The sequence below is a fragment of the Alteromonas sp. G4i13 genome (assembly GCF_054960505.1).
In genome coordinates this window covers 57,672-151,050 of record NZ_JBHNYX010000009.1, presented here as the reverse complement: position 1 = coordinate 151,050, position 93,379 = coordinate 57,672, and the positions used below count along the sequence as shown (strand labels likewise).

Below are 93,379 nucleotides of genomic sequence, written 5' to 3'. Positions count from 1 at the left end.
CTACAGACGCCAACTTCGGACTGGCCGAAGAGTTTTGGTGAATGAAAGGATCGTTATGATGAAAATGAAAGTTGGGATATTGCTGATGGCAGTTGCAGTGACAGCCAATACAGAAGTGGTACTTGCAAATGATGATGCAAGCGAAACGCAAAAAAAAACTGCAAATGCGCCTGCAGGTCCACAGGTACCCGTGGCTGTTGCCGTATCACGGAATATTATACCTTCTGCTGAATTTACCGGTTCTTTAGCGGCTATTAAAACAGTGGAGCTACGCCCCAGGGTAGGAGGGGCAATCGAATCTGTTACGGTGCCGGAGGGAAGTCTGGTTCAGAAAGGACAGATGTTATTTCAAATCGATCCGCGGCCCTACCAGGTTGTGCTTGATAGTGCACAAGCGCAATTACGACAGGCAGAAGCTCAGGCGTTCCAGGCAAGCCGCAATTACGAGCGTATTAGCCGTCTGGTAAACGGAGGTGCTGTTTCGCGTAAAGACTATGATGATGCATCTTCTGAGAAAAATGCCCGCGTTGCACAGGTTCAGGTATCGAAGGCTGCAGTCGAAGCAGCAAAGCTGGATTTGTCATACTCGCGTGTGACTGCGCCAATTGATGGCCGTATCGATCGGATTTTAGTAACTGAAGGTAACTTGGTTAGCAGCAGCCAGGGGGGGGCCGCGACTCTATTGACAACAATCGTTTCGTCCGACCCTTTATATGTTTATTTTGATATTGATGAAGCGACATATCTCAATACTGTCAGTAAGGCTCGGCCTGATGTTGTCGGACGTAGCAACGAAAAATTACCCGTACATATAGGTCTGGCAAATGAGAAGGGGTATCCGCACGGGGGGGCGCTTGATTTTGTTGGCAACCAAATTGATCGTAATACCGGCACTGTTCGTGTCCGGGCTATTATCCCGAATGCTGATGGTCTTCTTACTCCTGGAGCATTTGCCAGAGTTCAGTTAGGCACTGGTAGTGAGCAAAAAGTAATTTTGGTAAACGATCAAGCCGTAGGCACAGATCAGGGCAATAAGTATGTCCTTGTTGTTGATGCCAATAATAAGGCGCAGTATCGCCCGATAGTGTTGGGGCCAATGGTCGATGGATTACGTGTTATCAGCGACGGTCTGAAGGCCGGGGAAAAAATTATCATAAAAGGGCTCGTACGACCGGGGATGGCCGTTACGCCAGACATCGTATCGATGCAAACGCTGTTGAGCGTACCTGAGAGGCAGCCTGAAGGTGCATCTAAAAAATCGAATGGCAAAAATGAGGGAGGTAGTAAATGAAATTTCCTCATTTCTTCATCCAGCGCCCCATATTTGCAATTGTCTTATCAGTTTTTATGCTGATAGCGGGTTCTTTAGCGTTTTTTCAACTTCCTCTCAGTGAATATCCGTCCGTAACACCGCCAACCGTTCAGGTAACGGCAAGCTACCCCGGAGCAAACCCCAATGTAATAGCAGATACTGTTGCCGCCCCGCTTGAGCAAGCCATCAATGGGGTTGAAGGCATGCTTTACATGAGTTCTCAAACTGCTTCTGACGGCCGAATGATTTTAACCATCTCTTTCAGACAGGGAACTGACCCCGATATTGCGCAAATTCAGGTTCAGAATCGGGTATCACGGGCTTTGCCTCGGCTACCAACGGAAGTCCAGCAAATAGGGGTTGTGACTGAAAAAACCTCGCCGGATATTCTTATGGTGGTGCATTTGTTCTCTCCTGATGAGCGTTATGATCCACTTTATGTTTCTAACTATGCAATGTTAAACGTACGTGATGAGCTTTCACGCTTACCAGGTGTCGCAAGCATAGCGCTGGGAGGTGAAGGGGAATATGCCATGCGAGTATGGTTAGATCCTAATAAAGTGGCTTCCAGAGGGTTAACATCAAGTGATGTCACTGCTGCGATTAAAGAACAAAACGTTCAGGTAGCGGCTGGCTCTGTCGGACAGCAACCTAATGCATCGTCATCATTCCAGGTCACTGTGAATGCCTTAGGGCGCCTAACTACTGAGGAACAGTTCGGCGATATAGTTATTAAAACCGGAGATGACGGACAAATTACGCGCTTGCGTGATGTGGCTCGTCTTGAACTCGGTTCAGATAACTACTCCATGAGGAGTTTACTAAATAATAAAAATGCAGTGGGTATGCAGATTGTTATGACCCCGGGCGCCAATGCACTTGAGGTGTCTGCATCGGTAAGGTCAACAATGGAACGCCTGAAAGTAAGGTTTCCGGAAGGTATTCAGTACAGTATCGCTTATGATCCGACCGTGTTTGTTAGTGCTTCCCTGAAATCTGTCACGACGACTTTATTAGAGGCCACAATATTAGTTGTGCTGGTCGTGATGCTATTTTTGCAAACATGGAGAGCATCAATCATCCCATTGATCGCAGTGCCTATTTCATTAGTGGGTACGTTTGCATTAATGGATGTATTTGGGTTCTCACTCAATACGCTATCTTTATTTGGTCTGGTTCTTTCAATTGGTATTGTTGTTGATGATGCAATCGTTGTGGTTGAGAACGTTGAGCGCCATATTGCAAAAGGACTCTCACCAAAAGACGCCGCAAGAAAAGCAATGGACGAGGTAACGGGGCCAATTCTGGCTATTACCTCAGTACTGGCAGCTGTGTTTATTCCATCAGCATTCCTCTCGGGGCTTCAGGGCGAATTCTATCGTCAATTTGCATTGACGATTGCTATCTCAACGATTTTATCGGCTATCAACTCCTTAACATTGTCTCCGGCATTAGCTTCCGTACTACTGAAACCACATCAAGGTATAGAGAAGCAAGATTTGTTGACTCGTGTAATGGATCGTTTTTTCGGATCTTTTTTCCGTCGTTTTAACCGTTTCTTTGATAGCCTGTCGAATTCCTATGTTGGGACGATTCGACGTATCGTTCGCGGAAGTACAATTGTACTCATTCTGTATGCTGGTTTTCTGGCACTGACCTTCCTGGGCTTCAAACAGGTTCCTGGTGGTTTTGTGCCTGCTCAGGATAAATATTACCTTGTTGGCATTGCTCAGCTTCCTTCCGGCGCTTCACTCGACCGAACCGAAGCTGTAGTTAAGGAAATGTCCAGGATTGCTTTATCTCAGCCTGGAGTTGAAAGTGTGATTGCATTCCCTGGCTTATCGGTAAACGGCCCTAACATGCCAAATTCAGCATTAATGTTTACTATGTTGAAACCTTTTAAAGAACGTCGAAATCCATCATTATCTGCTCAGGCTATTGCTGGTAGTCTGATGGGGAAATTTAGTCAAATTCCTGATGGTTTCGTGGGTATATTCCCCCCACCACCTGTTCCTGGTTTAGGGAGTATGGGAGGATTTAAACTTCAAATTGAAGACCGGGCCGGATTAGGTTTTGAAGAGCTTGCTCGTGTGCAGGACGTCATCATGGCTAAAGCTATGCAAACTCCAGAGTTGGCAGGGATGATGGCCAGTTTTGAAACTAACTCGCCTCAGATTCAGGTAGATATTGATCGTGTGAAAGCAAAATCTCAGGGGGTTGCGCTAACAGATATATTTGATACTTTACAGGTGAATCTTGGATCGCTTTATGTAAATGATTTTAATAGGTTTGGTCGGACGTATCGAGTCATTACCCAAGCCGATGCGCCATTCCGTATGCAAGCAGAAGATATCGGGTTGCTTAAGGTGCGAAACTCAGCAGGTGACATGATTCCTTTATCAGCTCTGATAAATATTAAGCGAACTTCTGGACCTGACCGTGTGATGCGATATAACGGGTACCCATCTGCAGATATTACAGGTGGTACAGCACCAGGTTATTCTTCGGGACAGGCAACTGATGCTATTGAGAAAATAGTTAAGGAAAGTTTACCTGAAGGGATGGCATATGAATGGACTGACCTTACTTATCAGGAAAAATTGGCGGGTAATTCAGCACTGTATATCTTCCCTCTAGCTGTTTTCTTTGCTTTCCTTATCTTGGCGGCACAATATAACAGTTGGTCTTTGCCATTTGCTGTATTGCTGATTGCGCCGATGGCGCTATTTTCTGCAATTGGGGGAGTCTGGATTTCTAATGGTGATAACAATATCTTTACTCAGATTGGTTTTGTTGTTTTGGTGGGGCTGGCCGCGAAAAATGCAATCTTAATCGTGGAGTTTGCCCGAACCAAGGAGAGTGAAGGACTATCACCATTGGCGGCCGTGCTTGAGTCTGCTCGCTTGCGTTTACGTCCGATTCTTATGACATCTCTGGCGTTTATTGCGGGTGCTATACCTTTGCTATTAGCTAGTGGGGCTGGTGCCGAAATGCGGCATGCTATGGGTATTGCCGTATTCTCGGGAATGCTTGGAGTAACCTTCTTTGGCTTACTGCTTACTCCTGTGTTTTATGTGGTTGTGCGAAGTTTTTCCTCAAGGCGAAAAGTTGATACCTCTGGTGAAACGTTTAGTCAAAGAGGATAAGCACGAAAATCTTTGGCGATAGGGCTTGACCTTACAACAGTGGCAAACTCTATCCTAAAGGTCACCACAACTAAATAGGATATACAAATGCAATTACATATAGAAAATATGACATGCGGTGGCTGCGCTCGAACAGTGACTAAAGTTATTCAGAATATGGATCCAGAGGCTAAAATCGTAACCAACCCACCAATACGTAAGGTAGATGTGCAAACATCAATATCTTTAGAGCAGATTTCTGAGGCTTTACGTGAAGCTGGGTTCCCACCAAAAGAATAGTTTTATTAAAACGGTAACTCTACTATGGAGTTACCGTTTTTAACTTTTTTATATTATTTTATCCCTGATAATAGCCTGACTTATTTTTATATCGACTAAGGAACCTGTAATTAAGCCTCCACTTCTGCCCAACCAGAACCCGTAGCAATTGGGGCCCCATTTAGACGTCATTATCCTGCGTTTTCCTTCGGACAGCGCCTTTTCAGGCACTTCAGACTGATTAACCCTGTGCTCGCAACATCTGATCCACGCGCACGAGGTTTGACAGCGCGAACAGCATCGCCAGTTTGCCGTCATTTTTCTTCAGACCACGGTAACGGGCTTTTACAAAGCCGAACTGGCACTTGATGATCCGGAACGGATGCTCAACCTTGGCACGCAGGCTGGCCTTCAGATACTCGGTGCGGGGATTCTGACCTTATTGATGCGAGGATGCTTTTTCAGAGTCTTCAGCTGCCCGGGTTGTTCGGCGATGTGCCAGTCTGCACTGACATCTTTAAGCTCTACCCGCTTTTCGGCGCCTCGGTAACCCGCATCGGCAAAGATGAACGCTTCATCACCATGAAGCAGGTGCTCTGCCTGGTTTAGGTCATGCTCATTGGCTGCCGTAGTGGTGAAGCTGTGCGTGATACCGGTGCAGGCATCCACGCCGATATGGGCTTTCAGCCCGAAGTGCCTTCTTCGTCTGGTGCATCTCAGGATCGCGCTCGCCACTGCGGTTCTTAGTTGAACTGGGGGCCTCGATGATGGTGGCATCGATCAGGGAACCTTCCTTGATCAGCACACCAGCCTCGGACAGCCACTGATTGACCTCGTCGAAGATCTGGCGTGCCAGGCCATGTTGTTCCAGCAGGTGGCGGAACTTCAGAATCGTTGAATGATCGGGGATGGCCTTATCCAGTGACAGACCGGCAAACAGGCGCATGGAGGCAATCTCATACAGCGCATCTTCCATCGCCTCATCACTCAGGCTGTACCACTGTTGCATGCATTGAATCCGCAGCATAGTAGACAACGGATAAGGACGGCGGCCGTTACCGGGCTTGGGATAATGAGGTTCGATGACGTTTTCGAGACGCGTCCAGGGGATCAGCTTGTCCATCCGGCCAAGGAACTTCTCTTTACGGGTCTGGCGGCGCTTGTTGCTGAACTCGCTGTCCGCGAATGTAAGTTGCTGATCCATCTCTATGTCCCCAATCGTGTGCAGCGGACATTATCTCATGCGGCAGACTTGATCACAGCTTCCCTATCATACTCCTTGTAAAGGCCTTGTCGGGATCGGACTCATTAACAGCAGACATCACTTTGTCGTGCAGGTCATTCATGTCCGCCTTATATTCCTGTGACTATGCTGACGAGTGCATTTTTGACATTTTCATTTCCGATTTTTCGACGGAAATGGCTGGCAGGAATAAGATTAATATAGAAAAAGGGAGTTTTTTATTTTCATATAATAAATCCTTTCAGGTAGGTACTGGTTAATTGCTGCTGAGTCAGATAAAAAAGCCCCCTGATGGGGCATATGTAGCAACACAGGCATTAACCACACCTTGCTGTGAAAAACCAGTCATGTTTCACCAGCTTTAAAGATACTTGGTTATCTCTTTAAATTCGCTAAGCGAACTATCAGACTCGGAGTGTTCAGCATGAAGGGCCTCCTCCAGGCAGTGACCTAAGTGGTCGTGAATTAAAGTACGCTTCGCATTCGTTATAGCTTTTTCCACAGCCTGTAACTGCTGGGCTATATCCAGACACGCTTTTTCATCTTCAAGCATCTGGATGGTACTTTTCAGGTGCCCTGCGGCACGCTTAAGTCTTTTAATAATGTCAGGGTGTGATGCGTGTACGGTCATGGGGCTGTCCTCTCTGGGTGGAGGGGATAAGATAATATGTATCAACGCTATGGTCACACTTTTTATCGGCTTATCCTCTCCTTATACGCTGCATATTATGGGTAAATTACTTCTCTTTCTTCGGCCATGACGGGTGTTCATCATCAATCACGAAATCATGCTCATGGGTCGATTCATTGTTTGTATCTGGGGCTGTGTGGCTGTGAACCTGGATGTAAATTTCATGCTCAGGCCGCCAGATGAGTACGGCAGTAACCAGCGACAGCCCCGCCACAATGGTCAGAGCGATGAATGAAGCCTGAGTTCCCCATGTAGCGCCTACCCACCCTGCCAGCGGATAAGTCACCAGCCAGCATGAATGTGACAGCGCAAACTGAGCGGCGAACAGCGCCGGTCTGTCTTCAGCTTTTGACGAGCGCCGCAGCAGGCGCCCACTTGGCGTCTGAGAAAGCGAATAACCCACCCCCAGCAGCGCCCACAGCACTAACAAGGTGACATAATTTTTTAGGAGAATGCCCAATCCCAGGCCAATGACTAAAAGCGACGTACCTACAAGCATCGGCATGCGGTCACTCATTTTGTCGAGGAGTCTGGGTAGAATCAGAGCCGATAGCATGGATCCGATACCGAAGCATGCCAGCGCAATGGCGGTAGACCGTTGTGAGAAACCAAAGTTAGCCTGAACCAGAACAACAGTATTGACGATAACCATCGCACTCGCCGCTGCTACGGCCATGTTGAGAGCCAGCAGGCCGCGTAGTCTCGGTGTTTTCAGAAAAATACGCATGCCTCGCGTTGTTTTGTCATAGATGCTGCGTTTTACCGTTAGCGCTTTCATCTTTGGCAATCTGACAGAAACAACCAGTAAAGCCGATGCGATAAACCCCACAGCCGTCCCAGCAAACAGGTTATGGAAGCTCATGACCGCCAGCAGCGCAGCCGCCAGCATGGGGCTGATAACACTTTCCAAATCGTAGGCCAGCCGTGACAGAGACAGCGCCCGGGTATATTCGCGTTCATCAGGAAGAATTTCCGGGATTGTCGCCTGAAAGGTTGGCGTAAATGCCGCCGAGGCAGACTGAAGAATGAAGATCAGGATATAGATTTCCCAGATCTGGGTGACAAATGGCAGCGCTATAGCCACGAGGGCGCGAACCAGATCCAGCGTCACCAGCATACTGCGACGCGGGAATTTGTCGGCGAAGGCCGCAGCTACGGGCGCAACCAGAATGTAGGCGCTCATTTTGATAGCCAGCGCGGTACCCAAGACAGCACCAGCCCTGTCTCCTGCAAGCTCGTAGGCTAACAGCCCCAGCGCAACGGTCGCCAGACCGGTGCCGATAAGGGCGATAACCTGTGCCATAAACAGGTGGCGGTAAATACGATTAGAAAGAATATTGAGCATCAGGAAATCTCTCGGCTTAAGTTTACATCCCCCCCGGGGGGATGGTTGAAGTATAGATCGGCCTCACAGTAATGGCAATCTCTATCCTGGGTGGGGGGGTGTGAAATTTATCGGTTACTTGATATGAAAAATATTCATGTATCATATGCTTATGGCCTAATTATTATTAGGAATATCAAGAGAGGGACAGCAGATTTCCGGCAAACAGTTGCAAGCAGATATAGTCCAGTTAATCCTTCAGAAAAAAGAGGTACCATCGTGAACCTCCGTTGGAATAGTATTCAATCCCTACCTTGTGGCGATTCAACCACCTGATCGTGTTACGAAATCAGCCCATGCCTGCATCATCGGGCGATGTTGTTCCAGTAAATCAGTCCTGTGGTAAGCGGCCTCAGCTTTACTCTGAATTGAGTGAGCGAGTGCTCTTTCAGCAAGATCTCGAGAGTAACCATGCTTGCTGCACCAATCACGAAAACTTGAGCGAAAGCCATGCGCAGTGGCTACCCTGTTGGGAATATCACTTGGAGCCTCAACGCGACGTAAAAAAGAGGTGAGGCCATATCGCTAAGAACGGTCTGCTATGCTGATTTCTACAAGTAAAATTGTAGGTAAAACTGTAGTTGTTCGAGTAAGACGCTGTGTTGTAGGTGATTTCTTTTTTGTGTTGATAAGCTTGATGTGGGGATCGCTCGCCCTCGTCAAAGCCTGCAAGGCTTGGATAATACTGCTTCTGCCTACTGCTCTTGTTTCTGTTACTGATCCTGTTACTGCTACTGGTTAACGCATGGGTCAAGTAACCGTCAGACAAGGCTTGTTGAACCCTTTGCAAAGGGTTTAAAAACAGTTAGTAAAATTCTGCTTCGTATTGAATTTACTAGCTTAAAGCGAAGTCAGGAGCACCATTAAAATGCTCAGTCGAACTCAGTTCAAGCCTTTTGCAACCGTTTGAAAAGGGGTTGGCTAAGCCATACGTAAAGGGTATCGGTAAGGGTTACCTAAAGGGTTTAGCTAAGGCTTTCTGAAAGGCTTAGCCAAAGCCTTCATACATGGGTTCACCCAGTAGAAAGATTAAAAAAACGCTGAGGTATCCAAGGTGCATTTAGAAAAACCTGTGGCACAGTGAAATCACCTAAAGCGAACAATAGAATTGAAGAGGAACCATCAATGACAAGAGCCCCAGCGCCATTTCCGCTAGAGCGCCTCGCGGATATCCTAGAAAGACCAGAAGATTTTAGATTGCTGGAGCGTATTCCATTAACGCGTGAGCCGCAGTCCTGGCCACTTGAATTCTCTCCTTTGGTCGGTGATGAACAACCGATGGTGCTGCTCGATACAGAGACAACCGGACTGTCTGCCGATGATGAGTCCATTATTGAGCTTGGTATGGTTAAGGTGCTTTACAGCCCCTCTGCTAAGCAGATTGTGTCGATTGTTGATGTGATCAGCTTGTATGAAGATCCCGGCAAGCCAATCCCCGAGCTGATTACCGAGTTAACCGGTATCACTGATGAGATGGTGCAAGGCCAGCACATTGATGATTCACTGGTAGCGAGTTGGTTATCCGATGATCCGCTGGTGGTTGCACACAATGCACAGTTTGATCGTCCTTTCTTTGAAAAGCGGTTTGCTGCATTAGGACATCTATCTTGGGCCTGTTCAGCCAGTGGCATAGATTGGAAGGCGCTGGGTTTTGAAAGTCGAAAGCTTGAGTACCTGCTGCTTCGCTTAGGTTGGTTTTATGAAGGACATCGAGCTGCAACCGATTGTTTGGCGATGGCCTGGTTGTTTCATTTGTTGCCCGAGTCCGTTGCAAACTTGTTGTCTGAAGCAGACAGGCGAACTGTGTTAGTTCGTGCGTTTGGTGCGCCGTTTGACGTAAAGGACTATTTAAAAGAGCGTGGTTACCGTTGGCATGACGGTGTTAAAGGTGCCAACAAACATTGGTGGCGCGAAATCAGCGAAGACGAGTTGCCGCAGGAACAAACTTACCTGGATGATTTGTACCATCGTGGCTCAGAACATGCCCACTATGACTACAAAGATGCCCGCAATCGATTTAAAGCTTTGTAGCTCTCTACAAGGTAAGCCTTGCATATTTGAAAACCTCTGGAAAATGGAAAGTGAACTTACGTTATACCCAAACTACTTGGTGTTGCAGCTAGGCGGCAAGTGAGCGAGTCCCCATGAGCATAGATCTTCTATGTGATTGGGGTGAGCGAATACAGGTAACACCGCTGCGGCTGCAAGTAGGCAGGGTATATAACCAACAAGAGGAATCTTTCCATGTACCAAGACACCTACATTGAATACTGGGGCGAAATCTTCGTCTCTGCCCGCATCATTGAATTTGGCATCACGTTCGAGCGCTTTCTTAAAGATCCTTGGAAGCACTTGATGTCCTGTGGCCAAGAGTCTGCTCCAGACGCGATTGCTGAAGGGATGCTGCCATTGCTACCAGCCCAGGCAGAAGTTGCTAGGCGCATTCGGGAAAGTGAGCAACGAGCCCTGATGTCCACAGACTCGGAGAAAGGGAAGTCTCAAAGCAGTAACATCGTGGTGCCACTGGTTCGGGTAGCGCATTGATAGCGGCTATCATCAATGACACGAAACAAGGCCTTCACGCCCATAACTGAGCGGCAATTGCAATCCAGATCAAAAAGTTGCCGCTTAGCCTTCCCTACAAAATAATTTGTGATAGGATGACACCTAATAAAATTAATTAGGTTGAAGCCTATTAAGTGTTTTATGTCCATCTGTCCAGCTTCAACCGGTAGAGATTGCTAAGTCATTGCGAATAAAGAGTAGCATTGAGTGACACTATTCAATGTTATTACGCGATGTCTGACCGTACTTTATAAACAGAGTTTTAAGAATCTGGTTGAATTGGATAAATAAGACGCATGACAAATGATGGTCTGAAACAAACAGTAGTGGCGAAGCCAGATAGGCTTTCGCAGATAGCGCAGTTGCCACAAGCAACCAGGGATCGCATTGCCCACATCGACTTCACCTTATTGTTTAAGGGAGAAGCGGTACGGGCGGATTTAGTCGATCGCTTCAGCATAGCGGCCGCACAAGCAACGAAAGACTTCACAATGTACCGAGAGCTTGCACCAGGCAACATTGAGTATGACCAAAAGCTCAAACTGCATAAGCGTGGTGAAGCTTTTGAGCCCTTGTTCGAGTACGACGTTGTGAGAACACTGGCAACCATTAGCCAAGGGTACGGTGATGGCTTCACTGGAAAGGTAACCCCCCCCCTTGCTTGTGAAGCGCCTTTTCACCTCAACAAGCCGAGTTTATCGATAGTGGCGAAAGTCTCCGAGGCCATACACAAAGGCAAAGCCTTGCGTATCACCTATGTGTCGTTATCGAGCGGTGAAACCACGCGTGAAATTGTGCCGCATACGCTGGTGGACAATGGCCTGCGTTGGCATGTTCGTGGTTTTGACCGCAAGCATGGTGAGTTCCGTGACTTTGTACTGACCCGAATTAAAGCTGCGGTTGTGCTTGAGGATTCCACTCTGTCAGAGGCTGAACTTGAAACCCAAGACCGGCAATGGAATCGCTTTGTTGAGCTGGAGTTAGTGCCGCACCCACGCATAGAGCACAGCGAAGCGATTGAACTGGATTATGGCATGGCAGGTGGCGTTCTAAAGGTTGAGATTAGAGCTGCAATTGCGGGGTATTTGCTCAGGCTTTGGAATGTTGATTGTTCCGAGACCGCTTGCTTATCAGACAGCCATTGCCAACTGGCATTAAACAATCGTGCCGCGCTGTATGGGGTTCAAAACCTCGCAATTGCGCCGGGTTATGTCACTTAGACGATGAGCACAACCCAGACAACCGCTTTTTATGACTAGAGATTAATCATCAGAATTAAATAAGAATTTAAGGAATACCGATGCCAACGTTGGATTTTAAAGGTAAACAGTTTGTTTATTCACACCACCTGAGTGTGCCGTTTCGTGAACTAAAAGTGGTTGCAGATAAATCGTTACCGCAGGTGGGCAAGACGGCATCACTGGATGACAACCTTATCATCCATGGCGACAACCTCGAAGCTCTTAAGGCGTTACTGCCAACTCATGCCGGCAAAGTAGACTGCATTTTTATCGACCCGCCGTACAACACAGGCAATGAAGGCTGGTGTTATAACGACAATGTGCGCTCGCCTCTGATGCAGGAGTGGCTGAAAAAGTCAGCTAATCCTGTTGATAAAGAAGACTTGGAACGTCATGACAAATGGCTTTGCATGATGTGGCCGAGACTTATGTTGTTGAAAGAACTGCTGTCAAACGATGGAAGTATTTGGTTAACGTTGGATGACAATGAAGTTAATAGCGCAAAGTTATTGATGGATGAAGTCTTTGGTGATGATAAGTTTGTTGGTTTATTTGTTGTCGTCAATAACTTAAAAGGACGAAATGATAAAGAGCATATAGCGATCACGCATGAGTATATTTTAGTCTACTCAGGAGATGAATTTGTCTCGAAAGGTTTGGATCTGACAGAAGAACAGCTAAAAGACTTCACGTTAAAAGATGAAAGTGGTTGTCTTTATTCATTACGTGATCTTCGTAAGAGAGGGAGTGAAGACAGAAGAGAAGATCGGCCTAAAATGTTCTATCCGATTTTTTGGAATAAAAGTGCTAATACTTTGTCTCTTGAAAGGTCATCAAACAATGACATTGAAATATTGCCAATGAGAGGAGATGGAACTCATGGGCGTTGGCGATGGGGAAAGGCGCGAGCATTTCAAAACTTAAAGAATTTGGAAGCTAGAGAATCTAGTAAAGGACGGTTTGATGTGTCCTACAGGGTTTATCTAGATGAGACTGATGGGAAAAAATCAAAATCGTTTTGGCAGGGAACTGAATTTGCCACCGATTTAGGAACAACGTTACTTAAAAATATTTTTGCAGGGCAAAACCCACTTGGTCACGCTCCCAAAACTTTAGCGCATGTTCAGCGCTGTATTGAATTGTCTATTGGTAGAGAAGGCATCGTACTCGATTCATTTGCTGGCTCTGGAACTACCGCTCATGCAGTTCTTGAAGCTAATAAAAAAGACAATGGCAGCCGTAAGTTTATCTTAGTCGAGTGTGAAGACTACGCCGATACATTAACTGCTGAACGTGTTCGTCGTGTTATTAACGGTTACCCCTTTAAAGGCAACCAGAAGCAAGAACTGCTTTCTGAAAAAATCACGTGGTCGGTCTTTGAGAAAAAACACGCGGAGTTGCTTGAAAAAATAGCCAAAGTTGAAGAAAAACACAGCAAGGATTTTGACAAAATCAAGAAAGAGCTCAAAGACGGTGTACTTACTGTAACTGGTGAGCGTAAAGTGGATGATTTTGCGCCAGGCATTGGTGGTAGTTTCACTTATTGTACTTTGGGTGAACCGATTCAAATTGAAAGTTTACTTACTGGCGAAGCGATGCCATCGTTCGACGCGCTTGCACGTTATGTGTTTTATACCGCAACTGGGCAGTCATTAGAAACTGTTGCTAAAGCTTCTGCCGATGGTTTTATCGGTGAAACAGATCTATTCCGTATTCATCTGTTCTATCGTCCAGATAGCGAATGGTTGCGTTCAAATGAAGCCGCATTAAACGCGGACAAAGTAGAGGCTATAGCTAAAAACAATACTACGAAGAAACGCACTATTGTATTTGCTGTAGCGAAATTTATGAGTCAGAAGGACTTAACTGAAAAACGCATTGAGTTTTGCCAGTTGCCTTACGCTATCCATCGTATTATGGGGGCGTAACATGGAGTTAAAAGACTACCAAAATGGTGTGCTGGATAAGCTGGACTATTACTTAAAAAAGCTGGCCGACACCAAGGAAGAAGCGGAAGACTTTGTTGCTTTTCAGAAAATGAAAGGCAAAGACGCTCGCTTAACCGATTATGCCAAAGACACGTGGGAAGCTCTGGTACAGGAGCGCCGTATTGACCTACTTAAAGACAAAAGCGGTCACTTGGTGCCCGCACCTTATGTCACAAGATTTGACGGATTAGAGCGGCCAATTCCTAACGTGTGCCTGAAAGTACCGACAGGTGGTGGTAAAACCTTACTTGGTGTTGCTGCGGTTGAGCGCCTGCAAACTGATTTGTTTACGCAACAGACAGGTATGGTGCTCTGGGTGGTGCCGTCGGATGCCATTTACAAACAAACCTGGAAACAGTTGGCCAATCGTGAGCATCCGTATAGGCAAATGCTAGAGCGTGCTTCGGGTGGACGAGTAAAAATGCTCGAAAAGAACGATGCATTTACCAAGCGGGATACCGACGAAAACCTGTGCGTTATGTTGTTGATGCTGCAATCCAGTGCGCGTCAATCCAAAGAAACCCTACGCATGTTCCGTGATAGTGGGCGATTTACCACCTTCTTCCCGATTGAAGATGACACCACAGCCAATGAGGCGCTATTGAGCAGTATTCGTAATTTAGATTGTAATGATCTTTCAGATTACGGTTGGCAAGAAGGCATAGCGCCAGGCTCAGTGTCAGTCAAACAAAGCTTAGGCAATGTGTTACGCATGGTTCGCCCAATGATTATTGTGGATGAGGGGCATAAAGCCTATAGCGAAACCGCAAGAGAAACCCTGTGTGGCTTTAACCCTAAGTTTATTCTTGAGCTTTCTGCCACGCCTAACGCAAACGGTAAGCATCACTCAAATGTGCTGGTGAATGTGTCTGGGCAAGCTTTGAAAGATGAGCAAATGATTAAGTTGCCCATCAACTTAATCAACGAAGACAAAAGTGACTGGAAGCATACCTTGTCGCTTGCGCACGCTAAATTGGCAGAGCTTGAACAGGATGCCGGGCAACTACAAAACGAAACCGGTCGCTATATTCGTCCCATCATGCTGATCCGAGTTGAGCGCACAGGTAAAGATCAGCGTGATTCAGCATTTGTGCATGCGGAAGATGCCCGCGAGTATTTGATGGACAAATTGGGCGTGAATGAAAATGAAATCCGCCTGAAAACGTCTGATAAAGACGAGTTGGGTGATGATGATTTGCTCAGCGAAATGTGCCCAGTTAAATACATCATCACAAAGGATGCGCTACGTGAAGGTTGGGATTGTCCTTTCGCTTATGTATTAACCGTGTTGTCAAAAATGACCGCAAAAACGGCAATTACCCAAATGATTGGCCGTGTACTACGTCAACCACATGCGCGATTGACGCAAAAAGCAAGCTTAGATGAGTGTTATGTCTATACCTTTGATCAAGACGTGATGGAAGCTGTTGCTGGTGTTAAGCAAGGTTTAGAAGAAGAAGGGATGGGAGATGTGGCGAATCAAGTTAAAGCTACAGAAGCCAATAAACCCGCCGCAGTAGTGAGCAAAGAAACCTTATTGCGTAGAGAGCGTTTTCGTAACCTACCTAAAATATTCTTGCCTAGGGTTTTACATCGCGATGCTGGGTACAAAGACGGCTACCGTTTGTTTGACTATGAACGGGATGTGCTGGGTGACCTAGATTGGGAATCGCTGTCTTATTTGAATGCTGAGAACTTCCAGCTAGTGGACGATAAGTTAAAGCGCACGATTGCCCGTATCGACTACAAAATGTCAAAGGATAACCAAGGCGAATTGGACTTAGCCGATCCGGTTCACGAGAACATCGAGTTTGACCCGAATGCAGGCCTGGATATCTCCTTTATGGTAAGGCAGCTCACCGATGTTATTCCAAACCCATGGCAAGCCATGCGGGTGTTAACGCACACGTTAGACATCTTGCGTGGTAATGGCGTTTCTGAGGAGGCCTTGTTTACTAACCGCCTTGAGCTGCTCAAAGAGATGAAGCGCGACATTAAACAACAGGTCGCGCAATTATCGGAGCAAATCTTCAGATCTAAGTTGGACAAGGGTGATATCTCCCTACGTCTACTCGCTTCAGACAACGAAAAGCTAAATTGGGAACTGGCGCAAACCTTAGAGGTTAATGTCAGTGAACATGATCAGGTGCTTCGCCGCAAAGATGGATCAGTACTCGAAAAAAGCCTGTTTGAAAAGGTCTATCAAAATGGGCTGAACAATTTAGAGCGCGACACAGCCTGGTATTTGGATAAGCAAGCGTCTGTGTATTGGTGGCATCGTATTGCAGTAAATCAACGCGAGTACAGCCTACAAGGCTGGCAAAAGCAAAAGGTTTACCCTGACTTGTTGGTGTGCGTCGAACAGCCAAACTCTGGCAGTTACCGCTTCTCTGTACTGGAAACCAAGGGTGAGCATTTAAAAGGAAACGATGACACTGAGTACAAGCGCCGATTGTTTGAGCTATTAACTGAGCACGTCAAGACGGCGGTAGATGCTGGCGAACTTACGTTGGAAGCAGCGTCGGGTGGTATGTCGTTCAGAATGCTGATGGAAGACAGTTGGTCACAGGAAATCGTGCCTGAGTTGAATTAATGAGTCATTTGTTGGTGTTGTGTTGTCTCCAACCTTGTCGCTCCTCTTAAAACAGGGGCGAAACTCAAAAGGAATATCAAGTTAACGAGGATTTAGATGAGTCAGCCAATACCGACTTCTTATAATCAAATCATTGCGCATACGATTGAACAGGCGCTTGCCCTATCGGTTAATGCAAAGAGCGAAAATGCTATTGCTGGCTTTTGTCAGTTACAAGGCCCAACAGGCGGGGGCAAAAGTAGTTCGCTTTATCGTAGCCCTGACGGGAAGACTCCAGCGAGCCTTGAATTTATAAAATCTAAAGGGTTGCAGGCCATATTGGTCACCCATCGCTGGAACATCCTGCATGACATTTATGAAAGTGCAACGAGTGCAAAAGACAGCTCAGGCAACCCATTGCTGGTTAGTATTCTTTATGCTCAGGATGAAACTGTTGTTAGTGCGGTTTCGCAACGGGCTCTGCCACATGAACAAGGCGTTCAAAAATCTGACTTGCCCGATCCTTATAAGGCCATTGAGGACATCCATGGTTTAGGAGTGTTTCGTTCTAATGCTGATAAAGAGGCTCTCGTTCGTGCTTGCCACAACGTTGCAGCCATAGCCCGTAATGTTGAGTATAAAAAGAAAAACCCTGATTCGATGGGCGTCTTACTAGAACGAGAAGAGCAGGAACTAAGAAAACTGTGTGGCTTTGTCGAACGAACGCTACTTGGGTGCATGTCGTCCTTAGAGAAGGCAGTGAAGTATGCCAGCAAGCAGCATGGCAAGACGCATGAGCTCACGGAGCAAGCAAAAGAAAAGCTTCGTTTATTTAGAGAAAATAAATGGGTGCGTCGAATTTTCCCGGCGATTGCCTGGCACGATGATAAGCAACATTTGCTGGTGTTAACGACGCAGAAGCTATTCGCTTCCTTTTACGACGGTAAACAGAAAGTCAGAATGTCGAGCGGACAACTGGCCGGAAAGGTAGTATTTGTCGATGAGTTTGATTACCAAGCCGACATTCTACAGACATTACTTGCCCAGTCTCAAATGGTGCAAGAGCCGCCTGAGTGTATTGGCCAATTACTTGAAGGGGGCAAGCGTCTTTTAGCGCGAATGCAGTTTGTTACTGCCGAACCTATACCTGAGCTTTACAGTGAGCTTAAACAGCTTATTGCGGAGCTAGAGGAGGATTTGACCAGCAAAGGTGTCGATCTGAATCAGTCTAGGGCGCTGGTAATGCCTTTAAAACAGTATGAATCCGGTGTGCCGTTCGAAAAGAAATATCTGTTTCGCTCAGATCACTTAGTAACCAGTGAGCCTTTGCAATTACAGCAAAAACCTCATGGCTTTGAAGTGAAAAGTTATGGACAAAGCGATGAAGAATCCGTTGATGTCGGTGATTTTTTGCGTGTGATGGAGAAATATATCAGACGCTTCAGTTTGCTGTTGTCGCAGTTCGCAACCGATGAGTCCGAAGCCTATGAGTATCTCGTTCGGCTAAACCGATTGCTGTTTGATCCTGCGAATGACTATCGACCATCCTACTATAGCACAGCGTTACCCAGCTTATCGCTGTTCTCCTTGCCTCGCACTAGCTTGCCTGAGTTAGAAGCGCTCAGTAGATCAAACCTATTACCTAATACTCAGACGAATATGTTTGGCCTAACAACCTGGCTATTAACCACGGATGAAGCTGAAGCGGATATTGACCCGTTGAGGATCAAGATTAAACGTGCTCTATTGCCGACAACACCTGAAGGGTTAATGGTTTCGTTATCGAGTCGAAACCTGGTTTTTGCACTATCCGCAACCTCTTATATCGAAAGGGGGATTGGTCATTTCGATATACGCTGGATTGAAAGCGCTTTACGTTACGTGGCTCAGGCTCGCAGTCCACAATGTACCGAGAGTTTTTTGGGCGATAGCTTTGAGCAGCGCCCCGAAGATTGGTTTAAGAAGCCAATTCCGTATTTACAAACTGACGAGGATAAGCAGCTGCAAATGGCAGTGATCCGATCGTTGGTTAAAGATAAATCTGAAAAGCGTCGCTCGACACTGAAAACCACGATCCACGACTTTGATGATGCTATCAATGCGCCAGTATTTCTGGAGCCAAAACTGCATTTGAACGCTGCATTTTTTGAGGCTGAGCACTCTGATTACAAGTATGAATACCGGCAGTCTGTGTTGTTTAAATTACTGCACGTTCTGCATTTGGCAGCGAATGAGCCACAACATAAAGGACACCTAGCCTTTGTTAACTCAGTCAAATACCTTCGGAAGTGGTTGATAAGTGATACCGCAGAAAACAGTAGGATGAGCGCGGATTGGCTTGAAATTGAGCGTTTAACCACTGGCGTATTGTCTTCTTTTGACGATGTGTTTATTCCATCGGCTGTCAACGGTAAGCCCATGATGATTTGCTTGCTCAATGCTGAAGCACAAAAGCGAGAAGGATTTGAGTACGCCTATCAAGCGGCGTTCGACTCTGGCCGAACCGTGGTGGTAATGACACAAACTGCATCCGCTACCAATGGAATTAATTTGGACTACTCCTTGCCCAACTCTCAAGGACAGATGGATCTGACGTCACTGTTTATTATTGAAAGTAAGCACTTTTACTTTTCACCATGGGATAGCAATGACGCTGATGATGAAATGTCTCATGCTGGCTTTCAGCTCAGAAACTTAGAAAAATTAGTCAGACGTTCAGAGTTTTCACGTAAGCAGCAGCGGCAATTTATTATGCCGTTAATGAATAACTCAGTCGCTAAAATCCAGGAGCTAAACAAGCTCTATAAAGGGACAAATGACTACGTTAAGAATCTTGCTGCTGACGTGCAGCAGCAAGTTGGTCGTATTGAACGTGCTTGGACGTATGTGCCCCATGTCGCAATTCATTTAAGCGATGATTTAGCAGGCCATCTTCGCAACTACGGCCAATTAACCGTTTGTACTAACAACCGAAATTGGGTTTCAAACCTTAATAATCAGCTGATTGATGATCTTACTCATTCCGAAGATGCATCGGTTTCCAACTTTCTTACCCTGTTGAAAACGCGATTCCAAGATGGCTCTGCTGCGGTAGATATTATTGATAACAAGTTAGTTTCCGCTATCCGAGATGCACGACAAGGTAAGGGTTGTATCGAAGATATTTCAGGACTTTGGCATGAACTAGGCCGCGCTGTATTACAGCATGATCTCCAATGGATGCCGCATAACAATACGTTTGGCATTACTGAGCCTTTGTGTCGTTGGGCGTGCTTTGAACGGCCCGAGGAATCAAAGGTTACTGGTGAAATATGGTACGACCCAAAAAGTTGGCAGTTCTTTGCAAAGCGTGCAGCGGGATTGATTAAGTATAACCCACAGACGCTTTATGAGGTTGTAAACCGGCAACCTGCTATTTCGGATTGGTTTAATCGTAAAGGTTTTCGAACGTCGTTTCAGCCGTTTGCCAACGATATTGAAGAGCAATTTGCATTTCATCCTGTCGTGATTCAGCGAATTTTACAAGGGCGTATTGGTGAAGAAGGTATTCGCGCACTGCTGAGTGACAAGCAGCTAGCCACTAAACAAGACGTCTACAACCATGAGTTGTTTGAATTATATGATTTTGAGATAGCCAACGCGGATGTTTTTGTTGATGCTAAATTTTGGTCAATAGCTGCTCTGGAACAGTCAGATGAAGGCTTTGAGCAATGGCTTGCTTCTGGTAAACGTCCTGAATTTGCGCCTTTGGGATTAATTAAAAAGCTGGAGAAGATCCGTCAAATCCGTGGTGAAAACGCCATTTTGGTTATCGCGAACCTATTGACTGGTGAAGATTGTTCCTTATCGGGCTTTTCTGAAATGTTGGAGCCAGTAAAAGTTGAGAATGCTTCAATCCTGTTTCTACCAGGTTGTTTGGTGAACGATGGATATCAAATGACGTCTGGCTTCAAGTGGTTTTCGAAAATAGTTTGGCAGCGTATGAGGGAGCAAGGTTAATGGATAAAAATAAAGATTTGAGGAAGTTGCCGCTGTCTCATTTGGTTTATTTGAATAACAAGGTTGATGCAGATAAAGCCAACAAATTTGTGGTTTATCACTATCCACTCATCAATAACAACTATCAGTGGAAAGAGAAGAAAGCCTGGGAAGAACGTATCGATGCTGAACTAGACAGTCGGCAGTTTGCCTATTTAATGAAAAAAAATGGTAATCAGTTTGGTCTCTATGTGGCTTTACAAAGCTCAAGTGATATTCCTCCGTCTATTGTAGACGCCGAGTTGCAACCTATTACTCCAGTTAGAGTTGAATATTCACCGGTGTTAAATCCTGTGTGGATTCGACTAATGATGCGATCATTACGGGCTTTTGGCGGTCATTGTAAAGGCGCTTACAGCTTAGGTTGTCCGTTATTGAAAGTAGATAGCTGGGCTGGCGGTGTTAATGCGATCAGCCTAGATTGTAGAACTCAGCAGTTAAAAGATGGAAATACCACTGAGATTGCTCTGTTTTATACCAATGTTCCATTAAGACCGTTATCTAATGACGATGATATAGATCGCATTAAGAAGCCTCTATGGGTCTATGACAAAAATAAGGTACTCGTCAGGTGGTATCCTGGCCATGAAAGAAAACCGAGAGGTACGCTGTTTAAAGAAATTGGAAAGAGTAAAAATTCACGGAAACAGCGTCCGTTTCTGGATCTTTCTACACCAACTAGGTTTGAGCAAAGTTGGCCTATGGTGTTAAAACCAGTGCAAGATGCGTTTATCTGTTTTGCGCGTGACTATGGTTTTGAACTTTCAGCTAAAACGTTAAATCTCCAACCACTGACGTTGAAAACAAAGCATAAGGCCAATAAGGCTAAGTCATCTTTCCCAAGCATCGAGATATCCGGTGAAATCAAGGTTATAGACCTAAGAGTTAATACCGTTGTTGCTTGTGAAGAAATCTTAGACTTATTTAAATCGCTCATTGCACAGAAAGGCGTCGATGTTTCGTGGGATTTACTAGATGGAATTTCGGCAAATGACTTTGAACGGATAAAACTTGAACGTTCGGACCGTGTTTTGATTCTGCTTGATCAGGAAAAAGGTATTGAAGATGATCGTTATCCACTAACAAAGTCGTTAGTTGGACGGTGTGCAGTTCAACATATCAACGTTAATCCTCATGATTTAACGGGAGACCCAGTCGAAAAAAGGTTATTAATCGAGTCAAAAAGAGACGATGACCCGATAAAGCTATACGTTGCGTCTGAAGGTGGATATTACACCTACAACTACGAATTATTAGATACCAAGGCATACAAAGAAGCGATTATTAGAAAGCTTGAAGTGGTTCTTAAAGAATTAGAGATCAAACGTTTACTGATTGATTCTGATAGGGCTATTTCTCAAGTCTTGCCATTGCAACGCGCCTGTTTAAATGAATCAACTATTGTCATTACTGATGGTTATTTGTTTACGGTTTCAAACGACAGACCGGTGTTGATCCCCTTCGATCCCACTGATTCTGGTATGACTTTGAAAATAAATGAGTACCTCGCCAATTTCGAAACATCCGTAGATGATTTGCTCACTTTGATGAATGAGAAGTGGCCCTATAATTATCGTCAGAATGTCGTAATGGATTACTACGGTACTGAAGTTGATAAACAACGACGATTTGCGGCAAGAATTACGCTTGTTTTGAGTAAGGATAAGGATTCACAAGTATCAATCATGATGCAAGATCCATCTTACGACCAAACGAATGTATTGCCACTGGGTATGGAAGATGCGCTTTCGGATTTAACCAAGAAACAGAAGCCTTATCCGTTGACGGATTGGGTTCTGCCAGATAGTGAAGTATTGCTCAATATTGTCAAAGAATTGAGTGATGATGGCGTGTTATCCAGCCAAAAGGCAACAATGCGATTTGAAAGTGAGTTACCCGAATTAGTTGAATTATGGCAAGAACAATTAGTTTCGCTTCATCAGCAAAATGAAACGAAGGTGACTTACTATCAGGTAAAAAAAGAGGTTATTCAGCGTTGGTTAGATAAGCGAGGAAAGAAAAAAGATACATCAATCAGCGGTAGTTTAGATACCTTGTTATCTCGATACTTTGATAAGCCTTTAAATGACATCAAACGCTGGATGAGTAACATTCCGGGTATTCAACGCATATGGTACGACAAAGAAAAGGGATATTTTGTTGTCGGTGGATTAACCTCTCCAAAAGCTCAGTTGATGAGACAGCCAAGCATCCGACAATGGCACACCTTGCAAGGTGAATTGGACATCGAATTACTTGCTGATTTGCTAGATGTTGATTGGGTTCGTATGAATCAGCTTGCGGGTAACCCCTGCGTCACAACATTAATCAAGCGATGGAAAGAGATAAATCCCGAGTCTAGAGATGCGATTTTGCTCAGTTGCTAAATGACTTTATTAAATAATTCTGTAAATGAAATTGAAGCGATAAAAAATGCTAAGTAATAGGATAAATAACCATGTTCACGGTAAATCATCAAACCAACAGGATTAGTCCTGTTAGGGCAAAGAAGTTCAGTGAGCTTGGCTTTTCTGAGCGAAAACACCTTCAGGAATGGTTGGCGCATGAGCCTTCTGCGCTGGGTGAAGAGTTATTAATTATTCAAAAGGAGTTCGATGGCTTTGATGATACCCGCGAACGCTTAGATTTACTTGCGCTAGATAAAGATGGCAACTTGGTCATTATTGAAAATAAACTGGATGACAGCGGTCGTGATGTGGTCTGGCAGGCGCTTAAATATGCCTCCTACTGCGCCAGTTTGACCAAAGCGCAGATAGTTGAAATCTACCAACAGTACTTGGATCGCTATGAACTTGTAACAGGAGAAGTTGACCCGTTAAATGGCCCCCAAGGTGCTGCACTTAATGCCAGTCAAAGAATTTGTGAATTTCTGGATGCGCCAGATCTGGATGAGGTCAAGCTCAATCTAGGTAACAGCCAGCGTATTATGTTGGTTGCGGCAAACTTTCGCAAAGAAGTGACCAGTACTGCACTTTGGCTCTTGGGGCAAGGCATTAGTATTGCTTGCTTCAAAATTACCCCTTATTCGTTGGGAGAGCAGCTACTCATCAATATTGACCAGATCATCCCCACGCCCGAAGCGAAGGAGCTGATGATCGGTATTAATGCTAAAGAAGCGGAAGAAAAAACGACCGAAGTGGTACTGAAAAACCGCCATACGGTGCGTCGCGAATACTGGGAGCGAGCCTTAGAGGCGTTTCAGAAAAGTCCGTGCCAGCTCTACAACAACATTAGCCCAAGTAAAGATCATTGGCTATCAGCAGGTTCTGGACTGAGTGGTTGTCCGTATAACCTGATTTTTCTGCAAAAAGAGCTTCGAGTTGAGCTTTGGATTAGCCGTGGAATTACCGAAGAGAATAAATATCTCTTTGATTCATTGCTTGGGTCCAAACAGGACATTGAACAAGTATTTGGTGCGGAGCTTGAATGGATGAGATTGGATGAAAAGAAATCTTGTCGTATTCAGTTTTCAACCAAAGCCGATGGCTTCAACAAAGATACGTGGCCCAATGCGGTTGCGTGGCACTTAGAGCAGATGACTAAGTTAGAAAAAGCTTTAAAAGGGCCGCTGCAAAAAGCGGCTGAAGCGCTAAAAAACAAACCGGCAGAGGTATCCTGATTCCCGTAAGCTGAATTTTAGTATTTCAACTCGCTTGTTTCATCGGGTGCTAAAAGACCTAAATACATTGTCTGCACATATAAGTATTAAATCTTTGAATCTAATTAGCCAGCAACACTAGATTGAACCTTCACACTATCGTGTCGGAGGTTCACTATGTTCAAAAACCTATTTTTTCAAACAAAAGCACTACCAGAGCTGTCATCTCAACTGGATGCAGAAATCCCACGCTACCCACCATTCCTGAAGGGGTTGCCAGCTGCGTCACCCGAGGATTTGCAGTCCACACAAGACGAGCTAATTGCCAAGCTGCGCCAGGTACTTGGCTTTAATCAGCGTGATTTTCAACGGTTGATTCAGCCCTGTATTGACCATCTGGCTGCTTATGTTCATTTGTTGCCAGCTTCTGAGCATCATCATCACAGTGGCGCTGGTGGTTTATTACGTCACTCGTTGGAAGTTGCTTTCTGGGCGGCACAAGCAGCTGAAGGTATCATCTTTGTTGCCAGTGGCACACCGGTTGAGAAAAAAGAGCTGGAACCAAGATGGCGTGTTGCTGCTGCTCTTGGCGGTTTGTTCCATGATATTGGTAAGCCTGTTTCAGACTTATCCATCACAGACGAAGATGGACGCTATCAGTGGAACCCTTTTTTAGAAACACTATCCCAGTGGACCACTAATAACAGCATTGAACGCTATTTCATTCGCTGGCGCGACGGACGGTGCAAGCGGCACGAGCAATTCTCAATTCTGGTTTTAAACCGGGTGATGACACCTGAGTTGCTCGCTTGGTTAACCCAGCCGGGCCCTGAGATTTTGCAAGCCATGCTGGAAGCAATTGGCAATACCGATCCAGAGCATGTCCTGTCCAAATTGGTCATTGAAGCTGACCAAACCAGTGTCCAGCGAGACCTGAAAGCTCAACGAATTTCCGTTGACGACAATGCCCTTGGTGTCCCAGTCGAACGCTATCTACTTGATGCCATGAGGCGATTGCTTGCCAGTTCCCAGTGGCTGGTCAATCAGCGAGACGCCAGAGTCTGGGTACGAAAATCGAATCAATCAATCAATCTTTACCTGGTTTGGAAAAGCGCGGCTAAGGACATCATTGAGCTATTGGCCAAAGACAAGATACCTGGCATTCCAAGAGATCCCGATACCCTTGCGGACATCCTCATTGAGCGAGGATTAGCCACAAAATCAGCCTCAAATGAGCGATATGAAAGCCTTGCCCCTGAAGTGCTGATCAAAGACGGCAAGCCAATCTGGTTACCCATGCTGCATATATCTGAGGCCGATTTATTGTTCAGTTCGAATGTACCAAGTGGTGTGAGGCTGTTTAGCAAATCTGAGTGGGAAGCAACACAGCAAACACAAGCAGAGCCTCAGAGTCGTTCCAGTGAGCAGCCAGGCTTGTCTGAAGAGTCATCATCAATTGAACACAGCAATTCGGCTGAGTCGCCATCGACAAAACCGTCCGACCAAGATGATGAACTTCGTCTTGCTAGTGATGTTAATAACCCCCAGGCAAATGAAAACGTTCCGGGTGATGGATGTGAAAAGCCTAACAATTTTCATGATGGCGCTATCTCAAATAACGTGAACCAGCACGATACAGAAGCATTGAATCTCCCTGAATCTTTGGCGTGGCTCCCAGAGGCCAGCAGTGCGTTGGTTATGGTTGGTGAACAGATACTGATCCGCTATCCCGATGCCGTAAGACCTTGGTGTGCTCCCCGAAAACTGCTTGCTGAACTCAGTCGATTAGATTGGCTTGAACTAGATCCCGCAAACCCGACACGTAAGGCCAGAACTGTGACTACGAATGATGGCGTTCAGGAGCAAGGGTTACTGCTGAAAGTATCGATTTCTAAAGGGCTAATTGCACTGATTGACCTTTCCAAACAAGACGCAGAGTCAGTGGAACCAATTCAGAACGAAGAGGCTTCACAGCGTCCGAGTCGAACTGAGACAGCCAATGCCCAAGCAAAAGAGCCCGCCACAAGAGCGGAGCGTAAGCAAAAGCCTATTGCGGCCAATGCGAACTCAAGTACAGACCCCAAACACGCGCAGCGGCAACAGATGGTTAGTTTTGTGAAAGATTTGCCGATCTTACTGACCGATGGCGATTACCCAGACGTGGATCATAGTGCCGATGGTATTCGCGTCACGATTCAAACCTTACGCCAAGTCGCCAATGAGCATGGCATTCCAGCCGGACAGCTGCTTCGGGGGATCTCGGCCAGTGACCAATGCCAGTTTGATGAGGGGGAAACGGTTCTGTTTACCGCTCACGCTAAACGTTAATCCATTTGAAGTTAAGCGGATTGTAAACGGTTATTTTGCGGAGCATGAATGAAAGAAAACGCATATGAGATGCCCTGGCGCACGAACTATGAAGCCATGGCAGCAGCAGGTTGGCTGGTTGGAGCCACTGGGGCATTTGCCGCAGAAATGCTGACTGAGCTACCACCTGAGCCATTTTGGTGGATGACAGGGATTTCCTCGGGCATGGCGTTGTACCGCCTTCCTGAGGCTTATCGCCTTTATAAGTTGCAGATGGGGCTAAAAGGCAAACCATTGGCATTTATGGAGCTGTCGCATTTGCAAAAGGTGATGGCAAAACATCCTGATGAATTGTGGTTAGGGTATGGCTTTGAGTGGGATCAACGTCATGCTCAACGCGCTTATGAAATATTAAAGCGGGATAAGCAAACCTTGCTTAACCAAGGTCACGGTAAGCAAATGGGCTCGACTTGGATTCATGGTGTCGAGCCCAAAGAAGAAGATGTGTACCAGCCAGTTGGTCACACCGAGGGGCATACTTTAATTGTCGGAACGACCGGTGCCGGAAAAACCCGATGCTTTGATGCGATGATCACTCAGGCCATTTTGCGTAATGAAGCCGTGATTATTATTGACCCCAAGGGAGACAAAGAACTTAAGGATAATGCAAAGCGAGCCTGTATTGCCGCCGGTAGTCCTGAGCGCTTTGTGTATTTTCATCCGGGTTTTCCTGAGCATTCAGTACGACTTAATCCTCTGAGAAACTTTAACCGGGGCACTGAAATCGCCAGCCGAATTGCGGCCTTAATCCCATCCGAAACCGGTGCTGATCCATTTAAAGCCTTTGGCCAAATGGCACTGAATAACATAGTGCAAGGTTTGTTGCTTACGTCACAGCGTCCTGATCTGAAAACACTGAGACGATTCTTGGAAGGTGGCCCAGAAGGCTTGGTAGTAAAAGCCGTCACGGCCTGGGGGGAGCAGGTGTATCCGAACTTTAGTGTGGAGATCAAGCGCTTTACCGAAAAGGCAAACACCTTGGCTAAACAAGCTATGGCGATGCTGCTTTTTTACTACGAACGCATTCAGCCCGTTGCCGCCAATACTGATTTAGAGGGGCTATTGAGTATGTTTGAGCATGACAGAACCCACTATTCTAAGATGGTGGCTTCACTGATGCCGGTACTCAATATGCTCACATCAAGTGAACTAGGTCCATTGCTATCACCGATTGCAAACGATGTGGATGACAGCCGGTTAATTACGGATTCTGGCCGTATTATCAACAATGCCCAAGTGGCCTATATCGGGTTGGATTCATTGACCGACGCCATGGTTGGCAGCGCCATTGGTTCGTTGCTTTTATCCGATCTCACCGCCGTGGCCGGTGACCGCTATAACTATGGTGTTGAAAATCGTCCCGTAAATATCTTCATCGATGAGGCGGCTGAAGTCGTCAACGATCCCTTCATTCAACTGCTCAACAAAGGCCGTGGCGCAAAAATGCGTTGTGTGATTGCTACTCAGACCTTTGCTGACTTTGCAGCTCGTACAGGCAGTGAAGCTAAGGCTCGCCAGGTGTTAGGAAACATCAACAACTTGATAGCCCTTCGGGTGATGGACGCCGAAACGCAGCAATACATAACTGACAATCTGCCTAAGACTCGGTTGCAGTACATCATGCAAACTCAAGGTATGTCGTCCAACTCGGACAGCCCCGCGTTGTTTACCGGCAATCATGGTGAACGCTTGATGGAGGAAGAAGGCGATATGTTTCCACTGCAGTTATTAGGCCAGCTCCCCAACCTGGAATACATCGCCAAGCTTTCAGGTGGCCGCGTGATCAAAGGTCGCATTCCTATTTTAACCAGCTCTACACAGGCAGCATAAGGAGTCTGTATGCATCATTCTGTCTGTCTGAAAATGACAACACTTACCATTAAAGAAATGCTCGCTCAGTGGCAGCAACATAACCCCCAGTTCAAGGAAACCTTAAGACTGCTTGAAACCGACTGGCCTCATGCTTTGGCCTCGGTGTATTGCTTGGCGGACTACTTAACGGATGCGTTCACGTTAGATGGCCATTCCATCTTTGATTTGTGTCTGTGTAATGGTTTGGGCAGTTATGAAGAAGTCAGTTGTGATGATGATAGTGTGCGCCTTTGGCATTTCATTGAGGCACTGACCTGGACTGCCGCCAGTGCTTTAACGGGGATTCGCCTGCGTGATCCTGACCATTTCGAGTGGGCTGCCGTAGATGGTGTGTATTTCCACACATGGATTCGTAATCGTCCAAATCGAATGGCGTATTTGGCTGAAGGACGCATCGATGTGCGTTATGTCAGTGGCCATACGACGACAAAACGGCTTCAACAAGTGATTAAAGCCCGGATTATGACGCCAACCGTTGCAGCCATGCTGGCGCGAGTAGAAGAGGATATTTGGCATGAGCAAGCATAAGTCGGTTTGGCTGCTGTGTCTGGCACTGATGCTGGAGATTATTGCCATTGGCGTGTTAGTGCCCGGTGATTGGACTGGCCGGGTCATTAGTAAAGAGAAGCAGATGATCCAAAATCAATTGGGCGCACAAACGAGCTATTGGATTGGTCAAACTAGCCATGGCTGGTATCAATCATGGGTTGTGGATACGCAGATGGAGCAATCTGTGCGTGATTTTCTAATCCCCACTGAAGAGCAGCGACTGCGCTCTAAAGGGATGGAGAACATGGGAGGCTTTTGGTTTGTCTGGGTAGAAGACCGTATTCAGGCATTTTTTGATGTGTTGTACCAAGTGTTCACTCGATTTGCTTTGCTGATGGTCTGGTTGCCCTTTGCGCTTATTCTCATGTTACCGGCGTTGTGGGATGGCTTAATGACTTGGAAGATTAAGAAGACAACCTTTGATTTTTCGAGCCCAATCATTCACCGCTACAGCATGATAATTCTGGGTTCAGGCGTCATCTTGCTGTTTATGGGATTGTTCGCCCCGCTGGCTATTCCACCGGTGGTGTTGCCGTCGCTGATCATTGGTTTGGCATTGATGGCGGGGTTGGCGATAAGTCACTTGCAGAAGAAAATATGAGGCCAGTTAGGCCTCATCTTGTAGAGCTAAAACCTGACGCCTACGGCATTGCCATTCTCGTCTTCAGCTGGCAAATGATAAGTATCAATAAGGTGACCTTGAAGCCAAATATATTGCGGCATCCAAAACGAGTACTGTCGTATAAGAGCCAATACTTCTTTCAGCGGTTTGTTTGCATGAGACGCGGCTAGGCGAAAGTACATGAATGAGCAATCATCTCGAAAATACTCATGAAGCTCTGAATCCGATAGCGTTTCTTTTAGTGGCCTGTTTTGCTCATCGTCCTCATCAGGGGAATTGGCATAAATTTCGATTAGCTGCTTTTCAGTGAGCATCTCCAAGAAATGGTCTTCAATTAAGATCCCATCACTGGTATCGACATCCATACCATCTTTGACATCAAAAGCCATGACGCATCCAGAAGATAATGCCACTTCTGATGGTTTCAGTAAGTCATTAGCTTGCACAACTTGATGCCAATGATTAAAACCAGCAGATACTGCAACTTCATCGAGTGCTTGAGTGTGTGGAATGGATTTTTCACGTTTAAGCTTTCGTGCTTTTTGCTTTAAACGTTCAACCGAGGCAGAGGAAATGATTTTAGTAATTTGCATTGAGTTTCTCCTATTAGCGAATACGGTGCCCACTGCCGAGGTCGCAGAAAAAACCTAAGCAAAAAATAAATTTGATATGCATGTCGTCCCGTCCGGGTTTGCTAAAGTGGGCAGCTGGTCTCGACACGACCAATATCCCCATCATATCAACCGCATCAAAAAGATCAATTGTTAGTATTGTCTGATTAGAACCCTCAAAACCTTCAAGAATTCGGCATCTAGCTGACCACTGAAGCTGCCAATCCCGAGGCATCCTTCACTTCTCAATTCAAACAACGAGGAGTGACTATGGAACCTGTGAGTATTCCGTCCTATATCGATGACCCGCCGCACTTCCTGCTTTGGAGTGCCGATGAGATGGCTCCCATTCTGTTGGGGCTAGTGATCGGCATTTTTACCGGTAATGCCTTGGTTTTATGCCTGTTGGGGTTGGTGACAACCAAGCTCTATCGGCGTTTTCGTGATGGTCGCCCAGATGGTTTTATTCTTCACGCCATCTACTGGGCCGGGCTGTTGCCAACCAAAGCCAAGACAATCCCTAACCCATTTATCAGGAGCTATCTGCCGTGAAGTTCGACGTGTTTTTAAAATCATGGCAAGGCACGCAATTAGAGAACCGATGGCAACGGTTCCTGATTGCGGTGCTGGTGCTATCTAACTTGCTGCTTGCGGTAGCGGCATTTTCTCGCAATACCGTGGTGGCCATTCAACCACCAACCTTGTCTGAATCGGCTGAAGTGTCACGAAACCAGGCCACTCAGCCTTACCTAGAATCTTGGGGACTCTACCTGGCTGAGCTTATGGGCAACGTGACGCCGGGCAATGTGTCCTTTATCCGGGTTGCTATCGAGCCGCTACTTTCACCTGCGGTGTACCAGCAAGTGGTCGATGCACTGGAGATTCAGGCAAGACAGATCCGTGAAGACCGAGTCACGCTCAAATTCCAACCCAGACAAGTGGAGTATGAGTATGAAACCGGCCATGTCTTTGTGACCGGTTATTCCTTGGTCTCTGGACCATCTGGAGATGAGCAGCGCCAAACTCGCACCTATGAGTTTGATATCGATATTGAGCAATACCGTCCAAAACTTAGCTGGATGGATACGTATGAGGGGCAAGCTAGAACGAAGCGAGTTCGTGAAAAGTTGACCCAAGAGCAAAACCGGAGGGTGAATGATGCGGACCAAAATTAGTCGATGGATGACACCAAGCTTAATCGCAATTAGCTTGAGTGGCGTCCTGTTATCACAAGCGTCGTATGCAGACGTGGAATTGCCGATTGTGCCAGCCAGTGTGATGAAGCAGTCTGCTACTGCAAATCCACCGGTTCAAAGCAATTCGGTTGCAGCGGATACGCCAACAATGCTACTGATGAAACCGGGGGTTAATGAACTGATCCCTGTAGCACTTGGCCATCTGAACCGGATTGTGACGCCGTTTGAATCGCCTCAGGTGAGAACAACCAGTGATGCTCAGACGCAAATCAAGGGGAATGTTGTATATGTGGCCACGGACAAAGAATCACCGGTTTCACTTTACATCACTCCGCCTGGTCAGGAAGCGCCCGCGTTATCTGTCACATTAGTACCTCGTCGTATTCCACCGCGTGAAATCACCTTAGCTATTGATGGTCAGCAGTGGCCTATTAAGGGCGTCGTGAACCGAAAAGCCGCCACTTGGGAAACGGCTCAGCCATACGTCGATAGCTTACGTGATTTACTCAGACGCCTTGCACTAAATGAGTTACCACAAGGCTATGACATCCGTTTAGCTGGCCAAACTGACACAAGCCCGAAATGTTTTCAGCCAGGTTTAAAGTTTGGTTTTAAGCAGGGGCAAATTGTGACGGGACATTACTTCACCGTCTATGTAGGACTGGTTGAAAGCTTTGCCGATGAGCCGATAGAAGCCAGTGAAATAGCCTGTCATACACCAGATATAGTGGCAAGTGCTTACTGGCCGCGCAATATCTTGTTGCCGGGTGAAAAGACTGAGTTGTATGTGGTTGTACGCAATCATCGTGAAGAAGCGGTGGAAAGTCAGCGACCTTCGCTTCTTGTGGGAGGTGAGCTTTGATGAAAGCACAATGGGAACAAATGAGCCCGAATATGAAGCGGGGCCTATCGGTTGCTGGAATTGCTGGTGGTCTCATTCTTATGGTGATGGTGTTTTCACCTAATCCTGATGATGGCGCGAGCAGTCGGAACCGACAGGAAACGATCCGGCACATTCTTACGGATACCAATACTCGTGATGTTGGGGTCGATAGTTTGGCTGCGAACGTGAAACTACTCAGTGAGCGCAACGAGCAGTTACGCCGAGAAGTTGAACGCTTGCGTCGTGACGTTGACTCAGGACGGTTAAGCCCCGGTTCGCCTTCTATACCAAGTGAGGTCAATGCGGAGTTGGCTCGTCTTCGAGCGGAACTTGATGATGTTCGCGCTGGAGGTGATGCAGCAGTTGAAGGCACAAATAGCCGTTTCGAAGTGCCTTTATCTGCCATGGAATTGCCTAAAGAAGAAAAGCCACTGCCGTCTAACCCAGACGACTATTTTGCCAATGCGCCGCTGCCTGATCCGCTCTATCAGCAGCCAGTCAATGGCCAAGGCACACGAGCACGGGATGTTCCATTGCCGCCAATCACGATTCGTATGATTGAGCCTGAAGTGGTTGCTGAACCAGAGGTTGTTGTGCAAGAAGCGCCGCCTTTGTATTTACCGGCGGGCAGCATCATCTCAGGTACTTTGATCACAGGTTTGGATGCCCCTACTCACGAGTCCGCAAGACGCGAACCTTTTCCTGCATTACTGAGGATTCAAAAGGAAGCCATTTTACCCAACCGATTCAGAGCGGATATCAAAGAGTGTTTCTTGATCGCCGCAGGTTACGGTGATTTGAGCTCTGAGCGTGCCTATTTGCGAGGCGAGACCATTTCATGTGTGAGAGAAGATGGTGGCGTCATTGAAACGCGACTGGATTCTTATGCCGTGGGTGAAGACGGTAAAGCCGGTATTCGTGGCCGATTAGTGTCGAAACAAGGCCAGCTGGTGGCCAAATCAATGATGGCCGGATTCCTTCAGGGCTTGGCAGGCGCATTTGATGTGAATCCTGTACCAACGATTCAGACGGGTAATGCCGGTGATACTCAGCTGTACCAGCAAGTCATGAGCCAAGAAGCATTACAAGGTGCTGCAATTAAAGGCACTGGTAAAGCATTGGATCGAGTGGCCAAGTTCTATCTGGACATGGCTGAAAATATGTTCCCAGTCATAGAGGTAGACGCTGCAAGGAAAATAGAAGTCATAGTCACTCGTGGGGCCTCGTTGTCGTTGGCCACTTCGCAAGGGGGAGGTGCAAGAAGATGAAAAAATCCTGCATGTTGCTAACCGATCGAAGTCCGTTTCAGACAATAAGATGTGTATCCAGAGGAGAGTTAACCATGACGACATCAATGCAGAACAACCCAAAGCACCAGTCAAAACAGTGGTCTAAAGCTGGATTACTTTTATTGGCAGTCGGCTCAACCTTATTGTCTGGCTGTAGTTCATTGGGTCTTGGGAGTAGTGAATATGGATGCCCAGGTATGCCTGACGGTGTGCGCTGTTTATCCGCTCGTGAAGTCTATGAGCTTACCAGTAATGGCGCTGCACCCAAGACGATTGATGCTGTGGCGACTCGAATTGGTTCTCCCTCTGGGTATTCACAATCTGATTTAGAGACAGGACTGCTGAGCCATCCAGCATTACCCGAGACGCAGCAATCTGCACCTATTCGCATTCCTTCAAGGGTAATGCGGATTTGGATTGCGCCTTGGGAGGATGACCGTGGGGATCTGAATTTATCCAGCTACGTGTTTACCGAAATTGAACCGCGCCGGTGGGATATTGGGGTGTCAGCACCTCGAACGGTTTCGCCTGTGCTACGTCCACTTCAGACTCAGAGCGATTCAACCTCAGCGGGAGCTGATGGTAAGCGCGATAACTTGAGTATCTACGGAGAAACTAACGAATGACAAATGCAGTTCGCACCATTCAAACTCAGCGCCTAATGACCATTGGTGCGCTTGGTTTGATGGCGTTAATGATTTCGGAGCCCTCATTTGCGGGCACCGGTGGTGATGCTTTCACTGATGTGTGGGATACCCTAAAAGATTGGACCCAAGGTACTTTGGGACGGATCGTAGCGGGAGCCATGGTTCTGGTGGGTATTGTGGGCGGTATCGCTCGCCAAAGCTTGATGGCCTTTGCCTTGGGCATTGGTGGTGGTATGGGTCTCTACAATACGCCAACCGTCGTTGAAAGTGTTATGTCTGCAACCTTACCTGTTGTTGCCAGCACTCAAGAAGTCATTGGCACAACAGTTCCAGCAATCAGCGTCGTCTTACTGGGCTCCTGAATGTGAGCCATATTAGGCAGTTCACTTAAGGCAATCAAACTTAGGACTACACAACATCGGGTTATTGGTGATGTTGTGTAGACCTTTTCATTTCAGCGACGCCACATTATCGAACTTGGTTTACATTATTTGGTATATTAATACCTAAGGTGTTAAAATTCCTATCGTAATAAACTATATGGTTTATACTGTTCGTGATATTCATACTTTGGGTGTTAAAATGTCATCTAAGATAAACTGGCTTGTTGCTCATACTTCTCCTGGTGCGCTAGTACTTCAGCAATGGCTGACTGAAAACGGTGTGAGCTATTCCTTGGCTCAAAAGTACGCGCAGAACGGTTGGCTAAAGAAGCTATGTTCTGGCGTGTATTATCGTCCAGATGCGCAGGGCGATATAAAGCCAACTTGGGTTGATGCCATTCAAGCATTAGATGTGCAATTGGGCGTTTCAGTTCATTTGGCTGGATTGAGCAGCTTAACTCACCAAGGACTGAGTCACTATTTACAGCTGAACAAAGAGCAAGTTTGGATTTGCGTTAAAAATAAGTCGTCCTTACCAAAATGGTTTCGTGAATTCCCTTATCAGAATTGGTTTTACTGTGGAAACCATAAGCTTGAAGTGAATCCCGAGAAAGATTTGAAAAGGATCACGGTCAAAGAGAAAGAACTCACTGTCAGCTGTGCAGAACTTGCTGCCTATGAAGTGGTAGACGCGATTGGAAAGCTGATTTCATTTGAGCATGTCGCAGAATTATTTCAGGGTTTAGTCAATCTTAGCCCTAGAAAAGTACAAGATATTCTTGAACGAAGCAGCTCTGTTCAGGCAAACCGAATATTTCTATTTCTGGGTCGATACTACGATCACCAGTGGGTCAATCGCATAGATGAAACAAGAATTAAATTGGGGGCAGGAAAGCGGCAGGTTGTCGAAAAAGGACGTTTTGATGAGCGATATCAAATCACAGTGCCAGAGATATTAAGCGTCAAAAAAGGTGAACAACATAATGGATAAAGATAGCCCATATTACAAACAGGTTTCCTTGCTCATAAGAATGCTTCCTGTAGTAGCAACAGAGACGGTTTTTGCACTTAAAGGTGGCACAGCCATTAATTTATTTGTGAGAGATTTTCCTCGGTTATCTGTAGATATTGATCTTGCTTATCTTCCTCTTGAACCAAGAGATGAGGCTTTGATTAATGTCAGGGCTGCATTGCAACGGATTACAGACAGAATCAATACTCAACCAGATATCCGAGCGGCATTTCAGGATAATAAAGCTGATGAACTGAGAATAGTTGTATCAAGTCCGGTTGCGACGATCAAAATTGAAGTGTCGCCCGTCGCCAGAGGTACATTGCATAGTGCAGAAATAATGCCAGTTCAAGAGTCTGTTGAAGACGAGTTTGGTTATGCTGAGATTCAGGTAGTCAGTCTTCCCGATCTGTATGGTGGGAAATTGTGTGCTGCAATGGATCGCCAACATCCTCGCGACTTATTTGATGTGCGTATGTTACTTGGTAGTGAAGGGATTTCGAGAGAGATTTTGGTGGGTTTTTTAACCTATACATTAAGTCACCCTCGGCCTATTAATGAAGTCATGTCGCCAAACTGGCAGCCTCTGAATGAGAAATTTCAGGCAGAATTTGACGGAATGACTTTTGAAAAAGTTGAATGCGAAGACTTAGCCTCTGTTAGGCCCATGATGTTAATTGAACTGCAAAAACATTTCACAGAAAGGGATCATGCTTTCCTTATGTCATTCAAAAGAGGGCAACCTGACTGGGCTTTGTTTGACTATCCTAATGCAGCAGACTTGCCAGCGATTCGTTGGAAGTTGCAGAACATTAACAAATTGGCAAAGAATCAAGCAAAACATCAAGAGCAATTAGATAAATTGAAGCAAGTGCTTGATGATTGGCTTGTTAACGCAAACGCCGAGTAATTCGTTTATAACAAACCTCAACGAGCTATAAGCCCCCTAGTTAGATTGCGATTTCTTCAATCTATCTAACCGAGTCCACATAGGACAACTGCATAGACTGGAGCCTCGATTTACATTAACGAGGACTCCTCATGCGAAAACTATCTCCAATTATTCTGGCGCTTGCGCTGTCTCCTTTGGTTCAAGCTGAACCTGTGTCTGAAGTGTCGCCCGTTGGCAAAATTGACGGCATGGTTTCTTTGCCGGTCACGGGTATGAAAGCGGTCGAAAGCAATGGCCGTATTGTTTTCATGTCAGACAGTGGCCGGTTCGTCATTGATGGCACGCTCTATGATGCCTGGTCCAAAAAGCCGCTTACCAGCCTTGAAGAAATTCGTGAAGCGGGGAACACGCTGGACTTAGGTCGTCTTGGCCTAAAAATGGATGATTTGAATCCACTGACGCTGGGTGAAGGCAAAAAGAAAGTGGTGGTCTTTGTTGACCCACGATGCCCGCACTGCCATGAGCTTTTGAAACAAGCTTTACCGTTAACCAAAGAATACACCTTCCAAATACTCCCTGTGCCAGTGCTTGGTCCTGATTCAGAGCGTCAGGTTCGCCAGCTTGGCTGTGCGCGTGACAAAAAAGCGGCCACCGATGCATTGCTGAATGGCCGGATTGGTAACCTAGAACAGGATGATGCCTGCAACTTAGAACCAATGCAGCGTACCTTGGTGACGGCTCAAATCCTGGGCATTCAAGGTGTGCCTTTCATCGTCGCCAATGATGGTCGCATCAGCCGAGGCCGTCCTTATGATCTTTCTGCTTGGTTGGAGGGACGTTAATGAAAGCCTCTCTGTATTCAGGGCAACGCGCTTCAGAGCTCTTGCCAGTATTGGCCTATTCCGACGATGAGCAACTGTTTTTCATGGAAGACCAGAGTGTTGGCTTTGGTTTTCTATGTGACCCATTGCCAGGTGGTGATGAGTCTGTTGCAGACAGGGTTAATGTTCTACTCAACAACGACTGGCCAAAAGACACTTTGCTGCAATTTGGCCTGTACGCATCCCCTGATATTCAAACCGACCTTCAGCGCATGATGGGCTTACGGCATCGTCAATCCGATCCATTGCTTAGGGCGTCGATACGCAAACGTGCGGATTTCCTCGATGGGGGCACGGTTCAACCGATAGAAGAATCGACCCAGACTCAGGTACGCAACTTTCAACTGATCGTCACCTGCAAATTGCCTTTGGAAAGTCCTATACCGACGGAGCGTGAGTTGAGTCGAGCATCCGCGCTTCGGGCTTCTTTCTCGCAAGCGCTGGCAACGGTTGGTTTTCGTGTTACTGAGATGACCGACCGAAATTGGCTCGCAGCATTAAGTGCTCAGCTTAACTGGGGAAAAGATGCTTCCTGGCGCAATCCATCACCAATCCGCAGTGAGGCAGATAAACCACTTCGAGAGCAAGTGTTGGATTATGACCGAGCTATCAAGGTGGATAGCCAAGGTCTGATGCTGGGCGATTACCGAATTAAAACCTTATCGTTTAAGCGCTTGCCTGAGCGGATCTGGTTTGGTCATGCCGCAAGTTTTGCGGGCGATATGATGACGGGTAGTCGCGGTTTACGCGGAAGCTTTTTACTGAATGTCACCATTCACTTTCCCTCAGCCGAGGCCATGCGATCTCGTCTAGAGACGAAGCGTCAATGGGCGGTCAATCAGGCCTATGGCCCGATGCTCAAGTTTGTGCCGGTGCTTGCAGCCAAGAAAAAGGGGTTTGATGTTCTTTTTGAAGCTTTGCAAGAAGGTGATCGTCCTATTCGGGCAAATATGACCTTAACGCTGTTTTCCCCGACGGAAGAGGCGTCCATCAGCTCTGTTTCAAATGCTCGAACCTATTTCAAAGAGCTCGGATTTGAGCTGATGGAAGACAAGTACTTCTGTTTGCCCATTTTCCTGAATGCCTTGCCATTTGGTGCTGACCGCCAGGCGATGAACGACTTGTTTCGATTCAAGACCATGGCGACACGGCATGTCATCCCTCTGTTGCCTTTGTTTGCGGATTGGAAAGGCACTGGCACGCCAGTGATTAACTTTGTTTCCCGTAATGGCCAGATCATGAGTGTGTCCCTTTATGACTCGGGCAGTAATTACAACTGTTGCATCGCGGCGCAATCGGGGTCGGGCAAGTCATTCCTGGTGAACGAAATCATCTCCTCCTACTTATCTGAAGGTGGGCAATGCTGGGTGATTGATGTTGGCCGCTCCTATGAAAAGCTGTGTGAAGTCTATGACGGTGAGTTCTTACAGTTCGGGCGGGACAGTGGCATTTGCTTAAATCCGTTTGAAATCGTTGAGGACTATGATGAAGAAGCGGATGTACTGGTTGGATTATTGGCCGCAATGGCCGCGCCTACGCAGTCATTAACTGATTTTCAGATGGCCAACCTAAAGCGTCAGACCCGTGAACTTTGGGAGAAAAAAGGTCGTGCCATGTTGGTTGATGATGTGGCAGAGGCCTTAAAAAATCATGAAGACCGTCGTGTGCAAGACGTGGGTGAGCAGCTCTATCCGTTTACGACACAGGGCGAATATGGCCGCTTCTTTAATGGTCACAACAATATTCGCTTCAAAAACCGTTTCACCGTTCTGGAGTTGGAAGAGCTCAAGGGGCGCAAGCACCTGCAACAAGTGGTGTTGCTTCAGCTTATCTACCAAATCCAACAAGAGATGTACTTAGGTGAGCGGGATCGTCGCAAGATTGTGTTCATTGACGAAGCCTGGGATCTGCTGACTCAAGGTGATGTCGGTAAGTTCATCGAGACGGGTTACCGGCGATTTCGAAAATATGGCGGCAGTGCTGTAACGGTAACGCAGTCGGTCAACGATTTGTATGACAGCCCTACAGGTAAAGCCATCGCTGAAAACTCGGCCAATATGTACCTGCTTGGTCAAAAAGCCGAAACCATCAACGCGCTCAAAAAAGAAGGCCGCTTGCCACTAGGTGAAGGCGGTTATGAATACCTGAAAACCGTTCATACCGTCACGGGTGTCTATTCCGAAATTTTCTTTATTACTGAAATGGGCACCGGGATTGGCCGCCTCATCGTCGATCCGTTTCACAAGCTGTTGTACTCGTCCCGTGCAGAAGATGTAAACGCGATTAAACAGTTAACGCGCAAAGGCCTTTCTGTTGCTGATGCCATCTCTCAGTTGTTGAAGGAGCGAGGCTATGAATAAATCCACGCTTTGGCCATTTATGGCCTCTATTACTTTGTCTATTGCAGGCAGCGGTTTAATGACCAGCTGGCTCTTAATGAAAACACTCGAACCCATCCACAGTCAGTTGGCGTTAAGTACGCCCATTGCAGTCGTGGATTTTGGGGCGGCGGTGTTGTCACTGGGCCCCAATGCTAGCGAACAAGACATCGAATCCAGGTTGCTTCAGACCAATCAGCAAATTGAAAAGCTAAAAGCAGCCGGTTTTATCGTGCTGGATGCACAAGCGGTGGTGGGTGCTGATGATTCCATATTTGTGCCAGTAGGCTCAAAGGAGGTGTCTCGTGCAGATACTCCGTAAAAGAATGCCTTGGCGGCCATATCTCATCCGGTTGACTGTTCTTGCGTTAATCATGGCCTTGGTAGGCACCTACGCCATGATGCGTTACCGAATAGGTATTGATACCCAGCAAGAGCGCTGCCTGCCTGATACCACGGTATATCTGATTGACCTATGGAATAAAGAGCCCGTTAAGGATGGTCTGTATGCCTTCCACTCAAAAGGACTCGCTCCGTTATATAACGACGGTACTCGGATGCTTAAACGCCTAACAGGGATGCCAGGGGATGAAGTCAAGGTGACGCCTGAGCATGTGCTGGTGAATGGTGCTGAAGTCTCTACCGGCATGGCATTAGCCCAGCGTCTTGGTGTGGCTGAAACAGAATTTAGCCGCTCATTGACGCTGCAAGAAAACGAATATTGGTTTTCCGGCGAGGCAGCAACGAGTTTCGACTCCCGCTATTGGAATGCCGTTAAGCGCGAGCAGATTGTCGGTCGCGCTTGGCCGCTTTGGTAGGAGGTAGATGATGCAAAGACTATGTCTCTTATTTTTGTTGGTTGCCCCATTGTCTTGGGTTCAAGTGTCCTGGGCACAAGAGCCTTTTCCGTTGTCTGACGAGGACAAAAAGATCGTCGAAATGAGCCGCAGCATTTTACAAAGTGCTGTGGATGGTTCATCTGAATTTATCGAGCCTTTTTCACCGATTGAACAACCTGCGTCGCTCAAACACAACGATGAATGGTTGATATTTGCGTCGTCTTCACTGGGGGATTCCTCACTGAAGCAGCTATTTAAAGAGGCCAGTGCTACCGGCGCTATTGTGTTGTTTCGGGGAATTCCTGAAGGAAAGACCTTGGGGGCGGCTATCCGTGATTGGCATACCCTGATGACGGGGCTTGATCCTGTTCCTCAGGTTCGAATAGATCCGAGAGCCTTTGTGCACTGGCGGGTGACTAGCGTGCCTGCCATTTTCCGCATAGAAGATGACAAGGTGACTGCAAGTGCACTAGGGGTTTACAGCAAGGACTGGTTGCAGCGTCAAATTGAAACAGGAAATACCGGTTCATTGAGTCAACGTGGTCCAATTCATTCGATTATAGAACCTGATTTGATGCAAGTGGCGATGCAGCGTTTACAGTCGATTGACCTGGGCGCATTAAAGAAAAAAGCCATTGAGCGTTTCTGGTCTCGCCAAACATTTACTGAGTTACCCAAAGCCACGCAGTATCGGATAAGAATGGTTGATCCAACCATCGTCATGCAGCGGCCACTATTGGATGCCAATGGTCGAACACTGATCCCAGCAGGAACGCGTATTAACCCGCTCAAAGCCTTGCCATTTACCCAGCAGCTTGTGGTGTTTAATGCGTCGAACGCTGAAGAAGTGGACGCAGTTGCGCATTGGCTTGAGGGCCAAGATAGGACACTGCGCCGCATTACGCTTATAACCACGCAGCTCGACCGTGCTCAAGGTTGGAATAGCCTCAATGCGCTCGAAAAGACATTGGACAGTCCGGTTTACCTTCTCAATGCCTCGCTAAAGCAGCGCTTTGATCTGCAAGTCACCCCATCGTTTGTTCAAGCAAAGGGGCTCGCGTTTGAAATAGAAGAAATTCCAGCAAAGGAGCTTGTTCATGAAAAAGCTCAATAATACTTATCGTCTGTTGCGGACTCTCGTTGTCATGCTTGTCTTGGGCGCATCTATTCCTGCAAAAGCCGAACTGACCTGCCCAGACGCGGGGTTATTGTCGGGCAAGTTGCTGACGGATGTTTGCTGGTCATGCATTTTTCCTATCCGGGTTGCAGGGCTTCCTCTTGGCTCCGGCAATGTCCCTAGCGGCGCATCAAACAAGTCATTTTGCTTATGTGAAGACAACTTAGGCGTGCCAAGGCCAGGTATTGTTACCAGCATGTGGGAGCCAGCTCGTCTGATTGAACTGGTCAGAACGCCGGGTTGTTCGCCTTCCCTGGGAGGGATTCGTTTACCGTTAGGTGATAGGCGACTGCAAGGTGGTCATGGCGAAGGTGAATACGATACCGGTGATCTCGCTTTCTACCATTACCATTATTACGCCTTTCCGCTTTTGGTCATGCTCGATTTGTTCATGGATGGCAATTGCAATGCTGATGGTTACATGGACTTTGACTTGATGTATTTGTCGGAATTGGACCCAACATGGCTGAACGATGAACTGGCCTTTTTTACTCAGCCTGAAGCGGCTGCCGTTGCCAATCCATTGGCTATATCTGCTTGTACCGCTGACGCTGCTTCATCAACGCTTGGTAAACCCATCGACCAGTTGTTTTGGTGTGCTGGCAGTTGGGGCCATCTCTACCCGTTATCTGGCCACACCTTAGCCTTCGGCTCATTAGCAGAAAACACCAGCCATTTAGCGGCGCGTGCAATCGCGGCTCAACACAGGCGTGGTCTTGCTAGGCGAACAATGGGGAACAGTGCGCTATGCCGACCTGTTATCGAACCCATGCTGCCGAAATCCCAATACAAGATGAGTATGTTCTTCCCTGTGCCGGAAACTGAAAGTGCGCATGTCATCGGTGAAAGCACCATGAAATGGGGAGAGTGGCGAACAATCCCAGGTGCCGGTGAAGATGCACTCTACATTTTGTGGCGCTGGCAAGACTGCTGTAACTCGGGAGGTTAACTATGAAACCAACATTTTTTACCCGAGTGTTAGCGGGTATTTTATCTATCACTATGGCGTGCTTGCCCTTACATGGTGTGGCCGCTGATGTGCAGCGCCAATCCGGTCTAAGCGGACAACAGGAAGGTAAGCAATTGCTGCAAAACTGGACGATGCCCGCACTCAATGGCAATACATTGTCGGTGCCGAATGGCAGTGGTAATGAGTCCATTAACTTGCAAGAGCTTTTCCCTGGTATGGATCAGGGCTCATTGGATGTCTTAACGGGCGTTTATGGCTCTGATGCCAGTATGAATCAATTGGGGACGCAGCGCCAAGAGAGCATGGCATCCGAAAGTGGCGCTACGAGTGAGGCGTTTCGCTCGCTCCAGCAAATCAAAGACAGGTCTCGGCCAGATATGGTCAATGATCCGCTTTGGGCATTAACTGATGCGGTTCAAACTGACCCAAATCTATTAACCCAAAGCTTCCCCGGCTGTGAGTCTCAAGGTGAGGGTAGCCCAAATTACCAGCAATGTGACAGGCTCAATACAGCGGTTAACAGCTGCACTATTACTCACGATTACACGGCAGGCATCATTGAGCATGTTTCAGGGCCGATGAACCTTCGCTCTTGTGGTGAGGGGTGTCTTGAAGTTTGGATAGGACGAATTGGCGACAACTACTGGAGTGGCAGTTGTAAAGTATTTGAACAGGCCATCACACTCAAAGTCGTGAATCCCGATGCGATTACCTCAGCCGTTCTTGAGTACGCAAAATGGGATGACTACATGCAAGTGTGGCTTGGCGATCAGAAAATCTGGTCTGGGCCGAACAATAACTTTCCACCAGAAACGGCTGGCCGCTGCGAGCTCAGTACCAGTTGGGAGCGCAATCCAAATACCGATCTCACTGCTAAGCTAAAAACGGTAGAACCAGGTTTAGAAGTGCCGGTAAAAATTCGCGTATCGGTCACTGGTAGTGGTGAGGGGTATGCACGCATCAAGGTACGCTTTGATCCAACCAAGGTGGTGATGAATGATAGTTGGTCGCCGCAATCCTGTATCGAACAAGCAGCGGATATTCCGACAAAGTTTTCAGACTACAGCATTCAATGCACGGATCAGCCTTCTTCAACCAACGGATGTACGGTGGTCAATGGTGTTTCAGTTTGTGAATCCTACTTTGCCCCAAGCCCTGTGACTGGCATATCGCCTTTGTGTCGGCGTGTACAAGTCAGTGTGGATGACGAAAGCTATAAGGGGATTGAAAATCAGGCCTGCCAAGTGCTTGAAGCGAATCCTTCCTGTGGCTTCATGTCGTCAGAATGTGCCGAGACCAATGATAAAGGTGAATGCATTCGTTTTACCGATACCTATGACTGTGGATTGCAAACCAGCGATCCAAAGTGTGTGGTATCCAATCTTATGCCGAGTAGTTTTGAGGCCTGTGAGCCTACTCAGACGATTACGCCATTTACTGAAACCAAGCATGTACCGGATTACCAGGTGTGCGAGAAGATCAGCACGCTTACTCAGTGTCAGTTAGAGCGACGTGTATCGGCTGAAACCCATCAACAAAGCTGGTCCATTGAGCGTGGTTGCTTTAGCTCCGAAACGCTCAGTTTTGTTCCACAGCACAGCAGTACTATGCAAACTGGAAACGCGACGCTGAGGATTTTTGATAATCAAAATACTGAGATAAAAATCACCGAGTCGCCATCCAAGGTAAATGGTTGGAAAACGACACTCTCACTGACGGGCAATAAGGAAACGGTGACTGAGACGAAGTCATCCATTAAATACCCTGAAATGACGTGTCCAAAAGGAACCTTGGTTGGTTCATTGTGTAAAGTCGTTAATGGGTCGATTATTTCGTGGCATGAACCCCAGGAGGTCACTCGTTCCAGATGTGAGTCCGGCTGGAACAAAGTCGATTTCGATACTTGCAGCCGAGAAGTTCAGAAGTGTTTGGCTCCTGCGAAACTGAGCGCTTCATTGGCCTTCTCTGGCAAATACTTAGAGCAGGTGGTTGTTCATCAATCAAGTGATCTGGGCATAGACCAATGCTTGATGCAAACGGATCAGTTTACTGCGGTGCAGTGGCAGTGTTTGGATACGGGCACAAAACGAATCGACGGGTTAACGGTTGGTAGTGGCGAGTTGGCCAATCTTGGAAGCCTTTATCCGGCGGTTGTTTCGTCTCCTGCTCATTTAACCAGTCGTGGGAGCTCTGATGGACTGGGGCTCTCATGCTGGAGGGCAAGAGCGACCTACAATGCTTCGACTGCTCATCCAGAGTTCAACATGGGCAGCTCAGATAGCTGGGTAGATGCCAATGGTAATACACAAACCATCGTCAATAACGGACAAAACACGACCACCAATACGTGTTCCGCGCTAGAGCAAAACCCGGCCTGCCAGTACGTCAGAACCGAATGCACTGAAGGCGGGGCTGGTCATGAAGGCTTCTGTTATATCCAAAGTTTGGTGTATGACTGCGGACAAAGCGTTGAAGTGCAAAATGCACGAATGGAAACTCAATACAACTGTGAGGGGCCAGTTCGCTGTATGGGCACAGATTGTTTAGAGCCAGAGTCAATCAAGCAGGCTAACTTTGCAGAAGCCGCTGCGATGCTTAATGCGGCGCAGTTTATGACCAATGATATGTCATGCACGGGAGCTGATGGCCAAGACAACGTCGAGTGTACGGTCTTTAAAGGTAATGCTGGCCAGTGCAAAAAAGCCGTTGGAGGCATAGTAGATTGTTGTGAAAAGCCAAGTGGCGTGTCGTTATCGGATTACATCACAATGATTGTGGCAGTTAACAAGCTTGATACGGCAGTCATGGCCATGAATCCGTCTTCTGCAATCTATGGTTCGTGGAATACGCTTAGGGAACCGATAACGAGTACTTGGAGTGCGGTTAAAGAGCCTTTTGTGTCTGCATGGGACTCTCTCATGGGGGCTGGGCCATCAACGGCTGCTGGCGCGGGAGCGGAGCAAGCTGCGACTGGCTTCATGCAGGTATTGACCAACAAAACGGCTGAGTGGGTAGGCTCTACCTTTGGTTCGGGGGCGCAATCGGCACTGTTTAGTAACGTTGGTGGCGCTGTTGGAGCCGATGGTGTTGTTTCGGGTGGTAACTTCGCGCTGGGTGGCGCTGCTGGCGCGGTTCTGAGTACGGTTATGACGGCCTACATGATTTATTCAGTCACCATGATCCTCATTCAGCTTATCTGGAAATGTGAGCAGAGTGAGTTTGAAATGAACGCCAAGCGGGTATTGAAGAGTTGCCACTATGTAGGCTCTTACTGCAAGTCTAAGTTCTTAGGTGCCTGTGTTGAAAAACGGCAGTCATATTGCTGCTTTACTTCGCCACTTTCACGGATCATTCAAGAACAAGTACGTCCTCAATTGGGCCTTGGTTGGGGCAGTGCGAAGTCACCAAACTGTGAAGGTTTGACCGCGAGTCAGTTAAACCAGGTAGATTGGAGCCAAGTCAATCTGGATGAATGGATAGGTATCTTGTCGATAACAGGCAACCTACCCGAAGTACCGTCACTGGATCTGGAACGACTCACAGGCTCAGGAAGTACGCTAAACGTTGATGGAAACCGTCAAAGTGCCGCAGATAGAGCCATTGAAAGGCTAAACGGAATGGATGCTCAGAAATTACGCCAGGAGGCGACGGAAGAAATTTCGGGGAATAATTGAGCGTCCTCTTAGAAGGCTTTGTACTGTAAAGCCTTCTAAGCAATGATGGCAATCACAACGTTGTTCGCCCAAATCCAGATTAAGCTGATGGTATTCTTGTCTAGCTACGTTGAACCAATAGCTATCTGAATTTGGTCCATAATGGTATCATCAGAAGGTGAAACCTTTTTGTTGTAGTTAGGATTTTTGAACTTTGTAGTTTCAGCGTAACATAAGCACTATGATCAAACTGGACAAAGCCTCTTTATGGTAAAGCTGATAGAGGATAAATCGAGGAATCGAGTTCTGAGCTTGTAAAAAGTGATATGGGAATCAGACTTTTATAATAACAAAATATTGGATTGGTAAAATGGGGAAGCAAGCAAGAAATTACTCGCCACTTACGATAAAGAAGCTCTATGCCTTATCTGGGAATGAATGCTCATTTCCAGGTTGTTCAAAGCAAATGGTGAGCCAAAGTAATGCTAAGAACTCTAATATTTGTCATATTGAAGCTGCTAATCCAGATGGGCAACGCTATAGAGAAGATATGACGGATAAAGAAAGGGCTGACTATGAAAATCTGATTTTACTTTGCGTAGATCATCACACTGAGACAGATGATGTGCATAAGTATACTGTGGCAACGTTAAAAAAGATGAAAGATGAACATGAAGCAAAAATTGCTTCTAGAAATCTTGGTCGTTCTCCTTCCATGTTGAAAGTTGCTATCAATAAAATATCAGAAATTGGACTAAGTGGCTTAAAAGATACGGATGCTTCCAAAAGTTTTAATATAACGACTAAGTTAGACTATAACGGCGTAACCAACAAGCGCAGATTAATTAACGACTTAAAGGTTTACTATCATAAGTTGAATACGCTTTATGATGAATTAGATCGCGCAGGATCTTTGAGAAAAGAGAATTTGTTAGACAACATTCGACATATCTATTTAGATGTGTCTGGACGATATATAGGTCAAAGTGATGATTATATGCCCATTATAAGGCAGCATTCAGATTCTATTTTTGAAGAGGTCTTTAATGAATTGCTTCAACTTGTTGATTTTGGAGATGTAAGTTTAGAGGAACTTTCACCAGCTTTAAGAGTTGTTATGGTTGATGCATTTATGAGATGCAAAATTTTAGAAGAACCGATTTAAATAAGGGCCAGAGTTAGATGATTATTAGTAAGAGTACCAACCCAGACAATGATTTATATGTGATTGGTGCGCATATTATTGATATTCTTCAATCTACGGGTGAAAATTCGATCGATTATTTTGAGCTTCATCAAAAACTTAAGGTTCATGTTGATGTTTCAATGCAGATATTTTCTCTTTCGGTAAGCTGGCTTTTTTTGTTAGGTGTTGTAGATAAAAATGACGATGGAGCAATAAAAAAATGTTTTTAGATTCATTAATCGTCAAAAATGGTGAGCAGACAATTAGAGAAATTAAGTTCCACAAAGGTATTAATTTGATTGTGGATTATACTGCGCCTAACTCAAAAAAAACAGACTCAGGAAACAGTGTTGGAAAAACTACGGTTTTGAGATTGATAGATTTCTGTTTGGATGGTAGTGCAAAAAATATATACAGTGACCCAGAGTTCAAAGATTCTAATGAAAAAATCAAGGGTTTTCTAACTCAGCAGAATATTTGCATAAATTTAAATCTGATTGAAGATATTGATAATTCTGATTCAAGAAGAATTTCGATATGTCGAAATTTTTTGCAGCGTTCAAAGAAGATTCAAACAATAAATGGAGAGAAGTATTCAAACGATGAATTTTCTTCAAAATTAAAAAGCCTTATATTTAAAACTGTTTCTGAGAAACCTACTTTTAAACAGTTGAAATCCAAAAATATTAGGGACGAGAAGAATAAGCTTGTAAACACTATTCGCGTGCTCAGTCCATATGATACAGATGTTGCCTACGAAACCCTTCATCTATTTTGGTTTGGCATAGACATCAATCAAGACAAAGATGAGTTGGTGCGTAAGCAAAACTTAGAAAATAGGCTGCAAGCGCGTCTGAAAAAGGAAAGTACGCTTTCTCAAGTCAAGCAAACACTTCTAATAGTAGATAGTGAAATTGAAAGACTTACAGTCAAGAAGGATAATTTTAATCTAAATCCCAATTATGAAAGTCAGTTAGATGAACTAAACGCTGCAAAACAGCATGTTAATGCTCTTAGCGAAAATATTTCTCGTTTAGAATTAAGGAAAGAGCTTATTCTTGAAAGCATCGATGACTTAAATAGAGGATTTTCGAGAGCAAGTGCTGAACACATAAAAAAAATGTATGAAAAAGCGAAGTCGTTGATTCCTAATCTCCAAAAAAGTTTTGAAGAAACGCTTGAATTTCATAATAATATGATTAAAGAAAAAATTGACTTTATAAGCCAGGATTTAAAGCAGCTGGATGAGGAGCTGTTTGCAGATAAGAAAAGTCTTACATATTATTTGCTTGAAGAAGAACGACTCTCTAAAGAGCTTAAAAAGTCGGGAGCTGTGGAAGAGCTTCAAGATATAATCAGTGAATTGAATGGTTTTTATGAGCAAAAAGGAAAATTAACTGAACAGAGAACAGTATGGGAGAAAAGTAATAAGGAGCTTGAGGAGATTGAGAAATCTTTAGTAAAAATGTCTAATGAAATTGAATCGAAAGACATGTTGATTCAAGAAAAAATTGCTGATTTCAATAAGATTTTTTCAAAATTTTCTAGCAAACTAGATGGTGTACATTCCTTGCTGAGTGCCGAGCCTGACAATGGCATTTATAAGTTTTCAATATCTAATATTGAGGGTAATCCTGGAACAGGCACAAAGAAAAGTCAGATGGCATCTTTTGATTTGGCATATATAGCCTTTGCTGATGAAAACAAAATCCCTTGCTTGCACTTTGTACTTCAAGACCAAATTGAGAACGTGCATGCAAATCAGATAACTAACTTGTTCACTGACTTAGTGAATCAAGTTAACTGCCAATATGTTCTACCTGTGTTAAGAGACAAGCTACCAAATGATATTGATATTACGCATTTGGAAGTGCTTTCACTATCAAGCAAGGACAAGTTTTTCAAGTTGTCGTGATATCCTCAATGAAGAAACTAATCTGGTTCAGTGGAGTGCAAATTCAACTTCGAAGAGCCCCTTCGAAAGGGGCTGGTTGATGGGAGCCTAGGGAAGGTCTGAATAACTGCCAATTTTCACCAGCATCGGCATAAACCGGCAAAAATATGAAATTCAGACGCTATTTTCCCCGTTGCTTGCATATTTTTTGCCCATTCCCCGCCATTTTGGCGGAAAACAGGCGCACTGGCCCTATGCCAGAAGGTATTTTTCACCAATAAGCAGGTTGCTGAACGCGGCCAGCAAATGCAACCGGTTGTTGTTCTTGGCCAAGCCGCGATAGCGAACTTTGCTGTAGCCAAAGACCTGCTTTATGTACCGGAATGGATGCTCGACCTTGGCACGAACGCTGGCTTTGATTTTCTCGGCTTTAAGCTTTTCAGCATCCAGCGTTTTTCGTGCCCCAGGGCGCGTAGCGATGTACCACGATACGTTCTGGCGGTGCTTATGTTCAGACCGCTTTTGAATACCGAGGTAGCCGGCATCGCCGAAAACCCGTTGCTCTTCACCATGCAGCAGCTTGTCCGTGGGCACAATGTCGTGCACGTTGGCAGCGGTGGTATCAATACTGTGGATCAGGCCCAGCGTGTCATCGACGCCGATGTGCATCTTCATTCCGAAGCGCCACTCATTGCCCTTCTTGGTTTGATGCATTTCCGGATCACGCTGGCCGGTCTTGTTCTTGGTGGAACTCGGTGCAGAAATGATGGTGGCATCGACAATACTGCCTTCACGCAGCATCAGGCCGTTTTTCTCAAGATGCTTATTCACTTCTTTGAACAGTACCTTGCCAAGGCCATGCTGCTCCAGAAAATGGCGGAACTTAAGAATGGTGGTTTCGTCCGGCAGACGATCCAGCTTCAGTCCAGCAAACTGGCGCATGGATTCGATCTCGTACAGGGCGTCTTCCATGGCGGGATCACTGAGGTTATAGAACAACTGCATGCAGTGAACTCGCAGCATGGCAGACAAAGGATACGGGGGCCGTCCGTTCTGACCCTTGGGATAATAACGGGCTACCTTTTTCTCCAGCTGCTTCCACGGAATCAGGTTGTCCATCCGATCCAGAAAGATCTCGCGACGTGTCTTGCGCTTCTTGGTCTGGTACTCGGCTTCGGAGAAAGTGATCTGATCCATAAAAGCACGGAATCCTATGCAGTTGACGATGGCCGTATTATCGCTGATTTTGGGGACTTATTCAGAGTCTCCCTAGTTGGCTAGTTGGCGGGGGTATCTGTTTCCTCTTCAGTGATATCGTCATCGGTTGAAGGCACCGCTTGTTCAACTTCTGCTTCTTTACCCTTAGCTTGAGCTGATTTTCGTGCTCGAATTTCGATATCAATAATGCGCCGAGCCAGTTTGATAATGCGCTGTTGCCATGCGTAGTTGCCATCAACGCGATGCTTGTTGCTAAGCACGCTAGATAACCAGAGTGTGTCCATTGAGATCATCAACGCATCGAGTTTGCGAACTAAGCCGACAAACTGGCCAACTTGGGGCGAGCTGATTTTAGCGTTGAAGGTGATCGGGTCGGTGTAGTCAGGTACTTCATCGATGCCGTTGGACTCCATCAGTTTGTCCAAACGAGCTTGTTCGTTGTCTACCGCCTTAGCGCAATCCTCGATCAACTGGCTAATGATCTGTTCCACTTCATCAATTTCGTTCTCATCGCCAATGATGCGCAAGATAACATCGATTCCATAAAGCGCACTGACCGTCCGTCTAAACACACGGTCAACGACACGTTGCGCCTGTAAGCTGTTAATTGTGAATGATTGTTCAAAGATGGGTTTTGAGTAATTGGGTTTTGCTTGGGCCATAAGTTTGCTCCTGATATGACAATAATCAGTCCCTAGCCTAATCCTCTGTGCGGTAATGGCCTTTCAGCTAGGTGGAAGAATTGAGCATCTTTCTAACTATCCTGTCTGGATAAGACGGTTACACTGACTATCAAATATTGCTGATCTGTTTCAGTGATATCTGCGCCTGAGAGCATGAGCTCAAAGGAAGCCCGCCGCTGAGTATTCTCAGTGGTACTAAGAGGTAGCTAGCCTCCTTAAACAAATAGCCTGCATGTTTTTACATGCTCAACCATGCGTTCCTTACGGTTCGCCTTTTCACCACCCAACTGGGGGAGTTTTCCCCAGTTGGGGGTGACTCCTTCACAACTTAATTAAGGAGTCACCAATGGAATATATCTTCGGATTTATTATCCAAATAGCAGGCATTATGTTGCTTGCAAAACTGAGCTGGTCGCTTTTGCGATTGGTTGCTCGTCAAAGCGTGCGCCCGTTGCGATTTGTACTTACTCAAATCAAGCGGTTGCTCACACCAACACCAAAACGTCGTCCAATGGCAGTGCCTAAAGCTCCTGGTATGCCCCGTTTGACATCTGCGTTTTACAAAGAGCCACATCAGTACGACATGGCTTTACTCGAAATACCAACCTATCTGCGTCGTCAGTCTTCTTTGCCCAGCCGGGTAGAAGCAACTGTGTGCACAGAGTTCAACTAAGACGAGGAGAACATCATGAAAAACCAAGTAACACTCATAGGCTACGTTGGCTCTGAGCCAGAGACGCGAGCCTATCCATCAGGTGACTTGGTGACCAGCATTTCGCTGGCCACTTCTGAGAAATGGCGCGACCGTCAATCCAATGAGCTCAAAGAGCATACGGAATGGCATCGGGTCGTTTTTCGAGATCGTGGTGGATTTAAGTTAGGGCTAAGAGCAAAAGATTTAATCCAAAAAGGAGCGAAGCTTTTTGTTCAAGGTCCTCAGCGCACGCGCTCATGGGAGAAAGATGGCATTAAGCATCGATTGACCGAAGTGGACGCGGACGAGTTTCTGCTTCTTGATAGTGTGAACAAAGCATCTGAGCCATTACCGGCGGATGATGCGAGCTCCCAAGCTAATTGGGCACAAACTTATCCTGAACCAGATTTTTAACCGAGCGAAAACGCTTTAACCCAGTCGGGAGTACTTTCCCGTCAGGGGCAGACTCCCACTTTGATTGTCGGAGTCCATAATGGAAAAACCAAAGCTAATCCAACGCTTTGCTGAGCGCTTTAGTGTCGATCCAAACAAGTTGTTCGATACCCTAAAAGCAACAGCATTTAAGCAACGTGACGGTAGTGCACCGACCAATGAGCAGATGATGGCGCTCTTGGTGGTTGCAGATCAGTACGGCTTGAACCCTTTCACCAAAGAGATTTTTGCATTCCCTGATAAACAAGCTGGGATTATTCCAGTGGTAGGTGTCGATGGCTGGTCTCGCATCATCAATCAACACGACCAGTTTGATGGCATGGAGTTTAAGACTTCAGAAAACAAAGTCTCACTGGATGGCGCGAAAGAATGCCCGGAATGGATGGAATGCATCATCTACCGGCGCGACCGTTCGCACCCAGTCAAAATCACTGAATACCTGGATGAAGTCTATCGACCGCCTTTTGAAGGTAACGGCAAAAATGGCCCTTACCGTGTAGATGGTCCATGGCAGACGCACACTAAGCGAATGCTAAGACATAAATCCATGATCCAGTGTTCCCGCATTGCGTTTGGCTTTGTGGGAATTTTCGATCAAGACGAAGCGGAGCGAATTATCGAAGGCCAAGCAACACATGTTGTTGAGCCATCGGTGATTCCACCCGAGCAAGTTGATGATCGAACCCGAGGGCTTGTTTACAAGCTTATCGAGCGGGCGGAAGCTTCAAACGCTTGGAATAGTGCATTGGAATATGCCAATGAACATTTTCAAGGTGTTGAACTGACGTTTGCGAAACAAGAAATATTTAATGCACAGCAACAAGCAGCCAAAGCGCTCACACAGCCTTTAGCTTCTTAGCGCCACGCATTCATTTTACTAACCCTGGCGGGATTATTCTCCCGTCAGGGGGAAGGTCTCGTCTTTTTTTGGAGATCTTCCATGACTAAATCAGCCTCACTTTTTCGCTTGGTATTGGTTGTTGCCCTTGTCTTAGGTTCGATTCAAGCCGGTAAAGCGGCAATTGATTCGGTTCAAGCAAGTGTTGTTCAGCACCAAACAGCGTTAGCACAAGCTGCAAAGTAACCACTTAACCCTGAAGGGGAGTTCTCTCCTTCAGGGGAGTCTCCCTTCAAAGGAGGCAATATGAAGGTTATCGACCTATCACAACGTACTCCTGCATGGCACCAGTGGCGCATTGCAGGGGTTACGGCATCTGAAGCCCCAATTATTATGGGGCGTTCACCCTACAAAACACCTTGGCGATTATGGGCAGAAAAAACCGGATTCGTATTACCGGAAGACCTGTCGAATAATCCAAATGTGCTTCGTGGTATAAGGTTGGAGCCTCAAGCAAGGCGAGCATTTGAGAATGCGCATAATGACTTTCTTCTGCCGTTATGTGCAGAAGCCGATCATAACGCAATCTTTCGAGCCAGCTTTGATGGCATCAACGATGCGGGCGAACCCGTTGAACTGAAATGTCCTTGCCAGTCAGTTTTTGAGGATGTGCAAGCTCACCGAGAACAAAGCGAGGCGTACCAGTTGTATTGGGTGCAAGTACAGCATCAAATACTGGTCGCCAATAGCACGCGAGGTTGGTTGGTTTTCTATTTTGAGGATCAACTGATTGAGTTTGAAATACAGCGAGACGCGGCGTTCTTAACTGAGTTGCAAGAAACAGCGCTTCAGTTTTGGGAGTTAGTACAGACCAAAAAAGAGCCGTCAAAATGCCCTGAGCAAGATTGTTTTGTTCCCAAGGGTGAAGCCCAATACCGTTGGACATCGCTGTCTCGACAGTATTGCTCAGCACATGCCGAAGTGGTCCGACTGGAAAATCACATTAAATCTTTGAAAGAGGAAATGCGAGACGCCCAGTCAAAATTGGTCGCCATGATGGGTAACTACGCTCATGCCGACTATGCTGGGGTCAAACTCAGCCGCTACATGATGGCGGGCACGGTGGACTATAAGCAATTGGCCACCGATAAGTTAGGCGAGCTGGATGAACAGGTTTTAGCCGCTTACCGAAAAGCGCCACAAGAGCGGTTGCGCATTAGCACCAATAAGCCAGAGCAGCCCGTTGAAACACCAATCAAAATCAGTCTTGAGCAAGATAACTTGGTTCTGCCAGGTGACTCGCCGAGCTCATTTTACTTTTAACGTTCACTTGGAGCCGATTTCGGCTCCTTTCTCATGCGCTTACATCGAGTGCATCAGAAAGCAGTTTCACTCGTAGCCAATGCTGGGTACGAATGATAGAGCGAGCTGAACTCTTACATACACAGCCATACCACAATCAACACACCACCCGACGGGGACTTCATTCCCTGTTGGGGCATGGGGCCTCGTTAAAACTAATGAGGTTTACCATGACAGAACAATCCCCATTTTTGGTTCAAGTGAATCAAGCGTTTAATGTCCCGGCTCCTGATGCTTTCGTTCTGGAAGGATATGGTGCCGACACTACCCATCCAAACATTCCCGTTCGCAAGGACGAGTATGTTTTTAGAAAAGAAGACTTACGTGACGTATTGGCGTTCTTGTCTCACCCAGACGGTGACGGTTTGTATATTACAGGCCCCACGGGATGCGGTAAGACCTCGCTAATTTGCCAAGTTGCTTCTCGATTGAATTGGCCTGTTCAGCAAATTACTGCGCACGGTCGATTGGAGTTGTCCGATCTTATCGGTCACCACACACTGGTTAATGGCAACATGACCTTTGTGTATGGGCCGCTGGCACTGGCTGTCAAGCATGGCCATTTGCTGATCATTAATGAAATGGATCTTGCTGAGCCTGCTGAACTGGCTGGGCTCAATGACATTTTGGAAGGTGCCCCGTTGGTCATCGCACAAAATGGCGGTGAGATCATCATGCCACATGCCAAGTTTCGTTTTATCGCTACCGGCAACAGTGCGGGCAGCGGTGACCAAACGGGCTTGTATCAAGGTGTGCTCCAACAGAATTTGGCTTTTCTTGATCGCTTTAGAATCATCGAAGCGACCTATGCAGAGCCTTCTGTAGAGGAAGCCATTCTGGAGAACGTTGCGCCGGGCTTGCCAGAAGTCTTTCGCCAGAAAATGGTGAAAGTGGCTGGTGACATTCGTCGTCTCTTTATTGGGGGCGCGGATGGCGGTGCTGAGCTTAGTATCACCATGTCCACTAGGACCTTGGTGCGCTGGGCAAAGTTAACACTTGCTTTCAAAGGTGCTCCTAACGCAGTGGAGTATGCACTGGTTCGGTCTTTGACGGCTCGTGCTGAGTTGGAGCAACGTGAAGCTATTCACCGTATTGCCGCTGATGTCTTCGGTGACCACTGGGAGGATTGATGATGGAAAAGTGCTTTGCTCTTTACCGTTACAGTCATTCTGATGGGACAGCCAAAGAATGGGCCATTTACGTTGGATCAGACACCCAGGAGATTGAAGTTCGGTTTGGAAAAGCTGGTCAAATGTCGCAGCAGCGATTGATTGACTCGACTGATCCTAACGCTGAAGCAGACCGACGAATCAATGAGAAAATCAACAAGGGTTATCGATTTGTTGGACAAGTCGGCATTGATCATCAAGGGCGGCCATTTGAACTCTCAAATGCGCTAGATAGCGTCGCGTGCGCCAATAACGTCAGTTGGGAGTTTCGTACTCGCAAGGACGTCAATGGCCAAATCTCGCTGGCTCAAAAAGCGTTGTTCGATATGGCAAAGCTGCTTGAAGCCTATGGCTTGGCTGTTATTGATGATAACCAGGTCAGGATTGGAAAATGGTCATTAGGGTTTTGCAAAAGCGGATTACCTAGTACCAATCAAATCAGCATGGTGTCAGGTGAAGGCGCTGGCATTGTTAACACTGATGATGGCCCGTGGCCATTGTTGCTGTTACTGGCCTTTAAGCGTCAATTACCACCATTGTGTTCGCTCACAGTAGCGAGTCCTGAAGGGATAGAAGTATCCGACCAACTGAAGTTGGAAAAAGATGTATTGCGGTTGCTAGGCAGTGATTTAGAGCGGGTTCGCCCGATTGCTGAAGCACTGGACTTAATGCCTGCGAAAATCGATCTCAACCAATCGTCGCCTGATTCGCAAAATTACTATTTCTGATAGTGGTATTGCCATTAGCGCGTCAACTACTACCACCCAAACGGGGGCCATTGCTCCTGTTGGGAGTGGTGCGTCCCCATCTCGCATGAGGATGCACTATGAGTATTCAAACCCTCGACAAACTTTTGATTTGTCACATCGACTGTTCCATCTGGAGCGGTAGAAAAAAACTAAGGCCTGAAGATTTCAGATTAGCCAATGGCAGCCAACTTCCACCGAAGGATGTTGCCAGCTTAGGGAGTAAAAAAATTTGCGACCCAGAGGCATTGGCGAACTTTGAACGGCTTAAAAAAGAAGCGCAGCGCTTGTGTGAGCAAGTCGGTGTGCGGTTTTTAGGTGGCTATGCCGTCCCTGAAGACCGAATTGATCAGATTGTTCCAGAGCTTGACCGGATCGGTCAGGAGTTTGCGCAGTGTAAGCAGTTGTTCTTGGACAACTATGATCAGGTGACGTTTGACTGGGTTGCGAAACACCCGGAATTTGCAGATGCAATCCGGCGTGCGCTGTCACCCATCGAAGACGTGGAACAACGGCTTCAGTTCGATTATGCCATCTATCGAATGCAACCGGCTGAACAAGCTGGAGGCTTAGATGACAAGGTCAATGGTATGGGACACACCCTCTTTAGGGAGGTGGCTCGTGATGCCAATGAACTGTTTGAGCGTTCCGTTGCAGGCAAGAATCAAATCAGTCAGCGAGCCCTTAATCCGCTCAAGCGATTAAGAGACAAGTTGGATGGTTTGTCCTTCCTGGATCATCGAGTTCAGCCGATGGTTGAAGCGATGGACAATTTATTTGTTCGTCTGCCGAAGACCGGCCCTGTGACAGACAATCTCTATCACGAACTGATGGCGACCATTTTAATTTTGTCTGATCCAGACAAGATGAGAATGCACGGTGAAGGTCAATTGGATATCAGACAACTGATGCCCAAACCTGAACCTAAACCCGCACAGCCAGTATCTGCTCAGGCAGATAACTTACGTGCAATACCACAACCAACCGTCAGACCAAACCTTGGTTCGACTGTACCAAACTCATTTTATTTCTAACGTCCTTGAGGGCATGTTGCCCTTAAGGGCGCATGTCCTCTGAACTATGTAAGAGGAAATTATGCAATCAACCATCCATAACCCCAGCCAACTGAACCAGTTTGAAGCACATTTTCGTGGTGTGACTGATGCGGTTGAAAGTGAATCGATACCAGAAGTGGCGTGTTGTCGAACGTTAGTACAACGGTCGTACTCAACACATAGTGTCTTGATCCCCAAGAACCCTGTTTTGATCGCAGATGCGGACGCACAAGGAGTTTGGGTAACGGCCATGGTATTTGTTCCAAACATAGCATTGCAGCAAACCGCTTATGAGCGGGCCTGGCTGCAATATCAACACGAGGTGTCTACTCAGTTACAAGACCAGTACGGTCTGACATTGGATGACATCCTGAGTTTAGACCAGCTTAAAACGTCATTTGAGCAGCACGAGAGTCCAGCTCAATTGGTGGCTTGGTTAGGTCAAAAATACGACCTGGATAAGCTAAAAGCACAGGTTTAAACACTTACATTCCCAGCGGGGAAACGCTCCCGCTGAGGGAGTATTCCCCCTAATGATTAGGAGACTCCCATGAATCATCCATTAAAAAACGCACTGCCAATCGTTGCCGCCGCTTATGGCGAAAAGTTTGGTGTGAAGGTGCTTATTCAAGGACAAGATGCGTTTACCGATGGTGAGCGGATTGTGATCCCAACAGCAAACCCAGACGACCCACACTATCAACAGATAGCTTGGGGTTATCTGGCTCATGAAGCGGCGCATATTCGGCATACCAATTTTGACATGGTGAAGAAGGCGTCGTCTAAGCCGATCCGTAAGGCACTTCTCAATATTATTGAGGATGTGCGCATTGAAAACGAATTGGCAAGGGATTACCCCGGAACCCGGCGCAGTATTTCGCTAGTGATTGAGTACATGGTGGACACACAGCAAATGTGTGTACCTGAACAGCCTGAGCCTGCATCTAACTTGCAAGCCTGGTTGTTGTTTCGCTTGAGATGCCATTTTCTGGGCCAGAAAGCGCTGACGCCTTTGTATCAAGCTGTTGATGAAAGAGTGAGACAACTCTTTCCTGCCGCAGCGATGAGCCGGTTAAGCGCCATGCTGACAGCAGTGCCTAGCCTGGCATCTACAGGTGAAGTGCTGAAACTTGTCGATGCCATCGTTGCCATGTTGGAAGAAGAATCTCGTCCACCACAGGATGAGTCTGATGCTGATGGCGGTGATGACATTGGACAAGATGCGAGTAATGACAGCAATAGCAGTAGTGACAGTCAAACCCCGGAAACAGGTTCGTCTGTAACAGGGGATGCTGCTGAAACGAGTGATTCTGATAACTCTGATCAAGCTGACAATTTGCGACAAGCCTTAGAGGCCAGTGCCGCTCAGTTTGAACCCGATACCTTTGCCCAAGTGGCAGAAGTGTTGTCGGAACAAGCTGAAGGACATCAGGGCGTCACACCTCTCAGTTTGCCCCAAGCAGAGCAAGCTATGTTGGGTGATGAGGCCATCTTGACCTTATCGGCGTCTGAGTCGGCTCAAATTCGAGCCCGACTTAGGGGCATGGTTCAGTCCAGTCAGGACAATCGGAATCATGCCAAAAGGCACGGTCTTCGAGTTGCAACTCATCGTCTTGCCGCTTCACAAGCAGGTGAGTCGAGATTGTTTATTCAAAGGCAACCTCGCATTGCGCCCAATGCTGCTGTGCACTTGCTTGTCGATATATCGGGCTCAATGGGTAAGCCCATTGGCGAAGGTAATCGAAAGTACTTTCATGTTGCTAATGAAGCCGCTTTGGCTTTGGCCATGGCACTGGAAGGCATACCGGGTGTTGTACCTGCGGTCAGTTATTTTCCTGGTATTCATCAGGAAGTTTCTATCGCGTTATTGCCCAAGCAATCGGTTCGACATCGGGCCGCCTGTTTTGACCAAAAACCACGAGGTTGTACGCCTATGGCACAAGCTATGTGGTTTGCGGCAAACAGTTTGTTAGCGCAAAAACAGAAGCGAAAGCTAATGATAGTGCTAACGGATGGTGACCCAGATGATTGGGCTGCCACGCATGACATTGTTGACCGGTGCAGACGAAGTGGCTTTGAGCTGCTGGGAATAGGGATTCAAACACGCAGTGTTGAGAAATTCTTTCCTCAAAGCATCGTGATTAACGACGTCAAAGATCTGAAGCGTGAGTTATTCGAAGTAACACAACAACTGTTAATTCAGTAACCACATCAATTTTACCACCCTGCGGGGACGATTCCGTCCCCTTCAGGGCATGGGTTCGTCTCCGCTTTTTTTTTGGGGAGACTCCTATGAAAAACAAAAAGTTCTTAGCTGGCGAAGAAGCCGGTACTTACATCGTTCCTGAGCAAGTGACTGAAGCGGATATCTTAGATATGGCGCTCAAGCTTGCCCGTGGTCGATTGAGTAAAGGTCGCAAAATTGAACAGCCATCGTCGGCGTTCTCATACCTGCAAACACTGATGCACGAGTATGAGCACGAAGTCTTTGGTGTGCTGTTTCTTGATACAAAGCATCGCGTTATTCGATTTGAAGAGCTATTCAAAGGCACTTTAGATGCTGCGAGCGTGTATCCAAGGGAAGTAACAAAACGAGCGCTAGAATTCAATGCGGCAGCAGTGATACTGGTTCATAACCATCCATCGGGTGATCCTGAGCCAAGTGAAGCTGATAAACGCATTACTCATCGACTCCGTGACGCCTTGTCACTTGTTGATATTCGAACGCTTGACCATGTCGTGGTCGCATCCGAGGGCTGCGTTTCGCTTGCCGAACGCGGTTATCTTTAATGAATGGGCGTATTGCCCATTCTCCTACATCACAAAAGCAGTCCCATCAGCACACATCATCACAGCTCGAATTTCTATTTGAGTTTGATGATGCCCCAGTCACTTGGTCTGACGCGGAAATCTGGCAGTTACGCGAAGGCATTCTATTGGATGCGATCCGTGTATTGCTGGACGGTCGTGTCAGTACTCGATTGCGAAAGGATGTGTTGTCGTGGATTCAAAATGACGAAATTGCGCCATTTTGCTTTCGTGTTTGCGCAATGGCTGCGGTTGTCGATCCTGATGTGCTTCGTGATTCCATCATGTGGCTATTAAGACGACATGGTATCCAGCTTGACTAATGTTCCTGCATTAACCAAACGGCTCAATTCAGGACCCAAGCTGACTTTTATCACTTGTGGTAGGAGTCGGCTTTTTACTTAAGGAGGTTATATGGCGTTACCTTTACAAATTGAAACAGTAAGGCCATATCTTAATGGCCAATGGCTTCAAATACTGGCGGCGTTGGTGCCAGAACTTGATGCCGCTATTGCTCGAAAAGGCCGTCATGTGGCTTGCCCTGTTCATGGCGGTCGTGATGGCTTTAGGCTGTTCAAAGATGCTGAATATACCGGAGGTGGCGTTTGTAACACCTGCGGGATCTTTCATGATGGCTTTGAACTGTTGTCTTGGATTAATGGATGGAACTTTGCTCAGTCTATTGAAGCAATCGGTCAAGCTCTAGGTATTCAACCCGGACAAGTACCAACTCGGGTAATACCGAGTAACGCTGTTGACTGGAAGGCTAGAAAGCAGGAAGAGGACAAAGCGATTATCCATCGCTTGAATCAAACCTGGGGAGAAACGTTATCCCTTGCAGATACTCGTGCGCAACCGGTTTGGAACTACTTGCGTCGTCGTGGCATTGTTACCCGGCTTCGTCCTGAATGGGATTCGGTGCTGAGGTTTCATCCAAACTTGCCTTACCATGATGAAGATGGCCTGTTTATCGATAGTTACCCATCTCTGCTAGGTAAAATCGTTACTCGACAAGGGCGTTCGGCCACGTTTCATCGGATCTACCTAAGTGAAGATGGATTCAAAGCGCCGGTTGAAAAGCCTAAAAAGATGATGCCGATACCAAGTGACAGAACAATCACAGGTGGTGCCATTCCTATAGGTGAGCCTGGTGAGGTATTAGGTGTTTCTGAAGGCATCGAAACAGCTTTAGCGGTTACCAGAGCTACGGGACAGACATGTTGGTCGGTTGTGAATGCAACGCTACTGGCTAGGTTTGAACCACCAAGTAATGTGAAAATGCTGTACATCTGGGCAGACCACGATCTCTCTGAGACTGGCCTGAATGCAGCGAATGAACTCAAGAAAAAAGCCTGGCAGAAAGGCATTCTGACACAAGTCCTGATCCCTCCGATACCAACGTCACTCGGCGTGAAAAGTTGGGATTGGAATGATGTACTGAATGTTTACGGTGCCATGGGCTTTCCGAAAGTTCATATCTGATCCAAGGGGCTTCGGCCCCTTTTTTTGCGCCTTGCATATTTGAAAAAACATGGAGAATGAAAAATAGATAACCAATAGGAGAAACAAACATGATGGTATTAACCCTGTTAACAAAGCAGATTGATGGTGAGTTTACGGTTTACTGGAAGACCGGCCTTCGAAGAGGTGGCGAGCTAAAGGTCAATTTAGGTGAGCAATACGACAAGCTACCTGAGCAGCAAAAGCCAATTGCAGCTGAGCTTTATGCTATTCATCACCTACTGTCAATGAAAGAGGTGATGGGGAGTAACCGAAGCGGTAATGGGCTTCAAATCCGGGTCAGTAAAGGAGCCATCAAAAAGTTACAGAAACAACGCTCAACTCAGCATTCACTTTACAGCCTGACTAGGTTCTTGCTCACCCGTTACCAGGAAGCACAGATCTCGGTAGAGAAACGGGAAGATTGGCTCTCATATTCCTTTGAAGAATACAGCGTCGATAATGCTACTGTGAGAGAAATCGATGAGGTAATAAATGTTCCGAACATTGGACCTGTCGTGGTGACTCGTCATGCACTAGAAAGATTCGTGGAAAGGCTTTCAGACGGTGTACCTAAGCATCCTTGGAAGGCTTTGTGCACAAAGCTGTTATGTTCTGCGCTAACTAAAGCCGAGTTACCAGAAAGCGTCGCTACTAAAAAAGCAAAAAAATATGCACAAGAGGCCGAATTCTGGCAGCACGTGGAGAGCAAGATGTACTTTGTTATGATTACGGGTGACTCAATGAAGACATTGGTTACGGTTTTTGCAGTAAAGTAAGCTAATGTAGTATTCGCACTTTATGAATATTACTTATGTGCCAATAGCAGTCATTCGTTGCTCCAGTTTGTCATGCTTCCACTTGATAGACTAACTCTCATGTTGCTTTGAACTTGACTAGTGTTTAACGGTTCTTTATATTCGTTTATCGTCGAATAACGATATTGATATCTATGAGCACTCTTAATTCAGTCTCCAATGATCAACTGGCCGCTATCGCCAAAGCGATTGCACATCCTGCCCGCATACAAATTATCCGTCTGCTGCTGAGCAAGCCTTCCTGTATTGGTGGTGAAATCACCAGTGAAGTTGGTCTTGCACAATCAACCGTGTCGGAGCACTTACGCATATTAAAAGCGGCAGAAATCGTTACCGGTGAAATAGAGCATCCTCGGGTGTGTTACAGCCTCAACCCTGAACAACTATTACCGCTACTGGATTTGCTACAACAAATTGCCAGCAGTCAGGTTACTAATGATGAAACGTGCTGTGTTTCAACAAACGACAAAATGGTGTGTAAGTAACGGTGTAACCATGAAGAACATTCTCTTTTTGTGCGTGGCAAACTCGGCCCGTAGTCAGATGGCCGAAGGATTAGCCAGACACTATCTGCCAGCGGATATCGTCGTGCAAAGTGCTGGCTCTGAACCCTCGGCACTTAACCCCTATGCGGTTAAGGCAATGGCTGAGCTGGGTATTGATATCAGCACGCATTATTCAAAAGCGGTTGAGGATATCGACAGCCGTGCCGTGGATGCGGTTATCACTTTGTGTGCAGAAGAAGTGTGTCCGGTATTTCTGGGCAAAGTGCAGCGGTTACACTGGCCGATAAATGAGCCTTCCGCAGGCCGGGAAACACCAGAGCAGTTATTGCAGGGGTTTCGCATTGCCAGAGATGAGATTAGGCAGCATGTCTTATCGCTCTCCGCATTGCTGTAAGTTCTTCGAACACGGTTTGTACTAAAGGGGACGAGTGAAATATGGGGATTTTTGAGCGGTATTTATCAGTGTGGGTGGCGCTATGTATTACCGCAGGTGTTGTGCTTGGCAATCTAATGCCCAGTGTGTTTCATGCGATAGCGGCGATTGAATACGGGCAAATTAACTTAGTAGTGGCACTGCTGATTTGGTTAATGATTTATCCCATGATGGTACAGATAGACTTCGGCGCAATTAAGGACGTAGGCAAAAAGCCAAAAGGTATCATGCTTACACTGGTGATGAACTGGTTGGTTAAACCTTTTACGATGGCCGCACTGGGCTGGTTGTTTTTTAAGGTGTTCTTCGCAGGGTGGGTTGACCCACAAAGTGCCAATGAATATATCGCCGGTATGATTTTACTCGGTGTTGCGCCCTGTACGGCTATGGTGTTTGTCTGGAGCCAGCTGACCAAAGGCGATGCCAATTACACCTTGGTACAGGTGTCGGTAAACGACATCATTATGATTTTTGCCTTTGCCCCCATCGCTGCATTGCTATTGGGCGTCAGCGATATTGTTATTCCGTGGCAAACACTTTTCTTGTCTGTGCTGTTATATGTGCTGTTGCCACTTATTGCCGGTGTTATTACGCGCAGACAGCTTAATAAAAGCGGCGCAGAGCAGCGCATCACGGCGTTTTTAACAAAGGCGAAACCGTGGTCGGTTATTGGTCTGTTGGCGACAGTTGTGTTGCTGTTTGGCTTTCAGGCGCAAACTATTGTCGCCAAACCGCTGGTTATTTTGCTTATTGCTATTCCGCTGTTGCTGCAAACCTACGGCATTTTCGCCATTACCTATGCCATTGCCAAAAAAATGCGCTTGCCACACAACGTTGCTGCACCGGCTTGCATGATTAGCACCTCTAACTTTTTTGAACTGGCTGTCGCAGTTGCTATAGCGCTGTTTGGTTTAAACAGCGGTGCAGCACTGGCAACCGTGGTGGGTGTGCTTGTTGAAGTGCCGGTGATGTTGTCACTGGTGTGGTTTGCCAATCGAACCCGGCACTGGTTTAACTGACGCTTATTACTGACTAGGGAACTACTATGCAACACCCATTTGATTATCTGGAACTCAATACTGGCACGCTGATGTTCACGCCTTGTCCGGGCACCAAAGGCGTCAGTCTGTCTGACAGCATTGGTCAGCTTAAAGCAGCAGGCGCGGCTGCCATCATTACACTGATGCCAACACATGAACTAGAGCAAAATGATGTAGCGCAGATTGGTGTTATTTGCGAAGAGCTTGGCTTGGAATGGTATCAGTTACCGATAGAGGATGACTGTGCGCCAGAGCAGGCATTTGAAGCGGCATTTACCGACTATAAGGCGTCGATACTTGCTTTGCTGCAAGCAGGTAAGAAAGTGGCTATTCACTGTAAAGGTGGCTCTGGGCGAACCGGACTCATGGCGGCAATACTAATGACTCAGCTTGGTTACGGCAAAACCGAAGCGCAAGCCATAGTGCAGCAGCTTAGACCCAAAGCGTTGTGCCATCCGGTACATCAAAGCTATTTCGCAAAGTTTACCGGTTGATTATTCAACCAGTACCTAACCCAAACCGCACCAGCAATACACTGGGTGCATAGCTAAACGGAGTATCGTGATGAATAAGCCAAACTTAGTTTTTGTATGTACCGAGAATTCTGCACGCTCACTGATGGCAGAGGCCATTGCCCGTCAAAAGTATAGCGACCGCTTTAACGTATTCAGTGTCGGCACTGCACCGACAGTGCCTGATGAACGTGCGATAAAGGCGCTACAACAACATGGCTTTACAACAGAAGGTCTAAACTCAAAGTCTTTTGCCGCACTAGAAAATGCTGAAATCGATTACGCCATCATCTTGTGTGATAAAGCTAAACAGGAATGCGCTCAGGGCTTAACTGCCAAGCATATATTAAGTTGGGATTTTCCTGATCCGAAAACCGGCAAGACAAGCAAAGCGTTTGATACAACTATCCATGAATTGGCAGACAGGCTGAAAATGTTTGTTTTGCTCTTTGATAAAGAGTCTAAATGAATAGAGCAAAGTGGCCTAATTTCATCAACGTTTAGTAGCAGAATAAGGCTATAAACCCAAGTCTGCTACTTGCGCTACTACCTCATCGATGCCAACCATAATTATTTCTCCTTAATATACGGGAGAACTGCTATGACGCATTCACCATGGAATAAAGATCGTTTAGTTGGACAGAAAAGACCACTTCAGATATCACATATCTGGGGCATTCGAATAAGGCTGGAGCTAGAAGGAAAGACTCGAGATCTGGCGCTTTTTAACTTAGCGCTTGATAGTAAACTTCGGGGTTGTGACCTAGTAAAGCTCAAAGTATCGGATATCACTTGCGGGCGCTCAATTCTAAGCAGAGCACATGTAGTACAGCAAAAAACCGGGACTCCGGTACAATTTGAGATTACGAGCGGTACTAGAGCAGCTGTGGCGGATTGGATAAGAAAGGCCAATTTACGTAGCAGCGATTACCTTTTCAAATCGCGTGTACTTTCATCTCAACATATCTCGACGAGGCAATATAATCGTATTTTTCATGGTTGGATAAGCAAATTAGCGCTGGACGACTCTCTTTACAGTACCCACTCGATGAGAAGAACCAAGCCATATCTTATCTACAAAAAGACAAAAAACCTCAGGGTAATCCAGCTTCTGCTCGGTCATAAGAAGTTGGAAAGTACAGTTCGTTATCTCGGTATTGAAGTTGACGATGCTTTAGAGATTTCTGAGTCAATTGAAGTTTGAGCGGGACAGGGCTGTAACAGCAGCCCTGTACCAAAAGCGGACACTTCTAGTCAATGGTGAGCAACGAATTTATAGCTTGCACAAATATCAGATGCACCTAAAAGTATTTGTAAGTTTAATTAAAGCAATATAGCTGACGAATCCCCACGAATGGCGTAGATAAAACAAATAGTTAGAGGCGAAGGGAACATTCATGGCAGTTCCCGATCTGATCTTTCGCCAAAAACACCTAACCATGAATGCTGCCATGAATGTAAAAACAATGCTCGCCGATTTCCTCTCATTTGTCACCCCCAAATGTATGCACAAAGCCCGATTTTTAGCTGTGGGGGCGGCAGTACAAAGCTTGATGCAGAATGGCCAATGCACGGTAACGGCTATCGGCCGTAATTTTGACAGTGAAACGTCAGAAAAACACGGCATCAAACGAGCTGACCGTTTGCTAAGAAATGAAGCGCTTCAAGCAGAGGCGCCGCTTATTTATGCCGCAATGACCCGCTTGCTGCGTCAGGGCCAAAAGCCGCTCATTCTGGTGGACTGGAGCAATGCTGACACCGAAAAACGTCATTTTATCCTGCGTGCCAGCCTGGCGCTGGAAGGTCGCCCACTGACGTTACATCAAGTTGTTGTGCCGATAGACGAGTATACGTGCCCACACGTACACAAGGCGTTTTTACACCGATTAAAGCAGGTACTGCCAGCAGATTTTAAGCCGGTGATTATTACCGATGCTGGTTTTAAAGTGCCGTGGTTTAAGCAAATACGTAAGCTCGGCTGGCACTACATTGCCAGAGTGCGTGGCAACCAGACACTGCAACTGCCTGGACAAAATGACTTTGTCACCGTGGCAAAAGTGTATAAAAAGGCGCGCTCCACGCCGCAGCTATTGGGTGAAGTTCAGCTGACCAAAGCCCGGCAATATCGGACTCAAGCCGTGCTGGTGGGCACCGGTTGGAAGCTGCGAAAATCCGACAAACACAAGCAATATAAAGAGCCGTGGTTGTTGGTCTCATCCTTGCCCAATTGCTTCGGTTACGCGACGAAGATTGCCAAATGCTACGGCAAACGCATGCAAATAGAAGAGAGCTTCCGCGACCAGAAAAGCCAGACCTATGGCTTAGGTAGCGAAGCCCACCGTACTTATAAACGCGAACGATTGGAAGTGCTGTTGCTATTGGCGGCACTGGCAAATTGGTTGCACTACATGATAGGGCTGGCGGCAGAGCTGGCCGGGAAGCACTTGCAGTTCCAGGCTAACAGCATCAAGCACCGGCGCGTGTTGTCGTTTAACTATCTGGGATTACGACTATCTAAGGCCGCCCGGCTAGGTTTGACCGAAGAAGAGATGTAGGCTGCGAGGGAGAAAATCATGGTATGGGCAGCAGAGTCTGACTGGTCAGTCATCAAACTGGAAGAGAGCTGATACTATGGTCAAATTCGAGGGGATCCCTCAGCAAATATTCATAAATGTTTACATGACATCAATTTACTTATTCGAAAATTTGTATTAGCATAGGCCATGTATATTTTTATGAGAATTTTATGTCTAAAGCATTTTCAAGAGTCTTAGTAATAACGCTTATGCTGGTTGCCTTTGTAGGGCAAGCATTTGCGTATTCTGCTATGTCTTGCGAAATGTCATCAGGTTCTCACGAATCACACATGAACATGAACATGAACATGAACATGGATCATGGTGATATGAATAAAAGCAGTAATGGTCAATCAGAAGATTGTTGTGACGTTGAATGTATTTGTCCTGCAAATGCTTGCTCATCTACGACAGTCCTAAATTCCAGTATTGACTCGACAGATATTCAAATATTCAGTGAATCTGTAGCTGCTCTGCAATCTAAACAACCTCATTCAATTTCCACTTCCCTTTATCGTCCACCAATTTTTGCCTAATACAGGATTAGTGCGTCCAAATTTCGCGCACATGTAATTAATTTTTCTGTTAGTCAATATAGCGTCGTAGCGCTATAGATATTTTCCAGCGATGTCTGGGGGCAAAAATGATCAATAAGTATTTAAAAATAGCAGTAGTAATGCTGCTTTCACCTGCGTTTGCAAACGCCAACGAACATAACCATGCACACAATAACGACGTAACATCTTTGGAGTTAATCGTTTATAAAACCCCTACTTGTGGGTGTTGTAAAAAATGGATAACTCATATTGAAGACAAAGGGATCGTTGCGCATTCCAAAGATTTCCGAAACATCGGCAACATCAAAACTAAGTATGGTATCAAACCTAATTACCGTTCATGCCACACGGCAGTGAGTAGAAATGGATTTGCCTTTGAAGGTCATATACCTGCTAAATTTATTCAGCAGTTCTTATCAGAAGAACATCCCAATGCGATTGGGCTTTCAGTTCCAGCAATGCCAGTTGGCTCTCCCGGTATGGAAGTCGATGACCGCTTTATGCCATACAACGTGTTAATTCTATTTAAAGATGGAACGAGCAAAGTCTATGCAAAAGTTAAAACATACGAGGAGCAATTCTAATGAAATTGAACTCTTCAAACCTTACTTCACTTTCAACTGCATTAATACTCGGCTTATCTGTATTCTCAGCTCAAGCTGAGAAAGTAGTGTCGCTTGAATAAGCTATCACCTTAGCTCAGCAAAATGATCCTTGGCTTCATGGTAGCCGGTTGAAACAAAGTGCAGTTGAAAATAGAAGTATTGCTTCAGGTACTTTGCCTGATCCGAAAGTATCGCTAGGGATAATGAATTTACCAACAGATACTTGGGATTTAGATCAGGAAGGAATGACTCAGCTAAAGGTTGGCGTCTCTCAAATGTTTCCGAGAGGCGACAGTCTAGAGATCAAGAAAGACCAGTTACAAATTGAGTCCACGAAATTTCCACTGTTACGAGAGCGATGATTGGTGGCTTATGGTTGATGTATCTGGAAGGGTTTAACTTCTCTGTGGCTGTTGGCGTGGGCTTTATTGCTCTAGCTGGGGTAGCGGTTGAGATTGGTGTGATAATGTTGGTCTATCTCAATCAGGCACTTGCTGAGCTTAAGGAAAAAGCTGAAGAGCGAGCTGAACCTATCTCTGATGATGCATATCAAGATGCATTATTGCACGGTGCAGGCTTACGAGTTCGTCCAGTAATGATGACAGTTGCAACAATCATTATCGGCTTGATGCCCATTTTATATGGTACAGGAACAGGTTCGGAGATTATGAGTCGTATTGCTGCACCTATGGTAGGCGGAATGACAAGTGCTGTGCTACTCACTCTTATTGTGCTCCCAGTAATTTACTCAATCGTTAAAAAGCCAGAATTAAACGCCTTTAACAAGGAGCTTTCTAAGGCGGAGCTAAAAAGTAATGCTTAGCGAAGTTAAGAAACCATAAATAGCAATTTCAATAAACTAAAATAGAGGTAAATATGAAAAAACTAATTAAATTTTTAACCGTAATCAGTGTCGTTTTTAGTAGTGCGGTATTTGCGCATGTGCATCTTGAAAAAAGTGTGCCTGCTGATAATGCAATGCTAATGAATCCTCCAGAAGAGTTAACTTTGGTGTTCACCAAAGAGGTACGGGTTGTAAAAGTTTCATTGGCCAATAAACAAGGCGAAGAATTTAAATTTGGATTCGAGCCTTCTAAAGTCGCTACTAGCAAATTTACATGGAAACTACCTAAATTAGCTCCTGCAAACTATGCTGTGGATGTAACCTTCTTAGGTAACGATGGTCATAAAATGAAACATAGCTTCGGCTTTATGGTTCACTAAAATAGGCGGTGTGATTGATATGGAAATGTATATCTGGAATACAGTCATTGTACTGTCAAAAATTGTATTTTACGTCGGCTTTGCCTGTATTGCAGGTTATACATTTTTCAGGCAAATATTTGAGAATAATGAATCTCATACTAATGCTGTAATAGCGAATTTAACGTGGACAAGAACTTATATAGTTATGGCTTTGATCGCTAATATTACTTGGTTCTTTGCCAGTACTGGTGCAATGGCAGAAGAGGGAATTCAGGGGGCGATAGACGCTGATATATTGGCTATTATGTGGGACTCCTCTGTCGGCACTGGAGCTTTGCTTCGAGCGCTTGGGCTAGTTACCGCAATAATCGCTTTAGCTTTAAGGTTCAAACTCGCTGTGAACTCGTACTTAAAACAAAGCGCTTTAATGTTGAGTTTATTAATCCTTGCATACTCATTCACGTTACTGGGTCATATTTCTGAGTTAGGCACAATTGAAAAAGGCTTGCTTATTTTGCATGTGCTCGTTATGGCATGGTGGTTTGGGGCGTTATTGCCACTAAAACAGGCTTGCCATCAGCTAAGTTATGCAGAACTTCATTTGCTGATGGAAAGCTTTGGCAAACAAGCAAGTTTTACATTGAGCCTATTGTTGGTAGCAGGCCTCTGGCTCGTGATTCAATTGGTCGGAAGTCTTGATGCACTAATAAGCTCAAGTTACGGACAAACACTGTTGTTTAAATTGGCCCTTGTAGTGTCTATTTTGGCACTTGCTGCTAAACATAAACTAATACTCGTTCCACAACTTAAAAATAGTCAAGGCAGAGAGGCTTTATCTAAATCTATCTCGATAGAAATGGTAGTAGCTTTTGCCATTTTATCTGTAACGGCTGGGCTTACTAGTGTTGTTGGCCCTGCAAATTAAAACCTAAAAGAGAGAATGAAAATGAAAACAATAAATATATTACTCGTTTTATTAATGACGTTTAGTTTCGCAGCAAACGCTCATGGTGATAAGAACAAAGACAAAGGTTTGTTTAAAGGTATAGATACCCCTGCCGCAAAAGTTGTTTTGGCATTTCATCAAGCACTTGAAACTGGCAATCAAAAACAGGCTAGAGCGCAGTTAGCGGATGATGTCACCATTTTCGAGGGAGGCCGCGTTGAAAGGAGCGCTGATGAATATGCTCATCATCATATGTTGTCGGATATGAAGTATTTAGCAGCGATGAAGAGCGACACACTTGAACATCAAGTGACGATACTTGGAAATACCGCTATCTCTGCGTCGCGTAGTCAAACTACAGGTACTCATAAAGGTGTTGAACGCGATTATCAAGGCATGGAAACGATGGTGCTGGAAAAACAAAATGGTGAATGGAAGATTAAGCACATTCATTGGTCACATTAACTTATTGGTTAAATAACGGAGTACAAAATGAGAATTAAAAGTCCATTACATCAAGTTTCTACGCCACGTAGACGCTTTGTACAAGGTGTAATTGCTGGCGGTGTATTAGCTGCTTTTCCAAGTGTTCTTCATGCAGCTTCATCTTTGATTGCTGGAACTTCAACAGGTACTGCGCCCGAACTAAGTGGAGAAGTAATAGATTTAGTGATAGATGAGTCACCCGTAAACTTCACAGGTGTTGTAAGAATGGCTACAACAATCAATGGCTCAATACCAGCTCCTACCTTGCGCCTCAGAGAAGGTGATGACGTTACTATCAGGGTAACTAATAAATTATCAGTGCCGAGTTCAATTCATTGGCATGGGATCATTCTTCCGTATCAAATGGATGGCGTACCGGGTATTAGCTTTAAAGGTATAATGCCGGGTGAAACCTTTGTTTATAAATTTAAGCTGCAACAAAGCGGCACATATTGGTATCACTCACACAGTGGCTTTCAAGAAATGACAGGTATGTACGGCGCATTAATTATTGAGCCAAGAGAAAAGGATATTATTAGTGCTGACAATGAGCATGTCATCCAATTGTCTGATTGGACTGATGATGACCCAATGGATTTGTTTCGCAAGTTAAAAGTACAGAGCGATGTATTTAACTTTAATCAACCTACTGTTCCAGAGTTTTTTGATGACATTTCAAATAGCAGCGTTTCAAATGCGCTACAACGCCGGGAAATGTGGAATAAAATGAGAATGAACCCTACAGATCTTGCAGACTTATCAGCATCTGCAATGACTTTTTTAATGAATGGTTGTGCGCCTTTGACAAACTGGCGTGGAATGTTTAAAGCTGGCGAAAAGGTTAGGCTTAGATTTATTAACGGTTCTAGCAATACGTTTTTTGATGTAAGAATACCTGAGCTGAAGTTAACAGTTGTACAAGCTGATGGACAAAATGTTGAACCTGTGACAGTAGATGAATTTAGATTTGGTCCCGGTGAAACTTATGATGTACTTGTCGAGCCAAAAAATGATGCATATACGATTTTTGCACAAAGCATGGATCGCTCAGGTTATGCTAAAGGTACTTTATCAATGGCACCTAACGTTGATGCACCAGTACCTTCTTTAGACCCCGTTGAGTGGTTAACGATGACAGATATGATGGGCAATATGACCCATGATAGTGTGCATTCTACAATGGCTGATACGGCAGGTATGTCGGGCATGAATTCTAATAAAATGGATCATAGTGCAATGGGTCATGGAGCGATGGCAATGGATCATAGTAAACATGGAATGACTAAAAACCCATTAGCTGTTGCTAGCACTAAAGTGCGTCATGCAAAAACAGAGTATGGAGCTTCTGTTGATATGCGTGTTGATATGCCTAGAACAAACCTTGATGATCCCGGTATAGGTTTACGTAAAAATGGACGCCGTGTTTTAACACTTGCAGATTTACATTCTCTTGAGGGAATTACAAACCAGCAAGAGCCAGAGGCTGAAATTGAATTACATTTAACTGGAAACATGGAGCGTTATAGCTGGTCATTTGATGGCTTGGAATTTGGAAAAAGCACGCCAGTTCACATGAAGCATAATCAACGTTTAAGAGTTATTTTACAAAACGATACAATGATGACACATCCCATGCACCTGCATGGTATGTGGAGCGATTTGGAGAATGAAAAAGGTGATGTACAGGTTCGTCGCCATACTATCCCTGTACAACCAGCGCAAAGAATTAGTTTTTTAACAACACCTCATGACGTAGGTCGCTGGGCATGGCATTGCCATTTATTATTCCACATGGATGCAGGTATGTTTAGAGAGGTAGTTGTATCATGAAAAAATTAATACTAACCAATACGTTAAGACTATTATTAATAGGTTTGCCCCTTATAAGTGTATCTGTATCTGCAAAAGATGAGATGACTGAGATGGGTGATTCTAAAATGCAAGCACAAGGTGGAGATGCACCTAAAGATGCTAGAGACCCCCATGCTTATGCAGCAGGTACAACTTTGACTGAAGGCCCTTATGCACTCAGTAGCGACAAACGACTGACTTTGGCAGATGAGCATTCATTTTACGCGCTACTAGGGGATCGTCTTGAATATAATGAGCAAACAAACGCAGGTGTTTTTGACTTTCAGGCATGGTATGGCACTACTTTTGATAGATTAGTCATCAAAACTGAAGGAGATTTTAGCGAAGGTAATTTAGAGGAGAACCAAACAGATTTTCTATGGGGCCACGCAATATCTGCTTATTGGGATACACAAGTCGGTATTCGACTTGATTACAATAACGAAGGTGAAAACCGCAAATGGCTAGCTTTTGGTTTACAAGGTCTAGCCCCCTACTGGTTTGAAATTGATATGACTGCGTATTTAGGAGAGCAAGGTAATAGTGCATTTTCGATCGAAGCTGAGTATGAGCTATTACTTACTCAAAAGTTAATTGTTCAACCACGAGCAGAGTTGACGCTTTACGGTAAGGATGACGTCCAAAATAACCTTGGTAGTGGCTTGTCTAGCAGTGCTATTGGTTTTCGGGTTCGTTATGAGTTTACCCGCCAGTTTGCTCCCTATGTTGGCGTTGAGTGGACAAATAAATTTGGTAATACAGCCGACTTTGCGAAGTTAAATGGGCAAAGTACTCGTGATACTGCTTTTGTTGCAGGTATCAAGTTCTGGCTCTGATATGAAGAAATACTATATTGACTTGATGAGAGCTACCGCAACTATATTGATGGTAGCTTTCGTTTTTTGGGATTTAAACCATTTTAGTTATGTTAGGAAAGGCCTAGCTAATAGTTTTTTTGGAAAGAACTAAGAGCAGTAATAGTAAGCTACTTCTTGTTTTCAGTCGGTGCCAGTCTGGTGTATACCTATCAAGGTGGAATATCAGCTAAGAAGTAAAGTTGGCGAATGGTTAAGGTTAAAGAGTCAAGGCAAAAAACATCGCCATTGAAAGACGTACAATAGGCCATTTTATCACTTTTGATGAACGGGAATTGGATGTGCCCGGGATAGAACCGATTGTTGCAAAGTAAGCGATCAATTTAGACCGTCTTTTCCCGGCGGAGCTACCCCGTAAAATGGTCCCCGTAGATTTTACTCACGGAGACTTAATCGATGGCAACAAAAAGACGAACACGCGAGCAATGGCAGGAATTGATTGATAAGCAAGCAGCAGGCGAACTGACAGTCAGTGAATTTTGTGCACAGCATGCGTTAACAGTATCAAACTTCTATCTGTGGCGTAAAAAACTGAGCGATGATAGCCAATCGCTTGCGCAGCAAGATAACTGGCTTGCCTTTGATATGCCAGCAAGTGCGAACCAGAGCGCAGGCTCTGCCTGGGAGATTGAACTGGCATTACCCGGTGGTGTGGTGCTGCGGATGAACCGGGCTGCCTGATGTTACCCTTATCCAATGGGCGTATTTGGCTGTATACCGGTAATACCGATATGCGCAAACAGTTTGATGGGCTGGCGGCACTGGTACAGGGCAAACTGGGGATGCAAGCGCATTGTGGTGACTGGTTTGTGTTTATCAATAAACGCCGTACCCAGCTCAAGGTGTTGTATTACTACCAGGGCGGTTATTGTTTGTGGAGTAAACGGTTAGAAAAAGGCACCTTCGCCAAAGTCACTGACGGTACAGCAAAAACACCATTAAACAGTGCTCAGTTACAGTGTTTGATTGATGGCATTTACTGGCAAAAAGACAAACAAAACAGGCGATTTAATTGACTGATTTTGTTATAATTTACGCCATGAAAACACATTCTATTAGTCACCTTTCACCGTCTGAAATTGAGGCTGCCTTTGCTCATCAAGCTGAGGAGATTGCGCAACTCAAGCATCAACTGGACTGGCTTAAACGCCAGTTGTTCGGGCGTAAGTCTGAAAAAGTGTTAGTGGATAATCCGGCGCAGAGCAGTTTGTTTGATGAGGGTGAGACACACGCCTTACCGGCAGACACCAAACCGGTGAAGGCCCATACCCGTTCCTCACAAAAGCAACGTCGCGACTCGGATGTGAATGATGACGGCCTACGCTTTGATGAGACGGTGCCTCAGCTGATTATTGATGTGCCTGCGCCTGAGTTACAGGGGGCGGATGCCGACCAGTATGATGTCGTGGATATCAAAGAAACCCGTCGCTTAGCACAACAGCCCGGCAGTTATGTGGTACTGGTGTATCGTCGTCAGGTCGTGCGTCATAAAACCACGCAAACCCTTAAGGATACCCCAGCCCCCATCAATGTACTGGAAGGCTGTTACTGCGATGTCTCACTACTCGCTGGGCTGATGGTGGATAAAGCGGTATATCACTTACCGCTTCACCGCCAACATCAACGGATGCTCGATAGCGGTATCACCCTTAGCCGGGCTACCTTAATCAACTGGATACAACAAGGCATTGAGCTGCTTCGGCCCATCGCCAAGGCCCAGTGGCAGCACATTCTGCAAAGCAACATACTGACCATGGATGAAGTGCCCATTAAAGCCGGGCGTACCAAAGGGGCTGGCCGAAAACCGGGGCAAATGAAACAAACCTACTTCTGGCCGATGTACGGTGACAGTGATGAGGTGGCGTTTACCTGGAGTCACAGCCGGGGCATGTTGCATGCCAAAGCACAGCTACAGGACTTTACCGGTACCTTGCTGACCGACGGCTATGCCGCTTACACCAAAACGGTTGAACAATTAAATCAACACGAACTGCAGATTGTGCACGCTGCCTGTTGGGTACACATGCGCAGAGGCTTTGAAAAAGCCCTCGACAGTGAGCCGCAAACAGCGCAACAGGCACTGGATATCATCGCCACGCTCTACCGGCATGAAAAACACATCCGGGATAAGCAATCAGACCTGGCTGATATCCATACCTACCGGCAACAACACAGCGAACCCTTAGTCACTGAGTTCTTCCGGTGGGTCTACCAACAACGCCAGCGCACCGATTTACTGCCCAAATCCCCCTTCGCCAAGGCGCTTCACTATGCGCATGAGCGGGAGAGCCAACTCAAGGTGTTCCTGAGTAACCCGGCGTTACCCCTGGATACCAATCATCTGGAACGGGCACTGCGGGTTATTCCCATGGGCAGAAAAAACTATTTGTTCTGCTGGTCCGAACTCGGGGCTGAACAACTGGGCATATTACAAAGCCTGATGGTGACTTGCCGCCTGCAAGGCGTCAATCCCTACCATTACCTCGTGGATGTATTGCAGCGTGTAGCACTGCATCCGGCCAAAGACGTACTCGACCTGACGCCAAGAGTCTGGAAAGAGAGATTCGCGGACAAAAAATTAACGAGCGACTTAGATAAAATGGGGTGATCCGGGTCTATATTGATCGCTTACGTTGCAAAGTACTGCGCTTAAAGCTGAACAATTGGAAAAATGATCCATTACTCAATACCTAGGGAAGATGCGAATAAGTCCCCGATGTGAGATCATAGCTGCATAGTAAATCACAGCCATTACCGCCCATGAGCCAACAGTTAACTTTTGCCGATAGTGAGTTTTCCAGCAAGCGCCGCCAGACTCGTAAAGAGATATTCTTATCCAGAATGGATAAACTGCTGCCGTGGCCTCAACTGCTGGAAGTGATTGAACCCTTTTATCCTAAAGCTGGCAATGGCAGACGTCCGTACGCGCTTGAGACCATGTTTTGCATTCATTGTATGCAGCAATGGTATAGCCTCGGTGATGAAGCCATGGAAGATGCATTATATGAAATTGCCTCGATGCGTCAGTTTGCGCAACTGTCATTGGATAAAGCCATTTCAGACCGCACTACCATTATGAACTTCCGGCACTTGCTGGAAAAGCACAAGCTGACTCGCAAATTATTCAAAACGGTCAACCAATGGCTGTCGGACTGCGGTGTGATGATGACGCAAGGAACATTGGTGGATGCGACGATTATTGAAGCTCCCAGCTCCACTAAAAACAAAAAGAATGAACGTGACCCGGAGATGCATCAGACCAAGAAAGGCAATGAATGGCACTTCGGTATGAAAGCCCATATTGGTGTGGATGCCAAGAGTGGCCTGACCCATACGCTGGTGACCACCGCCGCCAACGATCATGACCTTAATCAGATGAAGAACCTGTTGCATGGCGATGAGGAATTCATCTCTGGCGACGCTGGATATCAAGGCGCAGAGAAGCGTGAAGAACTAAAAGAAAAGGATGTGGAATGGCTGATTGCCGAACGCCCCGGAAAAGTCCGGGCACTGAAAATGCATCCTCGCAAGAACAAAACGGCCATTAACATCGAATACTTAAAAGCCAGCATCCGGGCGAAAGTGGAGCATCCGTTTCGGATCATCAAATGTCAGTTTGGTTTTATCAAAGCACGCTATAAAGGGCTGATGAAGAATGACTCACAGTTAGCCATGCTATTCACCTTGGCGAACCTGTTTAAAGTAGACCAGATGTTACGACGACAGCCAGGATCTGTCTAAAATCCGGGAATAACCCGGGATTAGGCCAAAATCAGGCCTAAAACGGCAGTATATTGGCCGAAATTGAAAATTTAGCGTTCAAAAATTAGACGGCGAATGCAAAGGCTGGTTCAAGAACTAAATTGCAGGACTTATTCGCAGTTTCCTTAACGAAGCGGAAGAACTGGTTGTTGAATCTGAAACAGCCGAAGAAACGATTAGCTATACCCGCAAAAAGCCCACACGTAAACCGCTACCTAAAGACCTGCCTCGTGAAGTTATCGTTCACGATATTAGCGACGAAGAAAAAATCTGTGGCTGTTGTGCGGGCGAATTACATCGCATTGGTGAAGATAAGTCAGAGAAGCTTCAGTTTATTCCTGCACAGGTTAAAGTGATAGAGCATGTTCGCCCTAAATATGCGTGCCGTACCTGTGAAAAGGACGGTATCAGCAACACGATTAAACAAGCGCCCGTACCTCACAGCGTGATTCCAAAAGGCTACGCAACGCCAAGCTTGTTAAGTCAAATCATCACCAGCAAATATCAGTATGGGTTACCGCTTTATCGACAAGAAGCGATGTTCAAACAGCACGGTATTGAATTAAGCCGTAAGACGATGGCGGACTGGATAATCCGCTGTGCTGAGTTGTTTAAACCGCTTTATGAGCAGCTTCATCAACACCTGTTAAAGCAACCTGTTATCGCGGCGGGTGAAACCACGCTAAAAGTGGTTGAGTCTGAAAAAGCGAACAGCTATATGTGGTTGTACGCCAGTGGCGCTGATTCACCTAGCGGTAATATCCCCGATACAGCGACATCCAATATCGTGTTGTACGATTATCACAATAGTCGCGCTGGGCAATGCGCAGTAGACTTCCTTAATGGCTATAACGGCTACTTACAAGTGGATGGCTATCAAGGCTACGAGCAAACGCAAGCGACCCTTATCGGTTTCCGAGTAGATGAGGACATTACTGCCCTCACCCCTCACAGACCCGGACGAGCGCAATTAACGCATCCGGTTCTTCATAACAGTTTATTCGCTGCGTAGCGCATTAAACATAACGATGATAGATCCTTGGAATCGCCAATGGGAAGCGTTTAAGCATTAGCGTGAATCGTACCCAAGGAATGTAACTTTTCCTAGAACGGCGACCTAGCCACTTATGCCATAGACGCTCCACTTTATGGTGGAGACGTTTAAGTGATTTTATGTTTCCAGTGATCCCAAAGTAGACAAAGTGTCCCACTAGCCTTCGATTTAACCATTCCCACTGCAAATCCAGCGGTTTATGGCGCATCTTTTGGCACAGCACATTAAATGCCTTTAGTGTTCGAGCGAGCCTATTCTTCGCTGTCTTTTGACAAACAACAAAGTGACCACGTCGAGACCGCCCCCAGTAATGGGTAAAGCCTAGAAAATCAAAATTAACGCACTTACCGCGTTGGATATTCGTTTTTCGATACCGAAATCGAAAATCTACGCGGCGAGTTTTGTCAGGGTGCAGTGTCAGTCCATAACGCGTAAAGCGTTTGGTTAAGACTTGTTGAACACGATAACAATCCTCGTAATGTTCAAACACCATAACAAAATCGTCCGCAAACCGAGTCAAACTTGAACGCCCAAGCATGCGAGCTTTAACCGAATTGGCAAACCATTCATCCAATACATAGTGCAAATATATATTTGCTAGCAAAGGAGAAATAACACCGCCTTGTGGCGTCCCGATTACAGACTTCTTTAGTTTACTCCCATCCATCACACCGGCTTTTAGCCATTTGTCTATCATTTTACGAATAACGCCATCCGTCACTCGTTGGTCTAAAAAGTTTCTCAACTGAGTATGTTCAATAGTATCGAAATACTGCTGTATATCCACGTCTAGTACCCACTTACCCCCGTCATCCATGATGTGATTACGAAGACTTTGTAGCGCTTGGTGCGCAGAGTAGCCCGGTCGAAAACCAAATGAACAATCATAGAACGTCTGTTCGTATATTGGCTCCAGTAGCATTACAACGGCACGTTGAACAAGCTTGTCTTCAAATGTGGGGATCCCAAGTGGACGCAACTTACCATCGCCCTTGGGAATATACACGCGACGAATAGCAGGCGCTCGATAGCGTCCAGACTTGACTCTTTCAAGCAATGATTGCAGATTTGCATCCAAGTGCTGTTCATAGTCACGTGCTGTTTCACCATCTATGCCGACTGCACCATCTTTACGCGTGAGCCTATACGCTTCATATAGCCATTCAATATTCAGTAGATGATTGAGTGATGTGAACACGAGTTTCGGTTTCTCTTTAGCCAATTTGGCTATCTGTTGTTGTTTCGTTGACACAATCATCGGTTTCTGTGCACCTCTATGTTTCCCATCAACAGTTAAAAAGTTATGGTGCGCCCTTTCCTCGTTAGGGTCCTCCTGAGCAGAGTTCCCCCAAGTCAACAGTACTATGGCGCACTAAGACTTCCAGCATCTACTACCTAATCACTTATGGATTCGCTTTTAAGCTCCTGAGCGCGCTTCCTGTTCGCTCTGTCTGATTGGAAGCCATTATCAGACAGCCCGGCTTTGTTAATAGCTAGAGCCAAACGCTTAATAATACTCAGGTCAATACTGGATCTCACAGGTTCCTGAGAATTCCATCCTGTACCTTTGCCCCGGCCATAGATCCCGGTCGGACAATACATCTCTTACCATTACGATATGTACTGTACTGACCCCATTCCCAACAAAATGAAGCCTCCAACGTGAACATGATATCGAGACTCCATCCCGCGGCTTTAGTACCTGCTGCCTACGCTTCACGAATAACGTTGCCGTCACCCATGCAAGACTCGCTTCCGGCTAGTGGTTAGCTTTTACCGGGAGGGAGTTGAACCCTCTGGAATTCAACGAATAATTTTGGTTACAACATAATTACCTCCTTTATTCTCAGGCTTAGCCTGTCGCAAGCTGGGCACATGCACGTCGTAAGTTCATGGAAGCCAAAAAAGGTGCGGGTAAGAAAGGCAGCGGAAAAGCAGATTGGGCACTCAATCATATCCAAAAGCTCTACCGCATCGAAACGCAGCTAAACGATAAAACGGTCGAAGTGCGCTACCTTACCAGACAAGAAAAGAGCCTACCGTTGCTCAATCAGCTTCACGCATGGCTAATGAAATCAGTTCAACAAGTGTTACCGAAAACCAAATTAGGCGAAGCGATACAATACTGCTTGAACCAATGGGAAAAGCTTGTACGTTATACACTCGACGGCCACCTAAAGATTGATAATAATCGCGCTGAGCGCGCGATTAAACCGTTCGTGATAGGCAGAAAAAACTGGCTATTTAGTCAAACCGCCACGGGCGCAAACGCCAGCGCAACGCTCTACAGTATCATCGAAACCGCTAAAGCTAACGACCTCAATGTGTTCGAGTATGTGATGACTTGCCTTGATGAACTCAGCAAGCCCGACGTCGATATCGAGCAACTGCTACCATGGCAGTTTGTTAAGCGATAGGTGGTATTGCCGGACGCTTACCTTTAAAGGTAAACAGCGTAAGGTAGCTACACCCGGCCAGAATAAGAAACACTATCTGGCGGGGGCACTGCACAGCCAGACAGGACAAATCAGTTATGTTGGTGGTGAGCGCAAGACCAGTGATTTGTTTATTGCGCTGTTGGAGCAACTGAAAGGGCAATACCGGCGAGCGAAAAGTATCACGCTAATTGTGGATAATTACATCATCCATAAGAGCAAAAAAACGCAGAAATGGCTGAATGAGAACCCAAAGTTCAAGCTCTTGTTTTTACCGGTATACAGCCCGTGGCACAACAAAATTGAAAAGCTATGGCATGCGTTGCATGAAACGATAACCCGTAACCATCAGTGTAAGAACATGGATGACTTACTGGAGCAGGTATACCACTTTATGGACACAGCGGCTCCGTTCCTAGGTGGCAAGCATGGCTTGAAGCAGGTGTATCACAATTAGGAGCAGTTATTTAGTCAGCAGTAAATCCCTAGCATGGACTTGCATCTGGCACCAAACTCTACGCAGTTCTTTTCCATGTGCCGCGCAAAAACTTTAGCTCAAAACCGTTCAGTATTCGGTAATGCTGAAGTGAACGTTGATGTCCGCTATTCGCTCAAAGCGGTCCAATCATAAATTTGGCTCGTTAAAATTAGCTGTTGTTACTGGTCACAACAGCTAGTCAGAAAAACACACGATTCATTCATCTATCTGGCCAATCGCTCTTACCGGGATCATTAGCATGTTAGCTCTATGAAATTTTCTGGAGCTGACAATGAGAACCCCCTTGTTCCCTTGGTTCATCCTATGGGTGACCATCCCAATCATTATTTTCTTGCTATTCATCTTGCCCGCCCATGCCAGTGATGGACCATTCTATCAGCGTGGTCAGGAAGGCTGGTTTTGGTATCAGGTTATTCCTGAACCTGAGCAGCCTGATGAGCTGATAGAGCCGGAAACTGGTGTCGTGGAGTCCAGTCAGAGCGAACTAAAGCCCTTCAGTGCCGCATGGTTCCGAGAGCATATGCAATCGTTCATGGACAAGGCAATTGATGAGCCGACGAATGAGAACGTCAGGGCTTATCTGTATCTTCAGCGCGTCATGATGGATAAGGGTTCACAGTTTGCTGATGTTAGTCAGCAGGTGGTCATGGGCGATCCTGTTTTGGATGAAATCAGTCGCAGACCCTTGGCGACCTATGCTGCCAATCGGATGGATCGAGAAGCTGGCGCTCAACGCGATGTAGCTTTAGGTGAAGTAGCAAAACGGGCTGGCTTGTTCTTCTTCTATCGTTCGGATTGCCCTTACTGCCACGCTCAAGCGCCTATCATCGAATCCATGGCTTTGAACTACGGTTTCGAGGTGTTTGCTATTGCTGTCGATGGCTTGCCTTTACCAAGTGGAGAATTTCCAAATTACAAAGTCGATTCAGGACAAGCACAATCGTTGTCCGTTACGACTGTTCCTGCGGTCTTCTTAGTAGACCCGCCTAATGTCATCACTCCGATTGGCCAGGGCGCAATGAGCCTTGATGAGCTCAATAATCGAATCATTCTTGCAGCCCATCAAGCCGGTTGGATTGACGATCAAACTTACTATGCCACCAGACCTGTTCAGCCCGGCGTTTCACTCGCGATGTCAGCCCAAGAGCTTAACGAAAAAATATTACAGGACCCTGAGTTCCTTGTTCGCTATCTGCGTGCACAAGGAGGGTTATAACGATGAAAAAAGTATTCCAAGTATCGCTAATCGCCTGTGCGATTGGTTTTTCATCTATGAGCCAAGCAAGCTTGCAACAGGAGATGAATCAGTTGTTTGGTTCAATGACCAACACCACTGCGCCTGGTGTATTCGAGAGTCAGCGGCGTGGCGTTATATCTGGTGGAAGTGTTGTTGTTCGTAACAGGATCATGAACGAGAACCTCGTCTCTATGGTGCCTCCGTCATTCCAAGCCGGTTGTGGCGGCATTGATATGTTCGCTGGAAGTTTGTCATTTGTTAATGCAGATCAGTTTGTTCAATTACTTCGCTCTGTAGCGGCAAATGCCAAGGGATACGCATTCCAATTGGCGCTCAGTGCTATGTGTGAGAAATGCTCCCAGCACATGGAGACACTGCAAAAGAAAATCCAGCAGTTGAACGAGTATTTTGGCAATTCCTGTCAAATGGCTCAGGGAGTCGTGAACGATACCCTGGCCGCCTTTGGTAAGAAGGGGCAAACAGAGGCCAGCATGTTGAGCTCACTTAAAGGGGCTGGAGACATTTTTACCAGTTGGAGTGAGTCCAATGGTAAGAACCCTTACGAGAATGCTTCAAGTGTCGCGGCATCTGATGTGAACAAAACGATTAAAGGTAACTTGGTCTGGCGAGCACTGAAACGTCACTCGGCATCAAGCTGGTTTGCATCGGGGGATGACCGTTTTCTTGAAGCGGTTATGTCCGTGACGGGCTCGATCATCGTTGGTGATTTAGCGAATGCGGCTGATGGTCAAGGTAAAGCCCCAAAACTGACCAGACTGAATGGCAATAAAGTGACTATTGAGCATCTAATTCATGGCGGTAACGTCGCTATGTACCGATGTGACACAGTGACACAAGACGGCTGTCTAAATCCGACAATCACTAACGTGACCCTAACCGGGTTATCAACTCAGGTCGAAAATTTACTTCTTGGTACAGGTTCTAGTAACGGCATTATATTTAAGTTTGCTCGAAATACTGGGGCAGCTAGCACCACCGAAAAGGCTTTTATGACCTCGGCTCCTGCAAGTATTGGCGGCATGATTCGAACACTTTCTGCATTAAATGAAGGGGCTGCTAGGTCGTTTGCTTCAAGAGCTGCGCCATTTATTGCTGTTGAGATGGCCCGAGCATTGGTTGAAGACATGCTCAATGCAGCTAGAAGTACCTCCGGTGTGGAAGATCATGCCTATGCGAAGTTGTTAACGGAAGACCTTGAACGTGCACGTCGCCAAATCAATGAGGAATACGCCGCGTTACAGCGAAGATACGGTTCAGAGCAAGAATTGCTGGCGCATTTTAACCAGGTGATTCAGACCATTCGCAAGCAGCGTTATTACACCGTTAAATCTACGGCACTGGGGGAATAGGTCATGTGGGAGATCTATTCCATCGGGGATTCGGCATTTTTAGAGCAGGTCTTGAACGCTGTCGCGATGATTACTGGTACAGGCGACTTTACTTCAATGGTTCGCATTGGCTTGCTCATTGGGGTATTGATGGTCTCTGTTCAGGCCTTAATGCAAGGTGGTCGAGGGATTAACTTTCAGCACGTTTTAGTCTCATGGATAGTCTTTGCAACCATGTTTGGACCCAGTACCCGTGTGAGCATTGAGGATGCGTACACGGGACAAGTTCGAGTGGTTGATAATGTGCCCATCGGTGTTGCTGCCGCAGGCAGTACAATTTCGACTGTTGGATTTCAAATCACGCGATTGTTTGAAACGGCGTTCTCAACTCCCGCCATGACGGAATACGGCTTTGCATCCAGTTTACAGACACTGATTAAAGTGAGAAAACAGGTGATGGATCGCTCTGGGTTGGGTGATGCAAATCGTGTCGGCGGCTCGGATATCGAGCAATCTTGGTTTAACTACATTAAAGAGTGCACCTTGATTGGTATCGACATTGGCCAAAAGAACCTCGATCAGGTGCTGAGTGATCCTAACCCGATGACTGCGATTAGGTTTGATTCGCGCATTTATGGCACGCGCATCATGCTCAGTGGTAGCAGTAGCGATTTGGACTGCACCGATGCCTATAGCCAACTGAAACTCATGACAGAATCAACCTTCATTCCAAGGCTTAAACAGGTTCTGTCAGCCTCATTGGGAACTTCGTCAGCCACTGATACTGATGACGTGATCCGAAATGCACTGAATAATCTTGGTTTGGCCTCGGTTAACACCCAAGAGTACATGACCGCGTCGGTGCTTTTACCTATTTATGAGCAAAGCGTGACGGGCAAGTATATGGATGATCAAGCTTTCACCGCAGCCGTTATGGTTAACCAAGCGATTGAACAGCGCAATACACAATGGGCGGCGGAGCAGACCCTGTTCCAAAGTATCGTTCGTCCGATGATGACGTTTTTTGAGGGTTTCATTTACGCCATCACCCCTTTGATGGCCTTTGTGATAGCCCTTGGCCAAATCGGGATGCGAATGGCTGGGAAGTACTTGTTAATCCTGCTTTGGATTCAACTTTGGATGCCTGTCATGGCCATCATTAACCTGTATATTCATTTAACCGTTGCAGGGAAAATGTCGGCTCTTGATGCCTTTGCAGGTACAGAAGTGCCATCTTTTGCCGGGATGATGCAGATGGATTCAGTGCTGCAAACCTGGATAGCGACTGGCGGCATGTTGGCGTCGAGTGTTCCGGCGATTTCGCTCATGCTCGTTTATGGCTCAGCAATAACCGCTACCCACTTGGCTGGACGTCTTCAAAACGGTGATGCCATTGATGAAAAGATGACAAGTCCAGATGTCGCGAAAAATGCCCCGGTAATGCAATCACAGTCAATGTTCCAAAATTCAGCCCTCACTGGTTCTGCTATGACCGGCGCGTCAAACCTACTAAGCAGTTTCTCTGTAGGAAACGCAGTGGGTTCAATGGTTGGCTCTGCAAAAGAATCCATGACTCAAGCAACCCAAGCCTTTAGTCGTCAGGTTGGGAATACTATGAGTCGAACTTTTGGTGAAAAGCTAAGTTACGACAACCTGTCTTCGGTTGGACGTCAGATCGGCTCATCTAACTCCGCATCTAGCGCCGTTGTTAATCAGGTTACTGATGACCTGCAAACTCGGTATGGTTTTGGAGACGATAAAAAAGATGCTGTACGTGGCTTGGTATCGGGCGTGCTATCGGGAGGCCTAAGGGTCGGTGGCGATGGAACTATTACTAATCCCGGTGAGAAAGAAGTTGCTGATAAGGGCTTTCTTGGAAGGCTTCTTGGTACTGGCGGCAATGATTCTCCACAGGGCAACTTGCCAGGAGTCGATAAGCCAGACTCATCTCGTGTACCAAAACTATCAAGGGTACGAGCAGGGCTGGATTTAGGTGGTAACTTTAGTGGCCAAGTTGAGTCGTCAGAAGGCAGTTCTCGATCTACGACCGCAAATACGCTCACTGGGGAGATGCAAAGCTTGGCATCGAGTGATTCACGACGTGCTGAGTATCGCGATGCAATGGTTAAGGACCTTTCAGACTCAAGACGTTCTGGCGTTGAGATGTCCTTGTCTAACCAAGACTATCAGTCACTTCAGAGTTCAGCTCAAGACGTTGTCACGGCATCAAATCGCTTTAGTGAGCTTGATCAGGCCAGCTACAGTCTATCAGGACAAAGAAATACTGATGGTGCGACGTTAACCCGATTAGCAGCGGACAATCCTGAAGTCATGGATTATTTAGGTCGCTATATGAACCAGCATGTTGAAGCAGGTAACCGTTTACGTGAAAACCTTCCAATGTATCAGCGCTTGCTACCTGATGATAATCAGGCGTATGTAGCGGCAGCTATGGAGTCTTTAACCTATAGCAACTCTTCAACGCCCGCTGAACGCGACAATGATTATCAAGCTGCAATGACGGTTATGGCCATGGCTACCGGAGCCGATTTACGATCAATTCAGCCGCGCTCAAATGAAGGCATGTCATCAACTGCACCTACTTTTGGTGGTACTCAAAGCCAAGTTGAATCGGGTGTATTGGGCGGCTACGAGGATGCAGCAACAGTTCAAACTCAGTTCAACGCAGCTCAATCGGCTTACCAAACCAATCTGTCTGGTATAGATGGACAGTTGAATGCGCATCAGCAGCAAGCCCAGCAGGCCGTAGCTTCTGACACAAGTACCTATCAATCTGGACTAAACAGTGAAGCTGGATCTCAGTGGCGATCTCGCATTATGGCTGATGATAGCGGAGTCTCTGGTGCTGAAATGTTCTTCAACAGCGCCAGTGCTATTGGTGATTTCAGTGGCAAGCATACTGATGCAGCACTGCATACCTTGAATCACTTTGGCGAAGACTATGAGAGTTACAAAGAACAAGCGCTTGAAGATCCTGGCTCAAGAGGTTTCTTGCACAATGCAACGGTGGCCAGCAAATCAACCTGGGATGGCTTAAAAGCCGCCGTTGATGCCGGAACCTCTTTGGAAAATCCATTGACGGCGTTTAATGATGCATACAGTGGATCGAGTTCGCAGTATGCCTCCGAAGTAAACTGGGGCACTAAGTCTGAAGCCATGTTGGCTGGGGCATTCGGTGCGGCAGTTAACAATCGATATGGTGAGTTCTTAGAACAGTATGCCGATGATTTTAAACAGGAAGCATACAGCGAAGGGCAGAGAATGGGATTGACCCCGATTCAAAGTCAAGTGTTCGCTCAAGCTTTCAATGAAGGTTTGGCGGGGCGCGTTTTCAACTCTGAAGACTCATCGAGTTGGTCGCCTGAAATGCTTGGCTTAAGGGAACAAATACTAAATGAGTATCGTCAAAAGGATGAGAGTGGCTCTTACATCCCCGACAGTGTGTCCGAAGAAGATAAAGCATTTGTGGATAAGCAGATTGCAGTGATCTCAAATGCATCCCTTGCGGGAGATTATGCTCAGAACAACTTGATCGATATTAGGGCCTATAACCAGGCATCAGGAAGGAACTAAAAACAGAAGGTAGCCAGCTTGTGGTGGGCTGGCTATTTTTTTGGCTTTTTGGGATACCTAGGATAAAAGCCATCAAAAAACGAATGGAGCTTATACCAATACCATTTTTCTTCAATGCTCAAAGTTCTACCCGAATCTTTAACTTGGCTGCTCAAGAATCTAATTCCAGTACAAATAGCTAAGAAGAAGAGTCCCAAACCAACAATTGTCCAACTCGCTTGCCAATATGCGATTGCTACAAGCATAGTGATGATGGCTATAAGTCCGATGGGATTACAGGTCGCTTTGAATCCCAAGTAGCTGAAAAAAACGACGGTGCAGAACAGAAATGGCAAAGCCGCTAACTTGGCAGATGCCGTTAATATTTCTGATGGAAAAAAATGAGCCGAAGCCAAAGTCGCCAGAAAAAGCCCCAGTGATATAAACCAGCAGCGTGCTGGTAAAGATTTAAGTAAGTTTGTCATCTTCTTAGTACTCTCAAAGTGCACGGGCGGTGCACAATCAAATCATGCATCAGCATGTTAGTTCTCAAAAAGTGCTCTAGTGGTTTGCTCGGCCATAATCTCACACACAGGACATTTAAGCTGAATGCGCTGTTGAGATACCGTCAAATACAGACTGCCGCATCGACACCGGTGTAAGGATGCAAGCTGTGATCTTAAATCACGAGCTAGAACCCAACCTTCATTGATGGTCAGTTTTTTCCAGGGGATCTCAGCTGGAAGATCTGCCTCTTCTCTTGCAACCAAGTACGCATCGTAAGCCTTCATCAAAGCATCGATATTTAATTTCTTGTAGACATTATCACCACCAATATTGACATAAAGCGCCATCAGCAGGGAGCCTTCAACTAGGGCTCTTCTGCTTTTAACGATGGCATCAGATTCTGGCAATTGACCAGGACAAGGTGACTTGCCAGTCACTTCTTTGTGCAGCCTTCTGATAATGTGGATTGGCAAACCTGTATCGAGCGCGATAATGGTCGTTCGAAATCCGTACTTAATAAGCAGCGAGGCTCGGGTAAACAGCTCACTTTTGGACAGGTTATCAATCATGCATCCCCCTTGTTGTTTAGGGTTGATAATAAATAAGCGATTCTTGGGATACCTGTACCTTTGCTCTTCACCATCTCAATCAGTTGGCTTTGGTTACCCCTTGGTTGAAACAGCATGAATGATGAGGTCGCCACTCGTTGCAGGTCGTCAACACCGGCATTAATAAGTGCATCCACCACGTCGCGTGTAAGTCCAAAGCGCAAGACCGCCTCTTGCGGATCAATGCGCGCCAATTCACGTGCTGCGTGTAGGTACGCCAAATTTAATTGATAGAAGTCTTGTTGATTGGTTGTCATTGACGGACCTCCAGTTCATGTAAAATATTGCGATAGATAGAAAGCACTCTTTGCCCATACCAGCGTGCACGCTCTTCGTTCCAACTGTGATAGCGGCCTATGCCAAGCTCTAAATCGTTTGGTGAAGACTTGATTGCTTCGGCCAAAATACTGGAGCCGACAGTAAGGTTGGTGATGGGGTCTAGCAGTTCAGCTGCTGAGCTCACTCGATGCCCATGCCAATGCAAATTGATTTGCATAAGGCCAATATCGAGCTGGTATTTTTCACTCTCTTGAAGTGCCTGGTTTAACAGTTGCTCCGCTTCTGTCTTAGATTTGGCGTAGGTTGCGTTTGAACCATTGCGAATTGCGTATGGCCATGGACTGGTCATGTTAAGACCTCGATGTGAGGCTGACTCAGCCAAGGCAACGGCGTAGAGCATGACTGGATCAATACCAACACTTTGTGCTGCTTTTTCCCACTGATAGCCCGGAAACGCATAGACTGAAGTGCTTGCGGACATGGCTATCACTAGGGCAACGGTTTTTGCTTTAATCGTTTTCATTTTTGTCCTCTAATTGATTTCCGAGAAGCGCCTGAATGGCTTTCGGGCTTATTCTTTTCAAAGGCACTGCGCTAAAATTGGCGATGCCTCTCGTGTAAACTTGTGCCGCTTTTGACCAGTCACCCACGGCAACAGGCGCTTGCATATCAAATCCTTTTTGCTGGTTCTGATGGTCTGCAATACCCTGTAATAGCCTTGGGTATTCACCCACTTCGTCCCGCAGCAAGTAAGCCTGGTAGCGTGTTAAAAACTCTTTTTGCTTAAAGGGGTATTCCCTGTCATCAACTTTGCAGAGTTCAACCCATCCCCCCATGTCTGAAATCACGCGGTGGATAAGTGCATCGTCAAACATCACGGATGTCCAAGCACCAACCTGACGAACAGCCTTGTCAACTTTGTTCCAAGCAACCATGGCTCTTGAACCCGAGTTGCCATCGATATGCTTGATGACGTCAGCGGGCTTTGGAAAAAATTGCCCAGTATCCGGTGATTGAATATGCCGAGTCAGACCGATTCGCACTTCTTCAATGCTATAAGCACGAAGGGCTTCAAATGCGATGGATAGCAATTGCGGTGATACGCTTTTGCCATACATGGCCCAAGCTGCTCCCCAAACTTCAGCAAACTCGCGTTTATCAACCTCCTGCACTTGAACGAACCTCCCGAATACCTGGTCCGGCCCAGCTTTCAGCGATGCGACGATTGCTTTCTTCAATATTCAATTGGTGATTGCTGCCCTTTAGGCTCGTCGATGATTGCTGTACTTCATCAATGCGAACGTACTCGTCTTCCCATTGCCGGTTTAAAAGCCAGTTATGTGGCATAGGGGTCTTAGTCCGATCTTGATACTGTAATCGGTTGTCTCGTTGCTCTTTCCAGCGTGTTAGCACTTCCAAGGCGAGTTCATGGTCTTCATTGAGGCCCATGCGTAGCCATTCTTCTTTGGCTTTCGCTTTTTTTTCTTTGCGTATTTGTACATCCCAGAAGTCTTCAAACTGTATGTGGTCAACAGTTTTAACTGTTGGTTTATTGCTTCTCTCAGAGTCATCCGACCGTTGAGAGTCCCTTACCGGGTTGCCATCAGGCATAAACAATGATGAAAATTCTTCTGGTAGCCGAGCTTGAAAAGCGGCAAGAGATTTCAAAAGCGATGCCATACCAATGAAGTCGGCAGGTACATCTTTAAGCAACCGAAAGGCTGCCTTACCTTGGTTTGGGTTTTCGATTGGGTTGTGCTTCAGAAAGCTTCGAATCAAAGTCCAACCAGATGCCTCGCAACGAATCAGGAACTGATCTTGTTCTAACTCACTTAACGTCTTGGCAACCTGTTGCTCATCCCAGTTCAAGTCAGAAGCAACGTAACCAATCGGCAGTCGAAAGCAGCCAAGCAAATTACAATGTGGGCATGTAAGCAAATACAGTCCTAGCAACTTCGCTGAGTCACTCCAGGACAAAACATTTTGCTTTAGCCAAAAGCGGGTATAGACCTTGCCATAATCACGCATGGAGGAACTCGCTTTTGTGTTTACGTAAAATGCTGACCATTATTTGCCCTTAATCCTACTGGTTACTGGCTTTCAGCTCGCTTGGGCATTCGGGATAGATGTCCGGTCTTAACTGAGATCGGGTTACCTGTCCTTGCGTAGCTTGTTCGATGGGTAAAACGAATTCAGCGGGAACACGCCCTGATTTATTCAACCAAAACCAGACGTTTTGCTGTTTTGAGTTGATGGCTCTTGCTAATGCTGATTGCCCGCCGACCAAGTCAATGGCACGGCGGAGATGTTTTTGTGTCGTTTTGAACACTTCCATACCGTCTCCTGTTACAATAATAACTGTTACAAGATTGAATGTTACAGTTTAAACTGTAGATAAGTCAACAGTTAAAATTGTTGAAAGACTACAGTTTTATTTGTAGAATGCGGGCTTATGAAAACTTTATCCGAACGACTAAACCATGCCTTGCAGCTTACTGGGGTAACTCAGTCTGAGTTGGCTCGTCGCATTGGTATCAAACAGCAGTCGATCAGCCAGATTTGCTCTGGTAAATCGGCTAGGTCTCGTTACACCATGCAGATCGCGGAGGCGCTTCGCGTGAATGCTCATTGGCTCGCCACAGGTGATGGCGAGATTGGCTTGGGGGTCGGTAATGTAGAAGTCGGGCCTGATATTAAGGGAAGAATTCCTCTCATTAACTGGGTTCAGGCCGGTGATTGGACTGAAATAGCGGAGGGATTTGCCCATGAAGATGCTGAGGAGTGGCGTGAAGTCACTGGGAAAGCACATGAGGGTTGTTTCGCACTTCGCGTAAAAGGCGACAGTATGGAAAATCCAAGCGGAAAAAAATCCATACCTGAGGGGGCAGTGATCGTTGTTGATCCTGAGTTACCTTACTCTTCAGGTTCATTGGTTGTTGCGCGTTTGGATGATTCGAAAGAAGCAACCTTTAAGCAGTTGGTTATTGATGGTGAACAGAAGTATCTAAAACCTTTGAACCCGCAATACCCTGCAATACCGATCAACGGCAACTGCACCATCATCGGTGTAGTACGACAAGCTATCATCGATTTCTGGTAGCGAAGGAATTTGTGGTTTAGCCACAGTTGTTCATTAGCTGAAGAAGCAACGATTGCAAACAGCTACAACTGAGCATTGGTGCACGCTGAGAGTAAATGGTAACCGATTAGATAACCATTGATTGTTTATAAAGTCAAGATCAGCGAAAATAGCGGCCAATTACGATTAACACGACGGATTTGACAAGCGAAGAACTGAAAAGAGAGTACTTCCAAAAGTGTGTACAAATCCGTGTACAAACTAAAAGAATTTATACATGGCAAACCAAGATTTTCTTAATGAAATCAATAAGCGAAGGACCTTTGCTATCATCTCGCACCCGGATGCGGGTAAAACCACGATTACCGAAAAAGTATTGTTATTCGGACGCGCCCTGCAAACTGCCGGTACCGTAAAAGGTAAAAAGTCAGGTCAGCATGCTAAATCTGACTGGATGGAAATGGAAAAAGAGCGTGGTATCTCGGTAACCACCTCGGTCATGCAGTTTCCATATAGCGATCACTTAGTAAACCTGCTGGATACTCCGGGACACGAAGACTTTTCTGAAGATACCTATCGTACACTGACGGCCGTTGACTCATGCCTTATGGTTATCGACGCCGCGAAAGGTGTAGAAGACCGGACTCGAAAGCTAATGGAAGTTACCCGTCTGCGCGATACGCCGATTGTAACTTTCATGAA

At 46.2% G+C, this 93,379-nt stretch carries 83 protein-coding genes and 6 pseudogenes (1 of these 89 running past the window's edge); 75 read left to right on the top strand and 14 right to left on the bottom strand.

Features of this window, described 5'->3' with window-relative positions; genetic code table 11:
• Positions 1–55: 55 nt before the first annotated feature.
• The 3 genes from ACFI6J_RS06645 (at position 56) to ACFI6J_RS06635 (ending at position 4,737) form a co-directional block, all read left to right on the top strand.
• On the top strand, positions 56–1,291 hold the full coding sequence (locus ACFI6J_RS06645; protein WP_249362399.1) for an efflux RND transporter periplasmic adaptor subunit: 1,236 nt from the start codon (positions 56–58) through the stop codon (positions 1,289–1,291).
• Positions 1,288–4,458 (top strand): efflux RND transporter permease subunit, encoded by a 3,171-nt coding sequence (locus ACFI6J_RS06640; RefSeq protein ID WP_088585973.1) that lies wholly within the window; start codon positions 1,288–1,290, stop codon positions 4,456–4,458. Before ACFI6J_RS06645 ends, ACFI6J_RS06640 begins: the two co-directional genes overlap by 4 nt.
• An 87-nt stretch (positions 4,459–4,545) precedes the next feature.
• A complete protein-coding gene (locus tag ACFI6J_RS06635) occupies positions 4,546–4,737 on the top strand; it encodes a heavy-metal-associated domain-containing protein (RefSeq protein WP_088585972.1) in 192 nt (63 codons plus the stop codon).
• Between the two features lie 220 nt (positions 4,738–4,957).
• Here ACFI6J_RS06635 and ACFI6J_RS06630 read toward each other — a convergent pair.
• The 3 genes and pseudogenes from ACFI6J_RS06630 to ncrA form a co-directional block, all read right to left on the bottom strand.
• Positions 4,958–5,920: pseudogene (locus tag ACFI6J_RS06630) on the bottom strand (IS5 family transposase).
• Positions 5,921–6,320: 400 nt separating this feature from the next.
• On the bottom strand, positions 6,321–6,590 hold the full coding sequence (locus tag ACFI6J_RS06625) for a metal-sensing transcriptional repressor (RefSeq protein WP_088585971.1): 270 nt from the start codon (positions 6,588–6,590) through the stop codon (positions 6,321–6,323).
• 106 nt (positions 6,591–6,696) lie between these two features.
• Positions 6,697–7,995 carry an MFS transporter gene (gene ncrA / locus ACFI6J_RS06620; protein ID WP_088585970.1) on the bottom strand — a complete coding sequence of 433 codons (1,299 nt, stop codon included), beginning with the start codon at positions 7,993–7,995 and terminating at the stop codon, positions 6,697–6,699.
• Between the two features lie 1,164 nt (positions 7,996–9,159).
• Here ncrA and ACFI6J_RS06615 point away from each other — a divergent pair.
• The 12 genes from ACFI6J_RS06615 (at position 9,160) to ACFI6J_RS06560 (ending at position 29,446) form a co-directional block, all read left to right on the top strand.
• Positions 9,160–10,065 (top strand): 3'-5' exonuclease, encoded by a 906-nt coding sequence (locus tag ACFI6J_RS06615; RefSeq protein WP_088585968.1) that lies wholly within the window; start codon positions 9,160–9,162, stop codon positions 10,063–10,065.
• Between the two features lie 213 nt (positions 10,066–10,278).
• The gene (locus ACFI6J_RS06610; RefSeq protein ID WP_105932869.1) at positions 10,279–10,578 is read left to right on the top strand and encodes a hypothetical protein; all 300 of its coding nucleotides are present in this window, start codon (positions 10,279–10,281) and stop codon (positions 10,576–10,578) included.
• Between the two features lie 317 nt (positions 10,579–10,895).
• Complete coding sequence (locus ACFI6J_RS06605) at positions 10,896–11,819, top strand: WYL domain-containing protein (RefSeq protein WP_105932870.1); 924 nt, start codon at positions 10,896–10,898, stop codon at positions 11,817–11,819.
• Between the two features lie 80 nt (positions 11,820–11,899).
• Positions 11,900–13,768 (top strand): site-specific DNA-methyltransferase, encoded by a 1,869-nt coding sequence (locus ACFI6J_RS06600; protein ID WP_342177912.1) that lies wholly within the window; start codon positions 11,900–11,902, stop codon positions 13,766–13,768.
• A gap of 1 nt (position 13,769) precedes the next feature.
• Positions 13,770–16,421 carry a DEAD/DEAH box helicase gene (locus ACFI6J_RS06595; RefSeq protein WP_105932743.1) on the top strand — a complete coding sequence of 884 codons (2,652 nt, stop codon included), beginning with the start codon at positions 13,770–13,772 and terminating at the stop codon, positions 16,419–16,421.
• A 96-nt stretch (positions 16,422–16,517) separates the two neighbouring features.
• Positions 16,518–20,399, top strand: coding sequence for a hypothetical protein (locus ACFI6J_RS06590; protein ID WP_105932742.1), 3,882 nt, complete (start codon positions 16,518–16,520; stop codon positions 20,397–20,399).
• The gene (locus ACFI6J_RS06585; protein ID WP_462585856.1) at positions 20,399–22,825 is read left to right on the top strand and encodes a hypothetical protein; all 2,427 of its coding nucleotides are present in this window, start codon (positions 20,399–20,401) and stop codon (positions 22,823–22,825) included. The genes ACFI6J_RS06590 and ACFI6J_RS06585 overlap by 1 nt, the downstream gene beginning before the upstream one ends.
• Before the next feature lie 71 nt (positions 22,826–22,896).
• Positions 22,897–24,078: a DUF4268 domain-containing protein gene (locus tag ACFI6J_RS06580; RefSeq protein WP_022609801.1), complete on the top strand. Its 1,182-nt coding sequence runs from the start codon at positions 22,897–22,899 to the stop codon at positions 24,076–24,078.
• Between the two features lie 156 nt (positions 24,079–24,234).
• Positions 24,235–26,385: a MobH family relaxase gene (gene mobH, locus ACFI6J_RS06575; RefSeq protein WP_277054114.1), complete on the top strand. Its 2,151-nt coding sequence runs from the start codon at positions 24,235–24,237 to the stop codon at positions 26,383–26,385.
• 48 nt (positions 26,386–26,433) lie between these two features.
• The gene (traD, locus tag ACFI6J_RS06570) at positions 26,434–28,254 is read left to right on the top strand and encodes a conjugative transfer system coupling protein TraD (protein ID WP_462585854.1); all 1,821 of its coding nucleotides are present in this window, start codon (positions 26,434–26,436) and stop codon (positions 28,252–28,254) included.
• Between the two features lie 9 nt (positions 28,255–28,263).
• Positions 28,264–28,824, top strand: coding sequence for a hypothetical protein (locus ACFI6J_RS06565; protein WP_028870240.1), 561 nt, complete (start codon positions 28,264–28,266; stop codon positions 28,822–28,824).
• The gene (locus ACFI6J_RS06560) at positions 28,811–29,446 is read left to right on the top strand and encodes an IncC plasmid conjugative DNA transfer DtrJ family protein (RefSeq protein ID WP_462585852.1); all 636 of its coding nucleotides are present in this window, start codon (positions 28,811–28,813) and stop codon (positions 29,444–29,446) included. Before ACFI6J_RS06565 ends, ACFI6J_RS06560 begins: the two co-directional genes overlap by 14 nt.
• Positions 29,447–29,472: 26 nt before the next feature.
• Here the strand turns inward: ACFI6J_RS06560 and ACFI6J_RS06555 are convergent, their stop codons facing one another.
• Entirely contained in the window at positions 29,473–30,060 is a 588-nt protein-coding gene (locus ACFI6J_RS06555) for a plasmid-related protein (RefSeq protein WP_462585850.1), read from the bottom strand.
• Positions 30,061–30,348: 288 nt separating this feature from the next.
• Between ACFI6J_RS06555 and traL the strand changes: the two genes are divergently transcribed.
• From traL to ACFI6J_RS06465, 18 genes are all read left to right on the top strand, one after another.
• Complete coding sequence (gene traL / locus ACFI6J_RS06550; protein WP_000433891.1) at positions 30,349–30,630, top strand: type IV conjugative transfer system protein TraL; 282 nt, start codon at positions 30,349–30,351, stop codon at positions 30,628–30,630.
• On the top strand, positions 30,627–31,253 hold the full coding sequence (locus ACFI6J_RS06545; protein WP_407266398.1) for a TraE/TraK family type IV conjugative transfer system protein: 627 nt from the start codon (positions 30,627–30,629) through the stop codon (positions 31,251–31,253). Before traL ends, ACFI6J_RS06545 begins: the two co-directional genes overlap by 4 nt.
• Positions 31,237–32,136 carry a hypothetical protein gene (locus ACFI6J_RS06540; RefSeq protein WP_462585867.1) on the top strand — a complete coding sequence of 300 codons (900 nt, stop codon included), beginning with the start codon at positions 31,237–31,239 and terminating at the stop codon, positions 32,134–32,136. The genes ACFI6J_RS06545 and ACFI6J_RS06540 overlap by 17 nt, the downstream gene beginning before the upstream one ends.
• On the top strand, positions 32,136–33,425 hold the full coding sequence (locus ACFI6J_RS06535) for a TraB/VirB10 family protein (RefSeq protein WP_407266400.1): 1,290 nt from the start codon (positions 32,136–32,138) through the stop codon (positions 33,423–33,425). The genes ACFI6J_RS06540 and ACFI6J_RS06535 overlap by 1 nt, the downstream gene beginning before the upstream one ends.
• A 74-nt stretch (positions 33,426–33,499) precedes the next feature.
• Positions 33,500–34,072 carry a type IV conjugative transfer system lipoprotein TraV gene (gene traV, locus ACFI6J_RS06530; RefSeq protein WP_024008834.1) on the top strand — a complete coding sequence of 191 codons (573 nt, stop codon included), beginning with the start codon at positions 33,500–33,502 and terminating at the stop codon, positions 34,070–34,072.
• Positions 34,069–34,455, top strand: a complete 387-nt coding sequence (gene traA, locus ACFI6J_RS06525; protein ID WP_123161589.1) for a TraA family conjugative transfer protein — start codon at positions 34,069–34,071, stop codon at positions 34,453–34,455. The genes traV and traA overlap by 4 nt, the downstream gene beginning before the upstream one ends.
• Positions 34,456–34,675: 220 nt before the next feature.
• Positions 34,676–35,467, top strand: a complete 792-nt coding sequence (locus tag ACFI6J_RS06520) for a type IV toxin-antitoxin system AbiEi family antitoxin (RefSeq protein ID WP_002026815.1) — start codon at positions 34,676–34,678, stop codon at positions 35,465–35,467.
• Complete coding sequence (locus ACFI6J_RS06515) at positions 35,460–36,398, top strand: nucleotidyl transferase AbiEii/AbiGii toxin family protein (RefSeq protein WP_000356587.1); 939 nt, start codon at positions 35,460–35,462, stop codon at positions 36,396–36,398. The genes ACFI6J_RS06520 and ACFI6J_RS06515 overlap by 8 nt, the downstream gene beginning before the upstream one ends.
• A 131-nt stretch (positions 36,399–36,529) precedes the next feature.
• A complete protein-coding gene (locus ACFI6J_RS06510) occupies positions 36,530–37,222 on the top strand; it encodes a DsbC family protein (protein WP_008305510.1) in 693 nt (230 codons plus the stop codon).
• Positions 37,222–39,621, top strand: a complete 2,400-nt coding sequence (traC, locus tag ACFI6J_RS06505) for a type IV secretion system protein TraC (RefSeq protein WP_028867951.1) — start codon at positions 37,222–37,224, stop codon at positions 39,619–39,621. Before ACFI6J_RS06510 ends, traC begins: the two co-directional genes overlap by 1 nt.
• A complete protein-coding gene (locus ACFI6J_RS06500) occupies positions 39,614–39,961 on the top strand; it encodes a plasmid-related protein (RefSeq protein WP_111804992.1) in 348 nt (115 codons plus the stop codon). Before traC ends, ACFI6J_RS06500 begins: the two co-directional genes overlap by 8 nt.
• A 4-nt stretch (positions 39,962–39,965) precedes the next feature.
• Positions 39,966–40,457: a S26 family signal peptidase gene (locus tag ACFI6J_RS06495; RefSeq protein WP_216613599.1), complete on the top strand. Its 492-nt coding sequence runs from the start codon at positions 39,966–39,968 to the stop codon at positions 40,455–40,457.
• 7 nt (positions 40,458–40,464) lie between these two features.
• A complete protein-coding gene (locus tag ACFI6J_RS06490; RefSeq protein ID WP_234609386.1) occupies positions 40,465–41,592 on the top strand; it encodes a TrbC family F-type conjugative pilus assembly protein in 1,128 nt (375 codons plus the stop codon).
• Positions 41,576–42,604: a TraU family protein gene (locus tag ACFI6J_RS06485; RefSeq protein ID WP_096070659.1), complete on the top strand. Its 1,029-nt coding sequence runs from the start codon at positions 41,576–41,578 to the stop codon at positions 42,602–42,604. Before ACFI6J_RS06490 ends, ACFI6J_RS06485 begins: the two co-directional genes overlap by 17 nt.
• Before the next feature lie 2 nt (positions 42,605–42,606).
• Complete coding sequence (gene traN / locus ACFI6J_RS06480) at positions 42,607–46,299, top strand: conjugal transfer protein TraN (RefSeq protein WP_462585843.1); 3,693 nt, start codon at positions 42,607–42,609, stop codon at positions 46,297–46,299.
• A gap of 349 nt (positions 46,300–46,648) precedes the next feature.
• The gene (locus ACFI6J_RS06475) at positions 46,649–47,443 is read left to right on the top strand and encodes an ABC-three component system protein (protein WP_087504532.1); all 795 of its coding nucleotides are present in this window, start codon (positions 46,649–46,651) and stop codon (positions 47,441–47,443) included.
• A 17-nt stretch (positions 47,444–47,460) separates the two neighbouring features.
• The gene (locus ACFI6J_RS06470) at positions 47,461–47,694 is read left to right on the top strand and encodes an ABC-three component system middle component 6 (protein ID WP_087504533.1); all 234 of its coding nucleotides are present in this window, start codon (positions 47,461–47,463) and stop codon (positions 47,692–47,694) included.
• The gene (locus ACFI6J_RS06465) at positions 47,685–49,379 is read left to right on the top strand and encodes a DUF2326 domain-containing protein (protein ID WP_462585841.1); all 1,695 of its coding nucleotides are present in this window, start codon (positions 47,685–47,687) and stop codon (positions 49,377–49,379) included. The genes ACFI6J_RS06470 and ACFI6J_RS06465 overlap by 10 nt, the downstream gene beginning before the upstream one ends.
• A 231-nt stretch (positions 49,380–49,610) precedes the next feature.
• Here the strand turns inward: ACFI6J_RS06465 and ACFI6J_RS06460 are convergent, their stop codons facing one another.
• Together ACFI6J_RS06460 and ACFI6J_RS06455 are read right to left on the bottom strand one after the other, a co-directional pair.
• Positions 49,611–50,555 (bottom strand): IS5 family transposase, encoded by a 945-nt coding sequence (locus tag ACFI6J_RS06460; protein ID WP_462585839.1) that lies wholly within the window; start codon positions 50,553–50,555, stop codon positions 49,611–49,613.
• Positions 50,556–50,635: 80 nt separating this feature from the next.
• Positions 50,636–51,238: a hypothetical protein gene (locus ACFI6J_RS06455; protein WP_117286407.1), complete on the bottom strand. Its 603-nt coding sequence runs from the start codon at positions 51,236–51,238 to the stop codon at positions 50,636–50,638.
• Between the two features lie 367 nt (positions 51,239–51,605).
• Here ACFI6J_RS06455 and ACFI6J_RS06450 point away from each other — a divergent pair, with 367 nt between their 5' ends.
• The 35 genes and pseudogenes from ACFI6J_RS06450 to tnpC (ACFI6J_RS06280) form a co-directional block, all read left to right on the top strand.
• Positions 51,606–51,932, top strand: coding sequence for a plasmid-related protein (locus ACFI6J_RS06450; protein WP_140587197.1), 327 nt, complete (start codon positions 51,606–51,608; stop codon positions 51,930–51,932).
• Positions 51,933–51,947: 15 nt separating this feature from the next.
• Positions 51,948–52,367, top strand: coding sequence for a single-stranded DNA-binding protein (locus tag ACFI6J_RS06445; protein WP_462585836.1), 420 nt, complete (start codon positions 51,948–51,950; stop codon positions 52,365–52,367).
• 79 nt (positions 52,368–52,446) lie between these two features.
• Entirely contained in the window at positions 52,447–53,265 is an 819-nt protein-coding gene (gene bet, locus ACFI6J_RS06440; protein ID WP_000414662.1) for a phage recombination protein Bet, read from the top strand.
• Between the two features lie 81 nt (positions 53,266–53,346).
• On the top strand, positions 53,347–53,490 hold the full coding sequence (locus ACFI6J_RS06435) for a hypothetical protein (protein WP_015066581.1): 144 nt from the start codon (positions 53,347–53,349) through the stop codon (positions 53,488–53,490).
• Positions 53,491–53,550: 60 nt separating this feature from the next.
• Entirely contained in the window at positions 53,551–54,567 is a 1,017-nt protein-coding gene (locus tag ACFI6J_RS06430) for a YqaJ viral recombinase family nuclease (protein WP_067206279.1), read from the top strand.
• A 209-nt stretch (positions 54,568–54,776) separates the two neighbouring features.
• A complete protein-coding gene (locus tag ACFI6J_RS06425) occupies positions 54,777–55,736 on the top strand; it encodes an AAA family ATPase (RefSeq protein ID WP_067206276.1) in 960 nt (319 codons plus the stop codon).
• 2 nt (positions 55,737–55,738) lie between these two features.
• A complete protein-coding gene (locus ACFI6J_RS06420) occupies positions 55,739–56,503 on the top strand; it encodes a hypothetical protein (protein WP_447018000.1) in 765 nt (254 codons plus the stop codon).
• A 98-nt stretch (positions 56,504–56,601) separates the two neighbouring features.
• Positions 56,602–57,555 (top strand): DUF3150 domain-containing protein, encoded by a 954-nt coding sequence (locus ACFI6J_RS06415; RefSeq protein ID WP_000027441.1) that lies wholly within the window; start codon positions 56,602–56,604, stop codon positions 57,553–57,555.
• 61 nt (positions 57,556–57,616) lie between these two features.
• Positions 57,617–58,057 (top strand): hypothetical protein, encoded by a 441-nt coding sequence (locus tag ACFI6J_RS06410; protein ID WP_436596888.1) that lies wholly within the window; start codon positions 57,617–57,619, stop codon positions 58,055–58,057.
• A 69-nt stretch (positions 58,058–58,126) separates the two neighbouring features.
• Positions 58,127–59,782: a VWA domain-containing protein gene (locus ACFI6J_RS06405; RefSeq protein ID WP_436596887.1), complete on the top strand. Its 1,656-nt coding sequence runs from the start codon at positions 58,127–58,129 to the stop codon at positions 59,780–59,782.
• 86 nt (positions 59,783–59,868) lie between these two features.
• The gene (gene radC, locus ACFI6J_RS06400; RefSeq protein WP_012368361.1) at positions 59,869–60,366 is read left to right on the top strand and encodes a RadC family protein; all 498 of its coding nucleotides are present in this window, start codon (positions 59,869–59,871) and stop codon (positions 60,364–60,366) included.
• Positions 60,366–60,707, top strand: a complete 342-nt coding sequence (locus ACFI6J_RS06395; RefSeq protein WP_045611062.1) for a hypothetical protein — start codon at positions 60,366–60,368, stop codon at positions 60,705–60,707. The genes radC and ACFI6J_RS06395 overlap by 1 nt, the downstream gene beginning before the upstream one ends.
• Before the next feature lie 91 nt (positions 60,708–60,798).
• Entirely contained in the window at positions 60,799–61,866 is a 1,068-nt protein-coding gene (locus tag ACFI6J_RS06390) for a DUF7146 domain-containing protein (RefSeq protein WP_462585830.1), read from the top strand.
• An 89-nt stretch (positions 61,867–61,955) separates the two neighbouring features.
• Positions 61,956–62,663, top strand: coding sequence for a hypothetical protein (locus ACFI6J_RS06385; protein ID WP_000989526.1), 708 nt, complete (start codon positions 61,956–61,958; stop codon positions 62,661–62,663).
• Positions 62,664–62,836: 173 nt separating this feature from the next.
• A complete protein-coding gene (locus ACFI6J_RS06380; protein ID WP_287554670.1) occupies positions 62,837–63,187 on the top strand; it encodes an ArsR/SmtB family transcription factor in 351 nt (116 codons plus the stop codon).
• A 10-nt stretch (positions 63,188–63,197) separates the two neighbouring features.
• Positions 63,198–63,602: an arsenate reductase ArsC gene (locus ACFI6J_RS06375; protein ID WP_287554669.1), complete on the top strand. Its 405-nt coding sequence runs from the start codon at positions 63,198–63,200 to the stop codon at positions 63,600–63,602.
• 41 nt (positions 63,603–63,643) lie between these two features.
• Entirely contained in the window at positions 63,644–64,660 is a 1,017-nt protein-coding gene (gene arsB, locus ACFI6J_RS06370; RefSeq protein WP_462585828.1) for an ACR3 family arsenite efflux transporter, read from the top strand.
• 26 nt (positions 64,661–64,686) lie between these two features.
• Entirely contained in the window at positions 64,687–65,175 is a 489-nt protein-coding gene (locus tag ACFI6J_RS06365; protein WP_462585827.1) for a phosphatase domain-containing protein, read from the top strand.
• 70 nt (positions 65,176–65,245) lie between these two features.
• Positions 65,246–65,662 carry an arsenate-mycothiol transferase ArsC gene (locus tag ACFI6J_RS06360; RefSeq protein WP_287554663.1) on the top strand — a complete coding sequence of 139 codons (417 nt, stop codon included), beginning with the start codon at positions 65,246–65,248 and terminating at the stop codon, positions 65,660–65,662.
• A 132-nt stretch (positions 65,663–65,794) separates the two neighbouring features.
• Positions 65,795–66,397: a tyrosine-type recombinase/integrase gene (locus ACFI6J_RS06355; protein WP_287554661.1), complete on the top strand. Its 603-nt coding sequence runs from the start codon at positions 65,795–65,797 to the stop codon at positions 66,395–66,397.
• 247 nt (positions 66,398–66,644) lie between these two features.
• Positions 66,645–67,820 (top strand): annotated as a pseudogene (locus tag ACFI6J_RS06350) (IS4 family transposase).
• Positions 67,821–67,939: 119 nt separating this feature from the next.
• A complete protein-coding gene (locus ACFI6J_RS06345; RefSeq protein WP_462585826.1) occupies positions 67,940–68,305 on the top strand; it encodes a hypothetical protein in 366 nt (121 codons plus the stop codon).
• 107 nt (positions 68,306–68,412) lie between these two features.
• Positions 68,413–68,910 carry a DUF411 domain-containing protein gene (locus ACFI6J_RS06340; protein WP_462585824.1) on the top strand — a complete coding sequence of 166 codons (498 nt, stop codon included), beginning with the start codon at positions 68,413–68,415 and terminating at the stop codon, positions 68,908–68,910.
• Positions 68,910–69,287 (top strand): annotated as a pseudogene (locus ACFI6J_RS06335) (TolC family protein); the annotation flags it as partial. The gene ACFI6J_RS06340 and the pseudogene ACFI6J_RS06335, both read left to right, overlap by 1 nt.
• A pseudogene (locus ACFI6J_RS06330) lies at positions 69,269–69,754 on the top strand (efflux RND transporter permease subunit); the annotation flags it as partial. The pseudogenes ACFI6J_RS06335 and ACFI6J_RS06330, both read left to right, overlap by 19 nt.
• A 53-nt stretch (positions 69,755–69,807) precedes the next feature.
• Positions 69,808–70,155, top strand: a complete 348-nt coding sequence (locus tag ACFI6J_RS06325) for a copper resistance CopC family protein (RefSeq protein WP_010558032.1) — start codon at positions 69,808–69,810, stop codon at positions 70,153–70,155.
• A gap of 19 nt (positions 70,156–70,174) precedes the next feature.
• On the top strand, positions 70,175–71,062 hold the full coding sequence (locus ACFI6J_RS06320; RefSeq protein WP_024596191.1) for a copper resistance D family protein: 888 nt from the start codon (positions 70,175–70,177) through the stop codon (positions 71,060–71,062).
• 15 nt (positions 71,063–71,077) lie between these two features.
• Complete coding sequence (locus ACFI6J_RS06315) at positions 71,078–71,548, top strand: YybH family protein (RefSeq protein ID WP_008467847.1); 471 nt, start codon at positions 71,078–71,080, stop codon at positions 71,546–71,548.
• Between the two features lie 27 nt (positions 71,549–71,575).
• Entirely contained in the window at positions 71,576–73,399 is a 1,824-nt protein-coding gene (locus ACFI6J_RS06310; protein WP_058405792.1) for a copper resistance system multicopper oxidase, read from the top strand.
• On the top strand, positions 73,396–74,256 hold the full coding sequence (locus ACFI6J_RS06305) for a copper resistance protein B (protein ID WP_004589262.1): 861 nt from the start codon (positions 73,396–73,398) through the stop codon (positions 74,254–74,256). The genes ACFI6J_RS06310 and ACFI6J_RS06305 overlap by 4 nt, the downstream gene beginning before the upstream one ends.
• A gap of 435 nt (positions 74,257–74,691) precedes the next feature.
• Positions 74,692–74,976 (top strand): IS66 family insertion sequence element accessory protein TnpA, encoded by a 285-nt coding sequence (gene tnpA / locus ACFI6J_RS06300; protein WP_024016272.1) that lies wholly within the window; start codon positions 74,692–74,694, stop codon positions 74,974–74,976.
• The gene (gene tnpB, locus ACFI6J_RS06295; RefSeq protein ID WP_126874057.1) at positions 74,976–75,311 is read left to right on the top strand and encodes an IS66 family insertion sequence element accessory protein TnpB; all 336 of its coding nucleotides are present in this window, start codon (positions 74,976–74,978) and stop codon (positions 75,309–75,311) included. Before tnpA ends, tnpB begins: the two co-directional genes overlap by 1 nt.
• Positions 75,312–75,334: 23 nt before the next feature.
• Positions 75,335–76,903 carry an IS66 family transposase gene (tnpC, locus tag ACFI6J_RS06290; protein WP_462585865.1) on the top strand — a complete coding sequence of 523 codons (1,569 nt, stop codon included), beginning with the start codon at positions 75,335–75,337 and terminating at the stop codon, positions 76,901–76,903.
• A gap of 152 nt (positions 76,904–77,055) precedes the next feature.
• A complete protein-coding gene (locus ACFI6J_RS06285; RefSeq protein ID WP_462585817.1) occupies positions 77,056–78,036 on the top strand; it encodes an IS5 family transposase in 981 nt (326 codons plus the stop codon).
• 148 nt (positions 78,037–78,184) lie between these two features.
• A pseudogene (gene tnpC, locus ACFI6J_RS06280) lies at positions 78,185–78,970 on the top strand (IS66 family transposase); the annotation flags it as partial.
• A gap of 103 nt (positions 78,971–79,073) precedes the next feature.
• Here tnpC (ACFI6J_RS06280) and ltrA read toward each other — a convergent pair.
• On the bottom strand, positions 79,074–80,369 hold the full coding sequence (gene ltrA, locus ACFI6J_RS06275) for a group II intron reverse transcriptase/maturase (RefSeq protein ID WP_462585815.1): 1,296 nt from the start codon (positions 80,367–80,369) through the stop codon (positions 79,074–79,076).
• A gap of 610 nt (positions 80,370–80,979) precedes the next feature.
• On the opposite strand from ltrA, the pseudogene tnpC (ACFI6J_RS06270) reads away from it, so the two are divergent.
• From tnpC (ACFI6J_RS06270) to ACFI6J_RS06250, 5 genes and pseudogenes are all read left to right on the top strand, one after another.
• A pseudogene (tnpC, locus tag ACFI6J_RS06270) lies at positions 80,980–81,528 on the top strand (IS66 family transposase); the annotation flags it as partial.
• A complete protein-coding gene (locus tag ACFI6J_RS06265) occupies positions 81,464–82,003 on the top strand; it encodes an IS630 family transposase (RefSeq protein WP_462585813.1) in 540 nt (179 codons plus the stop codon). The pseudogene tnpC (ACFI6J_RS06270) and the gene ACFI6J_RS06265, both read left to right, overlap by 65 nt.
• A gap of 313 nt (positions 82,004–82,316) precedes the next feature.
• On the top strand, positions 82,317–83,261 hold the full coding sequence (locus ACFI6J_RS06260) for a thioredoxin family protein (protein ID WP_462585811.1): 945 nt from the start codon (positions 82,317–82,319) through the stop codon (positions 83,259–83,261).
• A 2-nt stretch (positions 83,262–83,263) separates the two neighbouring features.
• On the top strand, positions 83,264–84,652 hold the full coding sequence (locus ACFI6J_RS06255; protein WP_105934050.1) for a conjugal transfer protein TraH: 1,389 nt from the start codon (positions 83,264–83,266) through the stop codon (positions 84,650–84,652).
• Between the two features lie 3 nt (positions 84,653–84,655).
• Positions 84,656–88,225 carry a conjugal transfer protein TraG N-terminal domain-containing protein gene (locus tag ACFI6J_RS06250; protein WP_105934049.1) on the top strand — a complete coding sequence of 1,190 codons (3,570 nt, stop codon included), beginning with the start codon at positions 84,656–84,658 and terminating at the stop codon, positions 88,223–88,225.
• A gap of 32 nt (positions 88,226–88,257) precedes the next feature.
• Here the strand turns inward: ACFI6J_RS06250 and eexS are convergent, their stop codons facing one another.
• Genes eexS through ACFI6J_RS06215 form a run of 7 tightly spaced genes read right to left on the bottom strand, consistent with a single transcriptional unit; the run spans position 88,258 to position 91,933 of the window.
• Positions 88,258–88,689 carry an entry exclusion protein EexS gene (eexS, locus tag ACFI6J_RS06245; RefSeq protein WP_105934078.1) on the bottom strand — a complete coding sequence of 144 codons (432 nt, stop codon included), beginning with the start codon at positions 88,687–88,689 and terminating at the stop codon, positions 88,258–88,260.
• A 57-nt stretch (positions 88,690–88,746) separates the two neighbouring features.
• Positions 88,747–89,280: a FlhC family transcriptional regulator gene (locus ACFI6J_RS06240; RefSeq protein ID WP_000566752.1), complete on the bottom strand. Its 534-nt coding sequence runs from the start codon at positions 89,278–89,280 to the stop codon at positions 88,747–88,749.
• Positions 89,277–89,576, bottom strand: a complete 300-nt coding sequence (locus ACFI6J_RS06235) for a flagellar transcriptional regulator FlhD (RefSeq protein ID WP_000210563.1) — start codon at positions 89,574–89,576, stop codon at positions 89,277–89,279. Before ACFI6J_RS06235 ends, ACFI6J_RS06240 begins: the two co-directional genes overlap by 4 nt.
• Positions 89,573–90,121: a lytic transglycosylase domain-containing protein gene (locus tag ACFI6J_RS06230; RefSeq protein WP_000848909.1), complete on the bottom strand. Its 549-nt coding sequence runs from the start codon at positions 90,119–90,121 to the stop codon at positions 89,573–89,575. Before ACFI6J_RS06230 ends, ACFI6J_RS06235 begins: the two co-directional genes overlap by 4 nt.
• A complete protein-coding gene (locus ACFI6J_RS06225) occupies positions 90,108–90,770 on the bottom strand; it encodes a DUF6475 domain-containing protein (protein WP_001158521.1) in 663 nt (220 codons plus the stop codon). The genes ACFI6J_RS06230 and ACFI6J_RS06225 overlap by 14 nt, the downstream gene beginning before the upstream one ends.
• A complete protein-coding gene (locus tag ACFI6J_RS06220) occupies positions 90,757–91,626 on the bottom strand; it encodes a hypothetical protein (protein ID WP_008843243.1) in 870 nt (289 codons plus the stop codon). Before ACFI6J_RS06220 ends, ACFI6J_RS06225 begins: the two co-directional genes overlap by 14 nt.
• Before the next feature lie 55 nt (positions 91,627–91,681).
• A complete protein-coding gene (locus ACFI6J_RS06215; RefSeq protein WP_024015942.1) occupies positions 91,682–91,933 on the bottom strand; it encodes a helix-turn-helix domain-containing protein in 252 nt (83 codons plus the stop codon).
• 117 nt (positions 91,934–92,050) lie between these two features.
• Here ACFI6J_RS06215 and ACFI6J_RS06210 point away from each other — a divergent pair, with 117 nt between their 5' ends.
• Both ACFI6J_RS06210 and prfC read left to right on the top strand, forming a co-directional pair.
• Positions 92,051–92,698, top strand: a complete 648-nt coding sequence (locus tag ACFI6J_RS06210) for a LexA family protein (protein WP_000854920.1) — start codon at positions 92,051–92,053, stop codon at positions 92,696–92,698.
• 256 nt (positions 92,699–92,954) lie between these two features.
• Positions 92,955–93,379: the 5' portion of a peptide chain release factor 3 gene (gene prfC / locus ACFI6J_RS06205; protein ID WP_061094535.1), read on the top strand. Its footprint extends 1,165 nt past the window's final position; 425 of the gene's 1,590 nt are visible here — the first part of the coding sequence; it begins with the start codon at positions 92,955–92,957; its stop codon lies off the right edge, out of view.

Excerpts from the sequence above, each read along its gene's own strand:
- tnpB (WP_126874057.1), top strand. The coding sequence starts at position 74,976 with ATGTTACCCTTATCCAATGGGCGTATTTGGCTGTATACCGGTAATACC.
- ACFI6J_RS06610 (WP_105932869.1), top strand. The coding sequence starts at position 10,279 with ATGTACCAAGACACCTACATTGAATACTGGGGCGAAATCTTCGTCTCT.
- arsB (WP_462585828.1), top strand. The coding sequence starts at position 63,644 with ATGGGGATTTTTGAGCGGTATTTATCAGTGTGGGTGGCGCTATGTATT.
- ACFI6J_RS06485 (WP_096070659.1), top strand. The coding sequence starts at position 41,576 with ATGAAAAAGCTCAATAATACTTATCGTCTGTTGCGGACTCTCGTTGTC.
- bet (WP_000414662.1), top strand. The coding sequence starts at position 52,447 with ATGGAAAAACCAAAGCTAATCCAACGCTTTGCTGAGCGCTTTAGTGTC.
- ACFI6J_RS06500 (WP_111804992.1), top strand. The coding sequence starts at position 39,614 with ATGAATAAATCCACGCTTTGGCCATTTATGGCCTCTATTACTTTGTCT.
- ACFI6J_RS06340 (WP_462585824.1), top strand. The coding sequence starts at position 68,413 with ATGATCAATAAGTATTTAAAAATAGCAGTAGTAATGCTGCTTTCACCT.
- ACFI6J_RS06475 (WP_087504532.1), top strand. The coding sequence starts at position 46,649 with ATGGGGAAGCAAGCAAGAAATTACTCGCCACTTACGATAAAGAAGCTC.
- ACFI6J_RS06360 (WP_287554663.1), top strand. The coding sequence starts at position 65,246 with ATGAATAAGCCAAACTTAGTTTTTGTATGTACCGAGAATTCTGCACGC.
- ACFI6J_RS06465 (WP_462585841.1), top strand. The coding sequence starts at position 47,685 with ATGTTTTTAGATTCATTAATCGTCAAAAATGGTGAGCAGACAATTAGA.
- ACFI6J_RS06235 (WP_000210563.1), bottom strand. The coding sequence starts at position 89,576 with ATGACAACCAATCAACAAGACTTCTATCAATTAAATTTGGCGTACCTA.
- ACFI6J_RS06615 (WP_088585968.1), top strand. The coding sequence starts at position 9,160 with ATGACAAGAGCCCCAGCGCCATTTCCGCTAGAGCGCCTCGCGGATATC.
- ACFI6J_RS06260 (WP_462585811.1), top strand. The coding sequence starts at position 82,317 with ATGAGAACCCCCTTGTTCCCTTGGTTCATCCTATGGGTGACCATCCCA.
- ACFI6J_RS06230 (WP_000848909.1), bottom strand. The coding sequence starts at position 90,121 with ATGAAAACGATTAAAGCAAAAACCGTTGCCCTAGTGATAGCCATGTCC.
- ACFI6J_RS06450 (WP_140587197.1), top strand. The coding sequence starts at position 51,606 with ATGGAATATATCTTCGGATTTATTATCCAAATAGCAGGCATTATGTTG.
- tnpA (WP_024016272.1), top strand. The coding sequence starts at position 74,692 with ATGGCAACAAAAAGACGAACACGCGAGCAATGGCAGGAATTGATTGAT.
- ACFI6J_RS06565 (WP_028870240.1), top strand. The coding sequence starts at position 28,264 with ATGCATCATTCTGTCTGTCTGAAAATGACAACACTTACCATTAAAGAA.
- traC (WP_028867951.1), top strand. The coding sequence starts at position 37,222 with ATGAAAGCCTCTCTGTATTCAGGGCAACGCGCTTCAGAGCTCTTGCCA.
- ACFI6J_RS06535 (WP_407266400.1), top strand. The coding sequence starts at position 32,136 with ATGAAAGCACAATGGGAACAAATGAGCCCGAATATGAAGCGGGGCCTA.
- traL (WP_000433891.1), top strand. The coding sequence starts at position 30,349 with ATGGAACCTGTGAGTATTCCGTCCTATATCGATGACCCGCCGCACTTC.
- ACFI6J_RS06425 (WP_067206276.1), top strand. The coding sequence starts at position 54,777 with ATGACAGAACAATCCCCATTTTTGGTTCAAGTGAATCAAGCGTTTAAT.
- ACFI6J_RS06445 (WP_462585836.1), top strand. The coding sequence starts at position 51,948 with ATGAAAAACCAAGTAACACTCATAGGCTACGTTGGCTCTGAGCCAGAG.
- ACFI6J_RS06455 (WP_117286407.1), bottom strand. The coding sequence starts at position 51,238 with ATGGCCCAAGCAAAACCCAATTACTCAAAACCCATCTTTGAACAATCA.
- ACFI6J_RS06435 (WP_015066581.1), top strand. The coding sequence starts at position 53,347 with ATGACTAAATCAGCCTCACTTTTTCGCTTGGTATTGGTTGTTGCCCTT.
- traN (WP_462585843.1), top strand. The coding sequence starts at position 42,607 with ATGAAACCAACATTTTTTACCCGAGTGTTAGCGGGTATTTTATCTATC.
- ACFI6J_RS06420 (WP_447018000.1), top strand. The coding sequence starts at position 55,739 with ATGGAAAAGTGCTTTGCTCTTTACCGTTACAGTCATTCTGATGGGACA.
- ACFI6J_RS06470 (WP_087504533.1), top strand. The coding sequence starts at position 47,461 with ATGATTATTAGTAAGAGTACCAACCCAGACAATGATTTATATGTGATT.
- ACFI6J_RS06210 (WP_000854920.1), top strand. The coding sequence starts at position 92,051 with ATGAAAACTTTATCCGAACGACTAAACCATGCCTTGCAGCTTACTGGG.
- ACFI6J_RS06390 (WP_462585830.1), top strand. The coding sequence starts at position 60,799 with ATGGCGTTACCTTTACAAATTGAAACAGTAAGGCCATATCTTAATGGC.
- ACFI6J_RS06265 (WP_462585813.1), top strand. The coding sequence starts at position 81,464 with ATGAACTCAGCAAGCCCGACGTCGATATCGAGCAACTGCTACCATGGC.
- ACFI6J_RS06580 (WP_022609801.1), top strand. The coding sequence starts at position 22,897 with ATGTTCACGGTAAATCATCAAACCAACAGGATTAGTCCTGTTAGGGCA.
- traD (WP_462585854.1), top strand. The coding sequence starts at position 26,434 with ATGAAAGAAAACGCATATGAGATGCCCTGGCGCACGAACTATGAAGCC.
- ACFI6J_RS06645 (WP_249362399.1), top strand. The coding sequence starts at position 56 with ATGATGAAAATGAAAGTTGGGATATTGCTGATGGCAGTTGCAGTGACA.
- ACFI6J_RS06635 (WP_088585972.1), top strand. The coding sequence starts at position 4,546 with ATGCAATTACATATAGAAAATATGACATGCGGTGGCTGCGCTCGAACA.
- ACFI6J_RS06315 (WP_008467847.1), top strand. The coding sequence starts at position 71,078 with ATGAAAATGAAAACAATAAATATATTACTCGTTTTATTAATGACGTTT.
- ACFI6J_RS06365 (WP_462585827.1), top strand. The coding sequence starts at position 64,687 with ATGCAACACCCATTTGATTATCTGGAACTCAATACTGGCACGCTGATG.
- ACFI6J_RS06640 (WP_088585973.1), top strand. The coding sequence starts at position 1,288 with ATGAAATTTCCTCATTTCTTCATCCAGCGCCCCATATTTGCAATTGTC.
- ACFI6J_RS06520 (WP_002026815.1), top strand. The coding sequence starts at position 34,676 with ATGTCATCTAAGATAAACTGGCTTGTTGCTCATACTTCTCCTGGTGCG.
- ACFI6J_RS06415 (WP_000027441.1), top strand. The coding sequence starts at position 56,602 with ATGAGTATTCAAACCCTCGACAAACTTTTGATTTGTCACATCGACTGT.
- eexS (WP_105934078.1), bottom strand. The coding sequence starts at position 88,689 with ATGACAAACTTACTTAAATCTTTACCAGCACGCTGCTGGTTTATATCA.
- tnpC (WP_462585865.1), top strand. The coding sequence starts at position 75,335 with ATGAAAACACATTCTATTAGTCACCTTTCACCGTCTGAAATTGAGGCT.
- ACFI6J_RS06600 (WP_342177912.1), top strand. The coding sequence starts at position 11,900 with ATGCCAACGTTGGATTTTAAAGGTAAACAGTTTGTTTATTCACACCAC.
- ACFI6J_RS06305 (WP_004589262.1), top strand. The coding sequence starts at position 73,396 with ATGAAAAAATTAATACTAACCAATACGTTAAGACTATTATTAATAGGT.
- ACFI6J_RS06345 (WP_462585826.1), top strand. The coding sequence starts at position 67,940 with ATGTCTAAAGCATTTTCAAGAGTCTTAGTAATAACGCTTATGCTGGTT.
- ACFI6J_RS06310 (WP_058405792.1), top strand. The coding sequence starts at position 71,576 with ATGAGAATTAAAAGTCCATTACATCAAGTTTCTACGCCACGTAGACGC.
- ACFI6J_RS06255 (WP_105934050.1), top strand. The coding sequence starts at position 83,264 with ATGAAAAAAGTATTCCAAGTATCGCTAATCGCCTGTGCGATTGGTTTT.
- ACFI6J_RS06410 (WP_436596888.1), top strand. The coding sequence starts at position 57,617 with ATGCAATCAACCATCCATAACCCCAGCCAACTGAACCAGTTTGAAGCA.
- ncrA (WP_088585970.1), bottom strand. The coding sequence starts at position 7,995 with ATGCTCAATATTCTTTCTAATCGTATTTACCGCCACCTGTTTATGGCA.
- traA (WP_123161589.1), top strand. The coding sequence starts at position 34,069 with ATGACAAATGCAGTTCGCACCATTCAAACTCAGCGCCTAATGACCATT.
- ACFI6J_RS06490 (WP_234609386.1), top strand. The coding sequence starts at position 40,465 with ATGATGCAAAGACTATGTCTCTTATTTTTGTTGGTTGCCCCATTGTCT.
- ACFI6J_RS06250 (WP_105934049.1), top strand. The coding sequence starts at position 84,656 with ATGTGGGAGATCTATTCCATCGGGGATTCGGCATTTTTAGAGCAGGTC.
- ACFI6J_RS06430 (WP_067206279.1), top strand. The coding sequence starts at position 53,551 with ATGAAGGTTATCGACCTATCACAACGTACTCCTGCATGGCACCAGTGG.
- ACFI6J_RS06540 (WP_462585867.1), top strand. The coding sequence starts at position 31,237 with ATGCGGACCAAAATTAGTCGATGGATGACACCAAGCTTAATCGCAATT.
- ACFI6J_RS06285 (WP_462585817.1), top strand. The coding sequence starts at position 77,056 with ATGAGCCAACAGTTAACTTTTGCCGATAGTGAGTTTTCCAGCAAGCGC.
- ACFI6J_RS06395 (WP_045611062.1), top strand. The coding sequence starts at position 60,366 with ATGAATGGGCGTATTGCCCATTCTCCTACATCACAAAAGCAGTCCCAT.
- ACFI6J_RS06355 (WP_287554661.1), top strand. The coding sequence starts at position 65,795 with ATGACGCATTCACCATGGAATAAAGATCGTTTAGTTGGACAGAAAAGA.
- ACFI6J_RS06560 (WP_462585852.1), top strand. The coding sequence starts at position 28,811 with ATGAGCAAGCATAAGTCGGTTTGGCTGCTGTGTCTGGCACTGATGCTG.
- ACFI6J_RS06625 (WP_088585971.1), bottom strand. The coding sequence starts at position 6,590 with ATGACCGTACACGCATCACACCCTGACATTATTAAAAGACTTAAGCGT.
- ACFI6J_RS06375 (WP_287554669.1), top strand. The coding sequence starts at position 63,198 with ATGAAGAACATTCTCTTTTTGTGCGTGGCAAACTCGGCCCGTAGTCAG.
- ACFI6J_RS06595 (WP_105932743.1), top strand. The coding sequence starts at position 13,770 with ATGGAGTTAAAAGACTACCAAAATGGTGTGCTGGATAAGCTGGACTAT.
- ACFI6J_RS06495 (WP_216613599.1), top strand. The coding sequence starts at position 39,966 with ATGCCTTGGCGGCCATATCTCATCCGGTTGACTGTTCTTGCGTTAATC.
- ACFI6J_RS06585 (WP_462585856.1), top strand. The coding sequence starts at position 20,399 with ATGGATAAAAATAAAGATTTGAGGAAGTTGCCGCTGTCTCATTTGGTT.
- ACFI6J_RS06215 (WP_024015942.1), bottom strand. The coding sequence starts at position 91,933 with ATGGAAGTGTTCAAAACGACACAAAAACATCTCCGCCGTGCCATTGAC.
- ACFI6J_RS06605 (WP_105932870.1), top strand. The coding sequence starts at position 10,896 with ATGACAAATGATGGTCTGAAACAAACAGTAGTGGCGAAGCCAGATAGG.
- ACFI6J_RS06385 (WP_000989526.1), top strand. The coding sequence starts at position 61,956 with ATGATGGTATTAACCCTGTTAACAAAGCAGATTGATGGTGAGTTTACG.
- traV (WP_024008834.1), top strand. The coding sequence starts at position 33,500 with ATGACGACATCAATGCAGAACAACCCAAAGCACCAGTCAAAACAGTGG.
- ACFI6J_RS06240 (WP_000566752.1), bottom strand. The coding sequence starts at position 89,280 with ATGATTGATAACCTGTCCAAAAGTGAGCTGTTTACCCGAGCCTCGCTG.
- ACFI6J_RS06380 (WP_287554670.1), top strand. The coding sequence starts at position 62,837 with ATGAGCACTCTTAATTCAGTCTCCAATGATCAACTGGCCGCTATCGCC.
- ACFI6J_RS06555 (WP_462585850.1), bottom strand. The coding sequence starts at position 30,060 with ATGCAAATTACTAAAATCATTTCCTCTGCCTCGGTTGAACGTTTAAAG.
- ACFI6J_RS06320 (WP_024596191.1), top strand. The coding sequence starts at position 70,175 with ATGGAAATGTATATCTGGAATACAGTCATTGTACTGTCAAAAATTGTA.
- ltrA (WP_462585815.1), bottom strand. The coding sequence starts at position 80,369 with ATGATTGTGTCAACGAAACAACAACAGATAGCCAAATTGGCTAAAGAG.
- ACFI6J_RS06220 (WP_008843243.1), bottom strand. The coding sequence starts at position 91,626 with ATGCGTGATTATGGCAAGGTCTATACCCGCTTTTGGCTAAAGCAAAAT.
- mobH (WP_277054114.1), top strand. The coding sequence starts at position 24,235 with ATGTTCAAAAACCTATTTTTTCAAACAAAAGCACTACCAGAGCTGTCA.
- ACFI6J_RS06510 (WP_008305510.1), top strand. The coding sequence starts at position 36,530 with ATGCGAAAACTATCTCCAATTATTCTGGCGCTTGCGCTGTCTCCTTTG.
- ACFI6J_RS06515 (WP_000356587.1), top strand. The coding sequence starts at position 35,460 with ATGGATAAAGATAGCCCATATTACAAACAGGTTTCCTTGCTCATAAGA.
- ACFI6J_RS06460 (WP_462585839.1), bottom strand. The coding sequence starts at position 50,555 with ATGGATCAGATCACTTTCTCCGAAGCCGAGTACCAGACCAAGAAGCGC.
- radC (WP_012368361.1), top strand. The coding sequence starts at position 59,869 with ATGAAAAACAAAAAGTTCTTAGCTGGCGAAGAAGCCGGTACTTACATC.
- ACFI6J_RS06590 (WP_105932742.1), top strand. The coding sequence starts at position 16,518 with ATGAGTCAGCCAATACCGACTTCTTATAATCAAATCATTGCGCATACG.
- ACFI6J_RS06405 (WP_436596887.1), top strand. The coding sequence starts at position 58,127 with ATGAATCATCCATTAAAAAACGCACTGCCAATCGTTGCCGCCGCTTAT.
- ACFI6J_RS06325 (WP_010558032.1), top strand. The coding sequence starts at position 69,808 with ATGAAAAAACTAATTAAATTTTTAACCGTAATCAGTGTCGTTTTTAGT.